The sequence below is a fragment of the Rhodococcus sp. NPDC003318 genome (assembly GCF_042879035.1).
Taxonomy (GTDB): domain Bacteria; phylum Actinomycetota; class Actinomycetes; order Mycobacteriales; family Mycobacteriaceae; genus Rhodococcus_G.
On the sequence record NZ_JBIAOU010000001.1, the window covers coordinates 778,294 to 892,876 of the forward strand.

Genomic DNA, 114,583 nt, shown 5'->3' on the forward strand with positions numbered 1-114,583 from the left:
AGATGAGCGTGTACGCCGAGGAGACGTTCGGTCCGGTGGTGTCGGTGTACCGCGTGAGCTCCGAGGACGAGGCCGTTCGGCTCGCCAACGAGGGCGAGTACGGTCTGAGCGCGAGCGTCTGGACGAAGGACCTGTCCCGGGGCCGGGGACTGGCGCAACGGATCGTCGCGGGCTCCGTCAACGTCAACGACGGTTACCTGTCCGCGATCGCCGCGCTCGGTGCCCCGATGGGCGGCATGCGCGCGAGCGGCGTCGGGCGCAGGCACGGCCGGGAGGGCATCGTCCGGTACACCGAGCCGCAGACCGTGACCACCCAGCGGTTTCCCACCCCCTACCCGGACCGGTTCCGCGCCGGCCTGCTGACCGCACTCAACCTCGCCACCCGGGCGAGACTGGCCGTGCCGACGAGAACTTCCCGGCCCCAACCATTCCGAGGACGTCGATGAACACTCGCACCCTGAGAACCCGGCTCCGGAACGAGGCCGTCGCCGCCCGGGTCCTGTGGCAGGCCGGCATGGTTCCCACCGGTCCCCGGGCGCTCGCCACGGGAGTGAGGGCGGTCGCCCGACTCGGACCGTTCGGCGGCCTGCCCGCCTACTGCGCGGCCGTGCACTCCGGCGCGATCGCGATCGTCGACGACCGCGGCGCGCTGACGTTCGACGAGTTCGACTCCCGCACACATCGTCTCGCGAACGCGCTGCGTGCCACGCTGCCGGTCGCGCGGTCCCAGCCGAGCATCGGGATCCTGTGCCGCAACCACGCCGAGGCACTGGTGTCCCTGTGTGCCGCGGCCGCGGCCGGTGCGCGTGTGGTCCTGCTCGGCTCGGACTTCGGGCCGGCCCAGGTGGAGGTCGTCGCGGCCCGGGAACGTCTCGACGCGATCATCTACGACCAGGAGTTCGGTCCCGCCGTCGCCGATTTCGACGGACACCGGTGGTGTGCGTGGTTCGACGGGGACATGCCGGCGGACGCGCTCGCACTGCTGACGGAGCACGGGTCCGCGACTCCCCCGCCGCGCCCCGAGCACGCGGCGTCGCTGGTGATCCTCACCAGCGGGTCCAGTGGCGTGCCCAAGGGGGCGCCCCGGGCCGAGCCGCGCACCCTGATGCTGACCGCGGGCCTGCTCGAACGGATTCCGCTGCGCGGCGGCGAGCGGGTGCTGCTGTCCGCGCCCGTGTTCCACGGCTGGGGACTGCTCGTCGCGGTGCTGACGCTGATGCTCGGATCCACCCTCGTCCTGCACCGCCGTTTCGACGCCTCCCGCGCGCTGGCCGACCTCGCGCGGCAGCGGTGCACCACGTTCGTCGCGGTGCCGACGATGCTCCGCCGCGTCCTCGACCTCGGCGACGAGGTCCGGCGCGCCGACCTGTCGAGCCTGCGGATCATCGCCAGCGGTGGCGCCCGCCTCGAACGCGCACTCGTCAGGCAGGTTGCCGACGCGTTCGGGCCGGTGCTGCACAACCTCTACGGGTCGACGGAGGCCGCCTACGTCAGCATCGCGACACCGCAGGACCTCGCCGACGCACCCGACTGTGCCGGACGCCCCACCCTCGGGACGGTCGTGCGCATCGTCGACGACCGCGGCCGCACGGAAACCGCCGAGACGGTGGGCCGCATCCTGGTGCGCACTCCGGCGCAGATCCACGCCTACACCGACGGCACCCGTCGCAGCGACACCGACGGTTTCCTCGACACCGGCGACCGCGGGCACCTCGACATGCGAGGACGACTGCACGTGTCCGGGCGCTCGGACTCGATGATCGTCTCCGGTGGCGAGAACGTGTACCCCGAGGAGGTCGAACTCGTCCTGCTCACGCATCCCGACATCGCGGACGCCGCCGTGACCCCGGTCGAGGACGCGGAGTTCGGTCAGCGACTGCGCGCCTACGTCGTGCGCGGCACCGGATCCGTCGACGAGGACTCCGTCCGTGCCCATGTCACCGCGCACCTGCCGCGGTCGCGGATGCCGCGCGACATCGTGTTCGTCGACACCCTGTCCCGGGGTTCCTCCGGCAAGGTGCTGCGACGGACCCTCGACGAACTGAAGGAGAGCGAAGCATGAAGGGCATCGAGCTCGGCGGCCGGGTCGCGGTCGTGACGGGAGGTGCGCGCGGCATCGGCCGCGCGATCGCAACGGCATTGCGGGACAACGGAACCAGCGTCGCCATCGGGGACATCGACGCCTCGGCGACAGCCCGCACGTGCGACGAACTCGGTGTGTACGGCGCGCTGCTGGACGTCACCGATCCGGCATCGGTGGAGTCGTTCCTCGACGAGGTCGAATCGGTACTCGGCCCGGTCACCGTCTGGGTCAACAACGCGGGCATCATGCCGATCGGATCGGTCCTCGACCAGGACGACGCCCTCGTCGGGCGCGCGATCGACATCAACGTGCGCGGGGTGATGAACGGTGCCCGCGCCGCGGCCCGCCGGATGGTCGCCCGCGGTGGTGGCGGCCGCATCGTCAACGTCGCCTCGATCGCCGGCCGCATGCCCGCGCCCGGCATGGCGGTCTACAGCGGAACGAAGTTCGCCGTCGTCGGATTCGGTGACGCACTGGACGCGGAACTCGAGGACCACGGTGTGCGGGTCTCGACGCTGCTGCCCTCGTTCACGAACACCGACCTGATATCCGGCACCACGCCGGGACCGCTGACGCGGCCGATTCCGCCGCAGCAGGTCGCGGCGGCCGTGGTGACCGTCCTGCGGCGGGGTCGCAGGCAGGCCGTGGTTCCGGCCCGCCTGTCCGGCGGAAGCGCGCTGTGGCAACTGTTTCCGCGGCCGGTGGCGCGGGTGCTGCGGCGCTCGATGGGACTCGACCGCGTCTTCCTCGACGTCGGCGCCGAGCGCGCCGCCTACGAGCAGCGAATCGCGGGGAGCCCGGTGGACAGCTGAGGTACTCCCGTCACCGCTGGTGCCGGGAATCGGGGGGACGGCCGCCGAAGGGGGGCGACCGTCCCGTCCCGGTGACCCGGCCTGGCGCTCGCCGGCCGGGGCACCACGTGTCGCGGTGGCGCGCTCAGCTGCGCACCACCGCGAGCACCTCGTCGAGCGCCGTGTCGGCAGGGACCTCCCGGGATTCGCCGGTGAAGCGGTCGCGCAGTTCGACCTTGCCGTCGGCGAATCCGCGACCGACGACGACGATCAACGGAACGCCGATCAGTTCGGAGTCCTTGAACTTCACGCCGGGAGACGCCTTGCGGTCGTCGAGGATCACCGACAGGCCCGCCTTGTCCAGCTGCGCGGCCAGCGCCTCGGCACCCTCGCGGGCGGCGTCGTCCTTGTTGGCGATCACCAGGTGCACGTTCGCCGGGGACACCTCGGCCGGCCAGCGCAGACCTTTTTCGTCGTGCTGCTGCTCCGCGATCACGGCGACCAGGCGCGAGACGCCGATACCGTAGGACCCCATCGTCGGGCGGACCGGCTTACCGTTCTCCCCGAGGACGTCCACCTCGAACACGTCGGTGTACTTGCGGCCGAGCTGGAAGACGTGTCCGACCTCGATGCCGCGGGCCGCGACCAGCGCGCCCGCCCCGTCCGGCGACGGGTCGCCGTCGCGGACCTCGGCGGCCTCGATGGTGCCGTCCGGCGTGAAGTCCCGGCCGGCGACCAGGCCGACGACATGCTTACCCTGCTCGTCCGCGCCGGTGATCCAGCTGGTGCCGTCGACGACCCGCGGATCGACGAGGTAGCGGACCCCGTTCTCCTGCAGTGCCTTCGGCCCGATGTAGCCCTTGACCAGGAACGGGTTGTCGGCGAAGTCGGCCTCGCTGAGCAGCACGTACTCGGCGGGCTCGAGCGACGCCTCGAGGCGCTTGCCGTCGACCTCGCGGTCGCCGGGGATGCCGATGCCGAGCAGTTCCCACTCGCCGCCTGGAACGCGGGTCTTGACGAGGATGTTCTTCAGCGTGTCGGCTGCGGTCACGGTGCGGCCGAGCCCGGCACCGTTGGCCCAGTCGACGAGGGTGTCGATGGTCGGGGTGTCGGGGGTGTCGTGGACCTGCGCCGCGGGCAGTCCGTCGAACGGGATCGGTTCGGGCGCAAGGGTCTTGACGGCCTCGACGTTGGCGGCGTAACCGGACTCGAGGCAGCGGACGTAGGTGTCCTCACCGATCTCGGACTCGGCGAGGAACTCCTCCGACGCGCTGCCACCCATGGCACCGGACGTCGCGGACACGATGACGTACTTGACGCCGAGCCGGCCCAGGATCCGCTCGTAGGCGTCGCGGTGCGCCCGGTAGGACGCAGTCAGGCCCTCGTCGGTGAGATCGAAGGAGTACGAGTCCTTCATCACGAACTCGCGGCCGCGGAGAATGCCCGCGCGCGGACGCTCCTCGTCGCGGTACTTCGTCTGCACCTGGTAGAGGGTGACCGGGAAGTCCTTGTACGAGTTGTACTCACCCTTGACGGTGAGCGCGAAGAGCTCCTCGTGGGTGGGGCCGAGCAGGTAGTCGTTGCCCTTGCGGTCCTGCAGACGGAACAGGCCGGCGCCGTACTCGGTCCAGCGGTTCGACGCCTCGTAGGGGTCGCGCGGCAGCAGCGCGGGCAGCAGGATCTCCTGCGCGCCCATCGCGTCCATCTCCTCGCGGACCACGCGTTCGACCTCGCGCAGCACCCGCAGGCCCAGCGGCAGCCACGAGTAGACGCCCGGCGCGATGCGGCGGACGTAGCCGGCACGGACGAGCAACTTGTGACTGGGGACCTCGGCGTCGGCCGGGTCGTCACGGAGCGTGCGCAGGAACAGCTGAGACAGGCGGGTGATCACGGGGTATCAGGATAGTCGGGCCACGAGCGCGTGGCTGCGGCCCGGTACCGTTACCGCTCGTGCTGGTACTGCTGCCTCCCTCCGAGACCAAGTCCGACGGCGGCAGGGGCGTCCCCCTCGACCTCGGCGAACTGTCGCTGCCCACACTGACCGCCACCCGCGAGATGCTCGTCGAGGCGCTCGTGGCCCTGGCCGCGGACGTCGAGGCGTCGAGCGTCGCGCTCGGTCTGAGCGCCGGTCAGGCCGACGAGGTCGAGCGCAACGCCGCGCTGTGGACCTCCCCCACCCGGCCCGCGCTCGAGCGCTACACCGGGGTCCTGTTCGACGCACTCGACGCGAAGTCGTTCACCCGCACCCAGAAGTCCAAGGCGTACGCGCGGCTGGCGATCGGCTCGGCACTGTTCGGCGTCGTCCGGGCGGACGACCCCATCCCCGCGTACCGGCTCTCCGGCGGGTCCAAGCTGCCCGGGACGGGCACCCTGCAGTCGCTGTGGAAACCGGAGCTGACCCCGGCGCTGGAGGCGGAGGACGCGGGGCTGGTGGTGGACCTGAGGTCGGGCACGTATCAGCAACTCGGCCCGGTCGCCGGCGCGGTCACCGCCACCGTCCTGACCGAGAAGCCGGACGGCAGCCGCTCGGTCGTCAGCCATTTCAACAAGCACCACAAGGGATTGCTGGCCCGGGCGCTGGTCCTCACCCGCGCCGAACCGTCCGACGTCAAGGGCGTCGCCAGGGTCGCCGCGAAAGCCGGCCTGACCGTCGAGATCGCCTCGCCCACCGAACTCGTCATCCTCACCTAGGCCCTCCGCGCCTGTGCGCGAGTCCGGTAGCTCTGACCACCGAACTCACGCACGGGTGACGCAGCCGCCTGAACGACCGTCCAGGCACGTAGGTTAGCCTCACCAAGTTCTTCTCGTGCTGTCGCCGTGGCGACCCGAAGCAGGGAGTTGGAGAATGCGCGCGTTCAGTCGGGTGGCGGCCGCGGCTGCGGTCGTCGTGATGTCGGCGGCACTGTCGTTCGGCATCGCCCACGCCCAGGATGTTCCCGTCGGCTCGTCCGACGGGGTCTCGATCGGCCCGATCGACGTCGACTTCGGCGCCGGCACCGGCGCGCTCACCCTCTCGCAGACCACCGGCCTGGACACCGGCGACACCGTCACCGTGACCGGCACCGGCTTCAAGCCGGACACCGCGCTCTACCTCGCGCAGACCGTGGCGAAACCGGCGGTCGGATTTCCCAGCACCTACGGCCAGGAGTCGAAGCTGACCACCGACGCGGCGGGCTCGTTCACCGCCGACATCGAGGTCGCCCGCACCTTCAAGGGCGTCGACTGCCTGACGACCGACTGCTACGTCGCCACCTTCGCGGCGTTCCCGTCCATCTTCACCGACCGCAGCCAGGACGTCTGGGCGCCGGTGTCGTTCGCCACCGACGCCGAGGTCGCGGCCGAGGGATCCGGTGCGGCACCGGGTTCCGCAGGCCCGGTCACCACCGTCGGCAAGACGTCGGGCATCAGCGCGGCGGGTGAGACGGTCCGAGTGTCCGGTACCGGCTTCTCCGCGGCGGGCGCGGGCATCTACGTCGGGCTCGCCGAGACCGGGAAGTACAACCCGATGAACGCCGACTCGTTCGCGGGCACCGTGTACGTGCGTAGCGCCGACATCACCGGCGGCGCATGGAGTGTGGGCCTTCCGGTGCAGGCGCAGGTCGGCACCACCGACTGCCTGGCCCGGCCCTGCGCGATCTACACCCTCGCCGCCCACGGCTCCCCCGACCGCAGCCAGGACACCGTCACCCCGGTGACCTTCGACCCTGCCGGCGCCGCACCCGCGACGACCACTCCCGTGGCGGCATCCACGACGTCGGGCACCCCGGCCGTCTCCGCGTCGAAGACGTCCGGCCTCGACGCGGCGGGCGACACCATCGCCGTGTCGGGCACCGGCTTCTCCACGGCGGGGCCCGGCATCTACGTCGGCGTCGCACGGACGGACCGGTTCTCGACGACGGACGCCTCGGCGTTCCAGGACACCAAGTTCATCCGCCCCACCGACATGCCCGGCGGGGCGTGGTCGACGACACTCGCGGTCGCGGGCGCGTTCGGCGACAGCGACTGCACCCGAAACGCCTGTGCGATCTACACGTTCGCCGCGCACGGCTCGGCCGACCGCAGTCAGGACACCGTGACGCCGATCAGCTTCGTCGGGACCGCGACGCCGACCACCACCGCGACACCGGCGCGGGCCGGGACCGTCGCGGTGTCGGCGTCGAAGATCGACGGCCTCGATGCGGCGGGCGAGAAGGTCACGGTCACGGGCACCGGGTTCTCCGGAGCGGGCGCCGGGATCTACGTCGGCCTCGTCCAGGACGACCGGTTCTCGGCCACCGACGCGTCCGCGTGGATGGCGACCGCGTACCTGACACCGGACAGGATCGTCGACGGCCACTGGTCGACGGAGCTGGAACTGGCTGCGGTGCACGGCGATTCGGACTGCACGCGCAGCGCCTGCTCGATCTACACCGTCGCCGCGCACGGCTCGGCCGACCGCAGCCAGGACACCCGCACGCCGGTGAGCTTCGGAGAGGCGGCGGTCGCGGCCTCCGCGGCGCCGACCCCGGGTGCGGACCCCGAGGTGCGCACCCTGGCCGACAGCGCCGACGACACCGGCAGCGACTACGACGGCGACGGGGGTTGGGACGACTCGATCGCACCCGTCGTGGTCGGAGCGATCGCAGTGGTGATCGCGGCCGTCGCGGCTGGAGCCTTCGTCCTGCGCCGCCGCAAGTAGACACACCACCTGTGGTGCGCTGCAGGCATATGATCTTGCCCATGAAGCAAGACGAGGTGGGCCTCGAGGAGGTGATCCGGCAGCGCATCCGCAGTCTTCGGCTGGCGCGCGGATGGTCGCTGGACGCGCTCGCGGCCCGCTGTCACCTGAGCCCGTCCACGCTCAGCCGGATCGAGACCGGCCACCGCCGGATCGCCCTCGACCAGCTGGTGCCGATCGCACGCGCCCTCGACACCACCCTCGACCAACTCGTCGAGTCCCCCGACGACGAGGACGTGGTGATCCGGCCGCAGCCCGCCCGCCAGCGCGGGGTGACGACCTGGCTGCTGTCCCGGGAGAGCACACTGCAGGGCGTCACGGTCGCGAAGATGCGCATCACCCCCGAGCGGCAGACCCCGCCGGGTCACCTCGGTGTCCATCCCGGCAAGGAGTGGTTCACCGTACTGTCCGGAACGGCGAACCTGCGTCTGGGTGAACGAACCATCCTCGTCGAGGCCGGTCAGGCCGCCGAGTTCTCGACGATGGTGCCGCACGCGATCTCCGCGCACGGCGGACCCGTCGAGATCCTCACGATCTTCGACCACGACGGCAAACGCGCCCACCTGCACCCGACGGACGACGACCCGACGGCCTGAGCCCGGACGCCTGGCTCCTACGACTCCTGCGCGGCCTTCTCGGCCGCCTGCGCCTGCGCGACCTGCTCGGGGGTGAACCGGATGAACAGCGACACGACCGCCGCGAGCAGCGCGAGGATGGCGCAACCGAGGAGGGCGAAGGTGTAGCCCTCGCCGAGCGCGGACAGTTGCTGCGGCGTCATGACGGCCGCGACCCCCGACACGCCGCCGAGCGAGAGTGTCTTCGACGTCGCCATCGCGCCGACGACGGCCAGGCCGACCGGGCCGAACAGCGTCTGCGCGACCTGCGCGATCGCGGCCAGCGGCCCGATCTCGTGGGGTCCGACCCCGGCGATCGCGCACAGCGGCAGGGGCACCACCGCGAGGCCCACTCCGAACCCGACCCCCACCACGAGCACGAACAGGTGCCCGACGTAGGTGGCGGACGCGTCCAGCGTGGAACCGTAGAGCAGCCCGACGAAGGTGACGAGGGTGCCGGTGACGACCAGCCAGCGCGGCTGCACCCGGGCCGCGAGCTTGGACGCGACGAACGCCGCCGAACCGAGCCCGAACGCGAACGGCACGAACGCCAGGCCGGCCCGCAGCGGCGTGTATCCCAGGATGTCCTGCACGAACAGCGCGACGAACGGCGCGAGCGAGAACATCACCATGCCGACGAGGGCGATCGCGATGAACGTCGCGACCCGATCGCGGTTGCGGAACAGGGAGAACGGCAGCAACGGATTCTCGGCGCGCCGCTCGACCAGCAGGAACGCCACGAGCAGCACCACACCGCCGATCAGGCCGACGAGCACCGGGGGCCGCGCCCAGCCCATCTCGGGACCCTCCGTGAAACCGAACACGACGGCGGCGCACCCGAGGGTCGCCAGGATCGCGCCCGGCACGTCGAGTTGGAGGCGCTCGGCGTTCGTCTCCGCGAGGGACCGGAACGCCAGCAACAGGATCACCAGCCCGATCGGGACGTTGATCAGGAAGATCCAGCGCCACGACACCTCGGTCAGCGCGCCGCCGACGATCAGGCCGGTCACCGATCCGACGCCGGTCATCGCCGCGAAGATCGCGATGGCCTGATTGCGCACCGGCCCGGGCGCGAACGTCGTCGCGACCAGGGCGAGGGCCGTCGGCGACGCGATGGCGGCGCCCACGCCCTGCAGGGCACGGGCCGCGACGAGGGTGGCCTCGTTGACCGCGAGGCCGCACAGCAGGGAGGTGAGCGTGAAGATCGCCACTCCGGCGATGAAGACCCGCTTGCGTCCGAACGCGTCGCCGAGGCGCCCGCCGAGCAGCATCAGTCCGCCGAACGTGAGCGCGTACGACGTGATCACCCAGTTGCGGCCGGCGTCGCTGAGCCCGAGATCCTCCTGGATCCGGGCGAGGGCGAGCGAGGCCACGGTGCCGTCGAGCACCATCATCAGCTGCATACCGCTGAGAACGACGATGGCCAGGCCGAAGGCCCGGGTCGTCACCGGGTACTGCACGGCGGTGGAGTCAGACACGGGATTCCACGTTACCGATCGTTCACCGAGAATCCGGCCACCGGACCGACGACGATGATCGCCGGCGGCCGGATGTTCTCCTCCCGGACGCGGGCGGCCACCGTCCCCAGATCGGCGCGGAGTTCGCGTTGCGCCCGCGTCGTGCCCTCCTGGATCACGGTGACCGGCGTGTCGGCGGGCCGCCCGCCCTCGACGAGAGCCTCGGCGAACTTCTCGATCCGCTCGACCCCCATCAGGATCACCAGGGTGCCGCGCAGCCGGGCCAGTGCAGGCCAGTCGGTCAGCGAGTCCGGGTGGTCGGGAGCGACGTGACCACTGACGACCACGAACTCGTGGGTGACGCCGCGGTGCGTGACGGGGATTCCGGCGGCGGACGGGACGGCGATCGCGCTGGTGATGCCCGGAACGACGGTGACCGGGACGCCGGCCGCCGCACACGCCTCCAGTTCCTCGAAGCCGCGACCGAACACGTACGGGTCGCCACCCTTGAGCCGGACGACGAACTTGCCCGCCTTCGCGTTGTCGATCAGGGCGCTGTTGATCGCCTCCTGTGCCATCGCGCGGCCGTACGGGATCTTCGCGGCGTCGATGACCTCCACCTGCGGACCGAGCTCGGCGAGCAGTTCCGGCGGCGCCAGCCGGTCCGCGACGACGACGTCGGCGCGGGCGAGGAGGCGACGACCGCGAACGCTGATCAGGTCGGGGTCGCCGGGGCCGCCGCCGACGAGCGCGACGCCGGCAGCGTGAGGCTCCTCGTCGGTGAGCGATCCGGCCTGCAGCGCCTCGACGATGGCCGTGCGGACCGCGGCCGAGCGCCGATGCGCACCGCCGGCCAGCACGCCGATCTCGAGCCCGTCGAACGAGGCACTGGCCGGCGTGACCGCCGTACCCTGCCTGGCGCTGTCGGCGCGGACGCAGAAGATGCGGTTGCGTTCGGCCTCGGCCACGATCGCGGCGTTGGTGTCGTGTTCGTCGGTGCAGGCGATGGCGTACCAGGCGCCGTCGAGGTCGCCGTCGGTGTAGTCGCGCAGGTCAGCGGTGATCTGTCCGCCGGTGATCATCCCCTCGACCGCCGGGGTGACGGTGCGGGCGATCACGTGCACCCGGGCACCCGAGGCGACGAGCAGTCCGAGGCGGCGCTGGGCCACGGTGCCGCCACCGACCACGACCACCCGACGACCGGTCAGATTCAGGCCGACGAGGTAGTTCGTGTCGTCTGCTGCCACTTCACATCTCCTTTGTGCGCTTCGCGCCTGTGAGTCCTTTCGGCCCGAGTGGGGACCTGAAGGACTCACAGGGGCGGGTCATCAAACAGTACGGGCGAGCGCGACAGTGACGCCATCGCGGGCACGCTTGCGGACGAGCAGGTCCCCGCCACCGGATCCGAGCACCGCGGCGGCCTCGGCGACGCTGGGCGTCCCAACCTCCGCGGCGACCCGCCCGGACGGGTTCGGCACCGGGACGGCGGCCAGTTCGTCGGCGGTGAATCCGAGCACCGCGACCCCGAGTTCGGCGGCCGCGGTGGCCACCGCCGACTCGGTGGCCTTGCGGTCGAGCGTGGCCAGCGCGCGCAGGTCGGCCGGGTCGTCGACGATGTCACCGATCGCCTCCAGCACCGCCTCCGCCGCGACGCCGTCGCGCAGCCCGACCCCGACCACCAGGTCACCCATACTTCACCTCGAATTCCCGTGCCGCGGAAACGAATCGACGAATGGCGCGGGGTTGTCCGGCGGGATGGGTGTGCAGGTACGACGCGTGCACACCGCCACCGACGAAACCCTCCCGGGTGGCCGCACCCGACACGCGCCAGCCCCACGCCGACGACCAGCCGTCCACGGTCTGAGCGGTCAGCGAGGTCCGGTGGAACTCGTGCCCGACCACCCGCTCCCCCGCCTCGAACAGCACCGACGACTCCAGCGCGACCGCGTCCCGGTATCCGAGCGTCAGGGTCGATCCGAACGTCGCCGCCGTGTCGATCACCCGCGTCATCGGGTGCCCGTCCAGCGCTCGCGCCAGGTACAGCAGGCCCGCGCACTCGGCATGGATCGGCATGCCGCGCCGGGCCAGTTGCCGGACCGAGGTGAGCAGGGCCTTGTTGTCCGCCAGCGCCGCGGCGTGCTCCTCCGGGAACCCGCCCGGCAGGACGAGGCCCGCGACTCCGTCGGGCAACTCGTCGGTCGCGGGGTCGAAGACGTGCACACGGGCACCGGCAGCCTCGAGCAGCTCCCGATGCTCGGCGTACCCGAACGTGAACGCCCGACCGCCCGCGACGGCGACCAGCGGCGCGCCCGCCACGGGGCCGCCGACCTCGACGACCGGATCCCAGGGCGGCGCGGTCACCGACGACGACGCCAGGGCCCGGACCGCGTCCAGGTCGACGTGCCGGGCGATCAGCTCGGTCATCGCGGCGACGGCCGCGGTCGCGGCGCCGCCGTGCTCGACCGCGGTGACGAGTCCGAGGTGACGGGACGGCACGGCGAGTTCCGCGAGCCGTGGCACCACACCGAGCACCGGGATGCCGACCCGGTCGCACGCCTGTCGCAGGACCTGTTCGTGGCGGGCACTGCCGACCCGGTTGAGGATCACCCCGCCGATCCGCACGTTCCGGTCGAAGGTGGCGAACCCGTGCAACACCGCGGCCAGCGACTGGCTGTGCCCGCGGGCGTCGACGACGAGCACGACCGGGGCGCCGAGCAGACCGGCGACCTGTGCGGTGGATCCCTCGGCGGACCCTTCCGGTGCCGGGTCCGCGATCTTGCCGTCGAACAGGCCCATGACGCCCTCGACGACGGCGATGTCGCTGTCGGCGCTGCCGTGCCGGTACAGGGGGCCGATCCGGTCGGCGCCGACGAGCACCGGATCGAGGTTGCGGCCGAGACGGCCGGCGGCGAGGCCGTGATACCCGGGGTCGATGTAGTCCGGTCCGACCTTGAAGGCCGCCACCCGGTCCCCCGCCGCGCGCAGCGCACCGATCAGACCCGTTGCCACGGTGGTCTTTCCACTGCCCGATGCGGGTGCGGCGATGACGACCGCGGGAGCGGCGGGCACCGTCACCACTCGATGCCCCGCTGGCCCTTGCGGCCCGCGTCCATCGGGTGCTTGACCTTGGTCATCTCGGTGACCAGGTCGGCGGCGTCGATCAGCGCCTGCGGGGCGTCGCGGCCGGTGATCACCACGTGCTGGGTTCCGGGACGGTACACCAGGGTGTCCACGACCTCGTCGACGTCGATCCATCCCCACTTGAGCGGATAGGTGAACTCGTCGAGCACGTAGAAGGTGTGCTCCTCGTTCGCGATTCGCCGCGCCACCTCGTGCCAGCCGTCGAGCGCGACCCGGGCGTGGTCCTCGTCGTCGCCCTTCTTGCGGGTCCACGACCAGCCGTCGCCCATCTTGTGCCACTGCACCGGGCCGCCGACACCGCTGCTCTCGTGCAGCTCACCGAGCGCCCGGAACGCGGCCTCCTCGCCGACCTTCCACTTGGCGGACTTGACGAACTGGAACACCCCGATGTCGAAGCCCTGGTTCCAGGCGCGCAGCGCCATCCCGAAGGCCGCGGTCGACTTGCCCTTGCCCGGCCCGGTGTGGACCGCGAGGACGGGGGCGTTGCGGCGTTGCCGGGTGGTCAGTCCGTCGTCGGGGACGCTGACCGGGACTCCCTTGGGCATGGCTGAACTCCTCTACTCGCAGGCGGATGTACTACGCGGCGGCCCGGACCACGCCGGCGACGTGTTCGGCGGACAGTTCGGCGAGCCGAATGCAGGCTCCCCGCAACGCCGTCGCGAGCTCGGCCGCCAGTCCGAGCCGCACCATCCCGGATTCGCAGTCGACGACGACGGCGGCGGCCGAGGTGTCGGCGAGGAGCCCGGCCGCGATCCTCGCTCGCTGCACCGGGTCGGGCCCTCCGGTGGCGCGCCCGTCGGTGAGGGCGACGACCATCGCGCGCCGACGCGGGTCGCGCACCCGCTCCCGCAGCACCACCTCGCGCGCCTTCAGGAACCCTTGCGCGAGTGGGGTTCTCCCGCCGGTGCGCAGTGACCGCAGGCGGCGCACCGCCACGTCCACGGACGAGGTCGGCGGCAGCACCAGTTCGGCGCCCGCGCCGCGGACGGTGATCACCGCGACCTTGTCGCGGCGCTGGTAGGCGTCGCGCAGCAGCGACACGACCGCACCGGTCACGGCGGAGAGCCGGTCGCGTCCGGCCATCGAGCCGGACGCGTCGACGACGAACACGATCAGGTTACCCTCGCGACCTTCCCGGTGGGCGCCGCGGATGTCGCTGGGCGCCAACAGCATCCGCCCCTCACGGCGACCCCGCGCCACCTGGTGCTCGGCGGCGGCGAACAGGGTTCCGACCAGGTGCAGGCCCCGGCCCGCGTCGGTGGTGGTGGCGCGCACGGTGCGGCCCTGCGCGGACCGCGACCGGGACCGGCGTCCCGGGGCCCCCTCCCCGACGCCGGGGACGGTGAGCAGCCGGGTGCGGAACTGCGCCGACGGCGCACCGACCTGGCGGTCCTTCGGCGCCGGTGCGGGAGGAGAGTCGGCCTGCGGCACCTCGGAGGGCGGCGGCGGATCCCCTCCGTCCGAGTCCGGCCGGGGAGCGCCGCCACCCGGGCCGTCGGGATCGGGTTCCGGGTCGGGCTCGTGCTCGCTGGCGTGCTCGTCGGCGTCACGCATCGCATCGTCGAGTTGCTGGGGGTCGAGGCCCGGCTCGTCGAACGGGTCGCGGCGGCGGCGGTGCGGCAGCGTCAACTCGGCTGCCACCCGCACGTCCTGCTCGGCGACCTCGGTGGCGCCGCGCCACGCGGCATGCGCGGTGGCAGTGCGGGCGAGCACCAGGTCGGCGCGCATTCCGTCGACGTCGAAGGACGCGCACAGGGCGGCGATCCGTCGCAGCTCGCGGTCGGGCAGGGCCACGTCGGCGAGGGCGGCGCGGGCCGCCGCGATCCGGGTGGCGGTGGCGGCGTCGGCGTCGGCGTAGCGGGCCGCGAACCCGGCGGGGTCCGCCTCGAAGTCCAGGCGACGGCGGACCACCTGCATGCGCACATCGACGTCCCGGGACGCGGCGACGTCCACCGCGAGCCCGAACCGGTCGAGGAGCTGCGGCCGCAACTCCCCCTCCTCGGGGTTCATCGTGCCGACCAGGACGAAACGGGCCGGGTGGGAGTGGGAGACCCCGTCTCGTTCGACGTGGACGCGGCCCATCGCCGCGGCGTCGAGGAGCACGTCGACCAGGTGGTCGTGCAGCAGGTTCACCTCGTCGACGTACAGCACGCCGTCGTGGGCGGCGGCCAGCAGTCCGGGCTGGAACGCCCGCTCGCCGTCGCGCAACACCTTCTCCAGGTCCAGCGACCCGACCACCCGGTCCTCGGTCGCGCCCACCGGCAGCTCCACCAGCCGGGCGGGAGCACCGCTCGACGTCGGGGGCAGCAGTGCGGCGAGAGCGCGGACGACGGTGGACTTGGCCGTGCCCTTCTCCCCGCGGACGAGGACCCCACCGATGCCGGGATGGACCGCGCACAGGGTCAGGGCGAGCCGCAGTTGGTCCTGACCGACGATCGCGCTGAACGGGAAACCCGGTTCGGCAGCCGAATCCTGTTGCGCCACAGCGTTATTCCCCTTCACTCCCCGGTCTCCACGCCAGAGGTCGGTGGTCGATCCCGTCGCCGCGGTGATCTGACTTCCGGTCGCGGCGGGCGCCGTCGGCCGTCACAGTGGCGGGACCGTGCCTGAGTTGCACAGGGCTTCCCCGCAGCGAGGAACTTCGATGGTTCGCACCGACTCTAGGCCACGCCGTCGCGGTCCCCGCACAGTGCCCCGGATACGGCGGCGGCCGCCACCGGACCGCGAAGGTCCCGGTCGCGGCCGTCGCGAAGCGGATCAGGCAGAGGCTGCCGATGCGACCTCGGCAGGAGCGGCCAGCTCCAGCGCCCGGTTGCTCCAGTCCCACACCTCGCGGAAGAGGGACTCGTTGTCGGAGAGCTTGACGCCGAGCGAGGGCACCATCTGCTCGAGCCGCGGCTTCCACGACGTCCAGCGGTCGCCGAAGCAGCGCTGCAGGACGTCCAGCATCGCGGGCACCGCGGTGGACGCACCGGGAGAGGCTCCGAGCAGGCCGGCGATGGTGCCGTCGGCGGCGCTGATGACCGCCGTGCCGAACTCGAGGACACCGCCGTTGCCCTTCTTGCGGATCACCTGGACGCGCTGGCCCGCGGTGATCAGCTCCCAGTCGCCGCCGGTGGCGCGGGGCACGAACTCGCGCAGGGTCTCGATCCGGTCGGTGGACGACTGCAGGAGCTCGCCGATGAGGTACTTGGTCAGACCCAACTCGGTGACACCGACGCCGAGCATCGACATCAGGTTGTTGGGCTTGACGGAACCGGGCAGGTCGGTGACCTTGCCCTCCTTGAGGAACTTCGGCGACCAGCCGGCGTACGGGCCGAACAGCAGACCCTGCTCACCGTTGATCACCCGGGTGTCGAGGTGCGGAACCGACATCGGGGGTGCGCCGACCGCGGCCTTGCCGTAGACCTTGGCCCGGTGCTGCGCGATGAGCTCCGGGTTGGTACAGCGGAGGAACTGGCCGCTGACCGGGAAGCCACCGAAGCCCTTCGCCTCCGAGATGCCGGACTTCTGCAGCAGGTGCAGCGCACCGCCGCCGGCGCCGACGAACACGAACTTCGCGTTGACGGTCTTCTTGTCGCCGGTGCGCCGGTTGACCACCTTGAGCGTCCAGCTGCCGTCGGACTGCTTGGACACGTTCCGCACGTCGTGGCCGAAGTACACGCTGCCGCCGGAGGCTCCGATGTGGCCGAGGAGCTGCTTGGTCAGGGCACCGAAGTCGACGTCGGTGCCTCCGTCGGTCCAGTTCAGGGCGACCGGGTCGGAGAAGTCACGACCGTCGGCCATGAGCGGCAGGCGCTTGGCGAACTCGTCGGGACGCTCGGTGTACTCCATGCCCGCGAACAGCGGGTGGCCGGCGAGGGCGTCGTAGCGGGCCCGCAGGTACTTCACGTTCTCGGCCCCGTGCACGAAGCTCACGTGCGGGATCGGGTTGATGAACTCCTTGGGCTCGGTCAGGATGCCGTTCTCGATCCCGTAGGACCAGAACTGCCGCGAGACCTGGAACTGCTCGTTGACGTTGACCGCCTTGGTGACGTCGACCGAGCCATCCTTGTTCTCCGGCGTGTAGTTGAGCTCGCAGAGAGCCGAGTGACCGGTGCCCGCGTTGTTCCACGGATCACTGCTCTCGGCGGCGGCGGCGTCGAGCCGCTCGAACACGCTGATCGACCAGTCCGGCTGGAGCTGTCGGAGGATGGCTCCGAGCGTGGCACTCATGATGCCCGCTCCGACGAGAACTACATCGGTCTTCTGTACCGCGGTGTTGTCTGACACTGGAAAATCGACTTCCTTGTCCATTGGCAGTAGGCAGTCTCGCCGACTGCCAACCGGATAGGTTACCCGCGCGTACCCGCGAGGTTTACCTCCCCTCAATTGTGCGCCACCTGGGGGCCGGGTTTGACCACTAGGATTGTGATTTGTGACTACCTGGGTACCGGACATCCTCGGCGACGGCTACGAGCAGACCACACTCCAGCTCGGTGAGGATCCCGACGGGGAGGGTGAGGTCGTCGCGACCCTCGTCCGCTACCGCCCGGCGGGTGCCACCGCGCGGCGCCAGGCCGTGATCTACCTGCACGGATTCACCGACTACTTCTTCCAGACCCACGTCGCGGAGCACTTCCACGACCGGGGCTACGACTTCTTCGCCATCGACCTGCGCAAGTGCGGCCGCTCCCGGCGCCCGGGTCAGACACCGCACTTCGTGACCGACCTCGCCCTGTACGACGACGAGCTGGACTGGGCTCTCGAGACGGTCCGCGAGCAGGTCGACGGCGGCTCGGTGCTGCTGACCGGCCACTCGACCGGCGGCCTGATCCTGCCGACCTGGCTGGACCGCGTGAATCGCCGACCCGGCGGCACGACCGGCGCCGGGGTCTCGGGACTGATCCTCAACAGCCCGTGGTTCGACCTGCAGGGTCCGTCGTACGTCCGCAACGTCGGCACGGTCGCCATCCGCACCGTCGGACGCGTCAAGGACAGGCTCCAGCTTCGGCAGCCGCCGATCGACGTGTACGGGCGCACCCTGCACCGCGACCACGGCGGCGAGTGGGACTACGACCTCGAGTGGAAACCGTTGCGCGGCTTCGGCGTCACCTTCGGCTGGCTGCGCGCCGTCCGACGGGCGCAGGCGGTGCTGCACCGCGGACTCGACGTCGGGGTGCCGTCGCTGATCCTGCGGTCCAAGTCGACGCACTACTCGATGCGCTACACCGAGAAGTCGGAGGTCGCGGACCTCGTCCTCGACGTCCGGCAGATCGCCCGATGGGCCGGATGTCTCGGCGACCGCACCACCATCGTGCCGATCGAGGGCGCGCGGCACGACGTGTTCCTCTCCCGGGAGGTGCCCCGCAAGCAGGCGTTCGAGGAGGTCGACCAGTGGCTCGACTGGCTGCAGGGTCAGGCCGTGAGTGAGGGGCAGGGCGCATGACGCACTTCGATCTGGCGATCATCGGATCCGGTTCCGGCAACACCATTCTCGACGACCGGTTCGCGGGCATGAAGGTCGCGATCTGCGAGGGCGGCACCTTCGGCGGCACCTGCCTGAACGTGGGGTGCATCCCGACGAAGATGTTCGTCTACGCCGCCGAGGTGGCCCGGACGGTACGCGAATCCGCCCGCTACGGCGTCGACGCCCGGATCGAGAAGGTGCGCTGGTCCGACATCGTCGACCGCGTCTTCGATCGGATCGACCCGATCTCGGCGGGCGGCGAACGCTACCGCCGCGACGGGAACCCGAACACGACGCTGTACTCCGGCTACGCGACGTTCACGGGGCCGCGCCGGATCCGCACCGGCACCGGGGAGGAGATCACCGCCGACCAGGTGGTCATCGCGGCCGGCTCGCGGCCGATCGTCCCGGACGAGATCGAGCGGTCCGGCGTCCGGTATCACACCAACGACGACATCATGCGGCTGCCGACGCTGCCCGACCACCTCGTGATCGTCGGAAGCGGCTTCATCGCCTCCGAGTTCGCACACGTGTTCTCGGCGTTCGGCACGAAGGTCTCGATCATCGGTCGCGGCGACCGGCTCCTACGGGATCTCGACACGGACGTCTCGCAGCGGTTCACCGACCTCGCGCGCGCCAAATGGGATGTGCACCTTGGTAATCCGGTGACCGAGGTGACCGGCGACCCGGGAGCCGTCGAGGTGCGCCTCGCCGACGGCACCGTCGTCTCCGGCGACACGCTGCTGGTCGCCACGGGGCGCACACCGAACGGCGACCGACTCGACGCAGCCAGTGCGGGCGTCGAGGTCGACGACCGGGGCCGCGTCGTCGTCGACGAGTTCCAGCGCACCACCGCCAAGGGCGTGTTCGCGCTCGGTGACGTGTCCTCGCCGCACCAGCTCAAGCACGTCGCCAACCACGAGGCGCGGGTCGTCCAGGAGAACCTGCTCCGGGACGCGTGGAGCGCCGGCGCCGACCTGGCGCGGACGAACCACCGGTTCGTGCCGGCCGCGGTCTTCACCGACCCGCAGATCGCGTCGGTCGGACTGACCGAGGCGCAGGCCCACGAGCAGGGCCTGAACGTCTCCGTGAAGGTGCAGCGGTACGCCGACGTCGCCTACGGATGGGCGATGGAGGACGACGAGGGGCTGTGCAAGGTGATCGCCGACCGCGACACCGGCCTGCTCGTCGGCGCCCACGTCATCGGCGCGCAGGCGTCGACGGTGATCCAGCCCCTGATCCAGGCGATGAGCTTCGGCCTGCCCGCCCGCGAGATGGCTCTCGGCCAGTACTGGATCCACCCGGCCCTGACCGAGGTCGTCGAGAACGCGCTCCTCGGCCTGGACTGAACAGAAACCACCCCTGGCTGAAGGCGGCCTTCGTTCGCATCAACGAGACGAAGGGCGCCTTCAGCCGGACCGGCGACACCGACAGCCCCGGCTGAAGGCGACCTTCACGCGCATCAACCGCACGAAGGGCGCCTTCAGCCGGCGGGGGCTCCGGGGGCCGTGGGCGCAGCGGTGGCGTTCACCCGCAGCCGCAGGCCGTCGAGTGCGACGTCGTCGCCCGCGTCGGTGCTCACGCGCACGCGCACGGGCGCGCCGGTGGTGTCGTCCACGACCTGCAGCGGTGCCCCGTCGCGTTGCAGGTACTTGTCGCCCCACTGCATCAGGGCGATGACCGCGGGCAGCAGGTCCCGGCCCATCTCGGTGAGGACGTACTCGTACCGCGTGCGCTGACCGGGTTCGCGGTACGGCGACTTGGCGAGCAGTCCGGCCTCGACGAGTTCCTTCAGCCGCGCCGAGGCGACGGCGTCGGTGATCCCCACCCGGTGGGCGAAGTCGTCGAACCGCGTCGTGCCGTAGTAGGCCTCGCGCAGCAGCAGCATCGCCGATCGGGTGCCCACGATGCCCATCGCGCGGCTGATCGAGCAGCGCTCGTCGGCATCCCACGACGACCGGTCCGCGAGCGGACCCTGCAACTTCATCGGCATGCGTTCAGAGTACTGACTTCGAGAAGGTGTAGCCAGATGTCCGGAATCTGGGTATGGTTTTCCATAGCTAGATGGTTCACACAGTCAGAGGAACCGTCGGATCCTCACGATCGAGAAGGACACACGATGAGAGACGCAGTGATCGTCGAAGCCGTCCGCACTCCCCTGGGCAGAGGAAAGGCGCCAGGTGCGCTGCACGACGTGCATCCGGTGGACCTGATGGCGCACAGCCTCCGGCAGGTCGTCGACCGCAGTGGCGTCGACCCCGCCCTGATCGACGACGTCATCGGCGGTGTGGTCAGCACGGTCGGCGAGCAGGGGGCGAACGTCACCCGCCGCGCGGTGCTCGCCGCCGGTTACCCCGAGTCCGTGCCTGCCACGACGGTCGACCGGCAGTGCGGAAGCAGCCAGCAGGCAGTGCATTTCGCGGCACAGGGTGTGATCGCGGGCGCCTACGACATCGTCGTAGCGACCGGAGTCGAGTCGATGAGCCGCGTCCCGATGGGCTCGAGCCTGCTCGGCACCACAGATCCGAACGGCGTCGCGTTCACCGAGCGGTACCCCGACGGCCTCGTGCCGCAGGGCATCAGCGCCGAACTGATCGCCGCCCGCTGGGGCATCTCCCGAACCCGGATGGACGAGTTCTCGCTCGCCAGTCACGCGAAAGCCGCGGACGCCACGAAGAACGGGCTGTTCGACGCCGAGATCAGCCCGGTCGGCGAGGTGCGCACCGACGAGGGAATCAGGGTCGGCAGCACACTGGAGACGATGGCGGGGTTGCGCCCGGCCTACTTCGACGAGGCAATGGCCCGCCGATTCCCCCAGATCGGCTGGAACGTCACCGCGGGCAACGCCAGTCAGGTGACCGACGGCAGCGCCGCGATGCTGATCACCACCAGCGAGCGGGCCGAACAGCTGGGACTGCGGCCCCTGGCCCGGATCCACAGCGTCGCCGTTGCAGGCGACGACCCGCTGTACATGCTGACCGCGGTCATCCCCGCGACCCGCAAGGTCCTCGAACGCGCGGGCCTCACCCTCGCCGACATCGACCTGTTCGAGGTGAACGAGGCGTTCGCGTCCGTCGTACTCGCCTGGGCGCAGGAGACCGGCGCCGACCTGAGCAGGGTCAACGTCAACGGCGGCGCCATCGCGCTCGGCCACCCGCTCGGCGCCAGCGGAGCCCGTCTGATGACCACCCTGACCCACGCCCTGCACGACCGCGGCGGCCGTTTCGGTCTCCAGACCATGTGCGAGGCAGGCGGATTGGCGAACGCCACCGTCATCGAACGACTGTGACCGCGAGCCGACGAGCCCTTCCCCAACGACCGCCCTCCCCCACCCCACACCCCTCCCCCACCCCACACCCCTCCCCAACGACAGAAGGACACCCATGAATCTCCACGGACGCACCGTTCTCGTCACCGGCGCCACCGGCGGCCTCGGTCGCGAATTCGTCCGCCAATCCCTGGCCCGGGGCGCCCGCACGGTGTACGCCGCCGCGCGACGGGACCACGACTGGGACGACGATCGGATCATCCCGCTGCATCTGGACGTCACCGACCTCGCCTCGGTGCGAGCCGCCGCAGCGGCGGCCGGGGACGTGGAGGTGCTCGTCAACAACGCCGGAACCACCGGCGCAGCTTCACTTCTCGAATCCCCGATGGACGAGATCCGGCACACGTTCGAGACGAACGTCTTCGGGCCGCTGGAGCTGATCCGGGCGTTCGCGCCGATCCTGGCGCGGGATGGCGGCGGCGCCGTCGTCGACGTGCACTCGGTGCTCAGCTGGCTCGCCACGCCCGGCGCCTACAGTCCGTCGAAGGCCGCGTTCTGGGGCGTGACGAACGCGGTGCGACTGGAACTGGCCGGGCAGGGGACTCAGGTCCTCGGGGCACACCTCGCGTACACGGACACCCCGATGATCGCGCACCTCGACGTACCGAAGTCGGACCCCGCCGTCGTCGTCGCCCGGATCCTCGACGCGCTCGAGGCCGGCGAGGACGAGGCGATCGCCGACGAGACCACGGCGGGATTCCGATCGGTACTCGCGACCGCGACCACGGGACGGATCCCGAGCCGGGCCTGACGGAGGCGACGATCAGGTACGCAGGGCGGGCAGGTCGAGCAGGTCGCGGTGGTAGCGCTCGGTGACGTTCGGGTGCGCCCGCAGCCGCGACTTGAGGGCGTTGAGCCCGTAGCGGGCATGGAGCGTGCCGCCGTGCTCGTCCGACCCGACGCCCCTGGCTGCGGCCGCCAGTTCGGGCAGCAGCAGCACCGTCGGCAGGGACTGGTCGTAGCCCGGATTGAGGAAGAACGGCAGCGAGACCCGGTCGGTGCCCGCGGCGGGCGGCAGCACCCGGTGCACCGTGGCGCGGAGGTAGCCGCCGGTCGCGACCTCGAGCAGTTCGCCGATGTTGACGAGGAAGTGCCCAGGGATCGGGTCGACGCCCAGCCAGGCGGTCCCTCCGTCCCGGGTGCCGGTCTCGACCTGGAAGCCGGTGCTCGTCGGCTCGGGGTACAGCAGGGTCAGGGCGCCGACGTCCTTGTGGCTGCCGACGCCCTGACCGGTCACCGACCCGTCGTGCCCGGGATAGCGCGCGATCTTCAGCAGCGGGTCCGGGTCGTCGAACGCCGCGTCGAAGAAGTCGGCCGGCGCGCCGAGCGAGGACGCCCAGCCGCGGATCAACCGCAGGCCGACGTCCTGGGCCCGGGCCATCCACTCGAGCGCCAGGTCTCGCAGCTGTGGGACCCGGGCCGGCCACAGGTTCGGACCGTGGAGGACGTCCCACGGCCGAGCGGGATCGACCGGGTACACGGCGGCGCGTTCGGGGCCGATGTCGAGTTGCTCACGCCAGTCGACGTATCCCTGCGTGCGTTCACCGCCGACGCGGGTGTAGCCGCGGAACTGCGGCGAGTGGACGTTCTCGATCTCCAGCTTCTCGGCCTCGGGCAGCGCGAAGAAGGCGCGTGCGGCGGCGATCAGGTCGTCGGTCAGGCGTTGATCGATGCCGTGGCCGGCGAGGTGGAAGAAGCCGATCTCGTGGGTGACGGTGCGGAGAGCGTCGAGGTCGAGGTTCTCGAGGTCGACGACCGGGAGCGAGTGAGCGGACACCGAGGCCGAATTCCTTTCGTGCGTCACCGTCGAGGCTACGCCCGCGTCTCAGCCGAGCTTGCCCGACAACCGTTCGAGGCGATCGAGGCTCGCCCCGTCCAGACCGACGATCCGCACGGACTTCCCGTGCGCGGCGTACTTGTGCGCGACGGTGTCGAGGGTGGCGACGGTCGACGCGTCCCACACCTCGGCGTCGGTGAGGTCCAGAACCACGGCGTCGGGATCGCTCGCGTAGTCGAACCGGTGGACCAGGTCGTTGCTCGACGCCCAGAACAGCTGGCCGGTGACCCGGTACACCCGCTCGCCCTCGCCGTCGAGGACCGTCACGTCCGCCAGGTGCGCGACCCGCCTCGCGAACGCGACCATCGCGGTCAGGACCCCGAGAATCACACCCACTGCGAGGTTCTCGGTGGCGAGGGTGCCGACGACCGTCACCACCATCACCAGGGTCTCGCTGCGCGGCATCAGCCGCAGGGTCCGCGGCGCGACGCTGTGCCAGTCGAACGTGGTCGCCGCGATCACCACCATCACCGCGACCAGTGCGGCCATCGGAATCATCCCGACCACGTCACCGACGGTCACGCACAGCACGAGCAGGAACGCGCCGGCGAGGAACGTCGAGATCCGGGTCCGGGCGCGACCCTCCTTGACGTTGATCATCGTCTGGCCGATCATCGCGCAGCCGCCCATCCCGCCGAACAGCGCACCGGCCATGTTGGCCACGCCCTGCCCCCACGCCTCGCGGGTCTTGTCCGACGGGGTGTCGGTGATGTCGTCGACCAGCTTGGCCGTGAGCAGCGACTCGAGCAGGCCGACCAGCGCGAGGCCGAGGGCGAACGGCGCGACGACCGTCAGCGTGTCCCACGTCAGCGGTACGTCGGGAATCATCCACGTCGGCAGACCCGACGGCAGCTCGCCCTGGTCCGCGACGTCGGGCACGTCGAGGTTCAGCACCACCACGGCAGCGGTGAGCACGACGATCGCGATCAGCGGCGCGGGGACGGCGGTCGTCAGCTTCGGCACGACCACGACCATCACGATCCCCGCCGCGGTCAGCGGATACACCAGCCACGGCACGTCGATCAGGTGCCGGAGCTGGGCGGAGAAGATGAGGATCGCAAGTGCGTTGACGAACCCGATCATCACCGACCGCGGGATGAACCGGACCAGCCGCGCCACACCGACGAGAGCGAGCACGATCTGCAACGCACCGGCCAGCCACACCGCGGCGATCAGGTAGTCGATGCCGTGCGAGGCGACGAGCGGCGCGATCACCAGGGCCGTGGCCCCCGCGGCCGCCGACACCATCGCGGGCCGGCCACCGACGAACGCGATCGTCATCGCCATGACGCACGAGGTGTACAGGGCGACGCGCGGATCGACGCCGGCGATGACGGCGAACGAGATCACCTCGGGGATCAGCGCGAGCGAGGTCACCAGACCCGCGAGAACCTCGGTGGTCAGGCGCCGCGGGGATCGCAGTGCGCCGCGGACCGAGGTGACGTCGGATGGTGTGGGGACGGTGTCGTGCACCGGCAGAGTCTAGTGCTCGTCCACGACCGCCCGTCGACCGCCGAGTGTGCATTTGCTGTCGCGCGCACGCGGCGTGCGCACCGGCAGGTGCACACTCGCCCGAGTCGCGCGGCGCCTCACCACATGCTGGTGCGCAGGGAGATCTCCGTGGCCATCGCCGCGGCCGCGTCGCGAGGGACCGATCCGACGCCGGCGAGTTCGACCACTCGGAAGTCGGAGTAGCAACGCCGGCCGCTGGCGTCGGCATCGGAGCGGCCGTCCGGTCCGGCGACGAGCACGGTGGACGGGATCTCCACCGCCGGGCAGTCGCCACCGACGACCGCGGGGTGCGGACTGTCCGCCACGACCAGGCTCTTGAACCGCCCGAACGTGCGGGCGGCGGCCTCCCAGGCGAGCGCCGCACCCTCGCGGTCACCCGCGAGGTTCACGTAGGTGAGCCCGAGCCCGTCGAGAAGGGTGAGCAGCGCGGCGACGTCGAGGCCGTCGATCGTGTCGGGCACCACCGTGCGCAGGTCGGAGTCGTGGAGCCGTTCGCACACGGCGTCGTAGACCGATGCGTCCTCCCCCGCTGCGGGCAGCAGCACGACCACGTGGGCACTTTCGGGACCGTCGACCCGGACGGTGTAGACGACCTGTCCGACCGGCACTTCCGTCAACTCCATGGCATCGGACGGTACACGGAGAACCGGGGCGGACGAGAACCACTCGGTTGCGAGACGATCCGTCCAGTACTACGGTTAGTTACATGAGTAATGAACCAGTGAGCCGAGGCGGGGGCAATCCGGTGATCGACGGCGGCCGGCCGCTGTTCCAGCAGATCGCCGAGCAGATCGAGGCGGCGATCATCGACGGCTCGTTGACCGAGGAGACCCAGGTGCCCTCGACCAACGAACTCGCCGCGTTCCATCGGATCAATCCGGCAACCGCGGCCAAGGGCCTCAATCAACTGGTCGCCGAGGGCATTCTCTACAAGAAACGGGGAATTGGAATGTTCGTCACCGCAGGCGCACGCGAGACTCTCCGCTCCCGGCGCCGAGAAGCGTTCGCACACCAGTACATCGAACCCCTCGTCGCGGAGGCGCGCCGACTCGGCATTCCGATCGACGAACTCGAGTCCATGCTCGACGTGACGGAGGTGGCCCGATGACCCGCGGCCTGACGACAGTGCACGCCACCGGCGACACCGACGTCCCCGCCGTCGCGTCGATGCGCGAGATCGGCAAGCGCTACGGCGATGTCGATGCGCTCGCAGGCATCACGTTCGACATCGAGCAGGACAAGATCTACGGCCTGCTCGGACGCAACGGCGCAGGCAAGACCACCGTCGTGACGATCGGGCTGGCGTCGCGCGCCCCGCGCTGACCCTGTTCGACGAGCCGTACCTCGGCCTCGATGCCGTTGCCCGCCAACTGTTCTACGACCGTCTGTCCGACTACGCCGAACACCCACGGACCGTACTGCTGTCCACCCACCTGATCGACGAGGTCGCGAACCTGCTCGAACACGTCATCGTCGTCGATCGGGGCCGCATCATCATGGGCGACGACGCGGACTCGCTCCGCCGCTGGGCCGTGGTCGCGACCGGTCCCACCGCGGCCGTCGCCGCGTTCGCGGCGAAAAGCACCGTCCTGCACCGCGAATCGCTCGGCGCACACACCCGGGCGACGGTCCGGATCGCCGCCGACGAGGGCGACCGCGCCCTCCTGATCGACGCGGGCGGCACGGTGGAATCCGCCTCCCTGCAGGAGATCGTCATCCGAACCACCACCCAGGAGTCGACCTCATGACCACACTGACCACCTCGGCCCCCACCGTCGGGCAGGGCCGGAGCGAGATGTCCCGCGTCACCGCGGTGCTGCGGCTGCACACCGTCGCCTGGCCGCTCCTCGTCGCGTGGCCGGTCGGCATCGTCACGGTCTCCTTCGCGATCAGCTGGACGATCTACTTCCTGGTCGGCGCCGAGGAGGGCGAGGGTTTCACCGGTGCCGTGAGCGCCCTGCTCGGCTTCGTCATCGCGTTCTACGTCCAGGCGATGGCCCAGAGTTTCCCGTTCGCGCTGGGACTGAGTGTGACCGCCGCGAGTTCTACGTCGCGACTGTCCTGATGGCACTCGGCCAGTCTGCGATCTTCGCGGTGGCAGTGCAGGTGCTGTCCTGGATCGAGGCCGCCACGAGCGGATGGGGTGTGCACATGCCGGATGTTCGGAATCATGCGCTACGCCACGGACAATCCCGTCGTGCGGCTGACGGCACTGTTCGCGATCCTGCCTCTGACCACGGGTACCGCCATTCTCGCGGGTGCGATCTACCAGCGGTGGCGGACCACCGGCCTCCTCGCGGCCGGGGTCACGGTCCTCGGCGGGCTGGGCCTCGCGGCCATCCTGATCACCTGGGCACAGTGGTGGCCCGAAATCGGATCCTGGTTCGTCGACACCCCACGGGCGGTGCCGACCGTCGTCCTCCCGCTCGCGCTGGCGGTACTGACGCTGACCGGCGGCTGGGCCGCGCTGCAGCGCGCCCACGCCCTGACCGGTCACCCCGGGACGCCGCCGAGGCGGCTGGCGAGCACCGGAAGATTCCCGGGTGCGCCGCGTTCGATCAGGTCCAGCAGTGCGTCCACGTCGAGGTTCTGCTCGACGAGGTCGGCGAGCAGGTCGAGTTGAGCGTCCCGTTCGGCGGCGACGGAGGTGCCCGGGGCGACGGTGAACTCGCGACCGGTGGCGGCGGCGATCCGACCGAGCAACCGGCGCCGGTACCCGTCCGACTCGAGCAGACCGTGCCAGTGCGTGCCGAACACCGATCCGCGGACGCTGCCCTCCGGCGCTCCGTCGTCGTGGTGGAGCAGCGGTGCGTCCCCGGTGCGGGTGACCCGGCCGTGATGGATCTCGTAGCCGGACACCGGCAGCCCGTCCGCCACCCCGGACGCCTGGCGCAGCACCTTGTCGGCGGCGAACTCGATGTCGAGGTCGAACAACCCGAGTCCGTCCACGGTGCCCAAGCCGGACTCGACGTCGTCGACGATGCGCCGGCCGAGCATCTGGTAGCCACCGCAGACACCGAGGATCGGACCACCGGAGCGCGCCCGCGCGGTCAGCACGTCCGCGATCCCCGTCGACCTCAGCCACGCCAGGTCCGAGACCGTGGCCTTGCTGCCGGGGACCACGACGAGGTCCGCGTCCGCCAGCCGGGACGGCTCGGCGACCCACCTCACCGACACCCCCGGCTCACACGCCAGCGCCTCGACGTCGGTGGCGTTGGACACCCGAGGCAACCGGATCGCGGCCACCCGCAACCAGTCCCGGCCGCGCGGCGGGGCGGGCCTGCCCACCGGGGCGTCGGCGACCGTGGACAGCGAGTCCTCCGCGTCGATCCACAGGCCGTCCTCGAACGGCACCACCCCGAGTGTCGGACGCCCGGTGAGCTGTTCGAGTTGGGTCAGTCCCGGTTCGAGCAGGGCGACGTCGCCCCGGAACTTGTTGACCACGAACCCCGCGATCAGTGCCTGATCCTCGGGTTCGAGGACGGCGACGGTGCCGAACAGGTGGGCGAGCACTCCCCCGCGGTCGATGTCGCCGACGACGAGCACCGGGAGACCGGCCGCCCGCGCGAGGCCCATGTTCGCGAGATCGGTTGCCCGCAGATTGATCTCGGCCGGCGATCCGGCACCCTCGCAGATCACCACGTCGAAGTCGGCGCGCAGCGACGCGAGCTCGTCGGCGACGACGCCGCGCAGCCACTCGCGGTGCGTGATGTAGTCGCGCGCACCGACCGACGTGACCGCCTTGCCCCGGACCACCAGCTGCGACGTCCGGTCGCTGCCCGGCTTGAGCAGGACGGGGTTGAACCGCACGCTGGGCTGCAGGCCGCAGGCCCGCGCCTGCAGGGCCTGCGCGCGCCCGATCTCGCCGCCGTCGAGGGTGACGACGGAGTTGTTGGACATGTTCTGCGCCTTGAACGGCGCCACCGCGACCCCGCGGCGTGCCAGCAACCGACACAGTCCGGCGACGAGGACGCTCTTGCCCGCGTCCGAGGTGGTCCCGGCGACGAGCAGCGCGCCCCGCAGGTCCGCGGCGACCCGCGCCGTCACGGAAGCGTGAGAATCTCGGCGCCGGTCTCGGTGACGACGATGGTGTGCTCGAACTGCGCGGTCCACTTGCGGTCCTTGGTGACGACGGTCCACTTGTCGTCCCAGATCTCGTAGTCGACGGTGCCGAGGTTGATCATCGGCTCGATCGTGAACACCATGCCGGGCTCGATGATCGTGTCCACGTTCGGCTGGTCGTAGTGCAGGATCACCAGGCCGTTGTGGAAGGTCTCACCGATGCCGTGCCCGGTGAAGTCGCGCACGACGCCGTACCCGAAGCGGTTGGCGTAGGACTCGATGACGCGGCCGATCACGTTGAGTTCGCGTCCGGGTTTGACGGCCTTGATCGCCCGCGCGGTGGCCTCCCGGGTGCGCTCGACGAGCAGCCGGTTCTCCTCCGAGACGTCGCCGGCGAGGAAGGTCGCGTTGGTGTCGCCGTGGACACCGTCGATGTAGGCGGTGACGTCGATGTTGACGATGTCACCGTCCTGGACGACCGTCGAGTCCGGGATGCCGTGGCAGATCACCTCGTTCAGCGAGGTGCAGCACGACTTCGGGAAGTCCTTGTAGCCCAGCGTGGACGGGTAGGCGCCGTTGTCGATCATGTACTCGTGCGCGATCCGGTCGAGTTCGTCGGTGGTGACGCCCGGCGCCACCGCCTTGCCCGCCTCCTGCAACGCCTGGGCGGCGATCCGGCAGGCGAGGCGCATCTTCTCGATCGTCTCGGGGGTCTGCACCCACGGCTCGTTGCCCTCCTTGACGGTGGGCTTCCACGCGTATTCGGGACGCTCGATCTTCGCGGGCACCGCCAGGGTCGGCGAGACGGTTCCGGGTACCAGGGCTGCGCGCACAGACATGCGGACCAGGCTACGCGCCGCCGGTCGGATCAACGGGACGAGCCCGGCGCGCTCCCCGGACGGGGAGTGCGCCGGGCTCGTGTCGGGCTCGGTCCGCGCCGGTGTCAGTGCCGGGCACCGACCAGTTCGGCTTCGGGTGCAGGCGTCGAGGCCGGGCGAGAAGCCGGGATCATCGCGGCGACCGCCGCGGCGACGAGCGCCACGCCGCACCCGATCAGCAAACCGGTCCGGAAGCCGGCCTCGGTCGGGATCGTGTAGTCGCCGACCTGCACGCTCATCTGCGCGAGGACCACGCCGACGACCGCCGCGGCGAACGAGGTGCCGAGGGAACGCATCAGCGTGTTGAGGGCGTTGGCGGCGGCCGTCTCCGAGCGCGGAACCGCACCCATGATCAGGGTCGGCATCGCGCCGTAGGTGAAGCCGGTGCCCGCACCGCAGACGGCGCCGACGATCATCAGACCCGACGCGGAACCCATGAGGACCATCGACAGGGCGTAGGCGGCCGCGATGATCAGTGCGCCGACCATCAGCGTGACCTTCGGCCCCCGGGCCGAGCTGAGCTTGGCCCCGAGCGGCGAGACCGCCATCATCACGAATCCGCAGGGTGCCATCCACAGACCCATCTGCAGCATCGACTGCCCGAGTCCATAGCCGGTGGATTCCGGCAGCTGGAGCAGCTGCGGCAGGATCAGGGACTGGGCGTACATTGCGAATCCGACGACCAGACCGGCGATGTTGGTCAACAGGACCTGTGGGCGAGCCGTGGTCCGGAGGTCGATGAGCGGATCATGCGTCCGCAGTTCCCACCAACCCCAGGCGAGCAGCACGACGACGGCGACGGCGAACAGAGCGAGAATGGTGGCGCTGGACCAACCCCAGGTGGCGCCCTTCGTGACGGCGATCAGCAGGCTCACCAGTCCGACTGTGAGGCCGATCGCACCGACGGGATCGAACTTGCCCGGTTCGCCCTCCACCGGGGTGGCGGGCACGAACTTCCAGAGCAGAAGGCCGACAACGAGGCTGAGGGCCGCGGAGCCCCAGAACAGCATGCGCCAGCTCGTGCCCTCCGCGACGGCGGCGGCGATCGGCAGGCCGAGTGCGCCGCCGATACCCATGGAGGCGCTCATCAGCGCGATCGACGAGTTCAGCTTCTCCGCCGGAATCAGGTCACGCATGGCGCTGATACCGATCGGGACCATGCCCATGCCGATGCCCTGCAGTGCGCGGCCGGCGATCATCGGCCCCACGGATGTCGCGAGCGCGCACGCCACCGAGCCGAGAATCAGCGGCACCGTGCAGACGAGCAGCATGCGTCGCTTGCCGTACATGTCGCCGAGGCGGCCGGTGATCGGGACGCACACACCGGCCGCAACCAGCGTCCCGGTGACGGCCCACGAGGCGTTGGACGCCGTGGTGTCCAGGAGGCTCGGCAGGTCGGCGAGCAACGGGACGACCAGGCTCTGCATGAGCGCCGCGACGATACCTGCGAAGGCCAGAACAGCAACCAATACCTTCGGGTTCACGGCAGGTCTTTGACCAACCACGAGCAATCTCCTCACTACTTCACACATGACTTCATGACGTGAAACCAATCGTGTGCCCAATGCACAATGTTTGCATCGTACACATAGATTGCACGATACAATCAAATTGGAGACTGCAAAGCGGATGTATGGTACAAATCACCCTCGGTCGACAGAAGGGATGCACATGATCACGGCCGCGGCCCGGATCGAGTTCGAGACCATGTTGCTCACCAGGCACCTCGCGCGCCCGCGGCGCGGCGAGGGCGATCTGGAGTCGAGCGCCTACCTGCTGCTCAGCCGCATCAGCATGCAGGGGCCGATGTCGGTCGGCGAACTCAGCGAGGCCTTTCTCCTGGACACGTCGACCGTGAGCAGGCAGACCACGGCGATGGTCAATTCCGGTCTCGTCCAACGGATTCCGGATCCCCAAGGCGGGATGGCGCGCAAGCTCCTGATCACCGACGAGGGACGGCGCCGGCTCGACAAGGAGCGCGCGGGGATGATCGCGGGACTCGACATGGTGCTCGACGAGTGGAGCGAGGACGACCGCGCGGCTTTCGCCTCGCTGCTCGAGCGGTTCAACATCGACATCGAGCGCCGCACCGGCAACCCCTGGCCGCGCCCCGTCGACGCGGCCACCTCCTCCGACGCCCCCTGACCCCGGGCTCCCCGAACCGCGGCGGTTGAGGAGCCGCCGGATCGGGAATCCCCTCGACGCACGCCGAGGGAGGTCGTGATGTCGGACGACGTCGAGAAGCGCTGGAACGATCCACCGGAGATCCGGCGCGCCACCCGCTACGCCGCTGTCGTCCTCGGTATCGCGCTCACCGTCCTCGCGCTCGCCGCCGCGTGGGCCTACTCGGGACGCAGCGACTGCGCGGGCGCCGCGAACTCGATCTGCGCACCCGTCGACCGGTACGTGCTCGCCATCGGACCGGCCGCCGTGCTGATGATCGGCGGCCTCGGTGCCTTCGCCCACACGTACACCGTGTGGCGGCGCGGCGGCACCTGGCCGGCCTGGCACGGAGCCGGCTGGGCACTGATGACGCTGATGTTGATCTGTGCGGCGCTGGGTGCCGGACTACTCGCCGAGTGATCCCGGCTTCACCGCTTTCTCGCGCACCCGCCGCTGTCGTTCAGCCCTGCTTCGGAATCCAGTGGTCACTCTCGAGCTCGTAATGCTGCTTGAGCTCGCCGTAGGCCGCACGCTGGGCTTCCTCCCCCTCGCCGTACCGCTTGACGGCCGTCTCGTGGGCTGTCGCGAACGCCTCCTGCACCTCCTTGGAGGATCGACGCAACGTGTGCGGGAGCTCGAACCGATTCATTCCGGTACCCCTTCGTCGGCGATGAACACGTTCCCCCATTGTCCGTCCGAGGGCGCCGACGCGAAACCGCAACGCGCGCACTTTCTCCGATCCGTGAGTCCTTTCGGCCCGCCGGTGGGCCGAAAGGACTCACGGGGCGTCAGCCCTGCCGGAGGATGAACCGCTGCACCTTGCCGCTCGGCGTCTTCGGCAGCGACGGCACGAAGTGCACGGTCCGCGGGTAGGCGTGCGCGGCGAACTTCCTCTTGACCAGCGTCTGCAACTCCACCTCGAGTTCGGCGGTCCCCTCGACCCCGTCGCGGAGCACCACGAATGCCTCGAGCACCTCGCCACGCAACTGGTCCGGCATGCCGACGACGGCCGCCTCGATGACGTGCTCGTGCATCACCAGCACCGACTCGACGTCGAACGGGCCGATCCGGTAGCCGGCCATGATGATCACGTCGTCGTCCCGGGAGCTGAAGAAGAAGTGACCGTCCTCGTCCGCGCTGCCGGCGTCACCGGTGACGTACCAGCGGCCGTCCTCGGTGAACCGCTGCTTCGTCTTCTCGGGGGCGTCGACGTAACCCGTGAACCACATCAGCGGGCTGGCGTGGGTGTCGATCGCGACCCGACCCGCCGTCCCGGGCGGCGCGATGTCGTCGCTGTCGTCGAGCAGCACCGCGCACGACCAGCCCGGCAGCGCTCGTCCCATCGATCCGGCCGGCACGTCCTCCCGGAGCCCGTCGGCCCACGCGTTGACGATGAACATGCCGTGCTCGGTCTGCCCGTAGTGGTCGCGGACCTCGCAGCCGAGGGTGGACTTCGACCACGCCACGACATCGGGGGTCAGCGGCTCGCCGGCGGACGACGCGCGGCGCAGCGTCAGACCGTCGGGCACCGGACCGGTGTCGGCACGCAGGCTGCGGTAGACGGTCGGTGCGGCGGCGAAGTTGGTGACGCCGAACTTCTCGATCACCTGCCAGGTCAGCGCGGCCGAGAAACCGGCGTGCAGCAGCAGGCTGCGGGTTCCGGTCGCCAGCGGACCGAGCAGCGCGTAGTACAGCCCGTACGCCCAGCCCGGATCCGCCGCATTCCAGAACACGTCGTCGGGCCGGACGTCCAACCCGAATTCCAGGTATCCGTGGAACGACGCCAACGCCCGCACCGGCACCGGGACGCCCTTCGGCGTGCCGGTGGTGCCGGACGTGAACAGCTGCACGATCGGACCGTGTGCGCCGACCGCGACGGCGGCGCCCTTCGGATCGTCCGCGGCGTGCGCGTCGAGCAGGTCGGTCAGGCAGCGCTGGCCCTCGCTCACGGGTTCGCCGGCGGCGACGACAACCGACCACGGCGCGTCGGCGGGGATGTCCTCGCCCGGGGCGAGCTTGTCGAGCTGATTGCGATCGGCCACCACCACCTTCGCCCCCGACGAGGTGAGCCGGAATGCGATCGCGGGCGGCGCGAACGCGGTGAACAGCGGTACGTGCACCGCGCCGCGACGCCAGATGCCGAGCAGCGCGATCACCAGTTCGGCCGACTTGCCCATCAGGGTCGCGACGCAGTCGCCCGGCTCGACCCCGAGATCGGCGAGCGCAGCGGCGAACTTCGTCGATTCGGCACGCAGCTCACCGAAGGTGAGATCGCGCGACGACAGATCGGCTTCGATCACCGTGAACGCGACGGCGTCGGCGGGGTGGCGGTCGCACAGCAGCTCCGCGGCGCAGGCGTCGGCGGTGCCGTACCGACTGAGCAACTCGCCCACGCGGGCGGTGCTGTCTGCGCTGCTCCGCGCGGCGTTCTCTGGCGCGGTGGCGCTGTCTGTTCGGGTGGCGCTGTCTGCCATCGGGTTCCTCCCACATCGCTCCGGCATCCTGCCGGACATTCACTGGACTTATGATCTAGCTCACAAGACCTCCGCACCACCCCCGGAAAGGGGTAGCCACGAAATGCCGACGACTCCCCGCTCGTCGAGCCCCCTGCTTCGCCCCCGCGACGGCGACGCACTGCGGGCCGAACTGCGACTCGCCGCCGGGATCACCGACGTGCCGGTCTTCTTCGGCGGCGAGGTGCACGGCGGGGATCTGCTGCTCAGCGAGTTCATCGGCACCCGGACGAACGGGCTCAAGGGGTTGACCGTGCCGGCCAGCACGGGTCTGGGAGGCCGCGTCGCGGACCAGCGCAGACCGGCGTCGGTCCCGGACTATCGCAGCGCGGTGAACATCACCCACCAGTTCGACGCACCGGTCCTCGGGGAGGGTCTGCGGTCGGTGCTGGCGGTGCCGGTGGTCGTCGACGGCGTCTCCCGCGCCGTGCTCTACGCCGCGGTCCGCGAAACCACCCCGATCGGCGACCGCACCGCCGAGGTGCTGACCCTGTCGGGTCGGCGGCTGGCCGCCGAGATCGCGATCCGTGACGAGGTGGACCGCCGACTGCGCCTGCTCGGCACGCGGGAATCCACGAGCGGTTCGGTGGACGCCGCGGTGTCGGAGGGCATCCGCGACGCGCACGCGGAACTGCGGGTGCTCGCGCAGACCGTGTCCGACGGTGCACTGCAGGGGCGGCTCCGCGCGGTCGCCGACAAGCTCGCCGGACTGCTCACCGACGTCGTCGGACCGAGCGCCGTCACCCTCTCGCCCCGCGAACTCGACGTGCTCGCCCACATCGCGCTGGGCTGCACCAACAACGAAGTCGCGCATCGGCTCTCGCTCGGCCCCGAGACGGTCAAGAGTTACCTGCGCAGCGCGATGGGCAAGCTCGACGCCCACTCCCGTCACGAGGCGGTCGTCAGCGCGCGCAGGCTCGGTTTGCTTCCCTAGACCCAGGCAGGACCCCCGCGGGAGGAGGCGTCATGACCGCACCGTCGGCCACCACACCCGAGCCCACCCTGAAAAGGGTGATGGGGCCGTGGCTCCTGCTGTTGTTCATCGTGGGCGACATCCTCGGCACCGGCATCTACGCCCTCACCGGGCAGGTGGCGAACGACGTCGGCGGGGTGGTGTGGCTGCCGTTCCTGGTGGCGTTCGCCGTCGCGTTGATCACCGCGTTCAGCTACCTCGAACTGGTCACCAAGTACCCGCAGGCGGCGGGCGCGGCGCTGTACACCCACAAGGCGTTCGGCATCCAGTTCCTCACCTTCATGGTCACCTTCGCGGTGATGTGTTCGGGCATCACCTCCGCGGCGACGGCGTCACGCGCGTTCGCCGCCAACTTCGCCGAAGCGTTCGACCTGGACCTGCGCACCGGTATCGGGATCACCCTCCTCGGCGTCGCATTCATGCTGATCGTCGCCGCAGTGAACTTCCGGGGCGTCGGCGAGTCGGTGAAGATCAACGTCGTCCTGACCTGTATCGAGCTGTCCGGCCTGCTGATCATCGTCTTCATCGGCATGTGGGCACTCGGCATCGGCGAAGGCGACTTCTCCCGTGCCACGGTCTTCGACACCGGCGACCGCAGCGCGCTCGGCGGCGTCATCGCCGCGACCACCCTCGCGTTCTACGCGATGGTCGGGTTCGAGGACTCGGTGAACATGGCCGAGGAATGCAAGGAGCCGAGCCGGATCTTCCCGCGGGTGCTGCTGATCGGGCTGCTGTTCACCGGACTGATCTACGTCCTGGTGTCGGTGACCGCCATCGCGCTGGTGCCCGCCGACGAGCTCGGTGAGGGTGACACCCCGCTGCTGAAGGTCGTCCAGGCCGGGGCGCCCGGATTCCCCATCGGCATCTTCGCGTTCATCACCATGTTCGCCGTCGCCAACACCGCCCTGATCAACATGCTGATGGCCAGCCGGCTGCTGTACGGGATGAGCCGTCAACACGTACTGCCGCCGCAGCTCGGCCGCGTGCACCGGTCCCGACGCACCCCCTACATCGCGATCGCGTTCACCACGCTGTTGGCGTTGGGGCTGATCACGTTCGTCGGCGAGGTCCCGCAACTCGGCGGCACCACCGCGCTGCTGTTGCTGTGCGTGTTCACCATCGTCAACGTCGCCGTGCTCGTTCTTCGCCGGAACCCTGTGGAGCACAAACACTTCCGAGCCCCCATCGCACTCCCCGTCGTCGGCGCACTCAGCTGCGCGTTCCTGGCGACGCCACTGACCGACCGCAACCCCGACCAGTACGCGATCGCCGGGGTACTGCTGGCGATCGGCGTCGTGCTGTGGTTCGTGAACTTCCTCGTCAACAAGAAGCTCGGCGTGAAGGCGGAACTGCACCCCGAGTACCTGGAGGAGGACCCCGCCGACCACCACGGCCCCACCAACTGATTTCTGGAACGCGTTACAGAAAGTCTGGCATACTCCGCGGTGACCGACCCGCCGCCGACCCGAGGTGTGCCATGCTCGCCGACCCACACACCCTGCTCTCCCTCGCGCACGCCTCACCCGCCGCGGTCGCGGACCACGACAAGTCCGCCTGGCTGGCGCTGTTCGCGCGGCACCACGTCGTCGAGGACCCGGTCGGCGGGCGCCCCGTCCTCGGCGGACTGTACGACCCGCGCAGTCGACGACGCGGCGGCGAACCCCTCGCCCGGTTCTGGGAGACGTTCATCGCGCCCAACGACATTCGCTTCCATGTCGAACGCGCCGACATCGTCGACGGACTGACCGTCGTCCGCGACGTGACCATCGAAACCCGACTCGGCGGCGGTGTCGTGGCCCGCGCACCGATGCACCTGCTGTACGAAGCGGCCCTCGGCGACGGCGAACCCCGGATCCGGCGCATCGCCGCGCATTGGGAGGTCGCGCCGATGTTCGCGCAGGTCGCCGGCATCGCCCCGGCGAAGATCCGGGTCGGGGCGGCGATGGCCGGACGGATGCTGCGCAACCAGGGCCTCGGCGGGTCGCTCGCGTTCGGCGCCGCGGTCCGCAGCGTCGGCGAACCGGGCAAGAGGACGGTACGTCACCTCGTCGAATCGGCCCGGCGCGGCGACGCCGCCGCACTGCGCGTCCTCGGTGGCCGCACCGTCACCGACCTGACGAAGGTCATCGCCGCGGGCGACGCCGTCACTGCGTCGTGCACCGTCGACGGCTCCCCCGCGCTGCTGTGCTGCTACCTCGACCGCCGCACCCTCGACGTCGTGCGCGCCGTCGTCTACTCCTGACCCGCGTCTCCCCGCCCCTGTCCCCCGTCCCCTCCGGCCGAAGGCGCCCTTCGTTCGCACCAACCGCACGAAGGTCACCTTCAGCCGACAACAGCCCGCAGCCACCACCCTCCGGCCGAAGGCGCCCTTCGTTCGCACCAACCGCACGAAGGTGATCTTCAGCCGTCAGTAGTCGTCGGGCAGGGCGGCGAACATGTCGGTGGTGACGGCGACGGCGTTGTCGGAGCTGCCGCCACGGACGACGAGGGTCGCGAACGCGAGATCGCCGCGGTAGCCGACGAACCAGGCGTGCGAGCCGCCGTCGACCTCGGCCTCCCCCGTCTTGCCGTACACCGCGCCCTGTCCCGCGATGCGCGTCGCGGTGCCGGACGTGACGACCTCGCGCATCATGCCGCGCAGGCCGTCGACCATCTGCGCGGTGACCGCCGTACGGTCGCCCTCGACGGTGGTCTCGTCACCGAGGATCAGGTGCGGCACCGGCGTCGAGCCGTTCGCGACGGTCGCCGCCGCGAGGGCCATCCCGAACGGGCTGACCACCACCTTGCCCTGCCCGAACCCGTCCTCGGTGCGCTGCACGAGATCGTCCGCGGGCGGGACGGACCCCGACTGCGTCGGCAGCCCGGGCACGTCGTAGGTGGGACCGATACCGAACTGTGCGGCCGCGACGGTCAACGCGTCCGCGTCCATCTCGCTGGCGAGCTTGGCGAAGGTGGTGTTGCACGACCTCGCGAACGCGGTGCTCATCGACACGGTTCCGAGAGCGAATTCGTTGTAGTTCGGCACGGACCGCTCCCCGATCACGACGCGCCCGGGGCAGCCCACCATCGTCTCGGGCTGCGCGAGCCCGTTCTCGATCGCGGCTCCGGCGGTGACGATCTTGAACGTCGACCCCGGCGGGTACAGGCCCGTCGAGGCGACCGGTCCGTCCCGGTCGGCGGCCTTGTTCTGCGCCACTGCGAGGATCGCGCCCGTCGACGGCTGCAGAACCACCATCATCGTCTGATCGGGGCGGGCGTCGACCGCGTTCTGCGCGGCCACCTGGATGTTGCGGTCCAAGCTGATCGAGAATGACGGCGCCGGTTCCGGTTTCGTGTTCGTCAGCACGTCGGTGTCGACACCGTTCTGGTTCACCGTGACGACGCTCCAGCCGGCCTTGCCGTCCACCTCGTCGATGACCCGCTTCTTGACCTGGCTGATCAGGTCGGGGGCGAAGTCGCGGTCCGTGGAGACGAGGTCCGCTTCCTCCTGGGTGGAGACGCCGGGCAGCTCGATGAGCGACGCGGCGATCGGCTCGTAGTCCTCCTGCCGGAGGGTGGCGACGAGGTAGTCGCCCTGCACACTCGACGCCGACTCGGCGATCGACTGCGCGGTCAGCGACGGATCGAACGGTGCCAGGATCCGGGCGAGCGTCGCTGCGACCGCGCCGAGGCTGCCCGCCTCGCGGGCGTTCAGGGTGATCCGCTCGACGCTGCCGGGCACGAGGACGTCGGTGCCGGACCGCTCGTTGACGCGGGCGCGCGGCGCCGGAGTCGAGCGCAGCGACATCGTCTGGGTGTCACCGAGTTTCGGGTGCAGATCGGTCGACGTCCACCGCACCGTCCATTCGCCGTCGCGCCGGCCCATCTGCAGGTCGCCCGAGTACGTCCACACCCGGTCCTTCGGCAGGTGCCATTCGTACGTGTAGCCGACGGTGGCAGTGTCGTCGTTGACGCGCACCTCCCCGATCGTCGCGGTCAGCGACTGCCCCTGCAGGTCGTCCCACGCCGAGTCCAACGCCGCCTTCGCGACGTCGGGGCGGTCCGACAGGGCCGCCGCCGCCCCGGTGTCCCGCTCGGCGAGCGCGGTGAGGAATTGCTGCGCCGCGGCGTCCGGTCCGTCGGGCTTCGGTGTGCAGGCGGAGAGCCCGACGGTGACGGCGCCCGTCACGGCGAGCACGACACAGGCCCGGACACGGCGGGCGACACGAGGATTCATCGCCGCCCATAGTAAGTGCGTGCGCACCGCGACCGGCCGACCCCGGGCGTCTGCACGTGCGTGAATTTCACTCCATCGGCGGACGCGACCGGCGCCCGCTCAGTCCAGCAGGATCGTCGAGAATGTGGCGGCCTGGGAGAACCCGATCCGGGCGTACGCGCGCCGCGCGGGCAGATTGAAGCTGTTGACGTACAGGCTCGCGGTGCGGCCCCCGTCGACGACCGCTGCCGCGACCGCAGCCGTCCCGGCGGCGCCGAGTCCGCGGCAGCGGTGTTCGGGATGGACCCACACCCCCTGGATCTGGCCGACCTGCCGGGACGCCGACCCGATCTCGGCCTTGTAGATCACCTCGTCGTCCTCGAACCGGGCGAAGGCTCGACCGGCCGCGATCAGGCCCGCCACACGACGCCGGTAGCCGCGCCCACCGTCGCCGGCACGCGGGTCGATACCGACCTCTTCGATGAACATCTCGATCGCCGCAACGAGGTAGGTGTCGAGTTCGTCCATGCGGACGAGCCGCACCTGCGGGTCGGGCTCGATCGCGGGGCGGGTCGCCAGCGCGAGCAGCGGCTGATCGGCCCGGACCTCGCGGGCCGGGCCCCAGTCGGATTCGAGCATCTCCCACAACGGCATGGTCAGCTCGGCGCGACCGACGAGCGACGAACACATCCGCGGGAAGCGGGTCGCCCGGTCGGCGAACGCACGCAGGTCGCCGACACCACCGCGCAGCGGAACGAGGTTCGCCCCCGAGAAGCACAGTGACTCGTCCGGTCCGCCGCGGCTCCACAGTTCGCCGTTGATCGACCGCGGTTCGACACCGAGGTCCTGGACGCGCCCAGCCACCATGCATGTGGCGATCGGGTCGGCGTCGAGTACGCGCAGCACGTCGGCCCGGTCCCGTGCGCCCAGTTGTCTGGCGCCGAGCAGTTTGAGCACCCGGTCACCCCCGGTCTCGTCGGGACTTGCGGACATCACCCCCGCAGGGGTGGGTGTGCCGACAGAATACGATGCGCGGTCAGCCGACGGTGACCACGGGCGATCCCGAGTCGGAATCGTTGCCCATCTCCTCTGCGATGCGCATCGCCTCCTCGATCAGTGTCTCCACGATCTGCGCCTCCGGCACGGTCTTGATGACCTGGCCCTTGACGAAGATCTGACCCTTGCCGTTGCCGGACGCCACACCGAGATCCGCTTCACGGGCCTCACCGGGACCGTTGACGACGCAGCCCATGACGGCGACCCGCAGCGGAACCTCCATGCCCTCGAGACCGGCGGTGACCTCGTTGGCGAGGGTGTAGACGTCGACCTGCGCGCGACCACACGACGGGCAGGAGACGATCTCGAGCTTGCGGGGACGCAGGTTGAGCGACTGCAGGATCTGCGTGCCGACCTTGATCTCCTCGGCGGGCGGCGCCGACAGGGACACCCGGATCGTGTCGCCGATGCCTTCGGACAGCAACGCACCGAACGCGACCGCGGACTTGATCGTCCCCTGGAATGCCGGCCCCGCCTCCGTGACGCCGAGGTGCAGCGGGTAGTCGCACTGCGCGGCGAGCTGCCGGTACGCCTCGACCATCACGACCGGGTCGTTGTGCTTGACGGAGATCTTGATGTCGCCGAAGCCGTGTTCCTCGAACAGGCCCGCTTCCCACAGCGCCGACTCGACCAGCGCTTCCGGGGTGGCCTTGCCGTACTTCTTCATCAGGCGCGGATCCAGCGAGCCGGCGTTGACGCCGATCCGGATCGGGATGCCCGCGTCCCCGGCCGCCTTCGCGACCTCCTTGACCCGGCCGTCGAACTCCTTGATGTTGCCGGGGTTGACGCGGACCGCGGCGCAGCCGGCGTCGATCGCGGCGAAGATGTACCGGGGCTGGAAGTGGATGTCCGCGATGACCGGGATCTGGCTCTTCTTCGCGATCGCGGCGAGGGCGTCGGCGTCCTCCTGTCGCGGGCACGCGACGCGGACGATGTCGCAGCCGGACGCCGTCAACTCGGCGATCTGCTGCAGGGTCGCGTTGACGTCGTGCGTCTTGGTGGTGCACATCGACTGCACCGACACCGGGTGCTCGCTGCCGACACCGACGTTCCCGACCATGAACTGTCGGGTCCGGCGACGGGGTGCGAGGACGGCGGGAACCTCGGGCATGCCCAAACCGACGGGGCTGGTCACGGTCTGCCTTCTTTCGTAGCTGTGTCGACGAGTCTAGCGGCGCTAGAAGATCTTGATCGGATTGACGATGTCCGCGGTGAGCGTGAGCAGCATGAACGCGCCGCCGATGGCGATCACCACATAGGTGAGCGGCATCAGCTTCATGTAGTCGACCGGCCCGCCCGCGGGCAGCCCGCGCCGGATCCGCAGGCTGTTGCGGATCTTCTCGTAGATCGTCACGGCCATGTGGCCACCGTCGAGCGGCAGCAGCGGCAACAGGTTGAAGATGCCGAGGAAGAAGTTGAGGCTGATCAGCAGTAGAAGGAAGGTCTGCCAGCTGTCGTTCTCGACCGCCTGTCCGCCGATCACCGACGCCCCGACGACACTGACCGGGGTGTCGAGTTCACGTTCGCCGCCGGTGACGGCCGTCCACAGGTCGGCGACCTTGCTCGGCATCTGCGCGAGCCCGTGGACCGACTCGACCATCAGGTCGCCGGTGAACGCGACCGACGCGGGAATCGCGGCCAGCACGTTGTACTGCGTCGGTCCGTAGTAGTCCGGGGAGACACCGATCGCGGCGACGGTCGTGGTGGTCTCCGTCCCGTCGGGGTTCGTGACCAGTCGCTCGACCTGGTCGGGAACCACGGTCACCGTCACCGTCTCGCCGTCGCGCTCGACGGTGAAGTCCACCGGGCCGGCCTGCTTCCTGGTCTCCCTCTGGAACTCGCTCCAGGTCTCCACCGGCACCCCGCCGATCGCGGTGACCACGTCGCCCTCGCGCAGGCCTGCCGACTCGGCGGGACCGGGGCCGGAGCACGTCGCCAGGGTCTGCTGGTCGATCTGGTCCGAGGTGCAACTCATCGCGCCGATCTGGGTCTCCGGCGGTTGGTTCAGGTTCGGCAGACCCCAGCCCACCGCCAGCACGACGACGAGAGCCAGGCCCAACACGAAGTTCATCGCGATGCCACCGGACATGACGACGAGGCGCTTCCACGTCTTCTGCTTGTACATCGCGCGGTCCACCTCGTCCGGCGCGAGGTCGTCGTGCATCGTCATACCCGCGATGTCGCAGAAGCCGCCGGCGGGGATGGCCTTGAGTCCGTACTCGATCTCGCCGCGGCGGAACGAGAAGATCCTCGGACCGAATCCGATGTAGTAGCGACGGACCTTCATGCCGAGGGCTCGCGCGGTCCACATGTGGCCGGCCTCGTGCAGCGCGATCGAGATCGTGATGCCGAGGGCGAACAGCACGATGCCGATGATCAACATGCGGTTCTAACCCCTTCGCTCGACGAGTTCGTGCGCCCGCGCCCGCGCCCAGCCGTCCGCGGCGAGCACGTCGTCCACGGTAGCGGGTGCCGCCGACCACTGGCCGCCACCTGCGAGAACCTTCTCCACCGTCCGCACGATCGACGGGAACGTCGCCTGCCCGTCGAGGAAGTACTGCGCGGCGACCTCGTTGGCGGCGTTGTACACGGCGGTCATGCAGCCACCGGCCCTGCCTGCCTCCCGGGCCAGGTCGACGGCCGGGAACACCGCGTTGTCGAGCGGCTCGAACGTCCAGGTCGACGCGGTCGCGAAGTCGCAGGCCGCGGCCGCGCCGGGGACCCGGTCCGGCCAGCCCAGGGCCAGCGCGATCGGCAGACGCATGTCGGGCGGGCTGGCCTGGGCCAGTGTCGAGCCGTCGGTGAAGGTGACCATCGAGTGCACGATCGACTGCGGGTGGACGGTGACGTCGATGCGGTCGTAGTCGATGCCGAACAGCAGGTGCGTCTCGATCAGCTCGAGACCCTTGTTCACCAGTGTCGCCGAGTTGAGGGTGTTCATCGGGCCCATCGACCAGGTCGGATGGGCGCCGGCCTGTTCGGGGGTGACGGCCTCGAGCGCGTCGGACGTCCAGCCGCGGAACGGCCCACCCGACGCGGTGAGGACGAGGCGGTCCACCTCCTCGGCGCGACCACCGCGCAGGCATTGCGCGAGTGCGGAATGCTCCGAGTCGACGGGCACGATCTGACCGGGCGCCGCGGCCGCGGTGACCAGCGGCCCGCCCGCCACCAGCGACTCCTTGTTCGCGAGCGCGAGCCGGGCACCCGATTCCAGTGCCGCGAGGGTCGGTTCGAGCCCGAGGGACCCGACGAGCGCGTTGAGGACGACATCGGCCTCGGTGCTGCGGACCAGCTCGGTCACCGCGCCCGGTCCGGACAGCACCCCGGGGAGGCCCAGGCGGGCTGCCGCGGCCGGATCCGCGACCGCGACCCGCGTCACACCGGTCGCGCGGATCTGCTCGCCGAGCAGCTCGATGTTCCCGCCACCGGCCGCGAGACCGACGACGGTGAACTTGTCGGGATTCGCCGCGACGACGTCGAGGGCCTGCGTTCCGATGGAGCCGGTGCTGCCGAGCAGGAGCACGCGCGTAGGTTCTGGCACCCGTCCATTGTCCCCGATGGGACCTGAGAGCAGCCTGACAGGCCGGGCGACCCACCCCGGTCGCTACGACACCGGGTCGTATGCCACGATATGCGGGAAGACGCACACCGTACGAGCAGGAGGATCGGCCGTGGCCGCCAGCGAGCCCCAAGTCACCACCAACGTCGACACCGCCGAGGTGCCCTCTGCGGAATGGGGTTGGAGCGGCGAGGCTCCCCGCTTCTTCCGCGCGCTGGGCTGGCTCTCCGTCCTGGTCCTGCTCTTCTTCACGCACGGTAACCACGAGGGCAAGGTCGAGGACCTGTGGCTCGTCGGTATCGCCGCCCTCATCGTCGTCATGCTGGTGCGTGACATCATCGTTCGCCGCAAGCCCCGGTAGCCACAGACTTCGACGGCCGCGCCGCTCCTGACGGAGCAGCGCGGCCGTCGGCGTTTGACGGACCGGACCGGGCTCACACTCGATGCGTCCCACGTCGGATCCGACGCGGAACCGCCACGGAATGCGGGGGGCTCCGGTGTGCTCAGTTCTCGGCGGCGAGCTGGCCGCAGGCCGCGGCGATCTCCTGACCACGGGTGTCACGGACCGTGCACGAGACGCCCTGCGCGACGACCCTGCGCACGAACTCGCGCTCGACGTCCTTCGGCGCCGCGTCCCACTCGCTGCCGGGCGTCGGGTTCAGCGGAATCAGGTTCACGTGGACCAGCGCCCCGAGTGCCTTGTGCAGCTTCTTGCCCAGCATGTCCGCGCGCCACGGCTGGTCGTTGACGTTCTTGATCAGCGCGTACTCGATGGAGACGCGGCGTCCGGTCTTGTCGGCGTAGTAGCGGGCGGCGTCGAGGACCTCCGCCACCGACCAGCGGTTGTTCACCGGGACCAGGGTGTCGCGCAGCTCGTCGTCCGGGGTGTGCAGCGACACCGCCAGCGTCACCGACAACCCCTCGTCGGCGAGTTTGCGGATCGCGGGCGCCAACCCGACCGTCGACACCGTCACCGACCGCTGGGACAGGCCCAGTCCTTCGGGTGCGGGTGAGGTGATCCGGCGGACCGCGGCGACCACACGCTTGTAGTTGGCGAGCGGCTCGCCCATCCCCATGAACACCACGTTCGACAGGCGGCCCTCCCCGCCCGCGACCTCCCCGTCCCGCATCGCGGCTGCCGCCGACCGAACCTGGTCGACGATCTCGGCCGTCGACAGGTTCCTGGTCAGCCCCGCCTGGCCGGTCGCGCAGAACGGGCAGGCCATGCCGCAGCCGGCCTGGCTGGAGATGCACAGGGTCGCGCGGTCGGGGTAGCGCATCAGGACCGACTCGAGCAGCGTTCCGTCGTTCGCCTTCCACAGCGTCTTCCGGGTGGTGCCGTCGTCGCAGGCGACGTGCTTGACCGGGGTGAGCAGCGTCGGGAACAGCGCCTCGCCGACCTTCTCCCGCACCGCGGCGGGCAGGTCGGTCATCTTCTCCGGATCGGCTTCGAGCCGACCGTAGTACTGGCGGGCGAGCTGGTCCGCGCGGAATCCGGGCAGTCCCAGCTCCTTCACCGCAGCCTTGCGGCCCTCGGCGTCGAGGTCGGCGAGGTGCGTCGGCGGCATGCCGCGACGCGGAGCGTTGAACACGAGGGGAACGGGAACGGCCATAATGTCCCCCAGTGTCCCATCCGGAGGTCGCGACATGCGAATTCGCCTCCCGGAATCACGCCAATATCACATCGGTGTGTGCAATCACCCGGTGGGTGGGTGATGATCACACCATGTCCACCACCGACGGACCCCGCCGCGACGACACCGACCCGATCACCCCGGTGGAACCGACGCCGGCACCCCCGGAGCCCCCCGTCAACCCCGAAGTGGACGCGGTCCGCAGGCACACCAGCCTCGGCCACACCAAGGCCGCCGCCACCTGGACCGGGCTGGTCATCGGCGTGCTGGTGCTGGTCGCGTTGCTGGTGTTCATCCTGCAGAACCTCGAGACCGTCACCCTCGACCTGTTCTGGTGGGAGTTCTCGGTGCCGCTCGGCGTCGGTCTCCTTCTCGCCGCCATCGCCGGCGCGCTGATCATGGCTCTTGCGGGCGGGGTCCGGATCGTGCAGATCCGCCGCCTCGCCAAACGCGCCGCCAACGCGGCGTGACGCCGGGACGCGGCGATCACACGGCGAGCAGGCCGGTCGGAGCACGTCGGGTGTGGATGCGGTAACCGACGTCGAAGGACAAGCCCGGCACCTGTGTGTATGCGCGCTCGGCGGTCCTCTCGGCGAATTCGATGCCGAGCACCGCGCGCAGCGCGCGCCGGTCCGGGAACTCCCAGCGGGTGGTGACGCGGGTCAGGTCGAATCCCTGCGCCGCGAAGAACGACTCGACCGTCACCGGGTCGTAGTGCGGCAGATCGGCACGCATCCAGCTTCCGTAGGCAGTCGCCGCTGCATCGAGATCGACGACGACGAGCGTTCCGCCGGGGCGCAGGACGCGCATCGCCTCGGTGATCCCGGGACCGCATCCCGGTCCGAAGAAGTACGCGGTCCGGGCGTGCACGACGTCGACACTGCGGTCCGGCAGCGGCAACGCCTCCGCCGTCCCCTCGAGCACCCGCACCGAGCCGAGCGCCGCGGTCCGCTCCCGGGCCTGCGCAACCAGCGGTGGATGCGGCTCGACCCCGGTCACGGTCCGGGCGGCACGGGCGAACTCCGGAATGTGGAATCCGGTGCCGCAGCCGACGTCGACGACATCGCGACCGGCCCAGTCCGCCACGCGCCGGAGCGCGGCGAAGATCACGCCGTCGACATCCTGGGCCCGGTTCTCCACCTCGTAGATCCGGGGCCAGTTCCAGATGTTCGGGCTGGGGATCGGCCGGCCCGGCGGGGGTCGGTGCCTCATGGGACCGGTTCCGCGGGTCTCACAGCAGCGCGGTCAGGACCAGCCAGGTCACGAACGCCGACGGCAGCAGCGAGTCGAGCCGGTCCATGATGCCGCCGTGTCCCGGCAGCATCGTGCCCATGTCCTTGATCCCGAGGTCACGTTTGATCTGGGACTCGATCAGGTCGCCGAGGGTGCCCGTGGCCACCAGGACGACACCGAGCAGCAGGCCGATCGCCGGATTGGCGTCGAGAATCAGCGTGACTGTCAACAACGATCCGATGATCGCGAAGACCAGCGAGCCGCCCAGCCCCTCCCAGGACTTCTTCGGGCTGATGGCCGGCACCATCGGGTGCCTGCCGAACAGCACGCCCGCGGTGTAGCCGCCGACGTCCGAGCACACGACACCGATCATGAACACGAACACCCAGCCGGCGTCGTCTCCGGTGACCATCAGGGTCGCGAACGACGCGAGCAGCGGCAGCCAGGCCGCCACGAACACCGTGATCGCCATGTCCCGCAGATAGTTCCGCGGTGCTGCGTCGAGTCCGTCGGCGAGCAGCCGCCAGATCATGCAGGCGAGTGCCGTGCCGGCGAAGCCGGCGAGAACCCCGGTGGTCCCGAACGGCCAGCCGAGCCAGATCACCGCCTGGCCGCCGAGGACCAGAGGTATCCACGGGACGAGGATGTCGGCCTCACGCAGCCGCCGCACCACCTCCCAGGTGGCGATGGCGATGGCGCCGCCGACGATGCCGAACCAGACCTTCGGTACGAAGATCAGGGAGACGATGACCAGCGCACCGAGGGCCACCCCCACCGCGATCGCGGCGGGAAGGTTGCGGCCCGCCTTCGTACCGGTGGCGGTGGGCACCCCGTCCTGATGGGAACCGTCCGCGGGACCTGCAGTGGTCACCGACTAGACCTCCATCAATTCGGCTTCCTTGTGCTTGACCAGCTCGTCGATGTGGGCGACGTACTTGGCCGTCGTCTTGTCGAGCTCCTTCTCCGCACGCGCGACCTCGTCCTCGCCGGCTTCGCCGTCCTTCTGGATACGGTTCAGCTCGTCCATCGCCTTGCGCCGCACGTTGCGGATCGCGACCTTCGCGTCCTCGCCCTTGGCCTTCGACTGCTTGACCAGCTCGCGGCGACGTTCCTCGGTCAGCTGCGGGACCGAGACGCGGATCAGGGTGCCGTCGTCGGTCGGGTTCACGCCGAGATCCGAGTTGCGGATCGCGTTCTGGATCGGCCCGAGCTGGGATGCCTCGTACGGCTTGATCACGACGAGCCGCGCCTCGGGCACGGTGATCGACGCGACCTGGGAGATCGGCGTCATCGCGCCGTAGTACTCGATCGCGATCCGGTTGAACATGCCGGGGTTGGCGCGGCCGGTCCGGATGCCACCGAGATCGTCCTTCGCCGAGGCGACGGTCTTCTCCATCTTCTCTTCGGCGTCGAAGAGCGCTTCATCGATCACGGTGTTCCTCCAGGCTCGCGGGGATTGCTGCTCTACTGAGTGCTGTCGTGGCGATCACGATGCCGCCGGTCGTGTTGCCGCTGGTCATGATCTCACCAGGGTTCCGATCTTCTCACCGGACACCGCGCGTGCGATGTTGCCCTCGGTGAGCAGGTTGAACACCATGATCGGCATCTGGTTGTCCATACAGAGACTGAACGCGGTCGCGTCGGCGACCTTGAGACCCTGCTCGATGACCTCGCGGTGGCTGATCTCGGTGTACATGGTGGCCGTGGGGTCGATCCGCGGATCGGCGGTGTAGACGCCGTCGACGGCCTTGGCCATCAGCACGACCTCGGCGCCGATCTCGAGTGCCCGCTGCGCAGCGGTGGTGTCGGTGGAGAAGTACGGCATGCCCATGCCCGCACCGAAGATGACGACGCGCCCCTTCTCGAGGTGGCGGCGGGCGCGCAGCGGCAGGTACGGCTCGGCGACCTGACCCATGGTGATCGCGGTCTGCACGCGGGTGTCGACGCCTTCCTTCTCCAGGAAGTCCTGCAGCGCAAGGCAGTTCATCACGGTGCCGAGCATGCCCATGTAATCGGACCGGGCGCGGTCCATGCCGCGCTGCTGCAGCTCCGCGCCGCGGAAGAAGTTGCCGCCACCGATCACGACCGCGACCTGGACGCCGGAGTCGGCGACGGCCTTGATCTGACGGGCGACGGTCTGCACGACATCCGGATCGAGCCCGACCTCGCCGCCACCGAACATTTCGCCGCCGAGTTTGAGCAGGACGCGCTTGAAGCCGTCGCGTCGGGGCGAGTTGTCGATCGTGGCGGATTCGGTCATGGCTCTCCTTCGTCTCGGGTCGCGTCGGGCGGTGCGACCAGCATGAATCGGCCACCGACGGCGGTACAGCCACAGATGACCTCTTCATCCTGCCTCATCCTGGCCCGCGCGCGACGCCCGGGGCCGTAGGCTGCGCCCGGCGTGGCCAGGTTTTCGGCGCGAGAAGGGAGAACCAATGATTCTGGACCGGTTCCGGGTGACGGATCAGGTGGCGGTGGTCACGGGCGCGGGCCGCGGTGTGGGGGCGGCGTCGGCCGTCGCACTCGCCGAGGCGGGCGCCGACGTGCTGCTCGCGGCGCGGACGGCCGAACAGCTCGAGGAGGTCGCCGAACGGGTTCGCGGGGTCGGTCGGCGGGCGCACGTGGTCGCCGCCGATCTCGCCGACCTCGACGCCGTCGCCACGCTCGCCGACGCGGCGGTGGAGGCGTTCGGCCGGCTCGACATCGTCGTCAACAACGTCGGCGGTGCGTTGCCGACCCCGCTGCTGCAGACCGGCACCCGGCAGCTCGAGGAGGCGTTCCACTTCAACGTCTCGACGGCGCACGCGCTCGTGCGGGCGGCGGTGCCGCACATTCTCGGAACGGCGGGCGGTGGCGCGATCGTGAACGTGTCGTCCGTCGTCGGCCGGGTCGGCGGTCGCGGATACGCCGCCTACGGCACCGCGAAGGCGGCCGTCGCCCACTACACCCGGCTGGCCGCGGCCGACCTGTCGCCGCGGATCCGCGTCAACTGCGTCTCGCTCGGCTCGGTGCTGACGTCGGCACTCGACGTGGTGGCTCAGAACGAGACGATCAAGTCGGCGATGGAGGACGCGACTCCCCTGCACCGGATCGGCGACCCGGAGGACGCGTCGGCGGCCGTGCTGTACCTGTGCTCTCCCGCCGGGTCGTACCTGACGGGCAAGGTGCTCGAGGTCGACGGTGGTCTGCAGACCCCCAACCTCGACTTCGGCTTGCCGGACCTGTGAGCGGACGACGACGGCCCCGTCACCGCGAGGGTGACGGGGCCGCTCGTACTGCGACCGCCTGCGACTAGCTGGCGCCGACCTCGAACCGCGCGAAGCGGACCAGGGTCACGCCGGCCTCGTCGAGCAGGGCCTTGACGGTCTTCTTCGAGTCGGTGACCGAGGACTGCTCGGTCAGCACGACGTCCTTGAAGTAACCGTTGACGCGGCCTTCGACGATCTTCGGGAGAGCGGCCTCCGGCTTGCCCTCCTCCTTCGCGGTCTGCTCGGCGATGCGACGCTCGTTCTCGACGATGTCCGTGGGGACCTCGTCGCGGGTCAGGTACTTCGCCTTGAGCGCGGCGACCTGCATGGCGGCACTGCGAGCGGCCTCGGCCGCCGCGTCGCCCTCACCGGTGTACTCGACCAGGACGCCGACGGCCGGCGGCAGGTCCGAGGCACGCTTGTGCAGGTAGGTGGCGACCGCGCCGTCGAAGGACACGACGCGGCGCAGCTCGAGCTTCTCGCCGATCTTGGCGGACAGCTCCTGGACCAGCGCGTCGACCGTCTTGCCGTCGACGTCGAGGGCCTTGAGGGCCTCGAGGTCGGCGGGCTTCGCGGCGGCAGCGGCGGTGACGATCTTGTCGGCCAGGCCCTGGAACTCGGCGTTCTTGGCGACGAAGTCGGTCTCGGCGTTGAGCTCGATCATGACGCCGTCCTTGGCGACGACCAGGCCCTCGGCGGTGGAACGCTCGGCGCGCTTGCCGACGTCCTTGGCGCCCTTGATGCGGAGCAGCTCGACGGCCTTGTCGAAGTCACCGTCGGTCTCGGCGAGCGCGTTCTTGCAGTCCATCATTCCGGAGCCGGTGAGCTCACGAAGCCGCTTGACGTCAGCGGCGGTGTAGTTCGCCATCGGGGGCGAGCCTCCTTGGATGAGATTCGGGTGCGGAAGTGAAACGGCCCCGACCCTTCGAGGTCGGGGCCGGATCGACTAGGCCTGCGGGGCCTCTGGGGCGGCCTCGGCGGGGGCAGCCTCGGCGTCGGCGGCCGGAGCGGCCTGCGAGAGCAGCTCCTGCTCCCACTCGGCGAGCGGCTCGGCGCCTGCCTCGGGCTTGCTGTCGTCGGCGGCGTTGCGGCCGGCGCGGGCCTGCAGGCCCTCGGCGACGGCGGAGGCGACGACCTTGGTCAGCAGCGCGGCGGAGCGGATGGCGTCGTCGTTGCCCGGGATCGGGTAGTCGACGAGGTCGGGGTCGCAGTTGGTGTCCAGGATCGCGATGACCGGGATGTTCAGCTTGCGAGCCTCGGAGACCGCGAGGTGCTCCTTGTTGGTGTCGACGACCCAGATGGCCGACGGAACCTTGGCCATGTCCCGGATGCCGCCGAGGGTGCGGTCGAGCTTGGTCATCTCACGCGTGAGCATGAGGATTTCCTTCTTGGTGCGACCCTCGAAGCCACCGGTCTGCTCCATCGCCTCGAGGTCCTTCAGACGCAGGAGACGCTTGTGAACGGTGGTGAAGTTGGTGAGCATGCCGCCGAGCCAGCGCTGGTTGACGTAGGGCATGCCGACGCGGGTCGCCTCTTCGGCGATGGACTCCTGCGCCTGCTTCTTGGTGCCGACGAACAGGATGGTGCCGCCGTGGGCAACGGTCTCCTTGACGAACTCGTACGCCTTGTCGATGTACGTGAGGGTCTGCTGGAGGTCGATGATGTAGATGCCGTTGCGGTCCGTGAGGATGAACCGCTTCATCTTCGGGTTCCAGCGACGGGTCTGATGCCCGAAGTGGGTACCACTGTCGAGCATCTGCTTCATGGTCACGACAGCCATGGCTGTGTACCTCTTACTTTCATAGCGGTTGACGCAGGCGATCGGGTGACCCCTGCCCTGGCGCCCACCAGCCCTCGGACCTGCACGGATGCAGGACCAGCCGAGGGCTGCTCTTCAGTGCGCGGGCGCGCGAAGTCGGACTGCGCGAACACAGACCGCGTGTCGAGTGTACGGGGTCGCGATCGCAGGTCCTAACCGGCCTGCCCGACCTGGGGATCGTTTCCGAAGTTGTCCCCAGACGGGGTCGACGGGGTTCCGTGACGGCTCGCCGGGACCGACCGTGGACGCATGCGACTGTGCGCCGTGCTCGGACTGTGTGTCCTACTGCTTCTCGTCGACCCGCCGGTGGCCGTGGCCGCCGACTTCGGGTGGCCGCTGCGGCCGCGACCGGCCGTGGTCGCCGCGTTCGATCCGCCGGAGCGGGACTGGCTGCCCGGACACCGCGGTGTGGACCTGGCCGGATCCGCTGGCCAGCCGGTCCTCTCGGCCGGGGACGGAGTGGTGGTGTTCGCCGGTGTGGTCGCGGGCAAACCCGTCGTCTCGGTCGATCATCCGGGCGGGCTGCGCACGACGTACGAGCCGGTGCGGGCACTGGTGCGGGCCGGTCGGCGGGTCGCCCGCGGGACCGCACTCGGCGTGCTCGAACCCGGCCACGCCGGATGCGCGGCCGCGTGCCTGCACTGGGGCGTGCGCCGCGGACGCGACGAGTACCTCGACCCGCTGGCGCTGGTCCGGTCGGGCCCGATGCGTCTGAAGCCGTTGCTCGGTCGAGGCACAGGAAGAGGTGTCAGGCCCGCTCACCACGCCGCCAGGCGGGGTGTCAGGCGCGCGGGTGCGCCTGGTCGTGGACGGCGCGGAGGCGGGCCACGGAGACGTGCGTGTACAGCTGGGTCGTCGCGAGGCTGTTGTGACCGAGCAGTTCCTGGACCACGCGCAGATCGGCGCCGCCCTCGAGCAGGTGGGTGGCCGCGGAGTGCCGCAGGCCGTGCGGGCCGAGGCTGGGTGCACCGGGTACGGCCTCGAGTACCTCGTGCACGACGGTGCGGGCCTGCCGTTGGTCGAGTCGGCGGCCGCGTTTGCCGAGCAGCAGCGCGTTCCCGGACTGCGAGGTGGCCAGCGCCGGGCGTCCCACACGCAGCCACCCGTCGAGGGCTTCGGCGGCGGGAGCGCCGAACGGCACCGACCGCTGCTTGTCCCCCTTGCCGACCACGCGGACGACGCGACGGTCGTGGTCGACGTCGCCGAGGTCGAGGCCACACAGCTCACCGACCCGGATTCCGCTGGCGTACAGCAACTCCACGATCAACCGGTCCCGGACCGCGACCGGGTCGAGTTGCGCGGCGCCCGACTCCGCCGCGCGCATCGCCTCCTCGGCCTGCCCCTGCCGCAGCACGGCGGGCAGCGTGCGGTGCGTCTTCGGGGACGCGAGCCGGACTCCGGGGTCGCGGGGTATGCGCTTGGTCCGGGTCAGCCATCCGGTGAAGGTGCGTGCCGCGGCGGTCCGCCTGGCCAGGGTGGTCCGGGCGACTCCGGCGGCCGCCTGCCCGGACAGCCAGGCGCGCAGCATCGCCAGGTCGAGGTCCTCGAGACGCGCATCGGAATCGGTGGCCGCCAGGTGGGTCAGGAGGGAGCGCACGTCACCGAGATAGGCGCGGACGGTGTGCTCGGATCGGCCGCGTTCGAGTCGCAGGTGGTCGGCGTAGACGTCCAGCAGTTCGGCCAGTCGTGCGGGCAACTCGTCGGGTTCGCGGCCCCGTTCCCCGGTGGTCATGGACCACAAGATTGCCGTGGTCGGGGAATAAAGCAAGCACACGCGCCGCTGGGTCTCCTATGTGACCCGAGCGATACCGATTCCGATGTTGTTGACCCTGGCACTGCTGTCCGCGATCGCCCCGCTGGCGACCGACATGTACCTGCCGGGGTTGCCCGCTCTGGGCGACGACCTGTCGACGTCGACCTCGACCGTGCAGTTGACGCTGACCACTTTCATGGCGGGTCTCGGTGTCGGGCAGTTGATCGTGGGTCCGTTGTCCGACGGGTGGGGTCGCCGCACCTTGCTGCTCGGGGGCACCGTCCTGTTCGCGATCAGCGGCCTGCTGTGCGCGATCGCGCCGTCCGCCGGCGTCCTGATCGCGGCGCGGCTGCTGCAGGGCTTCAGCGGCGGCGCGGCGATCGTGCTGGCGCGCGCGGTGATCGCCGATCGCGCGAAGGGCGACGTCGCGGCGAAGTTGTTCTCGATCATGATGATCATCGGTGGTGTCGCCCCGGTCCTGGCTCCGTTGGCCGGTGGCGCACTTCTCGGTCCGATCGGGTGGCGCGGCATCTTCTGGGTGCTCGCGGGCGCGGGCGTCGTGATGGTGCTCGGTGTTCTCGCACTGATCCCCGAAACGCTCGAACCCGAGCGCAGGCACACCGGCGGCCTCGGCGCGCTCGCCCACAACGTGCGGTACGTCGTCGGCAACCGCCGTTTCGTCGGGTACGCCCTGACGTTCATGTTCGGGTTCGGCGCGTTGTTCTCGTACATCTCGGCGTCCCCGTTCGTGGTGCAGGACGTGTTGGGCCTGACGCCCGGCCAGTTCTCGATCGTGTTCGGGGTCAACTCGATCGGCATCGTGCTGGGCAGCATCGTCAACACCCGCCTGATCGGACGGTTCCACGCGCGGCAGCTGCTGTCGTTCGGTGTGCTGCTGCTGCTCGTCGCGGGTGTCGCGCTGACGCTGGAGGTGACGGTCGGCGGTACGCACCGCGCCGTGGTGCTGCCCCTGCTGTTCGCCGTGACCACCGCGATCGGCTTCATCATGGGCAATGCGACCGCGCTCGGGCAGTCGGAGGTGCCGAACGCCGCGGGCACCGGATCGGCGTTGATGGGTGCCGGCCAGTTCGGATTGGCGGCCGTGGTCTCGCCGCTGGTCGGGGGCGCGGCCACCGGGATGGCCACCAGCATCCTGGTGTGTGCGGCGATCGCGGTGCTGGCTCTGTTCACCCTGACGCGGCCGGGGCGCGCCGACACCTCCGCCGAGACCTTCGCCGACGAGGCGCCGGCGCCGGCGGAGGCCTGACCGGGGATCGGGTTGAACCACCCGCAGTCGGCGACGCCCGTTCTTCCGGACCGAGGGCTGTCTCCCAATTCCTCTCGGATGCTCCTGGCAGCACAATCGTCGGCCGACAAGCCCCAGGAGTCGCGCCGCGGGCTCCGCTCCTGCGCGGAGGAGAAGCCGACACCGCGGCGGCCGACGACAACGCAGCGGGGCGGCGATCGGGCACCAGGAGCGCCGACAAGGGAATCGGGAGACGTGCCCTGACTAACCGCGTTCGGCGGCGGCGAGGTCGGACTTCCACACCCGGAAGCCCTCCTCGGTGCGGCCTCGGCGCCAGTACCCGGAAATCGACGCCCATTCGGCGGTGACGCCGCGTTCCTTGCGGATGTAGGGGCGCAACCCGTGCATCACCGTCTGCGCCTCACCGTGGATGAAGACGTGCGGCTGTCCGTCCCACCACTGCGCGGCCTTGACTGCGGGGATGAGCAGTGCGTTCTCGCCGGCCAGCTCGTCGCCGACCTCGTTCGCGCCGCCGCCGCGGTGGATCCAGGTGATGGTGACGTCCGCGTCGGTGCGCAGCTCGACCTCGTCCTCGGGGCCTGCGACCTCGATGAAGACCTGGGCGCGCGCGCCCATCGGGAGTGCCTCCAGCGCGGCGGCGATGGCGGGGACGGCGGACTCGTCGCCGGCGAGCAGGTGCCAGTCCGCGTCGGCACGCGGCGCGTACGCGCCTCCGGGGCCCCGCAGCCGGAGCTGTTCGCCCGCCTGCGCGGAGGCGGCCCAGCGCCCCGCGACGCCCTCGTCGCCGTGGACGACGAAATCGATTGCGATCTCCCGGTTCTCGTCGTCGATCCGGCGGACCGTGTAGGTCCGCAGCACGGGTTCTGCGTCTGTTCCGAACTCGAGCTTGACGTAGGCGTCGGTGTGCCCGTTCGGCACGAAGTCGTCGAAGCCGGAGCCTCCGAAGTACACCCGGACCAGGTGCGGGGTGAGTCGTTCGGTGCGCTGCACCGTCAACGCGGCGGTCGGTCGCGTCTGTCGCGCCATGTGTGAACCTCCAAATTATTAGGTTTACCTAACGATACGCGCCGGCAGCCGGGGACCGTCGACGACGATCCGCTCCGGGCACCCCGCAGTGGCTGGCATACTCCTTCGGTCGCACCCGGCTCCATCGGAGGATCATGAATCTCGCTCGCCGTTTCGCCCCCGCCGTTCTGCTCGTCGCCGTCGCCGCCGCGACCGCCTGCTCGTCCTCGTCCGCCGCGGAGACCGCGGCCGGCGAGTCCTCCGCTGAGCGGTGCGTCGACGCGGGCCTGCCGAACGCCACCGCCGAAGAACTGGTGGACGTGCTGCGACCGCAGCCGGCAGGCGAGCCCGACGACGCGTACCGGAAGCTGGCCGCGCAGTTCGAGGAGTCGCGCGCCGCACAGGTCGCGCGGGTGGAGGCCGGTGGGGTGTTCGCGGCAGTGCCGGACGGCGGCGACGCCGCCTTCGCGGAGGCCGTGTGCGGCGCCGCACGCTGGGACGCCGCGACGACACCGGACGGCATCAACCTCCCCGAGGTGCGCACCCAGCGGGCGTTCCTGGCCGCCGCCGGCCACACCTTCTGCGACACCTACGAGCAGCTCCGGCCGTCGGCGGAAGCGACCGGTGCCTGGTCCGACTGGTCCGGGTACGTGGCGATGATGACTCGCGGCGACGACAACGACGACGCCCGGCAGATGTACGCCGCCGCGCTCGACCACATCTGCCCGCAGTTCGGGTAGTCCCACCACGTCGCACCCCACGGCCCCGGACGGTCCTCCGTCCGGGGCCGAATTCATGCCTCTTGACCGAGTCACCCTCCTGCCTTACTGTGGCTGCAATCACGCATTGAAACGTTTCAATCAGCTGAGGGGCCACAGATGACCACCACCGAGCGCGTGTGCTTCCTGATGCGGCTGAAGCCGGACCGGGTCGACGACTACCTGGACGCGCACACCGTGGTGTGGCCCGAGATGCTCGACGCGCTGCGCGCGACCGGGTGGCGCAACTACTCGCTGTTCCTGCGCCCCGAGGACGGCCTCGTCGTCGGCTACCTGGAGACCGACGACTTCGAGCGCGCGACGTCCGAGATGTCGAAGACCGCGATCAACACGCAGTGGCAGGACCGGATGTCCGAGTACTTCCTGTCGCCCGACGGCGACTCCGGCGCGAATCCCGACACCGTCCGCAGCCAGCTCACCGAGTACTTCCACCTCGACTGAGCGCATCCCCTTCCCTCTATCCTGAGAACCGAGAGCCACGAGGACCACGCCATGAAAGTAGGAGCACGCTCCACGACCGGGTGGAAGGCGACAATCTCGGTCGCCATGTCGAACTACATCGAAGCCGGTTCGATCATCGCGATCGCCACCAGTCTCGCCTTCTGGCAGGACGAGTTCGGCATCAGCAACTTCGCGGTCGGACTCCTGGCCGCCCTGAGCGCCAACGCTTTCGGCGCCGCGATCGGCGCTGCCGTCGGCGGCCCGCTGTGTGACCGGTTCGGCCGCAAGGCGATCTACACCTACGACCTCCTCGCGTACATGGCCGGTGTGTTGCTCGCCGCGTTCGCGGTGAACTTCACGATGCTGCTCGTCGCGTTCGTCGTCACGGGCATCGCCGTCGGTGCGGGCGTGCCCGCGTCGTGGACCTACATCGCCGAACAGGCCCCCACCCACGAACGCGCCAAGCATGTCGGCACCGCGCAGCTCGCGTGGTCGATCGGACCACTGATCGGATTCGCCCTCGCCGCGGCGCTGGCACCGCTCGAACTGCTGGGCTCGCGCATCATCTTCCTGCACCTGTTCGTCGTGGCAGCCGTCGTCTGGTGGATCCGGCAGGGACTGCAGGAGTCGAAGATCTGGACGGACGAGGGCCTACGGGAATCGCGTGAGCTCGCGTCGAGCGTCGGTGCGCGGGGCCTGCGAGGGCTCTTCTCCCGCCGGGTGAACATCACCGCCCTGCTCTTCCTCGGCGGCATCTACCTGTTCTGGAACACCGTCGCGGGTCAGGCGGGCATCTTCATGCCGCGTGTCTACGAGACCGCCGGACTGCACAGCGCGGTGCAACAGAATCTGCTGCAGGTGCTGGTGTGGGGCTGCACCGTGGCGGCGACGTACTTCGGCTTCATGCGGTACGCCGACCGGATGTCGCAGCGCCTGCTGTACGTGGTCGGCGCCGCGCTCGGCATCGTCGGCTGGTTCGTGCTGGTGGCCTTCACCGACGGCGGCGTGACCACGATGCTGGTCTTCGCGGTCCTCTGGGGCGTGTCGAGCGGTATCGGCGCCCAGGCCTTCTACAGCCTGTGGGCGAGCGAGCTATTCGCGACTCCGTACCGGGCCAGCGCGCAGGGCGTGATGTTCTTCGTGGTGCGCACCGCGACCGGTCTGCTCAGCTACTTCTTCCCGACCCTGCTGGCGGCCACCGGCCTGCCGGTCGTCGGTTCACTGCTGATCGGGCTGCTCACCGTCGCCCTCGTCATCGGCGCGATCTGGGCTCCGAACACCCGAGGAAAGACGCTGCAGGAGATCGAGGTCGAGCGTTACGGCGCACCGGTCGACGCATCCGGCAGCCCCGCGGCACCCGTCACCGAACTCCCCACCCAGGCCCGCGCCACGGCGCCGACCACCGCCTGACATCCGAACCCGGCTTGCACCGCGTCACCGAAGGACCTTCCATGACCTCCCTCGACAACCCCCTCCTGGACAACCTCGCCATCGAGCTCCCCTCCTGGGCGTTCGGCAACTCGGGCACCCGATTCAAGGTCTTCGGGACACCCGGCACTCCCCGGACCGTCGAGGAGAAGATCGCCGACGCCGCCACCGTGCACCGGTTGACCGGCCTGGCTCCCACCGTCGCCCTGCACATTCCGTGGGATCGCGTCGACGACTACTCCGCGCTCGGTGAGCTCGCCGCAGACCTCGGTGTCCGCCTCGGCACGATCAACTCCAACACCTTCCAGGACGACGACTACAAGTTCGGCAGCCTGACGCACACCGACAAGGCGGTGCGGCAGAAGGCGATCGACCACCACCTGGCCTGCATCGAGATCATGAACCTGACCGGGTCGCGTGATCTGAAGATCTGGCTCGCCGACGGCACCAACTACCCCGGCCAGGGCGACATCCGCGGACGGCAGGACCGTCTCGCCGAGTCGCTCGCGACGATCTACCAGCACATCGGCGACGACCAGCGGCTCGTCCTCGAGTACAAGTTCTTCGAGCCCGCGACCTACATGACCGACGTTCCGGACTGGGGCACGTCGTACGCGCAGGTCACCGCCCTGGGTGAACGCGCCGTGGTCTGCCTGGACACCGGCCACCACGCGCCGGGCACCAACATCGAATTCATCGTCGCGCAGCTGCTGCGGCTCGGGAAACTCGGTTCCTTCGACTTCAACTCCCGCTTCTACGCCGACGACGACATGATCGTCGGGGCCGCGGACCCGTTCCAGCTGTTCCGGATCATGTTCGAGGTCATCCGCGGCGGCGGACTGGACGCGGACTCGACGGTCGCGCTGATGCTCGACCAGTGCCACAACGTCGAGGACAAGATTCCGGGTCAAATCCGCTCGGTCCTCAACGTGCAGGAGATGACGGCCCGGGCGCTGCTGGTCGACGTCGACGCCCTCACAGCCGCCCAGGAGGCGGGAGATGTGCTGGGCGCCAACGGCATCTTCATGGACGCGTTCTACACCGACGTCCGTCCCGCACTCGCCGCGCGCCGGTCCGAGCGTGGCCTGCCCGCCGACCCGATGGCCGCGTTCGCCGCGTCCGGTTACGCCGAGAAGGTCGCCGCGGAACGGGTCGGCGGAACCCAGTCGTCCTGGGGCGCCTGACCCTCCCCCAGCTCGAACACTCCCCCTGCTCGACCACAAGGAGATCCACCCATGACCACCCACCCCACGGTCGCCGAGCTGATCGCCCGCTCGAACCGCCTCGGCGCCAACCCGAAGAACACCAACTACGCCGGCGGGAACACGTCCGCGAAGGGCACCGCCACCGACCCGGTGACGGGCGAGGACGTCGACCTGCTGTGGGTCAAGGGTTCCGGTGGCGACCTCGGCACGCTCACCGAGAGCGGGCTGGCCGTGCTGCGGTTGGACCGGATGCGGGCCCTCGTGGACGTGTACCCGGGCGTCGACCGTGAGGACGAGATGGTCGCCGCGTTCGACTACTGCCTGCACGGCAAGGGTGGCGCGGCACCGTCGATCGACACTGCCATGCACGGTCTGGTGGACGCCGCCCACGTCGACCACCTGCACCCGGACTCCGGCATCGCGATCGCCACGGCCGCCGACGGTGAGGCACTGACCGCGAAGATCTTCGGCGACCGGGTGGTGTGGGTGCCGTGGCGTCGCCCCGGTTTCCAGCTCGGTCTCGACATCTCCGCGATCAAGAAGGACAACCCGCAGGCCATCGGCTGCATCCTCGGCGGGCACGGCATCACCGCGTGGGGTGAGACGTCGGGGCAGGCGCAGGCGCATTCGCTGGAGATCATCGCGGCCGCGGAGGAGTACATCGCGGCCAACGGCAGTCCGCAGCCGTTCGGTGCGCCCGTCGCCGGGTTCGGCGCCCTCCCCGAGGCGGACCGCCGCGCCAGGGCGGCCGCCCTGGCTCCGTTCGTCCGCGGACTCGCGTCGACGGACCGGCCGCAGGTCGGGCACTTCACCGACGCGGACCCGGTCCTCGAATTCCTCGCCGGCAGTGAGCTTTCCCGCCTCGCCGACCTGGGCACCAGCTGCCCCGACCACTTCCTGCGCACCAAGGTCAAGCCGATGGTGCTCGACCTGCCCGCCTCCGCGACCGTCGAGGAGTGCAAGGCCCGGCTGACGGAACTGCACGAGGCGTACCGCGCCGAGTACCGCGCCTACTACGACCGCCACGCGACCCCGGACAGCCCGGCGATCCGCGGCGCCGACCCGGCGATCGTGCTGATTCCCGGCGTCGGAATGTTCAGCTACGGCAAGGACAAGCAGACCGCGCGGGTCGCGGGCGAGTTCTACCTCAACGCGATCAACGTGATGCGCGGCGCCGAGGCCGTGTCGACGTACTCCCCGATCGAGGAGTCCGAGAAGTTCCGGATCGAGTACTGGGCGCTCGAGGAGGCCAAGCTCGCCCGGATGCCGAAGCCGAAGCCCCTCGCCACCCGCATCGCACTCGTCACCGGCGCCGCGTCCGGCATCGGCAAGGCCATCGCCACGCGACTGGCCGCCGAGGGGGCGTGCGTCGTCATCGCCGACCTCGACGAGGCCAAGGCCCGGGCCGCCGCCGAGGAGATCGGCACCACCGACGTCGCGGTCGGGATCGCCGCCGACGTCACCGACGAGGCCGCCGTGCAGTCCGCGATCGACGCCACCGTGCTCGCGTTCGGCGGCATCGACATCGTCGTCAACAACGCCGGGCTGTCGCTGTCGAAGTCGTTGCTGGACACCACCGCCGCCGACTGGGACCTGCAGCACGACGTGATGGCGCGCGGCTCGTTCCTGGTGTCGAAGGCCGCAGCCCGCGCGTTGATCGACCAGAAGCTCGGCGGCGACATCCTCTACATCTCGTCGAAGAACTCGGTGTTCGCCGGCCCCAACAACGTCGCGTACTCGGCGGCGAAGGCCGATCAGGCGCACCAGGTCCGGCTGCTGGCCGCCGAGCTCGGCGAGCACGGCGTGAAGGTGAACGGGATCAACCCCGACGGGGTGGTCCGCGGTTCCGGCATCTTCGCCGACGGCTGGGGTGCGCAGCGGGCCGCGGTCTACGGCGTCGACGAGCAGGACCTCGGCAAGTTCTACGCCCAGCGCACCCTGCTCAAGCGGGAGGTGTTGCCGGAGAACATCGCAGCCGCGGCGTTCGCTCTGTGCAGCGCGGACTTCTCGCACACCACCGGTCTGCACGTCCCGGTCGATGCCGGTGTGGCGGCGGCCTTCCTGCGATGAGTACCCGCACACGGTCCGGCCAGGTGGCGGCGATCGACCTCGGCGCCACCAGCGGCCGGGTGATGGTCGCCGACATCGGGCCGGGCCGGCTCGAGCTCGAGCAGGTCGCCCGGTTCGCCAACGATCCGGTGCACATCTGGAACGGCCACCGCACCGCACTGCACTGGGATCTGCCGGGCCTGTTCGGGGACGCGTGCGCGGGGCTGGCGGAGGCCGGGCGGCGGTGCGAGAACCTGGTCGGCATCGGCGTGGACTCCTGGGCCGTCGACTACGCGCTGCTGCGTGACGGGCGGATGCTCGGACTGCCGCACCACTACCGCGACGACCGCACCGACACCGGTGTCCGGTTGGTGCACGACCGGCTCGACCCGGCGGAGCTGTACCGCCGCAACGGACTGCAGTTCCTGCCGTTCACCACGGTGTACCAGCTGGCCGTCGAACAGTCGGACGGTCTCCTCGGCGCGGCCGATTCGGCGCTGCTGATCCCCGATCTGATCGGATACTGGCTGACCGGCCGGCGCGGCACCGAACGCACCAACGCGTCGACCACCGGACTGCTCCACACCGACGGGCACTGGGACCGCGAGCTCCTCGAACGGCTCGGCCTCCCGGCGGATCTGTTCCCGGACCTGGTCGAACCGGGGACCGCGCTGGGACCGGTGCTCCCGGACGTCGCGGCCCGGCTCGGGCTGCCCGCCGCGACCACGGTGACGTCCGTGGCGTCGCACGACACCGCGTCGGCCGTGGCGGCGATCCCGATGGATCCCGGGTCGTCGGCGTACATCTCGTGCGGCACCTGGGGTCTGGTCGGTGTGGAGCTCGAGGCACCGAACGTCTCCCCCGCGAGTCGGCAGGCGAACTTCACCAACGAGGTCGGGGTCGACGGCCGAATCCGGTTCCTGCACAACGTGATGGGGCTGTGGCTACTGAGCGAGACGCTGCGCCAGTACGAGCGTGAGGGTTATCGCGCGGACCTGGCCGAGTTGCTCGCCCAGGCCGCCGAGGTGCCCACCGCGTTCGACGTGTTCGACACCGAGGACCCGTCGTTCCTGCCGCCCGGCGACATGCCCGGCCGGATCCGCGCCTGGTACACCGATCGCGGACTCCAGGTGCCGGTCACCCGCGCGGAGACGGTGCGCGTCATCGTGGAGAGCCTGGCCGCAGCGTTCGCCGACAGCGTGCACCGCGCGGCCGCGCTGTCCGGTGTCCCGGTGCAGCGGGTGCACCTCGTCGGCGGCGGTTCGCAGAACCGGCTGCTGTGCCAGCTCACCGCCGATCGGCTGGGTCTTCCGGTCCTCGCCGGCCCGGTCGAGGCAACCGCGCTCGGCAACGTCCTGCTGGCCGCCCGCGCGCACGGACTGGTGGACGGTGACCTGCAGTCGATGCGAGCACTGGTGGCGAACCGCTTCCCCCCGCAGCAGTACCACCCCCGGACCCGGCGCTCGCGGGCACTCGCAGCCCCGGCAGCGGACGGCGGTGGGGTGACCGTCTGCTGAGATGGGGGCATGGGTGTGAGCATGCGGGACGTCGCAGTGTCGGCGGGAGTGTCGGTCGGAACCGTCTCGAACGTGCTCAACGCACCGGAGAAGGTGGCGCCCGCGACGGTCGCGCGGGTCCACGCCGCCATCGACGAGCTCGGGTTCGTCCGCAACGACGCCGCTCGTCAACTGCGCGCCGGGCGGTCGCGGTGCGTCGGGCTGGTCGTTCTCGACATCGGCAACCCCTTCTTCACCGACATCGCACGCGCCGCCGAACGCCGCGCGGGTGAGCACGACCTGACGGTCCTGCTCGGCACGTCCGACGACGTCCCGTCCCGCGAGCGCGCCTACGTCGACGCCTTCGACGAGCAGCGCGTCTTCGGTCTGCTCGTCTCCCCCGTCGGCGACGACCTGACGCGCCTCGACGCCCTGCGCGACCGCGGCACACCGGTGGTCCTGGTCGACCGCGACGGCGCGGGCACCCCGTTCGACTCGGTTGCCGTCGACGACATCGCCGGCGGTCGGCTCGCGGTCGACCACCTGCTGGAGTCCGGGCGACGGCGCATCGCCTACGTCGGCGGTCCGGCGACGCTGCGACAGGTCGGCGACCGCAGGCGCGGCGCCGAACTCGCGGTCGCCGACGTCCCCGGTGCGACACTCGAGGTGATCGACACTCCCTCGCTGAGCATCCTGGCGGGACGCGACGTCGGAGAAGCGCTGCAGCGCAGACCGATCGCGGACCGTCCGGACGCGGTGTTCTGCGCCAACGACCTCCTCGCCATCGGGGTGATGCAGGCACTGACCATGCTCGGCGACGTCCGCATCCCCGAGGACGTCGCGCTGATCGGCTACGACGACATCGACTTCGCCCGCTCGACGGTGGTGCCGCTGTCGTCGGTCCGCCAGCCCACCGCCCTGATCGGCGCGACCGCGGTCGACCTCCTCGTCGACGCCGCGCATCACCGCTCACCGCGACGGACGCCGTCGAACCCCGTCTTCCAGCCCGAGCTCGTGGTCCGCGCCAGCACCTCCTAGGCGTGCCAGCCCACGCGGGACAGCAGGTCGTCGGGCACCCGGTCAGCGAGCAGGCAGGCCAGCGCGGCCGTCTCGGACCGAGTGAGGTAGCTGGGATTCGACATCCGGGGCGCCCGCAGCTGCTCGCAGAGTTGCAGTTCGGGCGTCTGCTTGATCACCTCGCGGGGCAGGTACGTCGCGCGGGTCAGCCGGACCGCGTCGTACTCCACACCGAGACACGGCTGAGCTGCTCGCTCGACGTCCACGGCGGGGACGGCGTCGAACCCGTCCGGCCAGTCGAGGGCGCCGTCGCTGGTGACGCGGCCGAATTCGTAGATGCCCGGATTCCTCGATCCGGTGAGCCACAGTGCCACCAGGTCTCCCTGCCGTATCAGTGCGGGCCTCCGGGACGCGGCGCTCACGCTCCACCTGCTCGGGTGCACCGCCGGCTCCGCCTCGTCGGCGACACTGCCGTGGTAGTCGAACACCGCCGGGTTGCTCTTGACGATCCAGCACCCGACGTCATGTCGTGAGATGGCCATTGCCCTCGTCCCTCCCCGGTGATGCGACCCGGAACCATCCGGTGTCGTCCTGCGCGACAAGACCTTCCATTTCCAGCGCCGGCAGCGCCCCGCGGACCGCGGAGAGCGGTTGCCCGGACGATTCGGACAACTCGCGGACCCCGACCGCGCCGGTCGCGGGCAGCGCCTCGTACACCTGCGCCTCGATCACCGACAGTGCGTCCAGGCGGCGCGCAGGCCCGGACTCACGCTCCCCCACCGTGATCGGGCCGGCCGCTTCGATCACGTCCGCCGCCCGCGCGACGAGCTGCGCCTCACCGTCACGGATCATCCGGTGACAACCCACCGACGCCGCGGACGTCACCGGTCCCGGCACCGCCAGCACCGGACGACCGAGCCGGGCCGCCCACGCCGCGGTGTTCCGGGCGCCGCTGCGCACCCCGGCCTCGACGACCAGCACCGCGTCCGACAGCCCGGCGACCAGACGGTTCCGCGCGAGGAACCGGTGCCGGGCGGGCGTGGTCCCCATGGGGTACTCGCTGACCACGAGGCCGTGCTCGGCGATCTCCCGCAGCAGACGGGCGTGCCCCGCCGGGTACGCCCGGTCGACACCGCAGGCGAGTACCGCGACCGTCGATGCCCCCGCGGCGAGCGCCGACCGGTGTGCGACGCCGTCGATGCCGTACGCCGCGCCGGACACCGTGGTCCAGCCGACGCCGGACAGGTCCTCGACGAAGCGCGTCGTGACGTGTTCGCCGTAGCCGCTGGCGGCGCGGGTCCCCACGACACCGACAGCGCGCTCGGTGAGGTCGGACAGCGACCCGGAGCCGACTATCCACAACGCCAGTGGCGCCGACGCCTCACGGTCGCGGCGGGTGTCGATGCCGCCGAACGCCAGCAGTTTCCACGCCGGCCAGTCCTCGTCGTCGGGCGTCAGCAGCCGGCCGCCGAGCCGGTGCAGACGCTCGAGATCCTGCGCGGCGGTGTCGACGTGCCGCCGGGCCGCGGTGCGGGTGCGCAGCACTTCCGGCAGGTCCGCCTCCCGGACCGCGTGGGCCGCGTCCTCCGGCCCGACCGCCGCGACGAGTTCCGCGAGCGGCGCGCAGGGCCCCAGCGACACCTGCGACAGGTAGGCCCACGCCAACAGCCGCGAGTCGCTCATGCCGCCCACCGGTCCCGGAATCCGAGCGCGCACCCGACCTCGTCGGCGCCGGGCACCGTCAGACCGGCCAGATCGGCCAGCGTCCACGCGACCCTCAGGGCGCGGTCGGCGCCGCGAGCGGTGATCTCCCCGGCCCGCAACGACCGTTCCATCGCGGCGAGCGCGTCGCGGCCGAGGCGGAAACGTTGCCGCAGGGCCGGTCCGGGAACCTCGGCGTTGGTCCGCCAGCCGAAGTCGCTCCACCGCTCGACCGCGGCGGCGCGGGCCTGCTCCACCCGGGCTCGCACGGCGGCGGTGCTCTCCGCCGCGTCGGCGGTGTTGAGTGCGCCGACCGACACGGCGAACATCTGCACCCGAAGGTCGACACGGTCCATCAGCGGGCCGGAGAGTTTGCCGAGGTAACGGCGGCGGGCGGTGGGCGCGCAGACGCAGTCCTCCTGCCGCGGTGGCGCACACGGGCACGGGTTCGCGGCGAGGATCAGCTGGAATCGGGCCGGGTACGTGGCGACGCCGTCCCGGCGGGCGATCCGCACCTCCCCGTCCTCGAGCGGGGTGCGCAGCGCCTCGAGGGTCTTGACCCCGAGTTCGGCGCACTCGTCGAGGAACAGCACCCCGCGGTGCGCCCGGCTCACCGCGCCGGGACGCGCCATCCCCGACCCGCCGCCGACGAGGGCACTGATCGAGCAGGTGTGGTGCGGTGCAACGAACGGCGGCTCGGTGATCAGCGGGCGGTCCGCGGTCAGCAGGCCCGCGACCGAGTGGATCGCGGTCACCTCGAGGGACTCCTCCTCGCTGAGGGCCGGCAGGATCCCCGGAAGTCGTTGCGCCAGCATCGTCTTCCCGATCCCCGGAGGTCCGGTGAACATCAGGTGATGGGCACCGGCCGCCGCGACCTCGAGCGCCATCCGGGCGTCCTCCTGCCCGGCGACCTCACTGAGATCCGCGACCACCCGTTCCGGTTCCCGCTCCACCGCGCCCGGTTTGGCGAGCAGCAATTCGCCGCGCAACCACTCGACGACCTCCCGCAGATCCCGCGCCCCGAGCACGTCGATCCCAGCGACCAGACCGGCCTCGGCGAGCGCCACGTAGGGCACGACGACCGTCGACCACCCAGAGTGCTTGGCGGCGAGCACCGCGGGCAGGATCCCCCGCACCGTGCGCAGTCGCCCGTCGAGCGCCAACTCCCCCAGCAGCACGGTCTTCTCGAGGTCCGCCACCGGGACGGCCCCGTCCGCGGCCAGCACCGCACATGCGAGCGCCAGATCGTAGGCGCTGCCGCCCTTCGGCAGCGTCGCCGGCGACAGTGCCAGGATGATCCGCGAATCCGGCCACTTCTCCCCGGAATTCGTCACCGCCGCCCGCACCCGGTCCCTCGACTCCTGCAGCGCGGTGTCGGGCAGCCCTACGAGGTGCGTGCCCGGCAGCCCGCGACCGAGGTCGGCCTCGATCTCGACGAGTTCGCCCTCGACTCCGCGCACCGCGACCGAATGCGCCCGCCCCAGGGCCATCAGAACACGCCCTCGAGATGCGTCAGCTCCGGCTCGCGACCGGGGGCCAGCACCACCGCGACCACGTCGAACCGCACCCGCGCCCAGCCGCGCGGCTGCTCCCGCAACCAAAGTGCGGCGAGTTTCCTGATCCGGGTCCGCTTCTCGTACGTCACCGCTTCCGCCGGCATCCCGAAGCCGTGACCGGTGCGGGTCTTGACCTCCACGAACACCACGCCCGCGTCGTCCTCCGCGATCACGTCCAGCTCGCCGTACCGGCAACGCCAATTGCGCTCCAGCACCACCATGCCCCGCCCCACCAGGTGCCCGACGGCCAGTTCCTCGCCGAACGCCCCCAACTCCACGTTTCGTGCCATACGCCGAGACTGCACCCGACCCTCACCCGAGCCTCCGGAGCGACCTTGGCTTTCCCGCGGGCCTGTGGATGAATTCCGGCCTGTGGACAAAGAAGGCAGCGCCTATTCTCGACCGGGTGAGTTCGGAGAAGATGCTGGTCCGGATCGGGGGGCTGCTGCGGCAGGCCGAGTCGACGGACAATCCGCACGAGGCGCAGGCGTTCATGGAGGCCGCGCAGCGGCTGGCGACGGCCACCGCCATCGACCTCGCGGTCGCCCGCGCGCACACCGCGGGCCGGGAGCGGCGCGCGACGCCGGTGCAGCGCGGCATCCGGATCGGCGAGCCGGGGCGCAAGGGGCTGCGCACGTACGTGCACCTGTTCGTCGCGATCGCCCTCGCGAACGACGTGCAGTGCGACGTCGCACACAACTCGACGCAGGTGTTCGCGTACGGGTTCGAATCCGACATCGACACCTGCGAGGCGCTGTACTCGAGCCTGCTGCTGCAGATGGTGCGCGCGTCGGACGCCTACATCCGGTCGGGTGCGCACCGTCCCGTCGCGGGGGTGACGGCGCGGCTGAACTTCCAGTTGGCGTTCGCCGCGCGGATCGGGCAGCGCCTCGCCGAGACCAAGCAGGAGGTCGAGGCGCAGGCGGTGCACGACGCCGCCGACGACGGCGCGGGCACGGCACTGGTGTTGCGGGACAAGCAGATCGAGCTGCGCGACTTCTACTCCGAGACGTCGAAGGCGCGCGGGACGTGGCGCGGCGCGCAGACCGGGATGGCGCGGTCCGACAAGGCCCGCCGCGCCGGTGACCGCGCCGGCCGCGACGCCCGACTGGGGGCGAACGCCGAACTGCCCGGCGCACGGAAACGGCTCGCGTGAGCGTCCGCGACACCCAGCGCTCCCGGGTGTACGAGGCGGAGTCCGTGGTACGCGGGATCTTCGACCGTGCGGACCGCGGCACCGGCCGCCAGCTGGAACTGTTCGGGTCGCGGTTGACGCTGCCCGTCGAGCGGCGGTTCGCGTCGGTGCAGTCCGTGCAGGCCTACGCCGACCGGGTGCTGGCGTTGAACTGGGTACGGGCCCGCTGGCCCCGATCGGCGGTCCCGGTGACGGTCCGTGCCCGGGCGGCCAGCGGCGCCGCCCACTACGAACCGGCGACCTCGACGCTGGCCGTCCCGCTGCACACGGGCGGCACCGCCTGGGCGCTGCGGGAACTGGTAGTGCTGCACGAGCTGGCCCACCACCTCGAACCGGACGGAGCCGACACCGCCGCCCACGGCCCCGAATTCGTCGCGCGCTATCTCGTTCTCGTCGACGAGATCATCGGCGGGGAGGCGGCGTTCGTGCTGCGCACCACCCTCGCCGAGAACGGTGTGCGGGTGGGGTAGATCAGGACCCGAACGGGCCGTTGTCGGGCAGCCGCAGGTCGGACTTCTCGAGTTCCTCGATGTTGACGTCCTTGTAGGTGATCACCCGAACGTGCTTGACGAACCGCGCGGGGCGGTACATGTCCCACACCCAGGCGTCGGCCATGCGCACCTCGAAGTAGATCTCACCGTCGGCGTTGTGCGGCACCAACTCGACGGAGTTCGCGAGGTAGAACCGCCGTTCGGTCTCGACGACGTAGGCGAACTGGCCGACGATGTCCTTGTACTCACGGTAGAGCGAGAGCTCCATCTCCGTTTCGTACTTCTCGAGATCTTCGGCACTCATCGGATTCGTCGTCCTCCTACTGTTCTCTCGCCGGTCCGGGTTCGGCCCTGACGCTCCATCATCCCGCACCGACCGCCGCGGTGTACATCTCACCCTCCGGACGCGCCGTGAGGCCGGCGGCCGCACGCACGTTCGCGTACGACATCCGGTGCTCCGGGCTCGGTCCGAGGACCGTCAGCGCCGCGCTGTGCACGGGTGTGCTGTAGCCCTTGTGCGCGGCGAACCCGTAGCCCGGCAGCCGGTCGTCGAGCGCGATCATCGTCCGGTCGCGGGACACCTTCGCCAGGACGCTCGCGGCCGCGATGCACGCGGCGGACGCGTCACCGCCGATCACCGGCAGCGACGGCGCGGGAAGTCCGGGCACCCGGAAGCCGTCCGTCAGGACGTAACCCGGAGGCACGGACAGCCCGGCGACCGCGCGGCGCATGCCCTCGATGTTGGCGACGTGCACACCGAGCGCGTCCACCTCGGCGGCCGGAATTTCGACGATGCACCACGCCAGGGCCAGTCGCTGGATGACCGGGAAGAGCTCGTCCCGGGCCCGTTCGGTGAGCTTCTTCGAATCGTCCAGGCCTTCCAGCGCCCGATGCGGCTTCGGACCGAGCGCACACGCCGCGACCACCAGCGGTCCGGCGCACGCACCACGACCCGCCTCGTCGACTCCGGCGACGGGACCGAGCCCGGTCCGGATCAGCGCGGACTCCATCGTCCGCAGACCCGAGGCTCTGCGGATGACGGTGCGGGGCGGCCACTTGCTCACGTTCGTTCGCGTCAATTCGTCTGGGGGTTCGGGGACGAGATCATGCCCCACCGCGACGGCGGCAGCACGATCGCGACCGCCTTGCCGATCACGTTGTCGATGGGCACGGTTCCGCCCAACTCGTCACCGACGTGGTAGCGCGAGTCCGCGGAATTGCTGCGGTTGTCGCCCATCACCCATAGGTTGCCCTCGGGAACGGTGTAGGGACCGAAGCAACGACCGGAGCGAATCGGGGTGTCGCAGGTCTGCGTGCCGGGGGTGAACGGGAAGTCGTTGACGACGTACGGCTCGTCGAGGGGTTTGCCGTCGACGAGGACGCGTCCCTGGTCGTCACAGCACTCGACGGTCTGGCCGCCCGTCGCGATGACGCGCTTGACGAGGTCGTTCTCGTCGGGCGGGACCAGGCCGACGAGCGAGCCGAGTTCCTGGATGCCGCGAATGACGACGTTCGACGACCTCGTGGAGACGAACTCACCGTTCCAGGAGTCGGGTCCCTTGAAGACGATGACGTCGCCGGGATCGGGGTCGCCGAATCGGTAGCTGATCTTCTCGACCAGGATGCGGTCGCCGGTGCAGCCGGCGCAGCCGTGCAGGGTCGGTTCCATCGACTCGGACGGAATCAGGTAGACCCTGGCGATGAACGTCTGCAGCACGAAGCTCAGGAGCAACGCGACGACGATGAGGATGGGCAGTTCCCGCCAGAACGAGCGGGGCTTCTTCCGGGCCTTCGTCGACGTCGTGTCGGGGCCTTCGGCGCCGCTGTCCGGCGCCGTCGATTCCTGCGGGGTATCTACCACCGGATCAGGTTAGCGCTACCGGCTTCCGGTGGTTGCTTACGTCGGCGTGGCAGAAGTGGGAGAAGGCAGACGGGGGGAAGCAGAAGTGGGCGAAACGGAAAAGACCCGGCCCAGAAAGTCTGGGCCGGGTCGACACCGAATCGGGCTGTGCCCGGTTCGGAGAAGCTCAGCGCTTTTCCTTGATCTTCGCGGCCTTGCCACGGAGGTCGCGCAGGTAGTACAGCTTGGCGCGACGCACGTCACCGCGGGTCACGACGTCGATCTGGGCGATGTTCGGGCTGTGCACCGGGAAGGTGCGCTCGACGCCGACGCCGAAGGACACCTTGCGGACGGTGAAGGTCTCGCGGATGCCGCCGCCCTGACGCCGGATCACGACGCCCTTGAAGACCTGCACGCGCTCCTTCGAGCCCTCGATGACCTTGACGTGCACGTTCAGGGTGTCGCCGGGACGGAACTCCGGAATGTCGCTGCGGAGTGACTGGGCGTCCAGGAAGTCCAGTGTGTTCATCGGTTGATCCATCCTTGCGTTTCTTCGCACGAGCAGAGGACCCGAGCGGCACCGATTGCGCGGTGCTCGGCTGGTTCGTACTCCGATTGGGTAGGTGCGCCTGGTACAGGCAACCCGTCCATTGTGCCAGACGGGCAGATGGACGGCGAAATCAACCGGTCAGGTGTGGGGGCGGGAGGGGCGGGCCGGACCGTCCGCTCGAGCTCCTCCTCCGTCGCCGTCACCGCGTGCGCGACGCTGGGTTTGCCGGCGATCAGGTCCTGCACGTAGATCTTCGCGCGCACCACCGGGCGTCGGTACCTCTTCTCCCGCACCACCGCCCGGGCCATCTTCTTCGGCTTGTCGCCGTACCGCCAGCGCGCCCACGGCGCACCCGGTCGGCTGATCCGGATGGCGCCGATCAGCAGGAGCGGGAAGAAGAACATGCCGAGCAGTCCCGTCCAGATCTTGCCCTTCGCGATGACGATCGCCGCGATCGAGAGACTGACGAGGGAGGAGAATGCGAGCGCCACGCGCACCCACGTCTCGGGGTTGTCCCGGAAGTCGGCGAAGTCGATGATGGCGGACGGCCGCGCCCCGAGCAGCAGCAGACCGGTCACCGCGAGAGCCACGAAGACGGCGTCGACGGACGCGCGCCCCTGCTCGGCCCAGTACACGTCCTTGAGGTAGAAGATCAGCGCGAACTCGTCGAGGACCAGCGCCGCACCGACCCCGAACAGCGCGGCGAGCACCGCGCCGACAGCCTGCGACCCGTCCTCGTACACCGCGATCAGTGCGATGCCCGACACCGTCATCGTGACCACACCGAACACCACGTGATGGACGTGCTGACCGCCCGGGGTGACGTTGCCCGGCCACCACCGCACGTTCGCCCGGATCATCCGGACGCTGAACCGGATGAACGCGAAGCCACCGATGAATCCCAGCAGGAAGAACAGCAGAGGCAGGCGGCCGTGCTCGACGATCTCGTGCTGGAACCAGCGGCTCATCGACCCGGTGCCTCCCCCCGGACGATGCAGCGGAACCCGACGTGGCAGGTGGACGTCTCCTCCGACTCCCCCTGCCTCGCCGAGGGCCGGTAACGCAGGCAGTAGTTCGGTGCGCACAGGTGCGAGCCGCCCTTGATCACCCGCCGTGGATACGTCTCGCCGTCGTGCAGTGCGGCCGTCTCCACCCGCGGATTGCTGGGGATGCAGCACGAGCTCGCCGATGCGACGTTCCGTCCGGACACGCTGTGGTCGGCGGTGTGGAAGTCGCTGGTCCACTCCCAGACGTTGCCCGCCATGTCGGACAGCCCGTAGCCGTTGGGCCGGAAGGACCCGACCGGTGACGTCCCGACAAAACCGTCCAGTGCCAGGTTCTGCCACGGGAACTGGCCCTGCCACGTGTTGGCCTGCTGCCTGCCGCCGGGCGCGAACTCGTCTCCCCAGGCGTACGTCGCGCGATCGAGGCCGCCGCGGGCCGCGAACTCCCACTCGGACTCCGTGGGCAGGTCCTTGCCCGCCCACCGCGCGTAGGCGAGCGCGTCGGCGTACGCGACGTGGGTGACCGGATGCCGTTCCCGCCCACCGACGCTGCTGCCGGGGCCGTCCGGATGCCGCCAGTCGGCGCCGGGCACCCACGACCACCACCGGCGGAAGTCGTCGAGGGGAACCGGACCCGGCGGCGGCGTGAACACCAGCGACCCGGGCACCAGGTCGGCGGGGTTCGCGTCCGGATAGTCCGCGGGGTCGGGCGCCGTCTCGGCGACGGTGACGTGCCCGGTGTCCTTCACGAACCGGCGGAATTCGGCCACCGTCACCGGATGGGTGTCCATCCAGAACCCGTCGACCCGCACCTGGTGGACGGGACGTTCCTCCGGGTAGAAGTCCTCCGACCCCATCCAGAAGACCCCGCCCGGAATCCACGCCATGTTCTTGCGACCTGTCACCGACCCTGCTGCCACCGCCATGAGGTAGAGCATTGCACCTCGGGCGGGTGCGGCGGAGCCGCAGTGGTGCACTTACGGATGCCCGGCCGTCCGTTTGTGCACCACTGCGGCTCCGGCCGCATCAGCGGAAGCCCGCCTTGCGCAGCGCGTCGGCCATCGAGCCGTTGGCGGGACGCTGCTCCGACCGGCCGCCGCCCTGGCGCTGCTGCCCGCCCTGGCGCTGACCGTTCCCGTTGCCGCGATTCCCCTGACGCTGGCCACCCTGGCGCGGCCCGGACTGCTTGGGCGCGCCGGGCTCGTCGTCGAGGCGCAGGCTCAGGCCGATCCGCTGCCGCGGCACGTCGACCTCCATCACCTTGACCTTGACGACGTCGCCCGACTTGACGACCTCACGCGGGTCCTTGACGAAACTGCGCGACATCGCCGAGACGTGCACCAGCCCGTCCTGGTGGACACCCACGTCGACGAACGCCCCGAACGCGGCGACGTTGGTCACGACCCCCTCGAGCACCATGCCCGGTTTCAGGTCCGCGACCTTCTCGACCCCGGACGCGAACGTCGCGGTCCTGAACTCCGGCCGCGGGTCGCGGCCCGGCTTCTCGAGTTCTGCGATGATGTCGGTGACGGTCGGCAGGCCGAACCGGTCGTCGGCGAAGTCCTGCGGCCGCAACGACTTCAGCAGCGCGGTGTTGCCGATGATCTCGGTGACGCCGGTGCCGCTGGCGTCGACGATCCGCCGCACCACCGGGTAGGCCTCGGGGTGCACGGCCGACGAGTCGAGCGGGTCGTCGCCGCCGGTGATCTTCAGGAACCCCGCGCACTGTTCGAACGCCTTCGGGCCGAGACGCGGCACCTCCTTGAGCGCCCTGCGGGTGCGGAACGGTCCGTTGGCGTCCCGGTGCGCGACGATCGACTCCGCCAGCGACCCCGCGATGCCCGACACCCGCGACAGCAGCGGCACCGACGCGGTGTTCACGTCGACACCGACCGCGTTCACGGCGTCCTCGACGACCGCGTCCAGTGACCGCGCCAGCAGCGACTCGGACACGTCGTGTTGGTACTGCCCGACGCCGATCGACTTCGGGTCGATCTTCACCAGCTCGGCGAGGGGGTCCTGCAGCCGGCGCGCGATGGACACGGCGCCGCGGATGGACACGTCCAGGTCGGGCAGTTCCTGCGCGCCGTACGCGGACGCCGAGTACACCGACGCACCCGCCTCCGAGACCATCACCTTGGTCAGGTTCGCCTCGGGGAACTTCGAGATCAGATCCGCGGCGAGGGCGTCGGTCTCCCGGGACGCGGTGCCGTTGCCGATGGCGATCAGGTCGACACGGTGCTTGGCCGCGAGCCCGGCGAGGGTGGCCAGGGACTGGTCCCACTTGTTCGCCGGCTGGTGCGGGTAGATCGTCGTGTGGTCGAGGACCTTGCCGGTGGCGTCGACGACCGCGACCTTGGTTCCGGTCCGGAAGCCGGGATCGAGGCCCATCGTGGTGCGGGTGCCCGCCGGTGCGGCGAGCAGCAGGTCCTTCAGGTTCGCCGCGAAGACGTCGACGGCGTCCCTCTCGGCGGACTGCCGCAGCCGCATCCGGGTGTCGATCCCGAGGGTGACGGCCAGTTTCGTCTTCCACGCCCATCGGACGGTGTCGAGCAGCCAACGGTCGGCGGGACGGCCGCGGTCGGCGACGCCGAAGCGGGCGGCGATCCGGCCCTCGTAGACGGTCGGCTCGCCCGGAGCGGGCTCCTCGGTGTCCGGGTCGAGGGAGAGGGAGAGCACCTCCTCCTTCTCGCCGCGCAGCAGCGCCAGGATCCGGTGGGACGGTAGCTTCTCGAACGGTTCGGAGAACTCGAAGTAGTCGGCGAACTTCGCGCCCTCGGTTTCCTTGCCCTTGCGGACCGCCGACGTCACCTGTCCACGCCGCCACATCGTCTCGCGCAGTTCCCCGACCAGGTCGGCGTCCTCGGCGAACTGCTCGACGAGGATCGCCCGGGCACCCTCGAGCTGCTCGGCGGTGTACTCGGCGGGGTCTGCGGCGGGATCGGTCAGCAGTGCGTCGGCCACCGGCTGGTGCCCGGCCTCGCGGGCGATCTGGGCCTTGGTGCGGCGCTTCGGCTTGAACGGCAGGTAGATGTCCTCGAGCCGGGCCTTGGTCTCGGCCAGCATCAGTTGGCCCTCGAGTTCGGCGGTCAGCTTGTCCTGGGAGCGGATCGACTCGATCACAGTGGCGCGTCGTTCGTCCAGTTCACGCAGGTAACGCAACCGCTCCTCGAGCTGACGCAGCTGGGTGTCGTCGAGGGTGCCGGTGACCTCCTTGCGGTACCGGGCGATGAAGGGGACCGTCGCGCCTCCGTCGAGGAGGTCGACGGCCGCACGGACCTGCTCCTCCCGGACGTCGAGTTCCTCGGCGATACGCTGGTTGACAGGTTTGAGAGCTGAGGTCACGGCGATCGACCCTACCGCCCCTCCCACCGGAGCGGCGGGACGGACACCCGCCGGGTCGGCGGTACAGGACGCTCGCCGGGTCGGCGGTACAGGACGCTCGCCGGGTCGGCGGTACGGATACGGACAAGGAGTTCCGATGCGCAGGGCAGCGCTGGCGGTCGCAGCGGTCGTCGCGGTGGCGGCCACCGGTTGCACACTGTCGCCGCCTCCCGACTACGCGGACGAGCCCGTCCCGACCTCGTCGCCGTGGGCGGACCGGCAGCCGCCGCTGTCACTGCGCATCCCTCCCCCGATCTCCGACACGCCGACCGAGCCGGCGACGCCGACCACGTCCGGACCGCTCCCCTCCGACATCGCGGCCCGGATGAGCGCCGCACAGGAAGTCGCCGCCGGCCGGGGCGCAAACGTCTCGATCGCCCTGCTCGACCGGACCACGGGGGAACGGTTCGGGACCGGTGACTCCGAGATGATCGAGACCGCTTCCGTCGCAAAACTGTTCATCGCCGATGCACTGCTCCACCGGGACACGCCCCGGTCGGAGGACGAGGACGATCTGCTGCGCCGGATGCTCGAGCAGTCCGACGACGACGCCGCGAACATCCTGTGGTCCGACCTCGGCGACAACGCGATCGTCGAGGACGTCGCCGAGAGGTACGGTCTCGACTCGACCCGGGCGCCCTGGGACGGCAACTGGTGGAACACCGAGACGACGGCGGACGACCTCGTCGACTGGTACACGGGGCTTCTCGACGGGCGCGGCGGCCTGGACCAGACCGCGGTCGACACGATCGTCGGCCATCTGAAGGCCGCGTCCCACACCGCCGCCGACGGCTACGACCAGTGGTTCGGCATACCCGATGCTCTCGCCGACCAGCCGAACGGGCAGATCGCCGTCAAGCAGGGCTGGATGTGCTGCATCGACGGCCGGTGGGCTCACCTGTCCACCGCGGTCGTCGGTCCGGACGAACGGTACGTGCTCGTGGTCGCGGCGCGAGAGATCGTCGCCTACGACGACGATCCCGACAACTGGGAGTGGGACCGGGACCACGGCGACGAGCCGTACCTGGTACTGCCCGACACGTCCGTCGACTCCGCGGTGGACGACGCCAGCGCTGCGCATGCGCGCACCACGATGACCGAGATCGTCCGAGTTCTGTTCCCGGAGAACCGGATCGGCTGAAGCGCACTCAGGAGTCGTTGTCGGGCAGCAGATCCGGTCGACGCTCGGAGGTCCGCTGCAGCGACTGCTCGCGGCGCCACTTCTCTATCCTCGCATGGTTGCCGGAGAGGAGCACTTCGGGGACGTCCAGTCCGCGCCAGTTCACCGGGCGGGTGTAGCTCGGCCCTTCGAGCAGACCGTCGGAGAACGAATCCTCCTCGTGTGACTGCTGATTGCCCAGCACCCCGGGAAGCAGCCGGACCACGGCCTCGGCCATCACGAGCACCGCGGCCTCACCGCCGATCAGCACGTAGTCTCCGATGCTGACCTCCTCGACCCGCACCCGGCGGGCGGCGTCGTCGAAGACCCGCTGATCGATGCCCTCGTAGCGGCCGCAGGCGAACACGAGGTGCTTCTCCCGCGACCAGCGTTGCGCGGTCGCCTGCGTGAACGGGACGCCGGCCGGGGTCGGGACGACGAGCAGCGCCTCGTCGGGGCACACGGCGTCCAGGGCGTCACCCCAGATGGTCGGTTTCATGACCATGCCGGGGCCCCCGCCGTACGGGGAGTCGTCGACGGCCTTGTGCACGTCGTGCGTCCAGTCGCGCAGGTTGTGCACGCCGACGGACACCAGCCCCTTGTCGATCGCCTTGCCCAGCAACGCGGTTCGCAGCGGCTCGAGATACTCGGGGAAAATCGTGATGACATCGAGGCGCACGGTCACTCCGGGTCCAGAAGCCCTTCGGGCGGGTCGATCTCGACGTAGCCGCCGGCGACGGACACCACGGGGACGATCGCGGTCACGAACGGGATCAGGACTTCGCCGGTGTCGGTCCCGGCGGGACGCACGGACAGCAGTTCACCTGCCGCCGAGTGCAACACTTCCACGACGGTGCCGACGACGGTGCCGTCGCCGAGCCGCACCTCGAGGCCTTCGAGTTCGTGGTCGTAGAACTCGTCCGGATCGTCCGACGGGGGAAGGTCGGCGGTGTCGACGACGAACAGCATGCCGCGCAGTGCGTCGGCGGCGGTGCGGTCGTCGACACCCTTCAGACGCAGCAGAAGCCGCCCGGAGTGCTCCCGGGCGGCTTCCACCGTGTAATCGGTCAGTTTCCGATCACGAGGCTTACGGCCGTGCAGGACCGCACCGACGGCGAAGCGCAGCTCCGGCTCGTCGGTGCGGATCTCGACGGCGATTTCGCCTCTGATGCCGTGGGACTTGGCGACACGGCCGACGACGAGTTCCACCGATCTACTGATCGGTGTCGATCACGTCGACACGGATCCCCTTGCCACCGATACCGGTGACGAGGGTCCGCAGCGCGGTGGCGGTACGGCCACCGCGGCCGATCACCTTGCCGAGGTCGTCCGGATTGACGTGGACCTCGACGGTGCGCCCGCGACGTCCGGTGATCATCTCGACCCGGACGTCGTCGGGATTGGCGACGATGCCGCGAACGAGGTGTTCGACGGCGTCGGCGACAACGGCACTCACTTGTCAGCAGCCTCGGAATCCGCGGCGGCCTCGGCCTCGGCGGGGGCCTCGGCGGCCTCCTCGGCGTCCTTCTTGGCGGCCTTCTTCTTCGGGGTGATCGCCTCGGCGACCGGCTCGTTGTCGGCCTGCGCGAGCGCGGCCTGGAACAGCTCGAGCTTGGAGGGCTTGGCCTCCTTGGTCTTCAGGGTGCCCTCGGCGCCCGGCAGGCCCTTGAACTTCTGCCAGTCACCGGTGATCTTGAGCAGGTTCTCGACCGGCTCGGTGGGCTGGGCACCGACGCCGAGCCAGTACTGAGCGCGCTCCGAATCGATCTCGATCAGCGACGGCTCTTCCTTCGGGTGGTACTTGCCGATGGTCTCGATCGCACGGCCGTTGCGGCGGGTGCGAGAGTCCGCGACGATGATGCGGTACTGCGGGTTGCGGATCTTGCCGAGCCGCGTGAGCTTGATCTTGACAGCCACGATGGAACCTTTCGAATGGTCACGGCGCAATTCAGCGATGCGCAAGGCGTGCGCACCCGGTTTTGCGTTTGATAGGGGTGTTGTGACCGCCGCGCGGTACGGAACCGGAGACGGGCGAACAGCGGTCCATTCTGCCAGACGTGCAGACCGTAGGGCGAATCGCCACCCCGGCACGACCCACCCGGCTCACGACGCGCCCACGGCCCGATAGCCCACGGGCCCGCCCGGCATCTGCCTACACTCCGGTCGACGCGGGCCACGCGCCCGGTTCGACCACTCGAAAGGGGCAACGGTGTTGTCGACCTCGCCACCGTCACCGACCCAGCCGAGCACTCCCCCGTTCCCCAGTTTCGCCGACGGTCCCCCCGCACCCGAACGCGGTCGTGCGGTCGCCCTCGCCTCCGTGGTCGCGCTCCTCGGCCTGGCCGCGCTTCTCGTCGGTCTCGGCCCCTACCTGACCGCACACACGTCGGCGGGCGTGGTCACCGTCAGCGGATACGCCCTGCCGCAGGGTATGACGGTTGTGGCGGCCCTGCTGTTGGCCGGTCTCGTCGCGGGGCTGTCGACGCTGCCCCGCATCGCGCACGTCCGCGGAGCCACACCCGTCCTGCACGCGATCGCGACCGCCGCCTCGACAACCGGCGTCCTGCTCGCCGTCTTCCTCCTGATCGTCGTCGGCAACGTCACCACTCCTGCGGATCTGATCGGCAGCGCGGCCGACGGCACCGAATCGGTGGTGATCGGACTCGGATGGGCCGGCGTCACGGTCCTCGCGCTCGCGGCAACGCAGGCGGTCGTCGCATTCGTCGCCCTCGCCTACGACGTCGGTCTCGCCCAGGCGCGCCGCACACCGGAACCCGCCCACGAGCCGTTCCTGCCGCCGGAACCGACCCCTCCGGCGGACGCCGCACCGACCGCCGTGCTCGCCAGGACGGAGGTGCCGTCCGAGGCGGCCGAGACCACCCCGCTCCCGTCGCAGGCCGCGCCGACCACGACCGGGTCCGAGCCGAAAGCGGAGGGCACATGACCGCCAGCGCCCCTACCCCACCCCCCGGCCCACCCGAATCCGGCGGACCGCCACTGTCGGTGCGCGGCTGGCTCGTCGTGCTCACCGCGATCGCGGCGGTGCTGGCTGTGCTCGCCGGCGGCGGATGGCTGCTCAATCAGGCACTCGCCGACGACACCGGCACCGTCGCAGGCAGCGCGGCACCGGAGGAGCAGGGCGGGCTGTCCGGCGTTGACCTCGGCGATGGAAACGGTGTCGACTTCGGCGAGGACACCGAGACCGTCGCGGTCACGCCGACCGCGGTCCTGCCCACCTGCACGCCGCAGCCGCCCGCCGTCGACTCGACCGGACGCACCCACGCCTACGAGGCGGCGAACGTGGTGGACGGCGACGTCACCACCGCATGGCGCTGCAAGGGCACCCAGGGCCAGGTCCTCGCGATCAGCTTCCCCTGCACCGTGCAGTTGGCCACCGTCGGACTCGACCCGGGTCACGACAAGACCGATCCCGACGGCTCCGACCGGTTCGCGCAGAACCGCAAGGTCACGAAGGTGAAGTGGACGTTCGACGACGGCACCACCGTCGAACAGCGGCTCGAACCGCGTCGCGGCATCCTGACCGCCCCCGTCGACACCACCGCCCGCACCGCGACGCTCACCGTGCTCGAGACGATCGACGGTCAGCCGGTCACCAACCGCGCCGGCCAGCAGTCGGCACCGTTCAACGACGTCACCTCGATCAGCGAGATCCGGTTCACCGCCCGTGCCGGCGACGGCGGGGACGGCTGCATCGGCTGACGCGCCGGCGGTTTCGGGCGTGACGCACCGGTGTGGGACGTACGCTGACCAGATCGATGTCGGATGTCCGGGGGGTACGACATGCAGGCCACAACCATCGACGACGTGCTGTCCATCCTGTCCGGAATGGTCGAGACGACGAAGTCGCGGCGCGACCCGCTCGGGTACTTCGCAGCGCTGTACCGTCAGGTCACGATCGAGGTGAAGAAGGGGATCGACACCGGTCTGTTCGACGACGGGCCCCGCATGTCCCGATTCGACGCCCGGTTCGCCAACGCGTACTTCTCCGCTTACGACACCTTCGCCGCGGGTGGGCAGCCCAGCCGCGCCTGGCTTTTCGCATTCGAGCGCGCCGGGTCCGGGAACCAGATCATTCTGCAGAACCTCCTGCTGGGCATCAACGCGCACATCAACCTCGACCTCGCGGTGGTCGCGGGCACGACCTTCCGTGACACCGCACTGTCGGGTTTCCGCGCCGACTTCGACCGCCTGAACGACATTCTCGCGTCGCTCGTCCCGCAGGTGCGTGCAGTGGTCGAGACCTTCTCGCCACGCCTGGGCGAGCTGACACAGCTCGGTGGTGACAGCGCGGAGCTGGCCCTGCGGTTCAGCGTGGAGGCCGCCCGCGACGACGCATGGCGCGCCGCGACGGTGATCTCGATGACCCCGTCGGCGTTCGTGGGACCGGCGAGCGACGTACTCGACGGGAAGGCGAAGTTCCTCGGCAGGATCGTTGCCGACCAGCCCGAACCGGTCGCCACCGTGGTGCGGCACATTCGCGCCGCGGAAAGCACCGACGTCGCGGCGGTCATCACCGCACTCGACGCGATCGCGTAACCGTGACCGGCAACGCGGATCCGTCCCACTACGCGAAGCGGCCGCGCCTGGTCACGACCTCGCCGCGCAGCACCACCAGGTCGGGTTGCGCCAGCACCTCCGGCCCGGTGCGCGGATCCTGGTCGTAGACGACGAGATCGGCGGGTGCGCCGGGCTCGAGACCGGGATGACCGAGCCATGCGCGGGCGTCCCAGCACGCGGCGCCGAGCGCCGTCGTCGGGCCCAGCCCGACCGCGGACAGCGCGGCGACCTCGTCGGCGATCCGCCCGTGCCGGATGGAGCCGCCGGCGTCGGTGCCCGCGTAGATCGGGATCCCGGCATCGTGGGCGGCGCCGATCGTCGCACCGACCCGGGAGTGCAGGTCGCGCATGTGCGCCGCGTACACCGGGAACCGGGTCGCGGAGTCGGCGATCTCCGGGAACGTCGCGATGTTGATCAGGGTCGGCACCAGTGCGGTGCCGCGCTCGACCATCATCTCGATCGTGGACTCGGTCAGGCCGGTGCCGTGTTCGATGCAGTCGATACCCGCCTCGATCAGTCCGGGCAGCGCGTCCTCACCGAACACGTGCGCGGTCACCCGGGCACCTTCCCGGTGCGCCGCGGCGATCGCCTCCTTCAGGATCGCATCGCTCCAGAGCGGACGCAGGTCCCCGACCTCACGGTCGATCCAGTCGCCGACGAGCTTGACCCAGCCGTCGCCGCGCCGCGCCTGCTCGGCCACGGCATCCGGCAGCTGCGACTCGTCCTCGAGGTCGATCGGCAGCCCGCGGATGTACCGCTTGGCCATCGCCAGGTGCCTGCCGGCACGGATGATCCGTGGCAGGTCGCGGCGGTCGTCGAGGTGCCGCGTGTCGACCGGCGAGCCGGCATCGCGCACCAGCAGCACACCACGGTCACGCTCGGTCTCCGCCTGGGCGACCACTCCGTCGGCGTCCTCGTGTCCGCCGCCGTACCGGATGCCGATGTGACAGTGCGCGTCGACCAGCCCCGGGAGAATCCACCCGGTGTCGGTGAGCGGCCGGGCGCCGGGGATCGGGTCGGTGGAGAGGAGTCCGTCGTCGCCGATCCACAGTTCGACGTCCTGTTCGCCGGGCAGAGCCCGCCCGCGCAGCCGCAGCGCCATCGGCTAGTTCTTCGGCAGCTTGAGCTGGGACAGGTCCAGACCCTCGAGGCCGGGCGGCAACTCGTCGAGCCCCTTCGGCATCTTCGACAGGTCCATCCCGGCGGGCAGGCCCGGGAAGCCCCCGGCAGGCATACCGGGGAAACCGCCCCGTACCTTCGGTGGAGTCGGGCCGCGACCGCCCTTCTTGCCCTTCTTGCCCTTCTTGGAACGCTGGGTGCGGGCACCGGGCATGCCCATCCGGCCGGCCATCGCCGTCATCATCTTGCGGGCCTCGAAGAACCGGTCCACCAGCTGGTTGACGTCGGAGACCTTCACGCCGGAACCGTTCGCGATCCGCAGCCGGCGGGACGCGTTGATGATCTTCGGGTTGGCGCGCTCCTGCGGCGTCATGCCGCGGATGATCGCCTGGATCCGGTCGAGCTGCTTGTCGTCGACCTGCGCCAGCGCGTCCTTCATCTGCCCGGCACCGGGCAGCATGCCGAGCAGGTTGCCGATCGGCCCCATCTTGCGGACGGCCATCATCTGCTCGAGGAAGTCCTCGAGGGTCAGCTCACCGGACCCGATCTTCTGCGCCGCGGCCTCGGCCTGCTTGGCGTCGAAGACCTGCTCGGCCTGCTCGATCAGGGTGAGCACGTCGCCCATGCCGAGGATCCGGCTCGACATCCGGTCGGGGTGGAAGACGTCGAAGTCGTCGAGCTTCTCGCCGGTGGACGCGAACATGATCGGCTGGCCGGTGATCTCGCGGACGCTCAGCGCGGCACCACCGCGTGCGTCGCCGTCGAGCTTGGTCAGCACGACACCGTTGAACCCGACGCCGGACTGGAAGGCCTCGGCCGTGTGTACGGCGTCCTGACCGGTCATCGCGTCGAGGACGAACAGCACCTCGTCGGGCTGGACGGCGTCACGGATGCCCGCCGCCTGCGACATCAGTTCCTCGTCGATGCCGAGACGACCAGCGGTGTCGACGATGACGACGTCGTAGTGCTTGGCCCTCGCCTCCTCGACACCACGTCGTGCAACGTCGACCGGGTCGGCGGCGGACTGGCCGAGTTCGTTCTCACCGCCACCGATCGAGGTGCCGGGGTGCGGCGCGAAGACCGCGGCCCCGGCACGCTCGCCGACGATCTGGAGCTGGCTGACCGCGCCGGGACGCTGCAGGTCACACGCCACGAGCAGCGGGGTGTGCCCCTGCCCGGCGAGCCACTTCGCCAGCTTGCCGGCCAGGGTCGTCTTACCGGAACCCTGCAGACCGGCCAGCATGATCACCGTGGGCGGCGTCTTCGCGAACTGCAGTCGCCGCGTCTCGCCACCGAGGATCCCGACGAGCTCCTCGTTGACGATCTTGACGACCTGCTGCGCCGGGTTCAGTGCACCGGAGACCTCGGCGCCCTTCGCGCGCTCCTTGATCCGCGAGATGAAGGACCGGACCACCGGCAACGCGACATCGGCCTCGAGCAGGGCGAGCCGGATCTCCCTGCACGTGGCATCGATGTCGGCGCCGGACAGCCGGCCCTTGCCGCGCAGGTCCTTGAGAGCACCTGTCAACCTGTCGGAAAGGGATTCGAACACCGATCGGGCTCCTGGCTGGTCGTGGACCACGCGAAACGGTCTGGGCGTGGCTGAGGGAACGTTGCGCCCCAGCCTAGCCGCTTCCGGGCGCGCCCCCCTCCTCCCCGTCCTTCTTCGGCGGCGGTGGCGCGGGCACGACCTCGAGAATCGCCGCCTCGAGCTCCTCGCGCGTCACCCGGGAATCCGAGTGACCGAGGTTCAGGCAGAACGCGTCGACGACCGAGTTGCCGAGCGTTGCCACCTTCGCCCACCGCACGTCGGCGCCGTACCGCTCGAGAACGGTCGCCAGGCGGCACAGCAACCCGAGCCGGTCCTCGGTGCGCAGCTCCACGATCACCTGTCCGTCGACCGCCGTCTCGAACCAGATCAGGCGCGGCGGAGCCTGCGCGTACTGCACGGGGACTCCGGTGGACCCGAGTTCCAGCGCCGCCTCCTCCTTGGCGACGCGTTCCTTCTCCTCGAGCAACGCGATCAGATCGAGCTCACCCGCGGTGGCCCGGATCAGTTCCTGCCGCAGCAACCCGGCCTGCGGCGGCGCACCGAACCGCGGTGACACGGTGAACGAGTTCACCGCCGCTCCCCCGTGACTGCCCACGGACGCCGAGAGCACCCGCAGCGAGTGCAGGGCCAGCACACCGGCCGCGTCGGACAGCAGACCCGGCACGTCCGGAGCAATCACCGTCACCGTGTAGGTGTGCGGCCCCTCCGCGGGCGTGAGCATCACGTGCACGCCGCCCTCCGCGGCGAGCGCGGCGTGCTCCGGGTCGATCGGATCCGGCTCGGGCAGCGGTTCGCCCGCCATGACCAGCCGGCACCGGCGGACCAGTTCCCCGATCAGCGACGCCTTCCAGTCGCCCCACACTCCCGGACCCGTGGCCAGCGAATCCGCCTCGGCCAGCGTGTACAGCAGTTCCAGCAGGATCGAGTCGTGCCCGAGCGCGTCGGCGACCATCTGCACCGTCGCCGGGTCGTCGAGGTCCCGGCGCGTGGCGGTCTCCGGCAGCAGCAGGTGGTGCCGGACCATCGCGCTGAGCACCGCGACGTCCGACGGCCACAGTCCGAGCCGGTTGCCGATCTGGGTGGCCAGTTCGGCGCCCACGACGCTGTGATCGCCGCCGCGGCCCTTGCCGATGTCGTGCAGCAGCGCGCCCAGTACCAGCAGATCCGGTCGGGTGACGCGAGTGGTGAACGCGCTCACCTGGACCGCGGTCTCGACCAGGTGACGGTCGACGGTCCACGTGTGCACGGCGTCGCGCGGCGGCAGGTCGCGCACCGCACCCCACTCCGGCAGGAGCCGGCCCCACAGTCCGGTCCGGTCCAGCGCCTCGATCACCGCGGCCGTCCGCGGCCCCGACCCCAGCAGCACCAGCAGGTCGGCGAGGGCCTCCTTCGGCCACGGTTCCCGCAGCTCCGGCGCGCTGTCCGACAGCCTGCCCAGCGTCGACGACGACATCGGCATCCCGGTCTGCGCCGCGGCGGCGGCCACCCGCATGATCAGGCCCGGATCCTTCGTCGGCTTCGCGTCCCGCGCGAGCACCACCTCGCCGCCGTGCTGCACGACACCCTCGTCGAGCGGTCGCCGCACGGGTACCCGGCGCAGCCGGGACAGTCCGCGGCGCGGCAGACCGTTCGCGGCCGTCCGCAGCCCGACGTCGACCGAGTAGCTGATCGTGCGCGCCGAGTCGCTCAGGGTCCGGGCCAGGTCGAAGCGGTCGCCGATCCGGAGCGCGGCACCGATCTCGTCGGCGTCCTGGGCGCGCAGCTGATCACGCGCCCGCCCGGCGACCCGGTGCAGTTCGGTGCGGACATCGAGCAGCCTGTCGTGCGCGGACGCCATCCCGCCGCCCGGGGCGTCCGGTCCGAGACCGGCCGCGACATCGGCCACCTGGGCGATCGCCAACGCGTCGAGCAACTGCACGTCCCGCAGACCGCCGCGCCCGTTCTTGATGTCCGGCTCGGCCCGGTGTGCGATCTCACCGCTCCGCGACCAGCGGGCCCGAGTCATCTCGACCAGCTCGTCGAAACGCGCCCGGATCCCGGTCCGCCACTGCCTGCGCACCCCGCCGATCAACAGGTTCGTCAGTTCCGGGTCACCGGCGATGTGCCGGGCCTCGAGCAGCCCCATCGCGGCGGTCAGGTCGGTCGAGGCGACCTGCAGTGCCTGCGGCACCGTGCGCACACTGTGATCGAGCTTGATGTGCGCGTCCCACAGCGGATACCAGAGCCGATCCGCGACCTGCGAGACGACGTCGGGATCCATGTCGTCGTGCAGCAACAGCAGATCGAGATCCGAGTAGGGCAGCAGTTCACGACGGCCGAGTCCGCCCACCGCCACGATCGCGAATCCACTGTCGGGTTTGATGCCGAGTTCGGCTCCCTTGGTGGTCAACCAGAACTCGTTGAGATCGACCAGAGCCTGCCGCAGCGCCGGGGCATCGAGCCTGCGGGTGCGGGAACCGCCGTCCAACAATTGTTTCCGGGCACGGACCAGATCGTCGGCGGCGACGATGTTCTGCGAAGTGTGCATGTTCTTTCCCCCGGCGGCGGGCCGCTGAATTCCTGAAGCGGCGGGCCGCTGAATTCCTGTAGCGGCGGGCGGCTGAATTCCTGTAGCGGCGGGCGGCTGAATTCCTGAAGCGGCGGGCGGCTGATTCCCTGAATACGGGGGCGGCCCCGACCCCGCCGACACAGCGACGGGATCGGGGCCACCAGATCCGGACCCAGTCGGGTCAGAGCGCATCCGCACCCCGTTCGCCGGTGCGAACGCGGATGACGGACTCGACGGGGCTGACCCACACCTTGCCGTCACCGATCTTGCCGGTGCGGGCGGCCTCGACGATCACCTCGACGACCTTGTCCACGGCGCTGTCGTCGACGACGACCTCCACGCGGACCTTCGGCACGAAGTCGACCGAGTACTCGGCTCCCCGGTAGACCTCGGTGTGGCCCTTCTGACGGCCGTAGCCCTGGACCTCGCTGACGGTCATGCCCAGCACGCCCGCCTGTTCGAGTCCGGTCTTGACGTCCTCGAGAGTGAACGGCTTGACGATTGCGGTAATGAGCTTCATTGAATTCATGCCTCCCTGACGGACGTGCGCACCGGTGCCGAGTGTGCCGAACCCACCGACGACGCGCCGCCGAGCGCGGCGAAGTCGTAGGCGGTCTCAGCGTGCTCAGTATCGTCCAGGCCGCGGGCCTCGGCCTCGTCACTCACCCGCAGACCGATCGTGAACTTCACGATGAACGCGACGATGGTGGTTGCGACGAGCGAGTACAGGAGCACCGCTCCCGCACCGACCGCCTGACGCCACAGCTGGTCGAAGCCACCACCATAGAACAGGCCGTCGACTGCCGCGGGGGCCTCCGCCGTCGCGACGAAGCCGACCATGAGCGTGCCGACGATGCCGCCGACGAGGTGCACACCGACGACGTCGAGGGAGTCGTCGAAGCCGAAGCGGTACTTCAGTCCGACCGCGAGGGCGCAGAGCGCGCCGGCGACGACACCGATGGCGAGGGCGCCGACCACGTTGACCGAGGAGCAGGACGGCGTGATCGCGACGAGGCCCGCGACGATGCCGGACGCACCACCGAGGGTGGTGGCGTGACCGTCACGAATCCGCTCGACGAGCAGCCAGGCCAGCATCGCGGCGGCGGTGGCGATCAGGGTGGTGACGAACGCGGCGCCGGCGATGCCGTTGGAGCCGACCGCGGATCCGGCGTTGAAGCCGAACCAGCCGAACCACAGCAGCCCGGCACCGAGCATGACGAACGGCAGGTTGTGCGGGCGGAACGGGGTGGTCGGCCAACCGCGACGCTTGCCGAGGACGAGCGCGAGCACCAGGCCCGCGATACCGGCGTTGATGTGCACCGCGGTGCCGCCTGCGAAGTCGATCGCCTTGAGCTTGTTCGCGATCCATCCGCCGGTCTCGGCGGTGACGCCGTCGAACGAGAAGACCCAGTGCGCGACCGGGAAGTACACGATGGTTGCCCACAGTCCGGCGAACAGCAGCCACGGACCGAACCGGAGGCGGTCCGCGACGGCACCGGAGATCAGTGCGACCGTGATGATCGCGAACATCGCCTGGAAGGCGACGAACACGGTTGCCGGGATGGTGCCGACGAGCGGAATCGCGGCCGCCGCCCCCGTGTCGGCGTCCGCCAGGTAGGAGCCACCGAACAGACCCTTGAGTCCGAAGAACTGGAACGGGTCGCCGATCACACCGCCCTTGTCCTCACCGAAGGCGACCGAGTAACCGTAGAGCGCCCACAGCACGCCGACGACACCCATCGCGCCGACGCTCATCATGATCATGTTCAGGGCGTTCTTCGCGCGGACCATGCCGCCGTAGAAGAACGCCAGTCCGGGCGTCATCAGCAACACCAGCGCGGCGCTTGCCAGCATCCACGCGGTGTCACCGGCGTCCGGTGCTCCGATAGTCGGGAATTCCACCTTGTGCCTCCTCCTTCGTCACGTCGTCCGCTGCTCGCGGCTTTTTCGACTTGAAGAGAAGACTGCTCACTCGGTGTTTCTTCCGTGACGCTCCCGCGTTTCGCTCGAGTGAACGCATCCCGGCCATGTGTTGCATTCAGGTTTCACGACGAGAACCGCGCACAATCGGAGCCCGTGAGCCCCGGCCGGGCCTCAGCCGAGGAGCGCGTCGACGAACGCCTCCGGCTCGAACGGTGCCAGGTCGTCGGCGCCCTCGCCGAGCCCGACCAGCTTCACCGGGACACCGAGTTCGTGCTGGACCTGGAACACGATGCCGCCCTTGGCCGTGCCGTCGAGCTTGGTGAGCACCACTCCGGTGATGTCCACGACCTCGGCGAACACCCGGGCCTGCACGAGCCCGTTCTGCCCGATCGTCGCGTCGAGCACCAACAGCACCTCGTCCACCACGGCCCGCTTCTCCACCACCCGCTTGACCTTGCCGAGCTCGTCCATCAGACCCGACTTGGTGTGCAGGCGGCCGGCGGTGTCGACGATGACGACGTCGACACCGGTGTCGATGCCCTTGGTCACCGAGTCGAAGGCGATCGCGGCGGGATCGGCGCCCTCCTTGCCCCGGACGACCTCCGCACCCACCCGTTCCGCCCAGGTCTGCAGCTGGTCCGCCGCCGCGGCCCGGAAGGTGTCGGCGGCGCCGAGCAGCACCCGCCGTCCGTCCGCGACGAGCACCCGTGCGAGCTTGCCGGTGCTGGTGGTCTTGCCGGTCCCGTTGACCCCGACCACCAGCAGCACACCGGGCGTGGCGTCGTGGGGCAGCGCCCTGATCGACCGGTCCATCTCCGGGTGCAGGGCCTCGACCAGGACCTTGCGCAGCATCGCGCGGGCCTGCGCCTCGGTCGTGACCGTGCCCGCTGCGATCTCGGAGCGCAGCTTCCCGACGACCTCCTCGGTGACCGCGCTGCCGAGGTCGGCGATGATCAGGGTGTCCTCGATCTCCTCCCACGAGTCCTCGTCGAGGTCACCACCGCCGAGCAGACCGAGCAGGGACTTTCCGACCGCGTTCTGGGACCGCGCGAGCCGGCCCCGGAGCCGGTCGAGGCGCCCGGCGGTCGGGGCGATCTCCTCGACGACCGGGGCGGCCACCTCGGGTTCCGCGGCGACCGGCGCGGCGGCCGGCTCCTCGACCACCGGCTCCTCGACCACCGGCTCCTCGACGACCGGGATCTCGGCGGGTGCGGCCTCCTCGACCGGCGGCGCCGACTCCGCGACCGGCTCCGCGACGGCGGACTCCTCCGCAACCGGCTTCTCGACGACCGGCTCCTCGACGACCGGCTCCTCGACGACCGGGGCGGTCTCGGACACCGGTGCCTGCGGAGCCTGCTCGACGACGGGCGATTCGGCCGGAGCCTGCACGACCGGCTTCTCGACCTCGACCGGCTTCTCGACGAGGGGCTTCTCGACGATCTTCGGCTCGACCGGTTTCGGCGCCGGCGCGGGAGGCGCAGTCGTGGTCCCACCCTCGCTGAAGCTGAATCCGCCGGCTGACTTGTAGCCCCCGGATCGGTCCTTGGCCTCACCGAGCGCCTCGGGCTGGTCGGCCTTCGGCGTCAGGCTGACCTGCCGCTTCCGGTACAGCACCGTGCCGACGACGAGTGCGACGATGAGGACGGCCAGTACGGCGGCGATTGCGATCCATGCTCCGGTAGTCACCGGGACATACTCTCAGGCCGCAGCGATGCCGGGGAACCACGTCGAACCCCGCGCGTCGGATGTCCGAAGTACCACCGGTCGACGTGCCCACCCGGCGGCATCCCAGCCCCGACCGGACGGCGCCGTCCAGGCGCCGGTGCGCGTGCCCGGGCCGGGCTACTCCGCCGCCGTCTCGGGCAGCGCGAGGTCGTGTCCGCGCAGCCGCTGCGAGATGACCTGGGTGATGCCGTCACCGCGCATGCTCACGCCGTAGAGGGCGTCGGCGATCTCCATCGTGGGCTTCTGGTGGGTGATGACGATCAGTTGCGACCTCTCCCGCAACTGCTCGAACAGGCGGATCAGCCGACGCAGGTTGGTGTCGTCGAGTGCCGCTTCGACCTCGTCCATCACGTAGAACGGGGACGGCCGGGCCCGGAAGATCGCGACGAGCATCGCGACGGCGGTCAAGGACTTCTCGCCGCCCGAGAGCAGCGACAGCCGCTTGACCTTCTTGCCCGGTGGCCGCGCCTCGACCTCGATGCCGGTGGTGAGCATGTCGGTCGGGTCGGTGAGCACGAGCCTGCCCTCGCCGCCGGGGAACAGTGTCGCGAACACCTCGCCGAATTCGCGTTCCACATCGGCGTAGGCCTCGGTGAACACCTGCAGGATGCGGGCGTCGACGTCGGCGACGACGCCGAGCAGGTCCTTGCGGGCGGTCTTGACGTCCTCGAACTGGGTGGACAGGAAGTTGTACCGCTCCTCGAGCGCCGCGAACTCCTCGAGTGCGAGCGGGTTCACCTTGCCGAGCGTGGCGAGGTCCTTCTCGGCGCGTGTGGCCCGACGTTCCTGGGACGCCCGGTCGTACGGCATCGGGGTCGGAGCGACGACGGCCTCCCCGCGGTCGCGGGCCTGTTCGTACTCGGCGATCTCGAGCGCCGACGGCGGCAGTGGAACGTCCGGCCCGTACTCGGCGATCAGGTCGTCGAGGCCGATGCCGTGCTGCTCGGTGATCGCGGCCTCGAGCTGCTCGATCCGGGTCGCGGCCTGGGCGCGGGCGATCTCGTCGCGGTGCACGGTGTCGGTGAGTGTGGCGAGTTGCGCCGTGTACTCGCGGACCCGTTCCTTGACGATCTCGACCTGCTCGGTCCGTTCGGCGCGCTGCCGGGTGAGCTCGTCGCGGTGGGCGAGCGCCGAGGCGACGACGGTGTCCAGGTGCGCGGCGACCCGCGCGCCGGACTCGGCGACCGCCGCCGCCACGGCCGCGGCGTTCCTGCGCGCGGCCATCGCGCGCTGCGCCCTCGCCCGCGCCTCCCGCTCGGCGCGGGCCGCGCGGCGCAGCGAATCCGCCTTGCCGCGAACGGATTCCGCGCGTTCCTCGGCGGTGCGCAGCGTCAACCGGGCCTCGACCTCGACCGCGCGGACCTCGGCGAGCGCTGCTGCGGCGGCGTCCCGGTCGGTGCTGTCGGTGCCGGTGTCCTCCCCGTCCGACTGCTCCCGGCGGGCCAGCGCGAGCCGCTCCTCGAGCTCCCGCAACGCCGTCACGGCCTCCTCGCGTCCGCTCTCGGCGGCGGTTCGCTGGGCGGCGAGACGATCCGATTCGCCGTGGGCGGCCCGCGCGAGCTGCCCCAGCCTGCCGAGCTGCTCGTAGATGGCGGACATCGCCGCGTCCGACTCGTGCAGCGCCGCCAGTGCCTGCTCGGCCGTCTCGGTGCGGTCCGCCTGCTCGGCCAGCGCGCCGGCCAGCGCGGCGGCCAGCTCGTCGGAACGGCGCCGCGCGTCCGCGAGCGCGTCCCGTGACGCGTCGATCGCCGACTGCACCTCGAGCGTGGACGGTTTGCGGTCCGACCCCCCGACCAGCCAGCCGGCGCCGGCCAGGTGTCCGGCGCGGGTCACCGCCCGTGCCCGCGGACGCACCGCGACGACGGCGGCCGCCGTCGCGAGATCGTCGACGACCAGGACGGACCCGAGCAACGCGGTCAGCGCCGCGCGGAGCGCCTCGGGATGGTCGACCACGTCGAGAGCCTGCCGCGCGCCCGTCGGCACCGGGTCCGTGTCCGTGGGTTCGGGGGCGGCGCCCGCGACGACCAGCGCCGCTCGACCCCCGTCGGCCTCCTCCAGCGCCAAGAGCGCCTCGCGGGCGGCGTCGGCACTGTGCGCGGCGATCGCCTCGGCGGCAGGTCCGAGCGCGGCCGCGATCGCGGTCTCGTAGCCCGGTGTGATGCGCAGCTGACCGGCGAGCGGCCCGATCAGGCCGTCCCCGGTGTGGTGCTCGAGGAGCCAGGCCGCGCCGTCCTTCTGCTGCAGGCCGATCGCCAGCGCGTCGATCCGGGCGTGCAGCGACGCGACCTCCTGACCGGCCGCCCGTTCCGCGTTCTGCAGCTCGGTGACGCGGGCCGTGGCGGCGTCGAGGGCCGCCACGGACCGTTCGTGGTGCGAATCCAACCCGAGTTCCCCGGCGTCGAGGTCGTCGATCTTCTGCTGGACCGTCTCGAACTCGGCCTGGGCGGCGTCACCCCGAGCCCTGGCCTCGTCGATCGCCACCGTCAGCCGGGCCACCTCGGCGTCCACCGATTCGGCGCGGGTGCGCAGGGTGTCCACCTGACCGGCCAACCGTGCCAGGCCTTCTCTACGGTCGGCGACGGCACGGACCGCGGCCAGGTGCGCGCGCTCGGCGGCGGCCGCGGCTTCCTCGTACTCGGCGAGCTGTTCCTTCGCGGCGTCGAGGGTCGCCCGGGCGATCTCGACCGCCTCCTGCAGTTCTCGTTCCTCCGCGGCGACGCGGTCGGCCTGGGCCTCGAGGTGGTCCGGATCCTGGCCGCGGTGCTCGGCCGGCTCGCTGTCGAGGTGCCGGGCGCGTTCGCCGGCGATCCGGATCGTCGCACCCACCCGTTCGGCGAGCGCGGACAGCCGGAACCAGGTCTGGCCGGCGGCCTCGGCGCCCGGAGTCAGTCGCGCGAGAGCCTGCTCGTGGGCACCGAGTTCAGCCGACGCGACCTCCAGTTCGGCCTGCACCTGCTCGAACCGGGCCCGCACCATCGCCTCCGACTCGGCCTGCGATGCGAGTTCCGCGCGGCGGGTGACGAGGTCGTCTGCGGCCAGGCGCAGTCGCGCGTCCCGCAGGTCGGCCTGCACGGTCTGCGCCCGACGGGCCACCTCGGCCTGCCTGCCGAGTGGTTTGAGCTGGCGGCGCAGTTCCGCGGTCAGGTCCGTCAGGCGGGCCAGGTTGGCCTGCATCGAGTCCAGCTTGCGCACCGCCTTCTCCTTGCGTTTGCGGTGCTTGAGGACGCCCGCGGCCTCCTCGACGAAGGCGCGGCGGTCCTCGGGCCGGGATTCGAGGATCGCCGCCAGGCGGCCCTGCCCGACGATCACGTGCATCTCGCGGCCGATCCCGGAATCCGACAGCAGTTCCTGCACGTCCATCAGCCGGCAACTCGACCCGTTGATCTCGTACTCGCCGGCGCCGTCCCGGAACATCCGGCGGGTGATCGAGACCTCCGAGTACTCGATGGGCAGGGCGCCGTCGCTGTTGTCGATCGTCAACGTCACCTCGGCGCGACCCAACGCGGCGCGGCCGGCGGTACCGGCGAAGATGACGTCCTCCATCTTGCCGCCGCGCAACGCCTTTGCGCCCTGCTCGCCCATCACCCAGGTCAGGGCGTCGACGACATTCGACTTCCCCGAACCGTTGGGACCGACGACGCAGGTGATGCCGGGCTCGAACCGCAGAGTCGTGGCGGAGGCGAAGGACTTGAATCCCTTCAGCGTCAGACTCTTGAGGTGCACAGCGGTGAGGGTACGGGACCGCACCGACGGATTCGGCCAATGAAACGGTCACCCGACGCGTCGGTGACCGGGCACCACCCGGGCGATCGCGACCGCTACTGCTGCGCCGCCGACAGCGGCGCGCCCACCGTGAACCGCGCACCGAACGGGTCGGTGACGTTCGCGACCCGCCCGTACCGCATGTCGTGCGCGTCGTCCGCGGTGCCGCCGGCCGCGCGGGCCGCGGCGACGGCGGCGTCCGCGTCCTCGACCTGGAACAGCGTGCCCCACGACGACGCGGTCGCGGCCAGGTCGCCCATGATCCCGCCGATCTCGTGTCCGTCGGGCCTGCGCAGGAACGTGAAGTCGGCGTCGGGCATGTCGGGGTTGCCGTCGAGGGTGAAGTCGAACACCGCCGCGTAGAACTCACGGGCCGGGCCGGGATTCGGCGTCACCAGGTCGTTGCGCAGCAGCGTGCTCGCCTCGTTGACGAGTTCGCAGCCGACGTGCGCCGCGCCCTGCCACAATCCGAACTGCGCCCCGGACGGATCGCGGACGATCGCCATCCGGCCCTGATCGGCGATGTCCATCGGCTCGGTCAGGAGCGTTCCGCCCGCCGCCGTGGACCGTGCGAGAGTGGCGTCGACGTCGTCGGTGGCCAGGTAGACGTTCCACCAGCACTCGGTGGCGTCCGGATTCGGCATGATCGCCGCGACCTTCTTCCCCCTCAGCAGGCACATCGTGTAGCGCCCGAACTCCTCCGGACCGACGTCGAACTCCCATCCGAACACCGCCCCGTAGAACGACATCGCCTGTTCCAGATCGGGGATGCCGAGGTCGATCCACGTGGGTGTGCCCAGCGGCTGGTTGGTGGTGACCGCGCTCATCGCTTCTCCTCGGTCTCTGGCGGCGGACGCACTGCACTACCCTCCCCCGGGTGACCGAGGACGCGGCGGCCGCCGCACGACATTCCATGGATACCACCGGGAAGGGACTTCGAACAGGCGCCCTGACCCTGACGTCGAGCGTCGTGATCGGCGTGGCGTCGGCGGGGCCGGCGTACAGCATCGCCGCCACGCTGGGCCTCGTCGTCGCCGCGGTCGGACTGCAGGCGCCGGCCATCGCGGCGCTCGCGTTCGTCCCCGTGCTGCTCGCGGCATTCGGCTACCAGCAACTCAACCGCGCCGATCCGGACTGCGGGACGACGTTCGTGTGGGCGGCACGGGCGTTCGGGCCGTCCTGGGGGTGGATGAGCGGCTGGGCGATCGTGGTGGCGGACGTGCTGGTGATGGCCAGCATGGCCCAGGTCGCGGGTCAGTACACGTTCCTGCTGGTCGGCGCCGACGGCATCGGCCACGACCCCACACATGTCGCGGTGCTCGCGCTCGGCGTCGCGTACATGCTCGCGATGACGTGGCTGTGCTTCCGCGGCATCGAGATCTCGGCGCGCGTGCAGTCCGTGCTGTTGACCGTCGAGTTCGTCGCCCTGGTGGTGTTCGCGGCGGTGGCGCTCGTGCGGGTCTGGTCGGGCACCGCCGGAGACGCGGCCCTGACACCGCAGTGGAGCTGGTTCAACCCGCTCGAGATCGGCTCCTTCTCGACCTTCGTCAACGCGATGCTCCTGATGGTGTTCATCTACTGGGGCTGGGACTCTGTGATGTCGGTGAACGAGGAGACCGTCGACGCCCGGCGCACACCGGGGCGGTCGGCGGTGATCTCGACGATCGTGCTGGTCTCTCTGTACGTCCTGGTGACCCTCGCGGCGCAGTCGTTCGCCGGGGTCGGCGAGGAGGGCAACGGACTCGCGAATCCGGAGCACTTCGACGACTTCTTCGCCGCGCTCGGTACGGCGGTGTTCGGGGAGGGTCCGCTCGGGCAGATCCTCGTCCACGTGCTGCTGCTGATGATCCTGACGTCGGCGATCGCGTCGACGCAGACCACGATCCTGCCGACCGCCCGCACCACGCTGTCGATGGGCGTGTTCAAGGCGCTGCCCGAGTCCTTCGCGAAGGTCCATCCGCGGTTCCTGACCCCGACGGTGTCCACGCTGGCGATGGGCGGCGTGTCGGCCGCGCTGTACATCGCGTTCAACTTCGTCGCCGCGGGCGACCTGATCTACGACTCGGTGTCCGCCATCGGCATCGCGATCGGGTTCTACTACGGGATGACCGGACTCGCGTGTGCATGGTTGTACCGCGCCGCCCTGCGCGGGGGCGGACGTGCGCGGTGGATGCAGGTGGTACTCCCCCTCGCCGGCGGCGCGATGCTGCTGTTCGCGGCCGGGTGGACGGCCGTGACGTCGTTCGCCGCCGACTACGGCGAGACCCACTGGACGCTGCCGTTCGCTCCGCACTGGCAGATCGGCGGGGTGTTCCTGCTCGGCGTGGGTTCGATGCTGCTGGGATTCCCGCTGATGTGGTGGTGGCGACGCCGGGAGCCCGCGTACTTCGACGGCGACACCGTCACGCGCGGACTCCCCGACGCCGAGCTCGGCAGCTGACCGTCACCAGGCGTTCAGCGCGTTCAGGATCTGCGGACGGGCCTTCCACAACTCCGCCTCCCAGTACGGCCAGGAGTGGGTGCCCGCCGCGGGGAAACTGTAGGTCGCCGGGACGCCGAGGGTGTCCAACCGCACCTGGAACGCGCGGGAGTTGGCCAGCGCGAGCGCCTCGAGCGCCATCCCGTTCGCGGTGTTGTAGTAGTCGAGCACGCCCTGCGGGTGGTCGTACGGCCCGGTCAGCCCACTGGACGCCGAGACGTACAGCGACAGTCCCCGCAGTTGCGGAGCGAACACGAACGGGTCGTTGCGCAGCCAGGACTGGCCCCACGGCGGACCCCACATCGAGTCGACGTTGAAGCGGCCGGCGTCGAGCATCGCGACGCGGATCGCCTCACGCATGCCCGGCGCGGAGATGTTCAGGTAACCCGAGAGCGAACCGGCGAACGTGAACTGGTCCCGGTGGTAGGCAGCCAGGGTCAGGGCCGCCGAACCGCCCATCGACAGACCGAGCACACCGTTGTCGGTGCGCGACACGCCGCGGGTCGCGAGGTAGTCGGGGAGTTCCTTGGTCAGGAAGGTCTCCCACCGGTACGTGACGTCCTGGCCGTTGAAGTTCGACGGGGACATCCAGTCGCTGTAGAAGGAGGATTCGCCACCGACCGGCATCACGAGCGTGACGTTGTCGTTGGCGTACTGCGCGAGCGCGTTGGTCTCGTGAGACCAGGCGTTGTAGTCGTCGCGGGCCCGCATCCCGTCGAGCAGGTATAGGGCCGCGCTGCCGCCGCGCGCGGCCCACTGGATCTGGACCTTGATCGGACCCATCGACGAGGGCACCCACACCTCTTCGTACCCACCCGCCGGTGCCCGGTGCGTGATCGGGGCGGCACCCGCGACCGCACCCCCCGCGGTACCCGCGACGACCGCCGTCGCCGACAGTGCGCGCACGCCGCGCCCCACCCGACCGGACAATGCTGCTCTGAACATGAACGAACGCCTTCCCCCGGTGCCGAACATCCGGTCAACCGACGGCGCCTCACCCCCGTGAGGACACCGACCGAACCATCCGATGATCGACCCGCAATGGTGTGTGTTTCCCCGACACCATCGGTCAGTGTTACAGATGGGGCAGGTGTTCCGCATCAGTGCAGGTGGGGCGCACGGGACGTCGTCACCGATCGCGGCTCGCGACCGTCACAGGATCGCGACCGCGACCGTCACAGGATCGCGACCGCGACGACGAGCCCCAGCGCGACGTGCGCTGCCGCGACCACGAGCACCTCGGGAGTGAACCGGTCCCGGACGAGGACCTCACCGATGTCGATCGCGGTCACGAGCTCCACGAGACGCACCGAGATCACCTGCGCGGCGATGCCGACGAGCCCGAACACCCCGCTGTAGATCAGACCCTCCACGAGCCGACCGGACGACGCGTAGATCGCGAGCACGACGATCAGCGCCATGCTCACCATCCCCGACGCGGTGACGACGGCAGCGTTCGGCCGGCCCTCCCGCACCAGGGTGCGCAGATGTCCGGGGGTCGTCCAGTCGATCGCGAAGAACCCCAGGACCATCAGGGCCAGGCCGAGGATCGCGTACAGCACGATCGCCGACACCCCGCGGCCGAGGGTGTTCCAGTAGTCGCTGCCGAGGGCTACCACCGCAGTGGTCATCGAGTGCTCCGTTCGTCGGGCCGGATGGGCCGGGCCGTGGGTGGTGGGGCGGTCTACGCCTGAGGAATGCGGTGCGGCACGAACGCCGCGCCGTCGTCGGTGACCAGGCCTGCGGTCTCCCGAATACCGAGACCCGCGGATTCGTCACCGACGATCCACGCCCCGAGCGCCGGCCGCATGCCGTCGAATTCGGGGAGTGGGTCGAGCAATTGATACACGAAACCCTCCTCCCCGTAGATGCCGCCGGTGCTGGTGTCCATGCCGGCGCCGACGATGGAGACATTGGCGCCCTCACGGCCGAGCTTCGGCTTGCGGACGTACTCGGTGAGTTCGTGCGGATCGTCGAGATACGCGGGGAGCAGGTTCGGGTGTCCGGGGTACATCTCCCACAACACCGCGAGGATGGCCTTGTTGCTCAGGATCGCCTTCCACAGCGGCTCGATCCACAGCGTCTGCGGTAGCAGTTCGACTGCGCGCCTTCCGAATTCGTCGTCGAGCGCCCACTCCCACGGGTACAGCTTGAACAGCGAGGAGATCGGCGCCTCCTCCAGGTCGACGAACCGGTGCAGGTCGAAGTCGAACCCGATCTCCTCGATCGCGAGGGCGACGGTGTCCAGCCCGGCCTCGGCGGCGCACTCCTGCATGTACGCGACGGTGACGTTGTCCTCACCGCTCAGGTCGGCACTCGACCACGTCAGGTGCAGTTCCGCACTGGGCAGTTGGGCACGGATCTCGGCCCACCGCGCGACCAGCTTCTCGTGCAGTGAGTTCCACTGGTCGTCGCCCGGGTGGGTGTCGGTGAGCCAGTGCCACTGCAGGATCGACGCCTCCAGCAGCGTCGTCGGGGTGTCCGCGTTGTACTCGAGCAGTTTCGCGGGCCGGCGTGCGTCGTAGCGCAGGTCGAAACGCCCGTACACGTGCGGGTCGCCGCGACGCCACGACTGCGCGATCGGCTCCCACGTCCACTCGGGCAACCCGAAGTCGCGGTAGCGCTCGGTGAGGATGACGTGCTCGACGGCGTTCAGGCACATCGAGTGCAGCAGTTCGACGTCCGCCTCGAGAGCGAGGACCTCGTCCATCTCGAACTCGTAGTGCACGGACTCGTCCCAGTACGGCCGGGCGCCACCGTCGGTTCCTCGCGCCGGCGTGCCGAACACCATGCCCTGGGCGGCCACGATCTCCTGCCAGCCCGGACGCGGGGTGCTCCGAAGTCGTCTCATCAGGGCATACCTCCTGATCTCACTCGGGGATGGGGAGGCACGGCCTAGGTCCCGCTGCTTCCGGAGATCTTGGAGCCGAAGCCGCCGCGCTGAATCGTGACGCCGGACTTGGTCTTGACGGTCGTCCCCTTCGGGGTGACGACGGTGCCGCCGGACACCTTGGTACCCACGCCGCCGTTGCTTCCGCCGTAGTAGTAGCGGTAGGACGATCCGGCGTAGATGAACATGCCGCCGGCGCCGGGGGTGCCCGAGGTGCAGTACGAGTCGTCGACCACGACCTCCGTCTCGGGGTCGATGCACGTGGCCTCGACCTCGTCGGAGGACAGCACCGAGTATCCGAGCGCGACGAGTCCGACGACGCCGACGACGGCGACACCGCCGATCATCGCCCGGCGGCGGGTCCGGCGCTTGGCTTCCTCCTTCGCGGCCTGCTCGGCGGCGATCCGCTCCTGCTCCGCGCGGGCACGGCGCGCCTTGTCCCGGGCGCGGGCCTCCCCCACCGTGGGGGGCCGCGGTGTCGTGGCGCCGGGTTCCTGGCGACGGATGCGTCCGGCCTGCGGATCCGCTCCGGGTTCTCCCGCCGCGCCGCTGTTCGGATCCCCGCTGTTCGGCGTGTCCTCCGGCCCCATGGCGTCGTCCGGTCCCATGGACCCATCCCCCTCGTGCGTCGGCATCGTTGTCAGACCCTAAGGCACCCACCCACCCCGGCGCGCCGTCGGCCTCCCGCATCCCCGGCTGAAGGCCCCCTTCATCTCGACCAACCGCACGAAGGCGGCCCTCAGCCGGAGGGGCGCGGGTTCACACACACCGGCGCCGGTTGGCGGAGGCTCTTGCCGGACGCCGGATGCCCGTTGCCGGACGCAGGTGGTCAGCGCTCGACGAATCCGACGAGACCACCGGCCGCGTCGGACCAGCTCTCGACGACGAGGTCGACGGTGCCGGGTGTCGAACCGGACCGCAGCAGATCGAGCAGTCGCTCGCACTGGTGGCGGGGGCCCTCCGCGATGACGAGCACCCGGCCGTCGGGGCGGTTCGTCGCATGCCCGATCAGGCCCAGTTCCAGTGCGCGCGAGCGCGTCCACCACCGAAATCCGACACCCTGCACGGTGCCGTGCACCCACGCTGTCAGTCGAACCTGCTCGGTGCTCACCACGGCGCCTATGAGATCACGAATCCGTCTCGATCGAAAGTTCCACGACGGTGCCGGTTTTGAGGGTGCGGCCCACGGTGCACACCTTGTCGACCGACTTCTCCACGACGGTCAGCAGGCGACCCCGGGCCTCGGGGTCGAGTTCGCTGAGGTCGAGTTCGAGCACCTCCTGCAGGAGGGGGTAGACCTCGTTCTCACGGTCGGCGGCGCCGGAGACACGCACCGTCGCGTCGTAGTTGTCGCCGAGACGGCGCGAGAGCGGCAGGTCCGAGCTCATCCCGGTGCACGCGGCGAGCGCGATCTTGAGCAGTTCGCCGGGTGTGAACACGCCGTCCACCGACTCCGACCCGATCAGTACCTCCGCGCCGCGCGAGCTGCGGCCGGTGTAGCGGCGGGTGCCGGTGCGCTCGACCCACAGTTCGGTCGCGGCGGGAGCGTTCTCGGAGGTCTGTTCAGCCATGGCCCAATCCTGCCATCACCCGGTGACCTCGGAACACGTGCGTCCGGTCACTCCTGGAAGCGGTACCCCATGCCCGCCTCGGTGATCAGGTACCGGGGCTTGGACGGGTCGTCCTCGAGTTTGCGGCGCAGTTGCGCGAGATACACGCGGAGGTAATGCGTTTCGGTGGCGTAGGCCGGACCCCACACCTCGCGCAGCAGTTCCTTCTGCCCGACCAGCTTGCCCTTGTTCCGGACCAGCATCTCGAGCATGCCCCACTCGGTGGGGGTCAGGTGCACCTCCGCGTCACCCCGGACCACCCGCTTCGCGGCGAGGTCGACGGTGAACGCATCGGTCACGACCACCGGGTCCGCGGTGTCGGACGCGGCGGCACCGCGGCGCACCGCGGCCCGCAGCCGGGCCAGGAACTCGTCCATCCCGAACGGTTTGGTGACGTAGTCGTCGGCGCCGGCGTCGAGGGCGGCGACCTTGTCCGCCGAATCGGTGCGGGCGGACAGCACGATCACCGGCGCCGTCGACCAACCACGCAGTCCGGCAAGCACTTCGATACCGTCCATGTCGGGCAGGCCGAGATCGAGCACGATCACCTCGGGGCTGCGCTCGGCCGCCGCTCGCAACGCGGCGGCACCGCTGCTCGCCGTGGTCACCTCGTATCCCCGCACACTGAGGTTGATGCGCAACGCGCGCAGGATCTGCGGTTCGTCGTCGATCACCAGTATTCGAGTCACTCAGCCAGCCTTTCCGATTCCCGCGAGATCCACCACCATCGTCAGCCCACCGCCGGGAGTGTCGGTGGCGGTGACGGTGCCGCCCATCGCCTCGACGAAGCCGCGCACCACGGACAATCCGAGTCCGACACCGCTGGTGGTGTCCCGGTCGCCGAGTCGCTGGAACGAGTCGAACATCTGCTCCTCGGCGCCGCGGGCGATTCCCGGGCCGGAGTCCGCGACGGTGAGGAGCACCCGGTCCTTGACCGCTCCCGCCCCGATGCGCACCACACCGTCCGGCGCGTACCGCAGGGCGTTGTCCACCAGGTTCGCCACCACACGTTCGAGCAGTCCGCTGTCCGCCATGACAGCGTGCCCGCCGACATCGACCCGCACCCGGTCGCGCACCGTCCGCGCTGGCCCCGTCCCGACCCCGACGAGTGCCCGATGCACCACCTCGTCGAGGTACACCGGCCGCAGTGTCGGCCGCACGACACCGGCCGCGAGCCGCGACGAGTCGAGCAGGTTCCCGACCAGGTTCGTCAACTGGTCGGTCGACTCCTCCACCGTGGCAAGCAGTTCCGCGGTGTCCTCGGGCGAGAACTCGACGTCGTCGCTGCGCAGGCTCGACACGGCGAACTTCACCGCGGCCAGGGGCGTGCGCAGGTCGTGGCTGACCGCGGACAGCAGGGCCCGCCGCAGCCGGTCGGCCTCGGCCAGAGCCCGCGCCTGCATGGCCTCCGCCGCCAACTCCTCCTGGCGGATCAGCCCGACGGCCTGGTTCGCGACGGCCGTGAGCACCCGACGATCCGTGCCCGCGACCTCGGGTCCCCGCAACGCCAGGGCGTACTCCCCCGCCTCGCACACGGTGTCGGCGTCACCCGGGGTGGCGGGCGCGTCGTCGCCCACCGCACTGACCATGCCCCCGGTTCGGTGGATCACGGAGACCGCCTGCTGTCCGTAGGTTTCCCGCACCCTGTCGAGGAGCGCGGGCAGGTCGGCACCCCGGAGCACCGACCCGGCGAACAGTGCGAGGAGTTCGGCCTCCTGGGACGCCCGGCGGGCCTCGCGGGCACGTTTGGCGGCCTCGTCGACGAGGACCGCGACGGCGACGGCGATCACCAGCAGCACGACGGTGGTGATGAAGTTGTCGGGTTCGGCGATCGTGAAGCTGCGCAGCGGCGGGGTGAAGAAGTAGTTGAGCAGCAACCCGGAGATCAGTGCGGACAGGGCCGCCGGCGCGACGCCCCCGAGCAGCGCGACCATCAGGACGACGATGAAGAACAGTGCGTTCTCCCCGCCGACGTCGTACCGGGCGTTGACGGCCCACATGATCAGCGCGGCCAGTGAGGGTACGAGCACCGCCGCCACCCAGGACAGCGCGCGGCGGGGCCGCGACCCGGACGGCAGCCAGCGCCGGGACACGGCGACTTCCCCGTGGGTGACCATGTGGACGTCGATGCCGCCGGACTGCCGGACGACCGTGGCCCCGATCCCCTCGTCCAGGATCCGCGCCCACCGGGACCTCCGCGACGTCCCGAGCACCAGTTGCGTCGCGTTCGCGGAGCGCGCGAAGTCGAGCAACGTCGCCGGGACGTCGTCGCCGACGACACTGTGCAGGGTGGCGCCGATGCCGGCCGCGAGGGTGCGCACCTTCCCCATCTCGGGCGCGGACACTCCGGCCAGCCCGTCGCCGCGCACCACGTGCACGATCATCAGCTCGGCGCTGGCCTTCGACGCGATGCGGCTCGCCCGCCGGATCAGGGTCTCGGACTCCGGCCCGCCGGTGACGGCGACGACGATCCGTTCCCGCGCTTCCCAGGTGTCGGTGATCGCGTTCTCGGCGCGGTACTTCGCGAGCGCGGCGTCGACCTGGTCGGCAACCCACAGCAACGCCAGTTCCCGCAGCGCGGTGAGGTTCCCGCGCCGGAAGTAGTTGCCCAGCGCCGCGTCGACCTTGTCGGCGGCGTACACGTTTCCGTGGGAGAGTCTGCGCCGCAGTGCTTCCGGGGTGATGTCGACGAGCTCGACCTGGGCGGCGCCGCGGACCACCGCGTCCGGCAGGGTTTCCCGCTGCGTCACCCCGGTGATCTGCTGCACCACGTCGTTCAGCGATTCGAGATGCTGGACGTTGACCGTGGACAGCACGTCGATTCCGGCGACGAGGATCTCCTCGACGTCCTGCCAGCGTTTCTCGTTGCGGCTGCCCGGCGTGTTCGTGTGGGCGAGTTCGTCGACGAGGACGAGCGCCGGCCGCCTCCGCAGGACCGCGTCGACGTCCAGCTCCCCCATCCGGGTACCCCGGTACTCGACGATCTTCGGCGGGATCACCTCGAGGTCCCCGATCTGCGCGGCGGTGCGGGCGCGGCCGTGGGTGTCCACCACGGCCGCGACCACATCGGTGCCCCGCTCGCGGCGCCGGTGCGCCTCGCCGAGCATGGCGTAGGTCTTGCCGACGCCCGGCGCGGCGCCCAGGTAGATGCGCAGCTCGCCACGTTTCCGGGCGGTGTCGCTGCCGCTCACCGCGGGTCGCGGCGTGGACTCGGTACCACTCACATCGTCATCATCCACCCGTGGTCACACAAACCGGTGCCGTCAGTCCGAGCGCGAGGTCGAGTTCGAGCACGTTCACCCGCTCCTCACCGAGGAATCCGAGCTGGCGGCCTTCGGTGTGCTCGTCGACCAGGGCCCGTACCCTCTCCTCGCTCAACCCGGTGACCTGGGCGACGCGAGGCACCTGCAGCCGCGCGTATGCGGGGCTGATGTGCGGGTCGATGCCGGACCCGGACCCGGTCAGCGCGTCGACTGGCACCTGGTCCGGTGACACGCCCTCGCGCTCGGCGATCGCGGTCCGACGGGCCAGGACGAAGCCGGCGACGACGTCGCTGCTCGGTCCCTGGTTGGTGGGCAGCGCGACGGCCGGATCACCGGTCGCGAACGGGTCGTCGTCGGACACCGACCCGGTCTGCCGGGCGTGGAAGAACGGGTCCGGTGCGCCCGCGGCCACCCGGGGGTCGACGCCCACCCACCGGCTGCCGACCACGCACCCGTTGGTGTCCCGGACGGGAGAGCCCTCCGCGGAGCCGGAGGAGATCCGTCCGATCCCCCACACGGCGGCGGGATACAGGACGCCCAGGACCGCGGTCAGCGCGAGCAGGACCATCAGCCCGGCGCCGATCTGACGGAGAAATCCGATCGTGAATCGCATGTCCCTCACCCGATCCCGGGAACCAGCCGGACGACGAGGTCGATCAGCCAGATCCCGACGAACGGCGTGATCACCCCACCGAGTCCGTACACCAACAGGTTCCGCCCCAACAGCGTCGAGGCGGTCGACGGCCGGTAGCGGACCCCCTTGAGCGCCAGAGGGATCAACGCCACGATCACGAGTGCGTTGAACACCACCGCCGACACGATCGCCGACTCCGGCGTCGCCAGGCGCATGATGTTCAGGGAGTCCAGCTGCGGATAGATCACGCTGAACAGGGCAGGCAGGATCGCGAAGTACTTCGCCAGATCGTTGGCCAGCGAGAACGTGGTCAAGGCCCCGCGCGTGATCAGCAGTTGCTTGCCTATCTCCACGACCTCGATCAGCTTCGTCGGGTCCGAGTCGAGGTCCACCATGTTCCCCGCCTCCTTCGCGGCGGAGGTTCCGGTGTTCATCGCGACCCCGACGTCGGCCTGCGCGAGCGCCGGAGCGTCGTTGGTGCCGTCCCCGGTCATCGCGACCAGCCGCCCGCCGGCCTGCTCCCTTCGGATCAGGGCGAGCTTGTCCTCCGGGGTGGCCTCTGCCATGTAGTCGTCCACCCCGGCCTCCGCGGCGATCGCCTTGGCCGTCAACGGGTTGTCGCCGGTCACCATCACCGTTCGGATGCCCATCGCGCGCAACTCCGCGAACCGCTGCGCGATCCCGGGTTTCACGACGTCGGAGAGCCGGATCACGCCGAGAATCCGCACCCTGTCCGGCGAGGCCTCGGCCACCACGAGCGGAGTGCCACCCAGCGCGGCGATCTCGTTCACGGTGTCCGTCACCGCGGCATCGGCGGACCCACCCCGTGGGCTCACCCAGCCGAGGACGGCATCGCCGGCACCCTTGCGAATCTGCCGGACCTGATCGGCGTCGCCCCGCATGTCGAGCCCGCTCATCCGCGTCTGCGCGGTGAACAGGACGAACTCGGCTGACTTCTCCGCGTCACTCGGGTCGGTGGAGAGCCCGAATTCGGCGGCGCACAGCTCGATGATGCTGCGTCCCTCGGGCGTCCCGTCCGCGAGGCTCGACAGTCGCGCCGCGGCCGCGAGTTCCGCGGCGTCGACGCCCGGCGCCGGATACAGCGCGGTGGCCCGGCGGTTGCCGAAGGTGATGGTGCCGGTCTTGTCCATCAGCAGGGTGTCGATGTCGCCGGCGGCCTCGACCGCGCGGCCGGACATGGCCAGCACGTTGCGCTGCACCAACCGGTCCATGCCCGCGATCCCGATCGCCGAGAGCAATGCGCCGATCGTGGTGGGGATCAGGCACACCAGCAGCGCGATCAGCTTGATCGGGTCCTGCTCGTGGCCCGCGTACAGGCCCATCGGCCCGATGGCGACCACGGCGAGCAGGAAGATGACGGTCAGCGACGCGAGCAGGATGTTCAGCGCGATCTCGTTCGGCGTCTTGCGCCGCGACGCGCCCTCGACGAGCGCGATCATCCGGTCCACGAACGACTGCCCCGGCGCCGTGGAGATCTCGACGACGATCCGGTCCGAGAGCACGACGGTGCCGCCGGTGACCGCACACCGGTCGCCGCCGGATTCGCGGACCACGGGCGCGGATTCGCCGGTGATCGCGGACTCGTCGACGGTGGCGATGCCCTCCACCACGTCGCCGTCGCCGGGGATCACCTCACCCGCGGTGACCACGACCCGGTCCCCCACGGACAGCTCGGTGCTCGGCACGACCTCGGTGCCACCGGAGGCGGTGATCCGGTGGGCGATGGTGTCCTGCTTGACCTTTCGCAGGCTCGCGGCCTGAGCCTTGCCGCGGCCCTCGGCGACGGATTCGGCGAGGTTCGCGAACAGCACGGTGAACCACAACCACGCGGCCACCAGCCAGGCGAACACCGACGGATCGGCGAGCGCCGTCACCGTCGTCACCACCGACCCGACGAACACCACGAACACGACCGGGTTGCGCATCTGGTGGCGAGGGTCGAGTTTGCGGACCGCGCCCGGCAGCGCGGTCACCATCTGCCGGGGATCGAACAGGCCGGCCTCGACCGGCTTCGCCCGCGCCCCGTCGTCGGGGTCGGGGACCGTCCGGGGACGGTCCCGGGTGTGCACGCTCATGAGAGAGCCTCCGCTATCGGGCCCAGTGCGAGGGCCGGGAAGAAGGTGAGTGCCGCCACCAGAACGACGGTGCCGGTGAGCAGTCCGGCGAACATCGGTCCGGCGGTGGGCAGGGTGCCCGCGTTGGGTTCGGAACGCCGCTGCGAGGCAAGCGATCCGGCGAGGGCGAGGACGAACAGGATCGGAAGGAACCGGCCGAGCAGCATGCACACGCCGAGCGAGGTCTGGAACCAGTCGCTGGTCACGGTGAGGCCGCCGAAGGCGCTGCCGTTGTTGTTCGACGCCGACGCGTACGCGTAGAGCACTTCGGTGAAGCCGTGGATCGCCTGCGGGGTGCCCGGATCGCCCGAGTTGCCGAGGTGTCCGATCGTCGAACCGAGGATCACGGTGATCGAGGTGCCGATCAGCACCAGCGCGGGCATCACCAGCACCGACAGCGCGGCGAGGGTGATCTCCCGCCGACCGAGCTTCTTGCCGAGGTACTCGGGGGTGCGGCCGACGAGCAGGCCCCCGACGAACACGGCGATGATCGCGAGGACGAGGATGCCGTACAGCCCGGTGCCGACGCCGCCGGGGGCGATCTCGCCGAGCAGCATGTTCAGCAGCACCGCGCCGCCACCGAGCGGCGACATGCTGTCGTGCACGGAGTTGACCGCGCCGGTGGAGGTACCGGTCGTGGCGACCGCGAACAGGGCGCTGCCGGGGATGCCGAACCGGACCTCCTTGCCCTCCATCATCGCGCCGGCCGCGGTGGCCGCCGCACCGCGCGTGCCGGACTCGGCGGCGAGCGTCACCGCGAGCAGTCCGCCGAACAGCACTCCCATCACCGCGAGCAGGGTCAGGCCCTGCCTGTGGTCCCGGACCGTCGTGCCGAAGGTCCGGGTCAGGCAGACGGGGACGAGCAGGATCGCGATGATCTCGACGATGTTGGTGATCGGGGTGGGGTTCTCGAACGGATGCGCGGAGTTCGCGGCGAGGATGCCGCCACCGTTGGTGCCGAGTTCCTTGATCGCCTCCTGCGACGCGACCGGAGCGAGGGCGTTGGTGACGACGGTGCCGTCCAGGCCGGTGGAGTCGAATCCGGTTCGGAAGGACTGGATCACGCCCTGGCTCAGCAGGATCAGCGCGATCACGAACGAGAGCGGCAACAGAATTCGCAGGCAACCCCGGGTCAGGTCGACCCAGAAGTTGCCGATCTCGCCGCCCCGCGAGACGCGGACGAAGCCGCGGATCAACGCGACCGCGACCGCCAGGCCGACCGCCGCGGACACGAAGTTCTGCACCGCGAGCCCGAGCGGCTGGGTGAGGTTGCTCATCGTCGTCTCGGGTGCGTACGACTGCCAGTTGGTGTTCGTCACGAAGGAGGCCGCGGTGTTGAACGCGACCGCCGGACTCACCCCGGAGAGCCCGCCACCGAGCGGCAGCACGCCCTGGACGCGCTGCAGGACGTACAGCAGCAGCACTCCGGCGGAGGAGAAGCCGAGCAGCGAACCGGCGTAGCCGTACCAGGTCTGCTCGGCGCGGGCGTCGATCCGGCAGAGCCGGTACAGCACCCGCTCGATCCGCAGATCGCGGGACCCGCCGCCGGTGTCGTACACCTTCGCCATGTAGTCGCCGAGGGGAACGTACGCGATCGCGAGGACGAACACCACGAACGCGATCTGCAGCCCCGCTGCGAGCGCGGAATTCATCGATCAGAACCTCTCGGGGTCGACGAGCGCGACCAGCAGATAGACCACCAGGGCCGCCGCGAGCACGATCAACACCACGCTCGCAGCGCCGCTCGCGGTCATCGGACCTTCTTCGTCCGCAGGGCGCGCAGCACCCCCGAACACAGGGCGAACGTCCCGATGAGCACCGTCACGTAGGCCAGATCAGCCATCACGTATTCCTTTTCACACTGCCTGCGGCCCGCCGTCGCTCGGCGAGCCCGGCCCGTTCCGGGCCACACTGCACAGTGCTCCCCCGATTGGCTTCGGTGACCGTCCTTTACGACTCGCTGACGACACCACCTGGGCCGTTGACGCGATCTTTACGGCCTGTGAGTCCTTTCGGCCCGCCTGCGGGCCGAAAGGACTCACAGGCGGCGCAGCCGCCCCACCGAGGCCGGCTCCGGGACATCGGCCTCGACCCAGGGTGCACGTTCGGGTTCACCCGCCACGGTCCGCACGGGTACCACGCCCGCCCAGACCCGCGGGTCCGCGTCACCCTCGCTCGGGGGCCCGGAGCGCACCTTGACAGTCCACTGGCCGTCGTCGATCGGCAGCGCGACGGCGACAGTCGCCGCGAGCTCCTTGCGCGTCGGGACCCGGACCTCGGCGCTGCGGCCGGGGATCAGCGCGTCCGACAACGCGACGAGTGCGCGCTCCGCCTCGGCGCCGGTGATCGTCTCCAGGTAACCGCGGACCACCGCGGAACGATAATTGGCCGACGAGTCGAAGAGGTTGTCGGCCAGCACGATTCCGTCGAGGACACTGACACAGAGCGACGCGGGTGCCCCCGCCGCGACGTGCCGCAACGCACCCGCGCCGGTCGACCCGTGCAGCAGGATCCGGCCGCCGGACCGCGCGTAGAGGATCGGCACCGCCCACGGCAGTCCGTCGACGACGGTGGCGAGTGTCCCCACGACGCAGGCGTCGAGTACCGCGTCGAGGTCGGCGCGACGCTCACGGGATCGCTCGGACAGGCGGTGGACACGGCTCAGGTCGGGTGAGGAACTCATACCGTTCACCCTCTCGCCATACCGGTTCCGAAACCAGATCCACTTCTGCCGAGAACTGTGGACCAGTATGGTGGTGGCGTGGCCCGCACCGCAGCCGTGTCGACCGTCCACCTGCAGCTGACCGACTCCGACGAGCCGCTCCGGCACCGCATCGCCGGGGCCGTCATCGCTGCGCTGCGGTCCGGAGCGCTCGGCCCCGGCGACGTTCTCCCGTCGAGCCGGGCACTCGCCGCCGCGCTCGCGGTGTCGCGTACAGCGGTCGTCGATGCGTACGACGAGCTGTCCGCCGCCGGATTCGTCGAGGCCCGGCCCGGATCCGGTACGCGTGTCGCGCCGGGCGCGGCCACCGCAGCCCGCGCCGGGGTCACCGCCCACGTGACCGCGACGGCGAACGCACCGGCGCCTGCCCCGAGGCCGGATCCCGGTTCCCGAGAACTCGATCTGACTCCCGGACTGCCCGACACCGGGCTCATCTCGAGCCGCGACTGGCGATCGGCGTGGCGCACGGCCGCCGCCGGCCCGGTCCCCCACGCCGTGCCGGGACCGAGCGCGCACCCCCGACTCCGGGAAGTTCTCTCGACGCACCTGCGCCGGACCCGCGGCGTGATCGTGAGCGCGGACGAGATCGTCGTGGTACCCGGAGTCGCCTCGGCACTGCGGATCCTCGTCGCCGCGGCAGGGCTCGCGGGGCGGTGGGTCGCGTTCGAGGATCCCGGTTACACGAAGGCACGCCTGGCCCTCGCGGCGGCGGGTGCCCGCATCCGCCCGATCGGCGTCGACGCGGACGGACTCGATCCGACAGCCGTCCGCCCCGACGATGCCGCCGTGTACTGCACACCGGCACACCAGTACCCGATGGGTGCCCGGATGCCGGCGACGCGGCGCGCGACACTGGTCGCTGCGGCGGCCGACGCCGGGCGATGGGTGATCGAGGACGACTACGACGGCGAATTCCGGTACGGGGTGGCGCCCCTGCCCGCCCTGCGTACGGTCGAGGGTGGACGCGAGTCGGTCGCCTACGTGGGCACGGCTTCGAAGATCCTCACGCCGGCACTACGTCTGGCCTGGCTGATCCCACCCGCGCCGCTGCTGACCGCGGTGAACGAGACCCTCGCCTCCGGCGGCGAGTCCGTGTGCGCGATCACGGCGGACGCGGTCGCCGGCTTCGTCGAATCCGGTTCGCTGACCAGACATCTCGCCCGCTCGAACCGCACCTACTCCGCACGACGGCGCGCCTTCGTCGACGCCCTGCGAACGCACCTGCCCGATGTGGAACCCCTGGGGGTCGAGGCCGGTCTGCACGTGGCCCTGCGTCTGCCCGACGCCAGCGACGACCTCGCGATCGCCGACGAGGCGGAGCGACGAGGTGTGACCGTCCGGGCACTGGCCGCGTACCGCGCGGACCCGGACGGGCCACGCGGGCTGCTGTGCGGCTACGCGCGGCTGCCGGAATCGAAGGCCGACGCCACCGCGAGGCTCCTCGCCGACGTCATCGGCGCGGCAGCCGGGGGCGCGGCTGGCACTTCGGGCAGCTGTACGACGAGCGGTTCATGAACTTCTCCCGCCGGATGGGTGCCCCACAGCGCGAACAGGGTTCGTCCTCGCGGCCGTACGCGGACAGCGAGCGGTCGAAGTAGCCGGACTCGCCGTTGACATTGACGTACAGCGCGTCGAAGGAGGTGCCGCCCTGCGCGAGTGCCTCCGTCATCACGTCGGTCACGGAGTCGATCAGCAGCCGCGCCTGCGGGCGGGTCAACCGGTCCGACGGCCGGTTACCGTGAATACCGCTGCGCCACAACGCTTCGTCGGCGTAGATGTTGCCGACCCCGGAGAGCACCGTCTGGTCGAGCAGGACACGTTTGATCTCGCTGCGCTTGGCGCGGATCGCCGCCACTGCGGCGTCGGGATCGAACAGTGGGTCGAGGGGGTCGCGAGCGATGTGCGAAACCGGTTCCGGCACAGCGGTTCCGTCCACCTCGACGAGTGGGGCCAGTGCCCAGCCACCGAAGGTGCGCTGGTCGACGAACCGCAGCTCGCGTCCGCTGTCCAGTTCGGCGAGGATCCGCAGATGCTTCTCCCGCGCGACGTCGGGCGTCTGCACGAGCATCTGCCCACTCATCCCCAGGTGCACGACGACGGCGAGGTCGCCCGGGCCCACCTCGAGCCAGAGGTACTTGCCGCGGCGCCGGGCAGCCGTCACCGACAGCCCGGTCAGCCGGGAGGCGAGGTCGGCGCCACCCGGCAGGTGCCTGCGGACCGCCCGCGGGTGCAGCACCTCGACGGCGTCGACCCGCGAGCCGACGACGTGAGCGCTGAGCCCACGCCGGACGACCTCGACCTCGGGGAGTTCCGGCACGTGTCTACTCGGTCGGATCGGCGCCGTCGGAAGTGGTGGCCGCCTCGGTCAGCGCCTTCCACGCGGTGCTGGCGGCCTTCTGCTCGGCTTCCTTCTTCGACCGGCCGACGCCAACACCGAACGGGGTCCCCGCGACCACCACGGTCGCGGTGAACTCCTTGTCGTGGTCGGGGCCGGTCGAGGTGATCTCGTAGCTCGGCACGCCGTCACCGCGCTCGGCGGTGAGTTCCTGCAGGCTGGTCTTCCAGTCCAGGCCCGCGCCGAGTTTCGGCCCACGCTCGATGAGGTCGGCGAACAGACTCAGCACGACCGTGCGTGCGGTGTCGATGCCGTGCTGCAGGTGCACGGCACCCAGCAGCGACTCCATGCCGTCCGCGAGGATGCTGGGCTTGTCGCGACCACCGGTCAGCTCCTCCCCCTTGCCGAGAAGGAGATGCGCGCCGAGACCGCCCTCACCGAGGCCGCGTGCGACCTCTGCCAGGGCGTGCATGTTGACGATGCTGGCGCGGATCTTCGCCAGCTCGCCCTCGGACTTGTCCGGGTGCGCGACGTAGAGGCGTTCGGTCACGGACAGACCGAGAACGGAATCACCGAGAAATTCGAGGCGCTCGTTGGTCGGCAGACCGCCGTGCTCGTACGCGTACGAGCGATGGGTCAGGGCCAGGGTCAACAGCGCATCGTCCAGCTCAACGCCAAGAGCGGCGAGGAGGGAAGCGTGCTTCCCCTCCTCGCCGCCGGCGGGAGCCTCGGGGCTCGTACTGCTCGTCACTGCGACTAGACCGCAGCGGTGACCTGACGACCCTTGTAAGTGCCGCAGGACGGGCACGCGATGTGGGGCAGCGTCTTCTCGCCGCAGCCACGGTTGGGGCAGGTGATGAGGGTGGGCGCAGTGGTCTTCCACTGGCTGCGCCGCGACCGGGTGTTGGATCGCGACATTCTGCGCTTGGGGACAGCCACTTCTACTTCTCCTCGGCTTCGGTGTTCACACGACTCGTGCTGGACTCTGCATCGGCATCGACACCGTCGGTGTCAACCAACTTCCCCGCGAGGGCAGCCCAGCGAGGATCCAGTATCTCATGCCCATGCCCGGATTCTGCAATCGCCAGGCGAACCCCGCATTCGGGGCACAGTCCCTGGCAGTCTTCGCTGCACAACGGCTGCAGCGGAAGTTCGAGCCCGGCGGCATCGACGACGACCGGTTCCAGGTCGATCAACTCGTCGACGATCCGGTAGACCTCGTCCTCGTCCGTGGTCTCCTCGGTGAGGCTGTTCGGGTAGGCGAACAACTCCGTCAGGTAGAGGTCGAGTTCGCCGCCGAACGGTTCGAGGCAGCGCGAGCACTCCCCCGTCGTGGCGGCGCGGACGGTTCCGGTGACCAGCACACCCTCGGACACGGACTCGAGGCGCAGGTCGAGGTTCACGTCGGCGCCCTCGGGTACCGCGATCAGGTCCAGCCCGATCCGCGTCGGCGTCGACACCGTCCGAGTGACCGTCGTCATCGACCCCGGACGGCGGCCGAGCTTGCGGGTGTCCAGCACGAAGCCACCGTCGTGCGGACGGGGCGCTGTGGAGCTGTGGGAGGACACGCGAACACTCTTTCGTCGACATGGACCGTGGTCTGTAACGGGCAACCACACCAGGGTACGCGATACCCGGCCACGGTGCGAAACCGGGACCGAAACGGGCCCGCGCACAGCGAAACGGCCCACCCGCGCGGCGCGCGGACGATGCCGGGATCCCCTGC

107 protein-coding genes, 2 pseudogenes and 1 riboswitch (1 of these 110 cut by a window edge) are annotated in these 114,583 nt (G+C 70.3%); of the genes and pseudogenes, 38 read left to right on the forward strand and 71 right to left on the reverse strand.

What is annotated here, in order from left to right:
• The 3 genes in view from ACFYVR_RS03435 to ACFYVR_RS03445 are tightly spaced (each overlapping or abutting the next) and all read left to right on the forward strand, a layout consistent with a single transcriptional unit that may run on beyond the window.
• Positions 1-446, forward strand: the 3' portion of a protein-coding gene (locus tag ACFYVR_RS03435; protein ID WP_387469607.1) for a succinic semialdehyde dehydrogenase. 1,174 nt of this gene lie to the left of the window's left edge; only the last 446 of its 1,620 coding nucleotides appear in the window; its start codon lies off the left edge, out of view; its stop codon occupies positions 444-446.
• Positions 443-2,062, forward strand: a complete 1,620-nt coding sequence (locus tag ACFYVR_RS03440; RefSeq protein WP_387469610.1) for an AMP-binding protein — start codon at positions 443-445, stop codon at positions 2,060-2,062. Before ACFYVR_RS03435 ends, ACFYVR_RS03440 begins: the two co-directional genes overlap by 4 nt.
• Complete coding sequence (locus ACFYVR_RS03445; RefSeq protein WP_387469612.1) at positions 2,059-2,895, forward strand: SDR family oxidoreductase; 837 nt, start codon at positions 2,059-2,061, stop codon at positions 2,893-2,895. The genes ACFYVR_RS03440 and ACFYVR_RS03445 overlap by 4 nt, the downstream gene beginning before the upstream one ends.
• 124 nt (positions 2,896-3,019) lie before the next feature.
• Here the strand turns inward: ACFYVR_RS03445 and ACFYVR_RS03450 are convergent, their stop codons facing one another.
• Positions 3,020-4,765: a proline--tRNA ligase gene (locus ACFYVR_RS03450; RefSeq protein WP_387469614.1), complete on the reverse strand. Its 1,746-nt coding sequence runs from the start codon at positions 4,763-4,765 to the stop codon at positions 3,020-3,022.
• Between the two features lie 59 nt (positions 4,766-4,824).
• Between ACFYVR_RS03450 and yaaA the strand changes: the two genes are divergently transcribed.
• The 3 genes from yaaA (at position 4,825) to ACFYVR_RS03465 (ending at position 8,187) form a co-directional block, all read left to right on the forward strand.
• The gene (yaaA, locus tag ACFYVR_RS03455; RefSeq protein WP_387469616.1) at positions 4,825-5,565 is read left to right on the forward strand and encodes a peroxide stress protein YaaA; all 741 of its coding nucleotides are present in this window, start codon (positions 4,825-4,827) and stop codon (positions 5,563-5,565) included.
• Positions 5,566-5,719: 154 nt separating this feature from the next.
• Positions 5,720-7,552, forward strand: a complete 1,833-nt coding sequence (locus ACFYVR_RS03460; RefSeq protein ID WP_387469618.1) for a neocarzinostatin apoprotein domain-containing protein — start codon at positions 5,720-5,722, stop codon at positions 7,550-7,552.
• Between the two features lie 41 nt (positions 7,553-7,593).
• Positions 7,594-8,187, forward strand: a complete 594-nt coding sequence (locus ACFYVR_RS03465; protein WP_387469620.1) for a helix-turn-helix domain-containing protein — start codon at positions 7,594-7,596, stop codon at positions 8,185-8,187.
• Positions 8,188-8,204: 17 nt separating this feature from the next.
• On the opposite strand, the gene ACFYVR_RS03470 is transcribed toward ACFYVR_RS03465, so the two are convergent.
• From ACFYVR_RS03470 to mqo, 7 genes are all read right to left on the reverse strand, one after another.
• Positions 8,205-9,608, reverse strand: a complete 1,404-nt coding sequence (locus ACFYVR_RS03470; protein WP_387470334.1) for an MFS transporter — start codon at positions 9,606-9,608, stop codon at positions 8,205-8,207.
• Positions 9,609-9,694: 86 nt separating this feature from the next.
• Complete coding sequence (gene cobA, locus ACFYVR_RS03475) at positions 9,695-10,909, reverse strand: uroporphyrinogen-III C-methyltransferase (RefSeq protein WP_387469622.1); 1,215 nt, start codon at positions 10,907-10,909, stop codon at positions 9,695-9,697.
• A gap of 81 nt (positions 10,910-10,990) precedes the next feature.
• Positions 10,991-11,353 carry a cobalamin biosynthesis protein gene (locus ACFYVR_RS03480; RefSeq protein WP_387469625.1) on the reverse strand — a complete coding sequence of 121 codons (363 nt, stop codon included), beginning with the start codon at positions 11,351-11,353 and terminating at the stop codon, positions 10,991-10,993.
• Entirely contained in the window at positions 11,346-12,740 is a 1,395-nt protein-coding gene (locus tag ACFYVR_RS03485; RefSeq protein WP_387469627.1) for a cobyrinate a,c-diamide synthase, read from the reverse strand. Before ACFYVR_RS03485 ends, ACFYVR_RS03480 begins: the two co-directional genes overlap by 8 nt.
• The gene (cobO, locus tag ACFYVR_RS03490) at positions 12,734-13,348 is read right to left on the reverse strand and encodes a cob(I)yrinic acid a,c-diamide adenosyltransferase (RefSeq protein WP_387469629.1); all 615 of its coding nucleotides are present in this window, start codon (positions 13,346-13,348) and stop codon (positions 12,734-12,736) included. Before cobO ends, ACFYVR_RS03485 begins: the two co-directional genes overlap by 7 nt.
• 31 nt (positions 13,349-13,379) lie before the next feature.
• Entirely contained in the window at positions 13,380-15,287 is a 1,908-nt protein-coding gene (locus ACFYVR_RS03495) for a VWA domain-containing protein (protein ID WP_387469631.1), read from the reverse strand.
• 63 nt (positions 15,288-15,350) lie between these two features.
• Positions 15,351-15,430: riboswitch (cobalamin riboswitch) on the reverse strand.
• 130 nt (positions 15,431-15,560) lie between these two features.
• Positions 15,561-17,099: a malate dehydrogenase (quinone) gene (gene mqo / locus ACFYVR_RS03500; RefSeq protein WP_387469634.1), complete on the reverse strand. Its 1,539-nt coding sequence runs from the start codon at positions 17,097-17,099 to the stop codon at positions 15,561-15,563.
• A 121-nt stretch (positions 17,100-17,220) separates the two neighbouring features.
• Between mqo and ACFYVR_RS03505 the strand changes: the two genes are divergently transcribed.
• Positions 17,221-18,231 (forward strand): alpha/beta hydrolase, encoded by a 1,011-nt coding sequence (locus ACFYVR_RS03505; RefSeq protein ID WP_387469636.1) that lies wholly within the window; start codon positions 17,221-17,223, stop codon positions 18,229-18,231.
• On the forward strand, positions 18,228-19,601 hold the full coding sequence (gene mtr, locus ACFYVR_RS03510; RefSeq protein WP_387469639.1) for a mycothione reductase: 1,374 nt from the start codon (positions 18,228-18,230) through the stop codon (positions 19,599-19,601). Before ACFYVR_RS03505 ends, mtr begins: the two co-directional genes overlap by 4 nt.
• A 134-nt stretch (positions 19,602-19,735) precedes the next feature.
• Here mtr and ACFYVR_RS03515 read toward each other — a convergent pair whose 3' ends face one another.
• Positions 19,736-20,245 (reverse strand): winged helix-turn-helix transcriptional regulator, encoded by a 510-nt coding sequence (locus ACFYVR_RS03515; RefSeq protein ID WP_387469642.1) that lies wholly within the window; start codon positions 20,243-20,245, stop codon positions 19,736-19,738.
• Between the two features lie 126 nt (positions 20,246-20,371).
• Here ACFYVR_RS03515 and ACFYVR_RS03520 point away from each other — a divergent pair, with 126 nt between their 5' ends.
• Both ACFYVR_RS03520 and ACFYVR_RS03525 read left to right on the forward strand, forming a co-directional pair.
• A complete protein-coding gene (locus ACFYVR_RS03520; RefSeq protein ID WP_387469645.1) occupies positions 20,372-21,541 on the forward strand; it encodes a thiolase family protein in 1,170 nt (389 codons plus the stop codon).
• Positions 21,542-21,635: 94 nt separating this feature from the next.
• The gene (locus tag ACFYVR_RS03525; RefSeq protein WP_387469647.1) at positions 21,636-22,331 is read left to right on the forward strand and encodes an SDR family oxidoreductase; all 696 of its coding nucleotides are present in this window, start codon (positions 21,636-21,638) and stop codon (positions 22,329-22,331) included.
• A 12-nt stretch (positions 22,332-22,343) separates the two neighbouring features.
• On the opposite strand, the gene ACFYVR_RS03530 is transcribed toward ACFYVR_RS03525, so the two are convergent.
• The 3 genes from ACFYVR_RS03530 to ACFYVR_RS03540 all read right to left on the reverse strand — a co-directional run bounded on the left by ACFYVR_RS03530 (position 22,344) and on the right by ACFYVR_RS03540 (position 25,552).
• A complete protein-coding gene (locus ACFYVR_RS03530) occupies positions 22,344-23,357 on the reverse strand; it encodes an isopenicillin N synthase family dioxygenase (protein ID WP_387469650.1) in 1,014 nt (337 codons plus the stop codon).
• A 48-nt stretch (positions 23,358-23,405) separates the two neighbouring features.
• Positions 23,406-24,890: a SulP family inorganic anion transporter gene (locus ACFYVR_RS03535; RefSeq protein ID WP_387469653.1), complete on the reverse strand. Its 1,485-nt coding sequence runs from the start codon at positions 24,888-24,890 to the stop codon at positions 23,406-23,408.
• Between the two features lie 116 nt (positions 24,891-25,006).
• Positions 25,007-25,552 carry an alpha/beta hydrolase gene (locus ACFYVR_RS03540; RefSeq protein WP_387469656.1) on the reverse strand — a complete coding sequence of 182 codons (546 nt, stop codon included), beginning with the start codon at positions 25,550-25,552 and terminating at the stop codon, positions 25,007-25,009.
• Between the two features lie 122 nt (positions 25,553-25,674).
• Between ACFYVR_RS03540 and ACFYVR_RS03545 the strand changes: the two genes are divergently transcribed.
• From ACFYVR_RS03545 to ACFYVR_RS03555, 3 genes and pseudogenes are all read left to right on the forward strand, one after another.
• A complete protein-coding gene (locus tag ACFYVR_RS03545) occupies positions 25,675-26,037 on the forward strand; it encodes a GntR family transcriptional regulator (protein ID WP_387470336.1) in 363 nt (120 codons plus the stop codon).
• A pseudogene (locus tag ACFYVR_RS03550) lies at positions 26,034-26,677 on the forward strand (ATP-binding cassette domain-containing protein). Before ACFYVR_RS03545 ends, ACFYVR_RS03550 begins: the two are co-directional and overlap by 4 nt.
• Positions 26,674-26,994 (forward strand): hypothetical protein, encoded by a 321-nt coding sequence (locus tag ACFYVR_RS03555; RefSeq protein ID WP_387469658.1) that lies wholly within the window; start codon positions 26,674-26,676, stop codon positions 26,992-26,994. Before ACFYVR_RS03550 ends, ACFYVR_RS03555 begins: the two are co-directional and overlap by 4 nt.
• A 428-nt stretch (positions 26,995-27,422) precedes the next feature.
• Here ACFYVR_RS03555 and ACFYVR_RS03560 read toward each other — a convergent pair whose 3' ends face one another.
• The 3 genes from ACFYVR_RS03560 to ACFYVR_RS03570 all read right to left on the reverse strand — a co-directional run bounded on the left by ACFYVR_RS03560 (position 27,423) and on the right by ACFYVR_RS03570 (position 31,401).
• A complete protein-coding gene (locus tag ACFYVR_RS03560) occupies positions 27,423-28,952 on the reverse strand; it encodes a cobyric acid synthase (protein WP_387470338.1) in 1,530 nt (509 codons plus the stop codon).
• A 20-nt stretch (positions 28,953-28,972) separates the two neighbouring features.
• Positions 28,973-29,830, reverse strand: a complete 858-nt coding sequence (gene map, locus ACFYVR_RS03565) for a type I methionyl aminopeptidase (protein WP_387469661.1) — start codon at positions 29,828-29,830, stop codon at positions 28,973-28,975.
• Positions 29,831-29,934: 104 nt separating this feature from the next.
• Positions 29,935-31,401: an MFS transporter gene (locus ACFYVR_RS03570; RefSeq protein WP_387469663.1), complete on the reverse strand. Its 1,467-nt coding sequence runs from the start codon at positions 31,399-31,401 to the stop codon at positions 29,935-29,937.
• A 139-nt stretch (positions 31,402-31,540) separates the two neighbouring features.
• Here ACFYVR_RS03570 and ACFYVR_RS03575 point away from each other — a divergent pair, with 139 nt between their 5' ends.
• Both ACFYVR_RS03575 and ACFYVR_RS03580 read left to right on the forward strand, forming a co-directional pair.
• Entirely contained in the window at positions 31,541-32,014 is a 474-nt protein-coding gene (locus ACFYVR_RS03575; protein WP_387469666.1) for a MarR family winged helix-turn-helix transcriptional regulator, read from the forward strand.
• Between the two features lie 78 nt (positions 32,015-32,092).
• On the forward strand, positions 32,093-32,452 hold the full coding sequence (locus ACFYVR_RS03580; RefSeq protein ID WP_387469668.1) for a hypothetical protein: 360 nt from the start codon (positions 32,093-32,095) through the stop codon (positions 32,450-32,452).
• A 40-nt stretch (positions 32,453-32,492) separates the two neighbouring features.
• Here ACFYVR_RS03580 and ACFYVR_RS03585 read toward each other — a convergent pair whose 3' ends face one another.
• Positions 32,493-32,681, reverse strand: a complete 189-nt coding sequence (locus ACFYVR_RS03585; protein ID WP_387469670.1) for a ChaB family protein — start codon at positions 32,679-32,681, stop codon at positions 32,493-32,495.
• A 139-nt stretch (positions 32,682-32,820) separates the two neighbouring features.
• Entirely contained in the window at positions 32,821-34,506 is a 1,686-nt protein-coding gene (locus ACFYVR_RS03590; protein WP_387469672.1) for an AMP-binding protein, read from the reverse strand.
• A gap of 103 nt (positions 34,507-34,609) precedes the next feature.
• Between ACFYVR_RS03590 and ACFYVR_RS03595 the strand changes: the two genes are divergently transcribed.
• From ACFYVR_RS03595 to ACFYVR_RS03605, 3 genes are all read left to right on the forward strand, one after another.
• A complete protein-coding gene (locus ACFYVR_RS03595; protein ID WP_387469675.1) occupies positions 34,610-35,479 on the forward strand; it encodes a LuxR C-terminal-related transcriptional regulator in 870 nt (289 codons plus the stop codon).
• Positions 35,480-35,511: 32 nt separating this feature from the next.
• Positions 35,512-36,924: an APC family permease gene (locus ACFYVR_RS03600; protein WP_387469677.1), complete on the forward strand. Its 1,413-nt coding sequence runs from the start codon at positions 35,512-35,514 to the stop codon at positions 36,922-36,924.
• A 71-nt stretch (positions 36,925-36,995) separates the two neighbouring features.
• Positions 36,996-37,760, forward strand: a complete 765-nt coding sequence (locus ACFYVR_RS03605) for a nuclear transport factor 2 family protein (RefSeq protein ID WP_387469679.1) — start codon at positions 36,996-36,998, stop codon at positions 37,758-37,760.
• A gap of 165 nt (positions 37,761-37,925) precedes the next feature.
• Here ACFYVR_RS03605 and ACFYVR_RS03610 read toward each other — a convergent pair whose 3' ends face one another.
• The 5 genes from ACFYVR_RS03610 to dxr all read right to left on the reverse strand — a co-directional run bounded on the left by ACFYVR_RS03610 (position 37,926) and on the right by dxr (position 44,310).
• Entirely contained in the window at positions 37,926-39,734 is a 1,809-nt protein-coding gene (locus ACFYVR_RS03610) for a penicillin-binding transpeptidase domain-containing protein (protein WP_387469681.1), read from the reverse strand.
• Between the two features lie 99 nt (positions 39,735-39,833).
• Positions 39,834-40,670, reverse strand: coding sequence for a GNAT family N-acetyltransferase (locus tag ACFYVR_RS03615; RefSeq protein WP_387470340.1), 837 nt, complete (start codon positions 40,668-40,670; stop codon positions 39,834-39,836).
• A 79-nt stretch (positions 40,671-40,749) separates the two neighbouring features.
• Positions 40,750-41,904, reverse strand: coding sequence for a flavodoxin-dependent (E)-4-hydroxy-3-methylbut-2-enyl-diphosphate synthase (ispG, locus tag ACFYVR_RS03620; protein WP_387469683.1), 1,155 nt, complete (start codon positions 41,902-41,904; stop codon positions 40,750-40,752).
• Positions 41,905-41,946: 42 nt separating this feature from the next.
• A complete protein-coding gene (locus tag ACFYVR_RS03625; protein ID WP_387469685.1) occupies positions 41,947-43,152 on the reverse strand; it encodes a M50 family metallopeptidase in 1,206 nt (401 codons plus the stop codon).
• A 6-nt stretch (positions 43,153-43,158) separates the two neighbouring features.
• Positions 43,159-44,310, reverse strand: a complete 1,152-nt coding sequence (gene dxr / locus ACFYVR_RS03630; protein ID WP_387469687.1) for a 1-deoxy-D-xylulose-5-phosphate reductoisomerase — start codon at positions 44,308-44,310, stop codon at positions 43,159-43,161.
• A 130-nt stretch (positions 44,311-44,440) separates the two neighbouring features.
• On the opposite strand from dxr, the gene ACFYVR_RS03635 reads away from it, so the two are divergent.
• Positions 44,441-44,689: a DUF2631 domain-containing protein gene (locus ACFYVR_RS03635; protein ID WP_387469689.1), complete on the forward strand. Its 249-nt coding sequence runs from the start codon at positions 44,441-44,443 to the stop codon at positions 44,687-44,689.
• Between the two features lie 142 nt (positions 44,690-44,831).
• On the opposite strand, the gene rlmN is transcribed toward ACFYVR_RS03635, so the two are convergent.
• Positions 44,832-45,941: a 23S rRNA (adenine(2503)-C(2))-methyltransferase RlmN gene (gene rlmN, locus ACFYVR_RS03640; protein ID WP_387469691.1), complete on the reverse strand. Its 1,110-nt coding sequence runs from the start codon at positions 45,939-45,941 to the stop codon at positions 44,832-44,834.
• 113 nt (positions 45,942-46,054) lie between these two features.
• Here rlmN and ACFYVR_RS03645 point away from each other — a divergent pair, with 113 nt between their 5' ends.
• Complete coding sequence (locus ACFYVR_RS03645; RefSeq protein ID WP_387469693.1) at positions 46,055-46,432, forward strand: lipopolysaccharide assembly protein LapA domain-containing protein; 378 nt, start codon at positions 46,055-46,057, stop codon at positions 46,430-46,432.
• A gap of 16 nt (positions 46,433-46,448) precedes the next feature.
• Here the strand turns inward: ACFYVR_RS03645 and ACFYVR_RS03650 are convergent, their stop codons facing one another.
• The 4 genes from ACFYVR_RS03650 to pyrH form a co-directional block, all read right to left on the reverse strand.
• Positions 46,449-47,174 (reverse strand): methyltransferase domain-containing protein, encoded by a 726-nt coding sequence (locus tag ACFYVR_RS03650; protein ID WP_387469695.1) that lies wholly within the window; start codon positions 47,172-47,174, stop codon positions 46,449-46,451.
• Between the two features lie 19 nt (positions 47,175-47,193).
• The gene (locus ACFYVR_RS03655) at positions 47,194-48,066 is read right to left on the reverse strand and encodes a phosphatidate cytidylyltransferase (RefSeq protein ID WP_387469697.1); all 873 of its coding nucleotides are present in this window, start codon (positions 48,064-48,066) and stop codon (positions 47,194-47,196) included.
• A 3-nt stretch (positions 48,067-48,069) separates the two neighbouring features.
• Complete coding sequence (gene frr, locus ACFYVR_RS03660; protein ID WP_387469699.1) at positions 48,070-48,627, reverse strand: ribosome recycling factor; 558 nt, start codon at positions 48,625-48,627, stop codon at positions 48,070-48,072.
• Between the two features lie 84 nt (positions 48,628-48,711).
• Entirely contained in the window at positions 48,712-49,455 is a 744-nt protein-coding gene (gene pyrH / locus ACFYVR_RS03665) for a UMP kinase (protein ID WP_387469701.1), read from the reverse strand.
• Between the two features lie 175 nt (positions 49,456-49,630).
• Between pyrH and ACFYVR_RS03670 the strand changes: the two genes are divergently transcribed.
• Positions 49,631-50,422, forward strand: coding sequence for an SDR family oxidoreductase (locus ACFYVR_RS03670; RefSeq protein WP_387469703.1), 792 nt, complete (start codon positions 49,631-49,633; stop codon positions 50,420-50,422).
• A gap of 64 nt (positions 50,423-50,486) precedes the next feature.
• On the opposite strand, the gene tsf is transcribed toward ACFYVR_RS03670, so the two are convergent.
• Positions 50,487-51,311 (reverse strand): translation elongation factor Ts, encoded by an 825-nt coding sequence (tsf, locus tag ACFYVR_RS03675; RefSeq protein WP_387469705.1) that lies wholly within the window; start codon positions 51,309-51,311, stop codon positions 50,487-50,489.
• A 78-nt stretch (positions 51,312-51,389) separates the two neighbouring features.
• Complete coding sequence (rpsB, locus tag ACFYVR_RS03680) at positions 51,390-52,223, reverse strand: 30S ribosomal protein S2 (protein WP_387469707.1); 834 nt, start codon at positions 52,221-52,223, stop codon at positions 51,390-51,392.
• Positions 52,224-52,511: 288 nt separating this feature from the next.
• On the opposite strand from rpsB, the pseudogene ACFYVR_RS03685 reads away from it, so the two are divergent.
• A pseudogene (locus tag ACFYVR_RS03685) lies at positions 52,512-52,991 on the forward strand (M23 family metallopeptidase); the annotation flags it as partial.
• A gap of 52 nt (positions 52,992-53,043) precedes the next feature.
• Here ACFYVR_RS03685 and ACFYVR_RS03690 read toward each other — a convergent pair.
• Positions 53,044-53,994, reverse strand: coding sequence for a tyrosine recombinase XerC (locus tag ACFYVR_RS03690; RefSeq protein ID WP_387469709.1), 951 nt, complete (start codon positions 53,992-53,994; stop codon positions 53,044-53,046).
• A gap of 85 nt (positions 53,995-54,079) precedes the next feature.
• Here ACFYVR_RS03690 and ACFYVR_RS03695 point away from each other — a divergent pair, with 85 nt between their 5' ends.
• The gene (locus ACFYVR_RS03695; protein WP_387469711.1) at positions 54,080-55,282 is read left to right on the forward strand and encodes a multidrug effflux MFS transporter; all 1,203 of its coding nucleotides are present in this window, start codon (positions 54,080-54,082) and stop codon (positions 55,280-55,282) included.
• A 243-nt stretch (positions 55,283-55,525) separates the two neighbouring features.
• Here the strand turns inward: ACFYVR_RS03695 and ACFYVR_RS03700 are convergent, their stop codons facing one another.
• On the reverse strand, positions 55,526-56,308 hold the full coding sequence (locus ACFYVR_RS03700) for a siderophore-interacting protein (protein WP_387469713.1): 783 nt from the start codon (positions 56,306-56,308) through the stop codon (positions 55,526-55,528).
• 134 nt (positions 56,309-56,442) lie between these two features.
• Here ACFYVR_RS03700 and ACFYVR_RS03705 point away from each other — a divergent pair, with 134 nt between their 5' ends.
• The 7 genes from ACFYVR_RS03705 (at position 56,443) to ACFYVR_RS03735 (ending at position 64,723) form a co-directional block, all read left to right on the forward strand.
• Positions 56,443-57,027 carry a hypothetical protein gene (locus ACFYVR_RS03705; protein ID WP_387469715.1) on the forward strand — a complete coding sequence of 195 codons (585 nt, stop codon included), beginning with the start codon at positions 56,443-56,445 and terminating at the stop codon, positions 57,025-57,027.
• Between the two features lie 138 nt (positions 57,028-57,165).
• A complete protein-coding gene (locus ACFYVR_RS03710) occupies positions 57,166-57,507 on the forward strand; it encodes an L-rhamnose mutarotase (RefSeq protein WP_387469717.1) in 342 nt (113 codons plus the stop codon).
• Positions 57,508-57,558: 51 nt separating this feature from the next.
• Positions 57,559-58,917 (forward strand): MFS transporter, encoded by a 1,359-nt coding sequence (locus tag ACFYVR_RS03715; RefSeq protein WP_387469718.1) that lies wholly within the window; start codon positions 57,559-57,561, stop codon positions 58,915-58,917.
• Positions 58,918-58,958: 41 nt separating this feature from the next.
• Positions 58,959-60,119: an L-rhamnose isomerase gene (gene rhaI, locus ACFYVR_RS03720; protein WP_387469720.1), complete on the forward strand. Its 1,161-nt coding sequence runs from the start codon at positions 58,959-58,961 to the stop codon at positions 60,117-60,119.
• 51 nt (positions 60,120-60,170) lie between these two features.
• The gene (locus tag ACFYVR_RS03725) at positions 60,171-62,210 is read left to right on the forward strand and encodes a bifunctional aldolase/short-chain dehydrogenase (RefSeq protein WP_387469722.1); all 2,040 of its coding nucleotides are present in this window, start codon (positions 60,171-60,173) and stop codon (positions 62,208-62,210) included.
• On the forward strand, positions 62,207-63,706 hold the full coding sequence (locus tag ACFYVR_RS03730; RefSeq protein WP_387469724.1) for a rhamnulokinase family protein: 1,500 nt from the start codon (positions 62,207-62,209) through the stop codon (positions 63,704-63,706). The genes ACFYVR_RS03725 and ACFYVR_RS03730 overlap by 4 nt, the downstream gene beginning before the upstream one ends.
• 9 nt (positions 63,707-63,715) lie before the next feature.
• Positions 63,716-64,723 carry a LacI family DNA-binding transcriptional regulator gene (locus ACFYVR_RS03735; RefSeq protein WP_387469726.1) on the forward strand — a complete coding sequence of 336 codons (1,008 nt, stop codon included), beginning with the start codon at positions 63,716-63,718 and terminating at the stop codon, positions 64,721-64,723.
• On the opposite strand, the gene ACFYVR_RS03740 is transcribed toward ACFYVR_RS03735, so the two are convergent.
• From ACFYVR_RS03740 to ACFYVR_RS03755, 4 genes are read right to left on the reverse strand one after another with little or no spacing between them, the layout of a single operon-like run.
• Complete coding sequence (locus ACFYVR_RS03740; protein WP_387469728.1) at positions 64,720-65,244, reverse strand: EVE domain-containing protein; 525 nt, start codon at positions 65,242-65,244, stop codon at positions 64,720-64,722. The two genes, ACFYVR_RS03735 and ACFYVR_RS03740, sit on opposite strands and share 4 nt — an antisense overlap.
• Entirely contained in the window at positions 65,225-66,385 is a 1,161-nt protein-coding gene (dprA, locus tag ACFYVR_RS03745) for a DNA-processing protein DprA (protein ID WP_387469730.1), read from the reverse strand. The genes ACFYVR_RS03740 and dprA overlap by 20 nt, the downstream gene beginning before the upstream one ends.
• Complete coding sequence (locus ACFYVR_RS03750; protein ID WP_387469732.1) at positions 66,382-67,893, reverse strand: YifB family Mg chelatase-like AAA ATPase; 1,512 nt, start codon at positions 67,891-67,893, stop codon at positions 66,382-66,384. The genes dprA and ACFYVR_RS03750 overlap by 4 nt, the downstream gene beginning before the upstream one ends.
• Positions 67,893-68,249: a YraN family protein gene (locus ACFYVR_RS03755; protein ID WP_387469734.1), complete on the reverse strand. Its 357-nt coding sequence runs from the start codon at positions 68,247-68,249 to the stop codon at positions 67,893-67,895. The genes ACFYVR_RS03750 and ACFYVR_RS03755 overlap by 1 nt, the downstream gene beginning before the upstream one ends.
• Before the next feature lie 116 nt (positions 68,250-68,365).
• Here ACFYVR_RS03755 and ACFYVR_RS03760 point away from each other — a divergent pair, with 116 nt between their 5' ends.
• Together ACFYVR_RS03760 and ACFYVR_RS03765 are read left to right on the forward strand one after the other, a co-directional pair.
• Positions 68,366-69,115: a DUF2786 domain-containing protein gene (locus ACFYVR_RS03760; protein ID WP_387469736.1), complete on the forward strand. Its 750-nt coding sequence runs from the start codon at positions 68,366-68,368 to the stop codon at positions 69,113-69,115.
• Complete coding sequence (locus tag ACFYVR_RS03765) at positions 69,112-69,624, forward strand: TIGR04338 family metallohydrolase (RefSeq protein WP_387469738.1); 513 nt, start codon at positions 69,112-69,114, stop codon at positions 69,622-69,624. The genes ACFYVR_RS03760 and ACFYVR_RS03765 overlap by 4 nt, the downstream gene beginning before the upstream one ends.
• A gap of 1 nt (position 69,625) precedes the next feature.
• On the opposite strand, the gene ACFYVR_RS03770 is transcribed toward ACFYVR_RS03765, so the two are convergent.
• The 7 genes from ACFYVR_RS03770 to ACFYVR_RS03800 form a co-directional block, all read right to left on the reverse strand.
• On the reverse strand, positions 69,626-69,949 hold the full coding sequence (locus tag ACFYVR_RS03770) for a DUF2469 domain-containing protein (RefSeq protein WP_345343313.1): 324 nt from the start codon (positions 69,947-69,949) through the stop codon (positions 69,626-69,628).
• Positions 69,950-70,007: 58 nt separating this feature from the next.
• Positions 70,008-70,709 carry a ribonuclease HII gene (locus tag ACFYVR_RS03775; RefSeq protein ID WP_387469740.1) on the reverse strand — a complete coding sequence of 234 codons (702 nt, stop codon included), beginning with the start codon at positions 70,707-70,709 and terminating at the stop codon, positions 70,008-70,010.
• An 11-nt stretch (positions 70,710-70,720) separates the two neighbouring features.
• Positions 70,721-71,506, reverse strand: a complete 786-nt coding sequence (gene lepB / locus ACFYVR_RS03780; RefSeq protein WP_387469742.1) for a signal peptidase I — start codon at positions 71,504-71,506, stop codon at positions 70,721-70,723.
• 166 nt (positions 71,507-71,672) lie between these two features.
• Positions 71,673-72,014 (reverse strand): 50S ribosomal protein L19, encoded by a 342-nt coding sequence (gene rplS / locus ACFYVR_RS03785; RefSeq protein ID WP_387469744.1) that lies wholly within the window; start codon positions 72,012-72,014, stop codon positions 71,673-71,675.
• Entirely contained in the window at positions 72,011-73,003 is a 993-nt protein-coding gene (locus ACFYVR_RS03790) for a hypothetical protein (protein ID WP_387469746.1), read from the reverse strand. Before ACFYVR_RS03790 ends, rplS begins: the two co-directional genes overlap by 4 nt.
• On the reverse strand, positions 73,000-73,926 hold the full coding sequence (locus tag ACFYVR_RS03795; protein ID WP_387470342.1) for a formylglycine-generating enzyme family protein: 927 nt from the start codon (positions 73,924-73,926) through the stop codon (positions 73,000-73,002). Before ACFYVR_RS03795 ends, ACFYVR_RS03790 begins: the two co-directional genes overlap by 4 nt.
• A gap of 139 nt (positions 73,927-74,065) precedes the next feature.
• Complete coding sequence (locus ACFYVR_RS03800) at positions 74,066-76,384, reverse strand: Tex family protein (protein WP_387469748.1); 2,319 nt, start codon at positions 76,382-76,384, stop codon at positions 74,066-74,068.
• Between the two features lie 136 nt (positions 76,385-76,520).
• Between ACFYVR_RS03800 and ACFYVR_RS03805 the strand changes: the two genes are divergently transcribed.
• Positions 76,521-77,564 carry a serine hydrolase gene (locus ACFYVR_RS03805; protein ID WP_387469750.1) on the forward strand — a complete coding sequence of 348 codons (1,044 nt, stop codon included), beginning with the start codon at positions 76,521-76,523 and terminating at the stop codon, positions 77,562-77,564.
• 7 nt (positions 77,565-77,571) lie between these two features.
• Here the strand turns inward: ACFYVR_RS03805 and trmD are convergent, their stop codons facing one another.
• Genes trmD through rpsP form a run of 4 tightly spaced genes read right to left on the reverse strand, consistent with a single transcriptional unit; the run spans position 77,572 to position 79,499 of the window.
• Entirely contained in the window at positions 77,572-78,261 is a 690-nt protein-coding gene (gene trmD, locus ACFYVR_RS03810) for a tRNA (guanosine(37)-N1)-methyltransferase TrmD (protein WP_387469752.1), read from the reverse strand.
• A gap of 2 nt (positions 78,262-78,263) precedes the next feature.
• On the reverse strand, positions 78,264-78,791 hold the full coding sequence (gene rimM, locus ACFYVR_RS03815; protein ID WP_387469754.1) for a ribosome maturation factor RimM: 528 nt from the start codon (positions 78,789-78,791) through the stop codon (positions 78,264-78,266).
• A gap of 4 nt (positions 78,792-78,795) precedes the next feature.
• Positions 78,796-79,038, reverse strand: coding sequence for an RNA-binding protein (locus ACFYVR_RS03820; protein WP_387469756.1), 243 nt, complete (start codon positions 79,036-79,038; stop codon positions 78,796-78,798).
• Positions 79,035-79,499, reverse strand: a complete 465-nt coding sequence (rpsP, locus tag ACFYVR_RS03825) for a 30S ribosomal protein S16 (RefSeq protein ID WP_387469758.1) — start codon at positions 79,497-79,499, stop codon at positions 79,035-79,037. The genes ACFYVR_RS03820 and rpsP overlap by 4 nt, the downstream gene beginning before the upstream one ends.
• A gap of 292 nt (positions 79,500-79,791) precedes the next feature.
• Here rpsP and ACFYVR_RS03830 point away from each other — a divergent pair, with 292 nt between their 5' ends.
• The 3 genes from ACFYVR_RS03830 (at position 79,792) to ACFYVR_RS03840 (ending at position 82,139) form a co-directional block, all read left to right on the forward strand.
• The gene (locus tag ACFYVR_RS03830) at positions 79,792-80,526 is read left to right on the forward strand and encodes a DUF5336 domain-containing protein (protein ID WP_387469760.1); all 735 of its coding nucleotides are present in this window, start codon (positions 79,792-79,794) and stop codon (positions 80,524-80,526) included.
• Positions 80,523-81,302, forward strand: coding sequence for an NADase-type glycan-binding domain-containing protein (locus ACFYVR_RS03835; RefSeq protein ID WP_387469762.1), 780 nt, complete (start codon positions 80,523-80,525; stop codon positions 81,300-81,302). Before ACFYVR_RS03830 ends, ACFYVR_RS03835 begins: the two co-directional genes overlap by 4 nt.
• 81 nt (positions 81,303-81,383) lie before the next feature.
• Positions 81,384-82,139, forward strand: coding sequence for a DUF5995 family protein (locus tag ACFYVR_RS03840; protein ID WP_387469764.1), 756 nt, complete (start codon positions 81,384-81,386; stop codon positions 82,137-82,139).
• 28 nt (positions 82,140-82,167) lie between these two features.
• Here the strand turns inward: ACFYVR_RS03840 and ACFYVR_RS03845 are convergent, their stop codons facing one another.
• The 8 genes from ACFYVR_RS03845 to ACFYVR_RS03880 form a co-directional block, all read right to left on the reverse strand.
• On the reverse strand, positions 82,168-83,262 hold the full coding sequence (locus ACFYVR_RS03845; RefSeq protein WP_387469766.1) for an amidohydrolase family protein: 1,095 nt from the start codon (positions 83,260-83,262) through the stop codon (positions 82,168-82,170).
• A 3-nt stretch (positions 83,263-83,265) separates the two neighbouring features.
• On the reverse strand, positions 83,266-84,831 hold the full coding sequence (ffh, locus tag ACFYVR_RS03850) for a signal recognition particle protein (protein ID WP_387469768.1): 1,566 nt from the start codon (positions 84,829-84,831) through the stop codon (positions 83,266-83,268).
• 73 nt (positions 84,832-84,904) lie between these two features.
• On the reverse strand, positions 84,905-87,571 hold the full coding sequence (locus ACFYVR_RS03855; RefSeq protein WP_387469770.1) for a [protein-PII] uridylyltransferase: 2,667 nt from the start codon (positions 87,569-87,571) through the stop codon (positions 84,905-84,907).
• Positions 87,561-87,899, reverse strand: a complete 339-nt coding sequence (locus tag ACFYVR_RS03860; protein WP_378423199.1) for a P-II family nitrogen regulator — start codon at positions 87,897-87,899, stop codon at positions 87,561-87,563. The genes ACFYVR_RS03855 and ACFYVR_RS03860 overlap by 11 nt, the downstream gene beginning before the upstream one ends.
• A gap of 5 nt (positions 87,900-87,904) precedes the next feature.
• Entirely contained in the window at positions 87,905-89,281 is a 1,377-nt protein-coding gene (locus ACFYVR_RS03865; RefSeq protein ID WP_387469772.1) for an ammonium transporter, read from the reverse strand.
• 192 nt (positions 89,282-89,473) lie between these two features.
• Positions 89,474-90,988 (reverse strand): signal recognition particle-docking protein FtsY, encoded by a 1,515-nt coding sequence (gene ftsY / locus ACFYVR_RS03870; RefSeq protein WP_387469774.1) that lies wholly within the window; start codon positions 90,986-90,988, stop codon positions 89,474-89,476.
• Positions 90,989-91,144: 156 nt separating this feature from the next.
• On the reverse strand, positions 91,145-94,750 hold the full coding sequence (smc, locus tag ACFYVR_RS03875; RefSeq protein ID WP_387469776.1) for a chromosome segregation protein SMC: 3,606 nt from the start codon (positions 94,748-94,750) through the stop codon (positions 91,145-91,147).
• A gap of 95 nt (positions 94,751-94,845) precedes the next feature.
• A complete protein-coding gene (locus ACFYVR_RS03880) occupies positions 94,846-95,616 on the reverse strand; it encodes a VOC family protein (protein WP_387469778.1) in 771 nt (256 codons plus the stop codon).
• 50 nt (positions 95,617-95,666) lie between these two features.
• Here ACFYVR_RS03880 and ACFYVR_RS03885 point away from each other — a divergent pair, with 50 nt between their 5' ends.
• Positions 95,667-97,229, forward strand: a complete 1,563-nt coding sequence (locus ACFYVR_RS03885) for an APC family permease (RefSeq protein WP_387469780.1) — start codon at positions 95,667-95,669, stop codon at positions 97,227-97,229.
• A 3-nt stretch (positions 97,230-97,232) separates the two neighbouring features.
• On the opposite strand, the gene ACFYVR_RS03890 is transcribed toward ACFYVR_RS03885, so the two are convergent.
• The 13 genes from ACFYVR_RS03890 to ACFYVR_RS03950 form a co-directional block, all read right to left on the reverse strand.
• The gene (locus ACFYVR_RS03890) at positions 97,233-98,213 is read right to left on the reverse strand and encodes an alpha/beta hydrolase (RefSeq protein ID WP_387469782.1); all 981 of its coding nucleotides are present in this window, start codon (positions 98,211-98,213) and stop codon (positions 97,233-97,235) included.
• A gap of 230 nt (positions 98,214-98,443) precedes the next feature.
• Positions 98,444-98,899, reverse strand: coding sequence for a DUF350 domain-containing protein (locus ACFYVR_RS03895; RefSeq protein ID WP_387469784.1), 456 nt, complete (start codon positions 98,897-98,899; stop codon positions 98,444-98,446).
• Positions 98,900-98,952: 53 nt separating this feature from the next.
• Complete coding sequence (locus ACFYVR_RS03900; RefSeq protein ID WP_387469786.1) at positions 98,953-100,119, reverse strand: glutathionylspermidine synthase family protein; 1,167 nt, start codon at positions 100,117-100,119, stop codon at positions 98,953-98,955.
• A 44-nt stretch (positions 100,120-100,163) separates the two neighbouring features.
• On the reverse strand, positions 100,164-100,664 hold the full coding sequence (locus ACFYVR_RS03905) for a hypothetical protein (protein ID WP_387470344.1): 501 nt from the start codon (positions 100,662-100,664) through the stop codon (positions 100,164-100,166).
• A 323-nt stretch (positions 100,665-100,987) separates the two neighbouring features.
• Complete coding sequence (locus ACFYVR_RS03910; protein WP_387469788.1) at positions 100,988-101,272, reverse strand: acylphosphatase; 285 nt, start codon at positions 101,270-101,272, stop codon at positions 100,988-100,990.
• Positions 101,273-101,285: 13 nt separating this feature from the next.
• Entirely contained in the window at positions 101,286-101,729 is a 444-nt protein-coding gene (locus tag ACFYVR_RS03915; RefSeq protein ID WP_387469790.1) for an OsmC family protein, read from the reverse strand.
• 47 nt (positions 101,730-101,776) lie between these two features.
• Positions 101,777-102,457, reverse strand: coding sequence for a response regulator (locus ACFYVR_RS03920; protein WP_387469792.1), 681 nt, complete (start codon positions 102,455-102,457; stop codon positions 101,777-101,779).
• Positions 102,458-104,992: a DUF4118 domain-containing protein gene (locus tag ACFYVR_RS03925; protein ID WP_387469794.1), complete on the reverse strand. Its 2,535-nt coding sequence runs from the start codon at positions 104,990-104,992 to the stop codon at positions 102,458-102,460.
• Positions 104,993-104,999: 7 nt separating this feature from the next.
• Positions 105,000-105,644 carry a potassium-transporting ATPase subunit C gene (locus ACFYVR_RS03930; protein WP_387469796.1) on the reverse strand — a complete coding sequence of 215 codons (645 nt, stop codon included), beginning with the start codon at positions 105,642-105,644 and terminating at the stop codon, positions 105,000-105,002.
• A 5-nt stretch (positions 105,645-105,649) separates the two neighbouring features.
• Positions 105,650-107,761, reverse strand: coding sequence for a potassium-transporting ATPase subunit KdpB (gene kdpB / locus ACFYVR_RS03935; RefSeq protein WP_387469798.1), 2,112 nt, complete (start codon positions 107,759-107,761; stop codon positions 105,650-105,652).
• The gene (kdpA, locus tag ACFYVR_RS03940; protein WP_387469800.1) at positions 107,758-109,452 is read right to left on the reverse strand and encodes a potassium-transporting ATPase subunit KdpA; all 1,695 of its coding nucleotides are present in this window, start codon (positions 109,450-109,452) and stop codon (positions 107,758-107,760) included. Before kdpA ends, kdpB begins: the two co-directional genes overlap by 4 nt.
• 3 nt (positions 109,453-109,455) lie before the next feature.
• A complete protein-coding gene (gene kdpF, locus ACFYVR_RS03945; RefSeq protein WP_387469802.1) occupies positions 109,456-109,554 on the reverse strand; it encodes a K(+)-transporting ATPase subunit F in 99 nt (32 codons plus the stop codon).
• Positions 109,555-109,838: 284 nt separating this feature from the next.
• On the reverse strand, positions 109,839-110,483 hold the full coding sequence (locus ACFYVR_RS03950) for a pyridoxamine 5'-phosphate oxidase family protein (RefSeq protein WP_387469804.1): 645 nt from the start codon (positions 110,481-110,483) through the stop codon (positions 109,839-109,841).
• Positions 110,484-110,561: 78 nt separating this feature from the next.
• Here ACFYVR_RS03950 and ACFYVR_RS03955 point away from each other — a divergent pair, with 78 nt between their 5' ends.
• Positions 110,562-112,037: a PLP-dependent aminotransferase family protein gene (locus ACFYVR_RS03955; protein WP_387469806.1), complete on the forward strand. Its 1,476-nt coding sequence runs from the start codon at positions 110,562-110,564 to the stop codon at positions 112,035-112,037.
• Here the strand turns inward: ACFYVR_RS03955 and mutM are convergent.
• From mutM to ACFYVR_RS03975, 4 genes are read right to left on the reverse strand one after another with little or no spacing between them, the layout of a single operon-like run.
• Entirely contained in the window at positions 111,973-112,839 is an 867-nt protein-coding gene (mutM, locus tag ACFYVR_RS03960; protein ID WP_387469808.1) for a bifunctional DNA-formamidopyrimidine glycosylase/DNA-(apurinic or apyrimidinic site) lyase, read from the reverse strand. The two genes, ACFYVR_RS03955 and mutM, sit on opposite strands and share 65 nt — an antisense overlap.
• A gap of 4 nt (positions 112,840-112,843) precedes the next feature.
• Entirely contained in the window at positions 112,844-113,608 is a 765-nt protein-coding gene (gene rnc, locus ACFYVR_RS03965) for a ribonuclease III (protein ID WP_387469810.1), read from the reverse strand.
• Positions 113,609-113,613: 5 nt separating this feature from the next.
• Positions 113,614-113,796, reverse strand: coding sequence for a 50S ribosomal protein L32 (rpmF, locus tag ACFYVR_RS03970; RefSeq protein WP_137799096.1), 183 nt, complete (start codon positions 113,794-113,796; stop codon positions 113,614-113,616).
• A gap of 2 nt (positions 113,797-113,798) precedes the next feature.
• Positions 113,799-114,377, reverse strand: coding sequence for a YceD family protein (locus tag ACFYVR_RS03975; RefSeq protein ID WP_387470346.1), 579 nt, complete (start codon positions 114,375-114,377; stop codon positions 113,799-113,801).
• Between the last annotated feature and the right edge of the window lie 206 nt (positions 114,378-114,583).

Excerpts from the sequence above, each read along its gene's own strand:
- ACFYVR_RS03600 (WP_387469677.1), top strand. The coding sequence starts at position 35,512 with ATGACCGCACCGTCGGCCACCACACCCGAGCCCACCCTGAAAAGGGTG.
- mtr (WP_387469639.1), top strand. The coding sequence starts at position 18,228 with ATGACGCACTTCGATCTGGCGATCATCGGATCCGGTTCCGGCAACACC.
- ACFYVR_RS03470 (WP_387470334.1), bottom strand. The coding sequence starts at position 9,608 with ATGCAGCTGATGATGGTGCTCGACGGCACCGTGGCCTCGCTCGCCCTC.
- ACFYVR_RS03540 (WP_387469656.1), bottom strand. The coding sequence starts at position 25,552 with ATGGAGTTGACGGAAGTGCCGGTCGGACAGGTCGTCTACACCGTCCGG.
- ACFYVR_RS03585 (WP_387469670.1), bottom strand. The coding sequence starts at position 32,681 with ATGAATCGGTTCGAGCTCCCGCACACGTTGCGTCGATCCTCCAAGGAG.
- ACFYVR_RS03480 (WP_387469625.1), bottom strand. The coding sequence starts at position 11,353 with ATGGGTGACCTGGTGGTCGGGGTCGGGCTGCGCGACGGCGTCGCGGCG.
- ACFYVR_RS03715 (WP_387469718.1), top strand. The coding sequence starts at position 57,559 with ATGAAAGTAGGAGCACGCTCCACGACCGGGTGGAAGGCGACAATCTCG.
- ACFYVR_RS03690 (WP_387469709.1), bottom strand. The coding sequence starts at position 53,994 with ATGACCACCGGGGAACGGGGCCGCGAACCCGACGAGTTGCCCGCACGA.
- ACFYVR_RS03525 (WP_387469647.1), top strand. The coding sequence starts at position 21,636 with ATGAATCTCCACGGACGCACCGTTCTCGTCACCGGCGCCACCGGCGGC.
- ACFYVR_RS03595 (WP_387469675.1), top strand. The coding sequence starts at position 34,610 with ATGCCGACGACTCCCCGCTCGTCGAGCCCCCTGCTTCGCCCCCGCGAC.
- ACFYVR_RS03605 (WP_387469679.1), top strand. The coding sequence starts at position 36,996 with ATGCTCGCCGACCCACACACCCTGCTCTCCCTCGCGCACGCCTCACCC.
- ACFYVR_RS03840 (WP_387469764.1), top strand. The coding sequence starts at position 81,384 with ATGCAGGCCACAACCATCGACGACGTGCTGTCCATCCTGTCCGGAATG.
- ACFYVR_RS03930 (WP_387469796.1), bottom strand. The coding sequence starts at position 105,644 with ATGCGATTCACGATCGGATTTCTCCGTCAGATCGGCGCCGGGCTGATG.
- kdpA (WP_387469800.1), bottom strand. The coding sequence starts at position 109,452 with ATGAATTCCGCGCTCGCAGCGGGGCTGCAGATCGCGTTCGTGGTGTTC.
- ACFYVR_RS03880 (WP_387469778.1), bottom strand. The coding sequence starts at position 95,616 with ATGAGCGCGGTCACCACCAACCAGCCGCTGGGCACACCCACGTGGATC.
- dprA (WP_387469730.1), bottom strand. The coding sequence starts at position 66,385 with ATGAGCGACTCGCGGCTGTTGGCGTGGGCCTACCTGTCGCAGGTGTCG.
- ACFYVR_RS03710 (WP_387469717.1), top strand. The coding sequence starts at position 57,166 with ATGACCACCACCGAGCGCGTGTGCTTCCTGATGCGGCTGAAGCCGGAC.
- ACFYVR_RS03835 (WP_387469762.1), top strand. The coding sequence starts at position 80,523 with ATGACCGCCAGCGCCCCTACCCCACCCCCCGGCCCACCCGAATCCGGC.
- ACFYVR_RS03950 (WP_387469804.1), bottom strand. The coding sequence starts at position 110,483 with ATGAGTTCCTCACCCGACCTGAGCCGTGTCCACCGCCTGTCCGAGCGA.
- ACFYVR_RS03805 (WP_387469750.1), top strand. The coding sequence starts at position 76,521 with ATGCGCAGGGCAGCGCTGGCGGTCGCAGCGGTCGTCGCGGTGGCGGCC.
- ACFYVR_RS03575 (WP_387469666.1), top strand. The coding sequence starts at position 31,541 with ATGATCACGGCCGCGGCCCGGATCGAGTTCGAGACCATGTTGCTCACC.
- ACFYVR_RS03895 (WP_387469784.1), bottom strand. The coding sequence starts at position 98,899 with ATGACCACTGCGGTGGTAGCCCTCGGCAGCGACTACTGGAACACCCTC.
- map (WP_387469661.1), bottom strand. The coding sequence starts at position 29,830 with ATGTCTGTGCGCGCAGCCCTGGTACCCGGAACCGTCTCGCCGACCCTG.
- rhaI (WP_387469720.1), top strand. The coding sequence starts at position 58,959 with ATGACCTCCCTCGACAACCCCCTCCTGGACAACCTCGCCATCGAGCTC.
- ACFYVR_RS03645 (WP_387469693.1), top strand. The coding sequence starts at position 46,055 with ATGTCCACCACCGACGGACCCCGCCGCGACGACACCGACCCGATCACC.
- ACFYVR_RS03845 (WP_387469766.1), bottom strand. The coding sequence starts at position 83,262 with ATGGCGCTGCGGCTGCGCGGGCGGGCTCTGCCCGGCGAACAGGACGTC.
- ACFYVR_RS03515 (WP_387469642.1), bottom strand. The coding sequence starts at position 20,245 with ATGCCGATGAAGTTGCAGGGTCCGCTCGCGGACCGGTCGTCGTGGGAT.
- ACFYVR_RS03730 (WP_387469724.1), top strand. The coding sequence starts at position 62,207 with ATGAGTACCCGCACACGGTCCGGCCAGGTGGCGGCGATCGACCTCGGC.
- ACFYVR_RS03860 (WP_378423199.1), bottom strand. The coding sequence starts at position 87,899 with ATGAAGCTCATTACCGCAATCGTCAAGCCGTTCACTCTCGAGGACGTC.
- ACFYVR_RS03770 (WP_345343313.1), bottom strand. The coding sequence starts at position 69,949 with ATGAGTGCCGAAGATCTCGAGAAGTACGAAACGGAGATGGAGCTCTCG.
- ACFYVR_RS03460 (WP_387469618.1), top strand. The coding sequence starts at position 5,720 with ATGCGCGCGTTCAGTCGGGTGGCGGCCGCGGCTGCGGTCGTCGTGATG.
- ACFYVR_RS03440 (WP_387469610.1), top strand. The coding sequence starts at position 443 with ATGAACACTCGCACCCTGAGAACCCGGCTCCGGAACGAGGCCGTCGCC.
- ACFYVR_RS03580 (WP_387469668.1), top strand. The coding sequence starts at position 32,093 with ATGTCGGACGACGTCGAGAAGCGCTGGAACGATCCACCGGAGATCCGG.
- kdpB (WP_387469798.1), bottom strand. The coding sequence starts at position 107,761 with ATGAGCGTGCACACCCGGGACCGTCCCCGGACGGTCCCCGACCCCGAC.
- ACFYVR_RS03520 (WP_387469645.1), top strand. The coding sequence starts at position 20,372 with ATGAGAGACGCAGTGATCGTCGAAGCCGTCCGCACTCCCCTGGGCAGA.
- ACFYVR_RS03755 (WP_387469734.1), bottom strand. The coding sequence starts at position 68,249 with ATGGCACGAAACGTGGAGTTGGGGGCGTTCGGCGAGGAACTGGCCGTC.
- ACFYVR_RS03915 (WP_387469790.1), bottom strand. The coding sequence starts at position 101,729 with ATGGCTGAACAGACCTCCGAGAACGCTCCCGCCGCGACCGAACTGTGG.
- ACFYVR_RS03790 (WP_387469746.1), bottom strand. The coding sequence starts at position 73,003 with ATGAGCCGCTGGTTCCAGCACGAGATCGTCGAGCACGGCCGCCTGCCT.
- ACFYVR_RS03695 (WP_387469711.1), top strand. The coding sequence starts at position 54,080 with ATGTTGTTGACCCTGGCACTGCTGTCCGCGATCGCCCCGCTGGCGACC.
- ACFYVR_RS03670 (WP_387469703.1), top strand. The coding sequence starts at position 49,631 with ATGATTCTGGACCGGTTCCGGGTGACGGATCAGGTGGCGGTGGTCACG.
- kdpF (WP_387469802.1), bottom strand. The coding sequence starts at position 109,554 with ATGACCGCGAGCGGCGCTGCGAGCGTGGTGTTGATCGTGCTCGCGGCG.
- ACFYVR_RS03750 (WP_387469732.1), bottom strand. The coding sequence starts at position 67,893 with ATGGCCCTGGGGCGGGCGCATTCGGTCGCGGTGCGCGGAGTCGAGGGC.
- rlmN (WP_387469691.1), bottom strand. The coding sequence starts at position 45,941 with ATGGCCGTTCCCGTTCCCCTCGTGTTCAACGCTCCGCGTCGCGGCATG.
- ACFYVR_RS03570 (WP_387469663.1), bottom strand. The coding sequence starts at position 31,401 with ATGTGTGAAGTAGTGAGGAGATTGCTCGTGGTTGGTCAAAGACCTGCC.
- ACFYVR_RS03465 (WP_387469620.1), top strand. The coding sequence starts at position 7,594 with ATGAAGCAAGACGAGGTGGGCCTCGAGGAGGTGATCCGGCAGCGCATC.
- ACFYVR_RS03705 (WP_387469715.1), top strand. The coding sequence starts at position 56,443 with ATGAATCTCGCTCGCCGTTTCGCCCCCGCCGTTCTGCTCGTCGCCGTC.
- ACFYVR_RS03740 (WP_387469728.1), bottom strand. The coding sequence starts at position 65,244 with ATGGCCATCTCACGACATGACGTCGGGTGCTGGATCGTCAAGAGCAAC.
- ACFYVR_RS03700 (WP_387469713.1), bottom strand. The coding sequence starts at position 56,308 with ATGGCGCGACAGACGCGACCGACCGCCGCGTTGACGGTGCAGCGCACC.
- ACFYVR_RS03855 (WP_387469770.1), bottom strand. The coding sequence starts at position 87,571 with ATGCGCTCTGACCCGACTGGGTCCGGATCTGGTGGCCCCGATCCCGTC.
- rpsB (WP_387469707.1), bottom strand. The coding sequence starts at position 52,223 with ATGGCTGTCGTGACCATGAAGCAGATGCTCGACAGTGGTACCCACTTC.
- mqo (WP_387469634.1), bottom strand. The coding sequence starts at position 17,099 with ATGGACAAGGAAGTCGATTTTCCAGTGTCAGACAACACCGCGGTACAG.
- ACFYVR_RS03610 (WP_387469681.1), bottom strand. The coding sequence starts at position 39,734 with ATGAATCCTCGTGTCGCCCGCCGTGTCCGGGCCTGTGTCGTGCTCGCC.
- cobO (WP_387469629.1), bottom strand. The coding sequence starts at position 13,348 with ATGCCCAAGGGAGTCCCGGTCAGCGTCCCCGACGACGGACTGACCACC.
- ACFYVR_RS03445 (WP_387469612.1), top strand. The coding sequence starts at position 2,059 with ATGAAGGGCATCGAGCTCGGCGGCCGGGTCGCGGTCGTGACGGGAGGT.
- pyrH (WP_387469701.1), bottom strand. The coding sequence starts at position 49,455 with ATGACCGAATCCGCCACGATCGACAACTCGCCCCGACGCGACGGCTTC.
- ACFYVR_RS03555 (WP_387469658.1), top strand. The coding sequence starts at position 26,674 with ATGACCACACTGACCACCTCGGCCCCCACCGTCGGGCAGGGCCGGAGC.
- ACFYVR_RS03735 (WP_387469726.1), top strand. The coding sequence starts at position 63,716 with ATGGGTGTGAGCATGCGGGACGTCGCAGTGTCGGCGGGAGTGTCGGTC.
- ACFYVR_RS03625 (WP_387469685.1), bottom strand. The coding sequence starts at position 43,152 with ATGTTGATCATCGGCATCGTGCTGTTCGCCCTCGGCATCACGATCTCG.
- ACFYVR_RS03890 (WP_387469782.1), bottom strand. The coding sequence starts at position 98,213 with ATGTTCAGAGCAGCATTGTCCGGTCGGGTGGGGCGCGGCGTGCGCGCA.
- ACFYVR_RS03900 (WP_387469786.1), bottom strand. The coding sequence starts at position 100,119 with ATGAGACGACTTCGGAGCACCCCGCGTCCGGGCTGGCAGGAGATCGTG.
- ACFYVR_RS03590 (WP_387469672.1), bottom strand. The coding sequence starts at position 34,506 with ATGGCAGACAGCGCCACCCGAACAGACAGCGCCACCGCGCCAGAGAAC.
- ACFYVR_RS03795 (WP_387470342.1), bottom strand. The coding sequence starts at position 73,926 with ATGGCGTGGATTCCGGGCGGGGTCTTCTGGATGGGGTCGGAGGACTTC.
- ACFYVR_RS03725 (WP_387469722.1), top strand. The coding sequence starts at position 60,171 with ATGACCACCCACCCCACGGTCGCCGAGCTGATCGCCCGCTCGAACCGC.
- rplS (WP_387469744.1), bottom strand. The coding sequence starts at position 72,014 with ATGAACACACTGGACTTCCTGGACGCCCAGTCACTCCGCAGCGACATT.
- tsf (WP_387469705.1), bottom strand. The coding sequence starts at position 51,311 with ATGGCGAACTACACCGCCGCTGACGTCAAGCGGCTTCGTGAGCTCACC.
- ACFYVR_RS03650 (WP_387469695.1), bottom strand. The coding sequence starts at position 47,174 with ATGAGGCACCGACCCCCGCCGGGCCGGCCGATCCCCAGCCCGAACATC.